This window comes from Geodermatophilus sp. YIM 151500, assembly GCF_025716945.1.
Classification (GTDB): Bacteria; Actinomycetota; Actinomycetes; order Mycobacteriales; family Geodermatophilaceae; genus YIM-151500.
This window is the reverse complement of sequence record NZ_JAOVZT010000005.1, coordinates 227,106-315,543: the sequence shown is the minus strand read 5'-3', so window position 1 is coordinate 315,543 and position 88,438 is coordinate 227,106. Positions and strand designations below refer to the sequence as shown.

General features: G+C 74.1%; 74 protein-coding genes, 2 tRNA genes, 1 other RNA gene, 2 pseudogenes and 1 riboswitch (1 of these 80 running past the window's edge). Of the genes and pseudogenes, 35 read left to right on the top strand and 44 right to left on the bottom strand.

Annotated elements, in window-relative coordinates:
• Positions 1-94: 94 nt before the first annotated feature.
• From OF117_RS11590 to OF117_RS11555, 8 genes are all read right to left on the bottom strand, one after another.
• Positions 95-1,024 carry a type II secretion system F family protein gene (locus tag OF117_RS11590; RefSeq protein WP_263552985.1) on the bottom strand — a complete coding sequence of 310 codons (930 nt, stop codon included), beginning with the start codon at positions 1,022-1,024 and terminating at the stop codon, positions 95-97.
• Positions 1,024-2,472, bottom strand: coding sequence for a CpaF family protein (locus OF117_RS11585; RefSeq protein ID WP_263552984.1), 1,449 nt, complete (start codon positions 2,470-2,472; stop codon positions 1,024-1,026). Before OF117_RS11585 ends, OF117_RS11590 begins: the two co-directional genes overlap by 1 nt.
• On the bottom strand, positions 2,469-3,662 hold the full coding sequence (locus tag OF117_RS11580; RefSeq protein ID WP_263552983.1) for a CpaE family protein: 1,194 nt from the start codon (positions 3,660-3,662) through the stop codon (positions 2,469-2,471). Before OF117_RS11580 ends, OF117_RS11585 begins: the two co-directional genes overlap by 4 nt.
• Entirely contained in the window at positions 3,659-4,411 is a 753-nt protein-coding gene (locus OF117_RS11575; protein ID WP_263552982.1) for a Flp pilus assembly protein CpaB, read from the bottom strand. Before OF117_RS11575 ends, OF117_RS11580 begins: the two co-directional genes overlap by 4 nt.
• A 14-nt stretch (positions 4,412-4,425) precedes the next feature.
• Complete coding sequence (locus OF117_RS11570) at positions 4,426-5,532, bottom strand: Tad domain-containing protein (protein WP_263552981.1); 1,107 nt, start codon at positions 5,530-5,532, stop codon at positions 4,426-4,428.
• Positions 5,520-5,924, bottom strand: a complete 405-nt coding sequence (locus tag OF117_RS11565) for a TadE/TadG family type IV pilus assembly protein (protein WP_263552980.1) — start codon at positions 5,922-5,924, stop codon at positions 5,520-5,522. Before OF117_RS11565 ends, OF117_RS11570 begins: the two co-directional genes overlap by 13 nt.
• 83 nt (positions 5,925-6,007) lie before the next feature.
• Positions 6,008-6,232: a Flp family type IVb pilin gene (locus OF117_RS11560; protein ID WP_263552979.1), complete on the bottom strand. Its 225-nt coding sequence runs from the start codon at positions 6,230-6,232 to the stop codon at positions 6,008-6,010.
• Between the two features lie 173 nt (positions 6,233-6,405).
• Complete coding sequence (locus OF117_RS11555; protein WP_263552978.1) at positions 6,406-7,113, bottom strand: prepilin peptidase; 708 nt, start codon at positions 7,111-7,113, stop codon at positions 6,406-6,408.
• A 121-nt stretch (positions 7,114-7,234) separates the two neighbouring features.
• On the opposite strand from OF117_RS11555, the gene OF117_RS11550 reads away from it, so the two are divergent.
• Together OF117_RS11550 and OF117_RS11545 are read left to right on the top strand one after the other, a co-directional pair.
• Complete coding sequence (locus OF117_RS11550; protein ID WP_263552977.1) at positions 7,235-8,488, top strand: APC family permease; 1,254 nt, start codon at positions 7,235-7,237, stop codon at positions 8,486-8,488.
• Between the two features lie 85 nt (positions 8,489-8,573).
• Positions 8,574-8,804: a hypothetical protein gene (locus tag OF117_RS11545; protein WP_263552976.1), complete on the top strand. Its 231-nt coding sequence runs from the start codon at positions 8,574-8,576 to the stop codon at positions 8,802-8,804.
• 3 nt (positions 8,805-8,807) lie between these two features.
• Here the strand turns inward: OF117_RS11545 and OF117_RS11540 are convergent, their stop codons facing one another.
• From OF117_RS11540 to OF117_RS11510, 7 genes are all read right to left on the bottom strand, one after another.
• Positions 8,808-9,509 (bottom strand): class F sortase, encoded by a 702-nt coding sequence (locus tag OF117_RS11540; protein ID WP_263552975.1) that lies wholly within the window; start codon positions 9,507-9,509, stop codon positions 8,808-8,810.
• A 139-nt stretch (positions 9,510-9,648) separates the two neighbouring features.
• On the bottom strand, positions 9,649-10,419 hold the full coding sequence (locus tag OF117_RS11535) for a hypothetical protein (RefSeq protein ID WP_263552974.1): 771 nt from the start codon (positions 10,417-10,419) through the stop codon (positions 9,649-9,651).
• 355 nt (positions 10,420-10,774) lie between these two features.
• The gene (locus OF117_RS11530; RefSeq protein WP_263552973.1) at positions 10,775-11,503 is read right to left on the bottom strand and encodes a glutamine amidotransferase; all 729 of its coding nucleotides are present in this window, start codon (positions 11,501-11,503) and stop codon (positions 10,775-10,777) included.
• Between the two features lie 46 nt (positions 11,504-11,549).
• On the bottom strand, positions 11,550-12,269 hold the full coding sequence (locus tag OF117_RS11525) for an ABC transporter ATP-binding protein (RefSeq protein ID WP_411969449.1): 720 nt from the start codon (positions 12,267-12,269) through the stop codon (positions 11,550-11,552).
• Positions 12,270-12,351: 82 nt separating this feature from the next.
• Entirely contained in the window at positions 12,352-14,175 is a 1,824-nt protein-coding gene (locus OF117_RS11520) for an ATP-binding cassette domain-containing protein (RefSeq protein ID WP_263552971.1), read from the bottom strand.
• Complete coding sequence (locus OF117_RS11515; RefSeq protein ID WP_263552970.1) at positions 14,175-15,050, bottom strand: branched-chain amino acid ABC transporter permease; 876 nt, start codon at positions 15,048-15,050, stop codon at positions 14,175-14,177. The genes OF117_RS11520 and OF117_RS11515 overlap by 1 nt, the downstream gene beginning before the upstream one ends.
• A gap of 177 nt (positions 15,051-15,227) precedes the next feature.
• Positions 15,228-16,409, bottom strand: coding sequence for an ABC transporter substrate-binding protein (locus OF117_RS11510; protein ID WP_263552969.1), 1,182 nt, complete (start codon positions 16,407-16,409; stop codon positions 15,228-15,230).
• A gap of 250 nt (positions 16,410-16,659) precedes the next feature.
• Between OF117_RS11510 and OF117_RS11505 the strand changes: the two genes are divergently transcribed.
• On the top strand, positions 16,660-17,922 hold the full coding sequence (locus OF117_RS11505) for an alpha-hydroxy acid oxidase (RefSeq protein ID WP_263552968.1): 1,263 nt from the start codon (positions 16,660-16,662) through the stop codon (positions 17,920-17,922).
• A 38-nt stretch (positions 17,923-17,960) separates the two neighbouring features.
• On the opposite strand, the gene OF117_RS11500 is transcribed toward OF117_RS11505, so the two are convergent.
• Complete coding sequence (locus OF117_RS11500) at positions 17,961-18,128, bottom strand: hypothetical protein (protein ID WP_263552967.1); 168 nt, start codon at positions 18,126-18,128, stop codon at positions 17,961-17,963.
• Between the two features lie 93 nt (positions 18,129-18,221).
• The gene (gene sigJ, locus OF117_RS11495; RefSeq protein ID WP_263552966.1) at positions 18,222-19,118 is read right to left on the bottom strand and encodes an RNA polymerase sigma factor SigJ; all 897 of its coding nucleotides are present in this window, start codon (positions 19,116-19,118) and stop codon (positions 18,222-18,224) included.
• 75 nt (positions 19,119-19,193) lie between these two features.
• On the opposite strand from sigJ, the gene OF117_RS11490 reads away from it, so the two are divergent.
• Positions 19,194-20,027 carry an SDR family oxidoreductase gene (locus tag OF117_RS11490; RefSeq protein ID WP_263552965.1) on the top strand — a complete coding sequence of 278 codons (834 nt, stop codon included), beginning with the start codon at positions 19,194-19,196 and terminating at the stop codon, positions 20,025-20,027.
• Between the two features lie 59 nt (positions 20,028-20,086).
• Here the strand turns inward: OF117_RS11490 and OF117_RS11485 are convergent, their stop codons facing one another.
• Both OF117_RS11485 and OF117_RS11480 read right to left on the bottom strand, forming a co-directional pair.
• The gene (locus tag OF117_RS11485) at positions 20,087-21,412 is read right to left on the bottom strand and encodes an aspartate aminotransferase family protein (protein ID WP_263552964.1); all 1,326 of its coding nucleotides are present in this window, start codon (positions 21,410-21,412) and stop codon (positions 20,087-20,089) included.
• A gap of 97 nt (positions 21,413-21,509) precedes the next feature.
• Entirely contained in the window at positions 21,510-24,509 is a 3,000-nt protein-coding gene (locus OF117_RS11480) for an AfsR/SARP family transcriptional regulator (RefSeq protein WP_263552963.1), read from the bottom strand.
• 101 nt (positions 24,510-24,610) lie between these two features.
• Here OF117_RS11480 and OF117_RS11475 point away from each other — a divergent pair, with 101 nt between their 5' ends.
• Positions 24,611-25,081, top strand: a complete 471-nt coding sequence (locus OF117_RS11475; protein WP_263552962.1) for a GNAT family N-acetyltransferase — start codon at positions 24,611-24,613, stop codon at positions 25,079-25,081.
• A gap of 47 nt (positions 25,082-25,128) precedes the next feature.
• Here OF117_RS11475 and OF117_RS11470 read toward each other — a convergent pair whose 3' ends face one another.
• A complete protein-coding gene (locus tag OF117_RS11470; protein ID WP_263552961.1) occupies positions 25,129-27,507 on the bottom strand; it encodes a PKD domain-containing protein in 2,379 nt (792 codons plus the stop codon).
• Positions 27,508-27,812: 305 nt separating this feature from the next.
• On the opposite strand from OF117_RS11470, the gene OF117_RS11465 reads away from it, so the two are divergent.
• The gene (locus tag OF117_RS11465; RefSeq protein WP_263552960.1) at positions 27,813-28,469 is read left to right on the top strand and encodes an SDR family oxidoreductase; all 657 of its coding nucleotides are present in this window, start codon (positions 27,813-27,815) and stop codon (positions 28,467-28,469) included.
• Positions 28,470-28,485: 16 nt separating this feature from the next.
• A complete protein-coding gene (locus OF117_RS11460; protein WP_263552959.1) occupies positions 28,486-29,136 on the top strand; it encodes a cytochrome b in 651 nt (216 codons plus the stop codon).
• 440 nt (positions 29,137-29,576) lie between these two features.
• On the opposite strand, the gene OF117_RS11455 is transcribed toward OF117_RS11460, so the two are convergent.
• The 4 genes from OF117_RS11455 to OF117_RS11440 form a co-directional block, all read right to left on the bottom strand.
• Positions 29,577-34,313, bottom strand: coding sequence for a hypothetical protein (locus OF117_RS11455; protein WP_263552958.1), 4,737 nt, complete (start codon positions 34,311-34,313; stop codon positions 29,577-29,579).
• Positions 34,314-34,322: 9 nt separating this feature from the next.
• Positions 34,323-36,380, bottom strand: a complete 2,058-nt coding sequence (locus OF117_RS11450; RefSeq protein WP_263552957.1) for a hypothetical protein — start codon at positions 36,378-36,380, stop codon at positions 34,323-34,325.
• Positions 36,381-36,384: 4 nt separating this feature from the next.
• Positions 36,385-41,895: a WD40 repeat domain-containing protein gene (locus tag OF117_RS11445; protein ID WP_263552956.1), complete on the bottom strand. Its 5,511-nt coding sequence runs from the start codon at positions 41,893-41,895 to the stop codon at positions 36,385-36,387.
• Positions 41,896-42,072: 177 nt separating this feature from the next.
• Positions 42,073-42,966, bottom strand: a complete 894-nt coding sequence (locus OF117_RS11440) for a hypothetical protein (RefSeq protein ID WP_263552955.1) — start codon at positions 42,964-42,966, stop codon at positions 42,073-42,075.
• A gap of 485 nt (positions 42,967-43,451) precedes the next feature.
• Between OF117_RS11440 and OF117_RS11435 the strand changes: the two are divergent.
• The 3 genes and pseudogenes from OF117_RS11435 to OF117_RS11425 form a co-directional block, all read left to right on the top strand.
• Positions 43,452-43,898 (top strand): annotated as a pseudogene (locus tag OF117_RS11435) (EamA family transporter); the annotation flags it as partial.
• Positions 43,877-44,281 (top strand): DMT family transporter, encoded by a 405-nt coding sequence (locus tag OF117_RS11430; protein WP_263552954.1) that lies wholly within the window; start codon positions 43,877-43,879, stop codon positions 44,279-44,281. The pseudogene OF117_RS11435 and the gene OF117_RS11430, both read left to right, overlap by 22 nt.
• A gap of 403 nt (positions 44,282-44,684) precedes the next feature.
• The gene (locus tag OF117_RS11425) at positions 44,685-45,320 is read left to right on the top strand and encodes a dihydrofolate reductase family protein (protein WP_263553002.1); all 636 of its coding nucleotides are present in this window, start codon (positions 44,685-44,687) and stop codon (positions 45,318-45,320) included.
• Between the two features lie 120 nt (positions 45,321-45,440).
• Here OF117_RS11425 and OF117_RS11420 read toward each other — a convergent pair whose 3' ends face one another.
• Positions 45,441-45,977, bottom strand: coding sequence for a putative immunity protein (locus tag OF117_RS11420; RefSeq protein WP_263552953.1), 537 nt, complete (start codon positions 45,975-45,977; stop codon positions 45,441-45,443).
• A 193-nt stretch (positions 45,978-46,170) separates the two neighbouring features.
• Here OF117_RS11420 and OF117_RS11415 point away from each other — a divergent pair, with 193 nt between their 5' ends.
• From OF117_RS11415 to OF117_RS22140, 4 genes and pseudogenes are all read left to right on the top strand, one after another.
• Positions 46,171-46,347 carry a hypothetical protein gene (locus tag OF117_RS11415; RefSeq protein WP_263552952.1) on the top strand — a complete coding sequence of 59 codons (177 nt, stop codon included), beginning with the start codon at positions 46,171-46,173 and terminating at the stop codon, positions 46,345-46,347.
• Between the two features lie 97 nt (positions 46,348-46,444).
• Positions 46,445-46,582 (top strand): annotated as a pseudogene (locus OF117_RS11410) (DNA-binding protein); the annotation flags it as partial.
• Between the two features lie 78 nt (positions 46,583-46,660).
• Entirely contained in the window at positions 46,661-46,867 is a 207-nt protein-coding gene (locus tag OF117_RS11405) for a hypothetical protein (protein WP_263552951.1), read from the top strand.
• Positions 46,868-46,985: 118 nt separating this feature from the next.
• The gene (locus OF117_RS22140; RefSeq protein WP_318014240.1) at positions 46,986-47,555 is read left to right on the top strand and encodes a tyrosine-type recombinase/integrase; all 570 of its coding nucleotides are present in this window, start codon (positions 46,986-46,988) and stop codon (positions 47,553-47,555) included.
• Between the two features lie 29 nt (positions 47,556-47,584).
• Here the strand turns inward: OF117_RS22140 and rnpB are convergent.
• Positions 47,585-47,985: RNase P RNA component class A (gene rnpB / locus OF117_RS11395), an RNA gene on the bottom strand.
• A 76-nt stretch (positions 47,986-48,061) separates the two neighbouring features.
• Between rnpB and OF117_RS11390 the strand changes: the two genes are divergently transcribed.
• Positions 48,062-48,253: a hypothetical protein gene (locus OF117_RS11390; protein WP_263552950.1), complete on the top strand. Its 192-nt coding sequence runs from the start codon at positions 48,062-48,064 to the stop codon at positions 48,251-48,253.
• A 7-nt stretch (positions 48,254-48,260) separates the two neighbouring features.
• On the opposite strand, the gene OF117_RS11385 is transcribed toward OF117_RS11390, so the two are convergent.
• Positions 48,261-48,989 carry a PIG-L deacetylase family protein gene (locus OF117_RS11385; protein ID WP_263552949.1) on the bottom strand — a complete coding sequence of 243 codons (729 nt, stop codon included), beginning with the start codon at positions 48,987-48,989 and terminating at the stop codon, positions 48,261-48,263.
• Between the two features lie 28 nt (positions 48,990-49,017).
• Complete coding sequence (locus OF117_RS11380) at positions 49,018-50,562, bottom strand: MFS transporter (RefSeq protein ID WP_263552948.1); 1,545 nt, start codon at positions 50,560-50,562, stop codon at positions 49,018-49,020.
• Positions 50,563-50,652: 90 nt separating this feature from the next.
• Here OF117_RS11380 and OF117_RS11375 point away from each other — a divergent pair, with 90 nt between their 5' ends.
• The 4 genes from OF117_RS11375 to OF117_RS11360 all read left to right on the top strand — a co-directional run bounded on the left by OF117_RS11375 (position 50,653) and on the right by OF117_RS11360 (position 54,159).
• A complete protein-coding gene (locus OF117_RS11375) occupies positions 50,653-51,408 on the top strand; it encodes a sulfite exporter TauE/SafE family protein (RefSeq protein ID WP_263552947.1) in 756 nt (251 codons plus the stop codon).
• 87 nt (positions 51,409-51,495) lie between these two features.
• Complete coding sequence (locus tag OF117_RS11370; protein WP_263552946.1) at positions 51,496-52,377, top strand: ABC transporter substrate-binding protein; 882 nt, start codon at positions 51,496-51,498, stop codon at positions 52,375-52,377.
• Positions 52,378-52,399: 22 nt separating this feature from the next.
• Positions 52,400-53,353 (top strand): amino acid ABC transporter permease, encoded by a 954-nt coding sequence (locus tag OF117_RS11365; protein WP_263552945.1) that lies wholly within the window; start codon positions 52,400-52,402, stop codon positions 53,351-53,353.
• Between the two features lie 86 nt (positions 53,354-53,439).
• Positions 53,440-54,159 carry an amino acid ABC transporter ATP-binding protein gene (locus tag OF117_RS11360; protein ID WP_318014239.1) on the top strand — a complete coding sequence of 240 codons (720 nt, stop codon included), beginning with the start codon at positions 53,440-53,442 and terminating at the stop codon, positions 54,157-54,159.
• A 104-nt stretch (positions 54,160-54,263) separates the two neighbouring features.
• Here OF117_RS11360 and OF117_RS11355 read toward each other — a convergent pair whose 3' ends face one another.
• From OF117_RS11355 to OF117_RS11345, 3 genes are read right to left on the bottom strand one after another with little or no spacing between them, the layout of a single operon-like run.
• A complete protein-coding gene (locus OF117_RS11355) occupies positions 54,264-55,355 on the bottom strand; it encodes a bifunctional RNase H/acid phosphatase (protein WP_263552944.1) in 1,092 nt (363 codons plus the stop codon).
• A gap of 40 nt (positions 55,356-55,395) precedes the next feature.
• Entirely contained in the window at positions 55,396-56,136 is a 741-nt protein-coding gene (locus tag OF117_RS11350) for a zinc ribbon domain-containing protein (protein ID WP_263552943.1), read from the bottom strand.
• Between the two features lie 4 nt (positions 56,137-56,140).
• On the bottom strand, positions 56,141-57,148 hold the full coding sequence (locus tag OF117_RS11345) for a Nif3-like dinuclear metal center hexameric protein (protein WP_263552942.1): 1,008 nt from the start codon (positions 57,146-57,148) through the stop codon (positions 56,141-56,143).
• Positions 57,149-57,241: 93 nt separating this feature from the next.
• Between OF117_RS11345 and OF117_RS11340 the strand changes: the two genes are divergently transcribed.
• The 3 genes from OF117_RS11340 to OF117_RS11330 all read left to right on the top strand — a co-directional run bounded on the left by OF117_RS11340 (position 57,242) and on the right by OF117_RS11330 (position 61,989).
• The gene (locus OF117_RS11340; protein WP_263552941.1) at positions 57,242-59,215 is read left to right on the top strand and encodes an FUSC family protein; all 1,974 of its coding nucleotides are present in this window, start codon (positions 57,242-57,244) and stop codon (positions 59,213-59,215) included.
• A gap of 294 nt (positions 59,216-59,509) precedes the next feature.
• Positions 59,510-60,919 carry a WS/DGAT/MGAT family O-acyltransferase gene (locus tag OF117_RS11335; protein ID WP_263552999.1) on the top strand — a complete coding sequence of 470 codons (1,410 nt, stop codon included), beginning with the start codon at positions 59,510-59,512 and terminating at the stop codon, positions 60,917-60,919.
• Positions 60,916-61,989, top strand: a complete 1,074-nt coding sequence (locus OF117_RS11330) for an NAD-dependent epimerase/dehydratase family protein (protein ID WP_263552940.1) — start codon at positions 60,916-60,918, stop codon at positions 61,987-61,989. Before OF117_RS11335 ends, OF117_RS11330 begins: the two co-directional genes overlap by 4 nt.
• On the opposite strand, the gene OF117_RS11325 is transcribed toward OF117_RS11330, so the two are convergent.
• Positions 61,941-63,014, bottom strand: a complete 1,074-nt coding sequence (locus OF117_RS11325; RefSeq protein ID WP_263552939.1) for an alpha/beta hydrolase — start codon at positions 63,012-63,014, stop codon at positions 61,941-61,943. The genes OF117_RS11330 and OF117_RS11325 overlap by 49 nt on opposite strands.
• A gap of 215 nt (positions 63,015-63,229) precedes the next feature.
• On the opposite strand from OF117_RS11325, the gene OF117_RS11320 reads away from it, so the two are divergent.
• The gene (locus OF117_RS11320) at positions 63,230-64,033 is read left to right on the top strand and encodes an esterase/lipase family protein (RefSeq protein ID WP_263552938.1); all 804 of its coding nucleotides are present in this window, start codon (positions 63,230-63,232) and stop codon (positions 64,031-64,033) included.
• 114 nt (positions 64,034-64,147) lie between these two features.
• Here OF117_RS11320 and OF117_RS11315 read toward each other — a convergent pair.
• The 3 genes from OF117_RS11315 to OF117_RS11305 form a co-directional block, all read right to left on the bottom strand.
• Positions 64,148-64,219 (bottom strand) — tRNA-Val (locus tag OF117_RS11315).
• 86 nt (positions 64,220-64,305) lie between these two features.
• On the bottom strand, positions 64,306-64,767 hold the full coding sequence (locus OF117_RS11310; protein ID WP_263552937.1) for a peroxiredoxin: 462 nt from the start codon (positions 64,765-64,767) through the stop codon (positions 64,306-64,308).
• 98 nt (positions 64,768-64,865) lie between these two features.
• Positions 64,866-65,285 (bottom strand): DUF3052 domain-containing protein, encoded by a 420-nt coding sequence (locus OF117_RS11305; RefSeq protein WP_263552936.1) that lies wholly within the window; start codon positions 65,283-65,285, stop codon positions 64,866-64,868.
• Between the two features lie 547 nt (positions 65,286-65,832).
• On the opposite strand from OF117_RS11305, the gene aceE reads away from it, so the two are divergent.
• The 3 genes from aceE to OF117_RS11290 all read left to right on the top strand — a co-directional run bounded on the left by aceE (position 65,833) and on the right by OF117_RS11290 (position 70,051).
• Positions 65,833-68,643: a pyruvate dehydrogenase (acetyl-transferring), homodimeric type gene (aceE, locus tag OF117_RS11300; RefSeq protein ID WP_411969447.1), complete on the top strand. Its 2,811-nt coding sequence runs from the start codon at positions 65,833-65,835 to the stop codon at positions 68,641-68,643.
• Entirely contained in the window at positions 68,640-69,620 is a 981-nt protein-coding gene (locus OF117_RS11295) for an FAD-dependent oxidoreductase (RefSeq protein WP_263552935.1), read from the top strand. The genes aceE and OF117_RS11295 overlap by 4 nt, the downstream gene beginning before the upstream one ends.
• A gap of 101 nt (positions 69,621-69,721) precedes the next feature.
• A complete protein-coding gene (locus OF117_RS11290; RefSeq protein WP_263552934.1) occupies positions 69,722-70,051 on the top strand; it encodes a cation:proton antiporter in 330 nt (109 codons plus the stop codon).
• 41 nt (positions 70,052-70,092) lie between these two features.
• Here OF117_RS11290 and OF117_RS11285 read toward each other — a convergent pair whose 3' ends face one another.
• The 3 genes from OF117_RS11285 to OF117_RS11275 all read right to left on the bottom strand — a co-directional run bounded on the left by OF117_RS11285 (position 70,093) and on the right by OF117_RS11275 (position 72,704).
• Positions 70,093-71,298 (bottom strand): M20 family metallopeptidase, encoded by a 1,206-nt coding sequence (locus OF117_RS11285; protein WP_263552933.1) that lies wholly within the window; start codon positions 71,296-71,298, stop codon positions 70,093-70,095.
• 114 nt (positions 71,299-71,412) lie between these two features.
• Positions 71,413-71,973, bottom strand: coding sequence for a pirin family protein (locus OF117_RS11280; protein WP_263552932.1), 561 nt, complete (start codon positions 71,971-71,973; stop codon positions 71,413-71,415).
• On the bottom strand, positions 71,970-72,704 hold the full coding sequence (locus OF117_RS11275; RefSeq protein WP_263552931.1) for a phosphatase PAP2 family protein: 735 nt from the start codon (positions 72,702-72,704) through the stop codon (positions 71,970-71,972). Before OF117_RS11275 ends, OF117_RS11280 begins: the two co-directional genes overlap by 4 nt.
• A gap of 75 nt (positions 72,705-72,779) precedes the next feature.
• Between OF117_RS11275 and OF117_RS11270 the strand changes: the two genes are divergently transcribed.
• The 6 genes from OF117_RS11270 (at position 72,780) to OF117_RS11245 (ending at position 79,708) form a co-directional block, all read left to right on the top strand.
• Complete coding sequence (locus tag OF117_RS11270) at positions 72,780-73,961, top strand: PucR family transcriptional regulator (protein WP_263552930.1); 1,182 nt, start codon at positions 72,780-72,782, stop codon at positions 73,959-73,961.
• A 182-nt stretch (positions 73,962-74,143) separates the two neighbouring features.
• A complete protein-coding gene (locus OF117_RS11265) occupies positions 74,144-75,346 on the top strand; it encodes an acyltransferase domain-containing protein (RefSeq protein ID WP_263552929.1) in 1,203 nt (400 codons plus the stop codon).
• A 40-nt stretch (positions 75,347-75,386) separates the two neighbouring features.
• Complete coding sequence (locus tag OF117_RS11260; protein ID WP_263552928.1) at positions 75,387-76,355, top strand: beta-ketoacyl-ACP synthase III; 969 nt, start codon at positions 75,387-75,389, stop codon at positions 76,353-76,355.
• 154 nt (positions 76,356-76,509) lie between these two features.
• Positions 76,510-76,749 (top strand): acyl carrier protein, encoded by a 240-nt coding sequence (locus tag OF117_RS11255; RefSeq protein ID WP_263552927.1) that lies wholly within the window; start codon positions 76,510-76,512, stop codon positions 76,747-76,749.
• Positions 76,750-76,894: 145 nt separating this feature from the next.
• Positions 76,895-78,136, top strand: coding sequence for a beta-ketoacyl-[acyl-carrier-protein] synthase family protein (locus OF117_RS11250; protein WP_263552926.1), 1,242 nt, complete (start codon positions 76,895-76,897; stop codon positions 78,134-78,136).
• A gap of 159 nt (positions 78,137-78,295) precedes the next feature.
• Positions 78,296-79,708: an acyl-CoA carboxylase subunit beta gene (locus OF117_RS11245; protein WP_263552925.1), complete on the top strand. Its 1,413-nt coding sequence runs from the start codon at positions 78,296-78,298 to the stop codon at positions 79,706-79,708.
• A gap of 165 nt (positions 79,709-79,873) precedes the next feature.
• Here OF117_RS11245 and OF117_RS11240 read toward each other — a convergent pair whose 3' ends face one another.
• Positions 79,874-80,374 carry a DUF3145 domain-containing protein gene (locus OF117_RS11240; RefSeq protein WP_263552924.1) on the bottom strand — a complete coding sequence of 167 codons (501 nt, stop codon included), beginning with the start codon at positions 80,372-80,374 and terminating at the stop codon, positions 79,874-79,876.
• Between the two features lie 394 nt (positions 80,375-80,768).
• Positions 80,769-81,929, bottom strand: a complete 1,161-nt coding sequence (locus tag OF117_RS11235; protein WP_263552923.1) for a sensor domain-containing diguanylate cyclase — start codon at positions 81,927-81,929, stop codon at positions 80,769-80,771.
• A 159-nt stretch (positions 81,930-82,088) separates the two neighbouring features.
• Here OF117_RS11235 and OF117_RS11230 point away from each other — a divergent pair, with 159 nt between their 5' ends.
• Entirely contained in the window at positions 82,089-82,982 is an 894-nt protein-coding gene (locus OF117_RS11230) for a maleylpyruvate isomerase N-terminal domain-containing protein (protein ID WP_263552922.1), read from the top strand.
• Positions 82,983-83,028: 46 nt separating this feature from the next.
• Here OF117_RS11230 and OF117_RS11225 read toward each other — a convergent pair whose 3' ends face one another.
• Positions 83,029-84,273: a M23 family metallopeptidase gene (locus OF117_RS11225; protein WP_263552921.1), complete on the bottom strand. Its 1,245-nt coding sequence runs from the start codon at positions 84,271-84,273 to the stop codon at positions 83,029-83,031.
• A 9-nt stretch (positions 84,274-84,282) separates the two neighbouring features.
• Positions 84,283-84,424: riboswitch (cyclic di-AMP (ydaO/yuaA leader) on the bottom strand.
• 171 nt (positions 84,425-84,595) lie between these two features.
• On the opposite strand from OF117_RS11225, the gene OF117_RS11220 reads away from it, so the two are divergent.
• Positions 84,596-84,669: transfer RNA gene (locus OF117_RS11220), tRNA-Ile, on the top strand.
• A 198-nt stretch (positions 84,670-84,867) separates the two neighbouring features.
• Here the strand turns inward: OF117_RS11220 and OF117_RS11215 are convergent.
• Both OF117_RS11215 and OF117_RS11210 read right to left on the bottom strand, forming a co-directional pair.
• Complete coding sequence (locus OF117_RS11215) at positions 84,868-85,983, bottom strand: hypothetical protein (RefSeq protein ID WP_263552920.1); 1,116 nt, start codon at positions 85,981-85,983, stop codon at positions 84,868-84,870.
• Positions 85,984-86,727: 744 nt separating this feature from the next.
• Entirely contained in the window at positions 86,728-87,084 is a 357-nt protein-coding gene (locus tag OF117_RS11210; RefSeq protein WP_263552919.1) for a transposase, read from the bottom strand.
• Positions 87,085-87,350: 266 nt separating this feature from the next.
• On the opposite strand from OF117_RS11210, the gene OF117_RS11205 reads away from it, so the two are divergent.
• Entirely contained in the window at positions 87,351-88,286 is a 936-nt protein-coding gene (locus OF117_RS11205) for a patatin-like phospholipase family protein (protein ID WP_263552918.1), read from the top strand.
• 144 nt (positions 88,287-88,430) lie between these two features.
• Here the strand turns inward: OF117_RS11205 and OF117_RS11200 are convergent, their stop codons facing one another.
• Positions 88,431-88,438 carry the end of a serine/threonine-protein kinase gene (locus OF117_RS11200; RefSeq protein ID WP_263552917.1) on the bottom strand. The gene runs 2,206 nt beyond the window's last position, so 8 of the gene's 2,214 nt are visible here — the last part of the coding sequence; its start codon lies beyond the right edge, outside the window — the gene reads right to left on this strand; the stop codon is at positions 88,431-88,433.

The window sequence follows — 88,438 nt, the reverse complement described above, 5'->3', positions numbered from 1 at the left end:
TGGTCAGGAGCGGCGTCAGCACGGGTTCCCCACCGGAGGTGTGTTGGTCAGGAGCGGCGTCAGCACGGGTTCCCCACCGGAGGTGTGTTCGTCATCAGAACCGGATCGCCACGGTCTTCTTCAGCCACAGGCCGCCGGCGAGCATCATGACCGCCGCGACGGCCAGCATCGCGTAGCCCACCAGGCTCTCTGTGAACGCGGACAGGTAACCCGGGTTGGTCACCGCGATGAAGCTGCACACGCCGAACGGCAGCGCCATCAGCACGACGGCCGACAGCTTGCCCTCCGCCGACAGCGCCTTGACCTGCCGTCGGATGGCGTTGCGCTCGCGGATCGTGTGGCCGACCGCGTCCAGCACCTCGGCCAGGTTGCCGCCGACCTCGCGGTGGATCGCGATCGCCTGCGCCACCCAGGCGAAGTCGTCGCTGCCGGTGCGCTCGGCGATCTCGTCGAGCGCCTCGGCCAGGTCGCGGCCGACGCGGGTCTCGTTGACCAGCCGGGCGAACTCCTCCGAGGTCGGTGCGGCCGCCTCCTGGCTGACCGCGTCCACCGCCCGCAGCAGGCTGTGCCCGGCGCGCAGGCTGCTGGCCATCAGCTGCAGCGAGTCGTCGAGCTGGTCGGCGAAGGCGGCCTGCCGCCGCGCGGTCCGGAACCGGACGAACAGGCGCGCGCCCAGGGGGACGGCTCCCACCGCGAGCAGCGCGACCAGCGGACCGCCGAGCAGCCCGCCGAGCAGCGCGGCGCCGAGGGTGCCCAGGCCGGCCAGCAGGACGACGTCCGGCAGGGCGGTGGCGATACCGGCCCGCTCCAGCGCGGCCGCCCAGCCGGCCACGAGCCCGCGCCGCGCCAGCACCTTCTCGACGGCCGCCCCGGCAGCGGCCCCGGCCCCGGCCAGGGCTGACGCCTGCGGGGCCACCGTGGGGTCCAGCCGCGACAGCGGCACCCGGGCCGGCGCGGGGACGACGACGAGGGCGAGCAGCATCAGCGCGCCGGCGACCGCGGCCACGCCGAGGGCGAGCAGCATCAGCCCCACCCCCGCGCGCCGGCCGGCTCGGCGACGCCGAAGACCCGCGGCGACAACCGGATGCCCAGCTCGTCGAACCGGTCGGTGAACCGCGGCCGGACGCCGGTGGGCACCGGCTTGCCCAGGAACCGGCCGCTCGCGTCGACGCCGGCGGAGTAGTCGAAGAGGAAGGCGTCCTGCAGGGTGACCGTCTCGCCCTCCATGCCCTGCACCTCGGTCACGTGCGTGACCCGGCGGGTGCCGTCGCGCAGCCGGGTCAGCTGGACGACGACGTCGACGGCCGAGGCGATCTGCTCGCGGATGGCGCGCAGCGGCAGGTCCATGCCGGCCATGAGCACCAGCGTCTCCAGCCGCGCGATCGCGTCGCGCGGGGAGTTGGCGTGCACCGTCGACAGCGACCCGTCGTGCCCGGTGTTCATCGCCTGCAGCATGTCCAGCGACTCCCCGCCGCGGCACTCGCCGACCACGATGCGGTCGGGCCGCATCCGCAGCGAGTTGCGCACCAGGTCGCGGATGGTGATCGCGCCCTTGCCCTCGATGTTGGGCGGGCGGGACTCCAGCCGGACGACGTGGTCCTGCTGGAGCTGCAGCTCGACGGCGTCCTCGATGGTGACGATCCGCTCGCCGTCCGGGATGAACGACGACAGCACGTTGAGCAGGGTCGTCTTCCCGGTGCCGGTGCCGCCGGAGACGATCACGTTGAGCCGGGCCTCGACGCAGGCCTCCAGCAGCTCGGCCATCTCCGGCGAGAGGGTGCCGAAGCCGATCAGGTCGTCGACGGTGAACGGGTCCTTGGCGAACTTGCGGATGGTCAGCGACGACCCGCTGAAGGCCAGCGGCGGGATGATCGCGTTCACCCGGGAGCCGTCGGCCAGCCGGGCGTCGACCAGCGGTGAGGACTCGTCGATCCGCCGTCCGACCCGGCTCACGATCCGGTCGATCACCCGGCGGAGGTGCTCCTCGGAGGTGAAGCGCGACGCCGTCCGCTCCAGCCGGCCGCCGCGCTCGACGTAGATGTTCTCCGGCCCGTTGACCATGATCTCGGAGACCGCGTCGTCGTCGAGGAAGCGCTGCAGCGGACCGAAGCCGAGCACGTCGTCGGCGAGCTCCGCGGTCAGCCGGCCCCGCTCCTCCGCGCTGAGCGGGATCTTCTCCTCCTCGACGACCTCGTCGAGCTCGCCCAGCACGAGCGCGCGCAGCTGCTGCTCGGACAGCGACGGGTCGTTGAGCCGGCCCCCCATGCGCTCGAACAGCGCCTTGCCCACCCGGTCCTTGAGCCGGGTGAGCGCGTCGGGCGGCGGTGGGACGGCATCCGCGGCCGGGCGGGACGTCGGCCGCTCGGCGGCCCGCGGCGCCGGCACGGCGGGCGCTCCGGACAGTGCGGCGGCGGGCGCGGGCGCCGGAGCCGGTCGGCCCTGGGCCGCGGCGAGGCGCTCGGAGAGGTTCACGACGACGCCCGGTGCTTGGCCCGGTACCGGCCGGGCCTCATCAGCGGGGTGGCGGCGAAGCGCGACACCAGCCGCCTGAGCTCCTTGACCATCGGATCGCGCTTGCGGCCGTTCGCCAGCAGCGGCACCCCCTGGTTCGTCGACGTGGGCACCGAGGTCGACCGCGGCAGGACGACGTCCACGCCGGTGCCGATGGCCAGCTCCACGTCGCGCACCGACAGGCCGCCCTTGGCGTCGGCGAAGTTCATCACGACGTGCCGGCCGGCCGGGATCATGCACAGCTCGCGCAGCACGTCGAGCTCCTTGCGCAGCCCGCGGACGCCGGGGACGTCCATGCTGGTCAGCATGATCACGTCACTGGCGCGGTCCAGGGCGGCGAGGGTCTGCTCGGACAGGCCGGGGGCGGTGTCGACGACGACGTAGCGGAACTCCCGGGCGAGGGAGGCCAGCAGGCGGCCGACGTCGTCCCCGGTCACCGTGTCGCCGGCGGCGGGTGACTCCGCCCCGCACACGGCGTACAGCCCGCTGGGGTGCTGGGTGAGGAAGGTCTTGAGGACCATCGTGTCCTCGCTGGCCGGGCCGCGGACGACGTCGGGCAGCGTGTACTCGGGCGTGAGGCCGAGCGCCGAGCCGACGTCGCCGAACTGGACGTCGAGGTCGACCAGCACGGTCGACTGGGGCGCGGCGGCGGTGAGACCGATGGCCAGGTTGGTCGAGACCGTGGTCTTGCCCACGCCACCCTTCGGCGAGGCGATCGTGATGACCCGGCCGGTGTAGCGGTCGGTCTCGGAGACCGGCCGCAGCACCCGACGCCGGCCGGCCGCGGCCTGCCCGGCCCGGTCGACGGCCTCGCGGATGGAGAGCACGTCGGCCGACGGCGAGAGCAGGTCGCGGATGCCCGAGCGCATCGCCGCCTGCCACATCTGCGGCGAGGCCTCGGCGATGAGCACCACCGTGATGCCGGGGCTCTGCACGTCGAGCCGGGCGGCCAGGGTGAGCACCTGGTCGGGCGGGGCGAGCGGGCCGACGAGCAGGACGTCGGGCAGCTCGCCGTCCGGGAGCTGCTCGAACAGCCGGGACGGGTCGCCGGGCAGCCGGCCGGGCGGCAGCACGTGGACGTCGCCGTCGGTGGCCTGCTTGACGCGGAGCGCGAGGTCCTCCTCGGCTCCGGCGAGGACGACGCGGCTCATCCCAGGTCCTTCTCGTAGACGGTGGCGGAGTCGAGGACGGAGGTGCCGTCGACGGCGGCGCCCTCCGGCTCGAGCGAGAGCCAGAGGCTGCCGTGCTCGGCACCGAAGACGACCGCCTCGGCCTGGGCGGCGGTGACCGCGAGGGTGACCAGCAGGCTGGTCGACGGCAGCGCCGTGCCGGCCGAGGCGGTCGCCGGATCGCCGGACTGCGCCGGGTCGGCGGGCGCGGGCGCGCCCTGCACCTGGGTCACGAGCACCCGGTGCAGCACGGCGTGGGTCTGCCCACCGGCGTCGCCGGACTGCGAGACGAGGACGCCGACGGTGTCACCGGCGGCCAGCCGGCCGCCGACCGCACGCTGCGGCTCGAGCAGCACGCTGACCTCCTGCAGGCCGGCCGGGACCTCGACGGTGCCCGGCGTGCCCAGGTCGGCGGGTGCGGCGAAGCGCGCGAGCAGCAGCTGCTCGCCCGCGAGCAGGTCGACGGTGGCCACCTGGCCGGCCAGCTCGGCCAGGTCGGTGACCCGCCCCGGCAGGGCGGCCTTGACCGGCACCAGGTCGGTGCGGACCAGACCCGGCAGGTCGGCAGCCGGCGTGCCGGCGGGGACGGGCCGGTCGGCCACCAGCACCTCCACGGTGCGGACCCCGGCGAGGGCGCGGGCGTCCGCGCCGCGCACGTAGGCCAGCAGGACCACGGTGCCGGCCCCCAGCAGGGCCAGCGCCGCCACCGCGGCGATCAGTCGACGTCGCATGATTTCGGCGCCCCTTATCGGATGAGTCGGAGGATCCAGGCGCCGAGCGCGGGCGCGGTGGAGTCGTAGAAGAAGCCGTCGGTGGGCTCGACGAAGCGGGTGAAGTAGCCGCGGATGCACCGGTCGCTGCCGCCGGCGCCCCCGCCGTCGTCCGTGCCGCCGTCGCCGCCCTTGCCGTTGCCCTTGTCCTTGCCGCCCCCGGCGCCGGCGCTGGTGCCGGTGCCGGTGCCGGCGCTAGTGCCGGTGCCGCTGCCGGCGTCGCAGGCTTGGCCCTTGTACTGGCCGGAGAAGTCCCAGTCGGTGATCGTGAAGGCCGCGTAGGCGTACACGCGGTACCAGGCGTGGTTGCCGTTGCCTCCGGCCTGGTCGTAGATGGGCAGCAGCACGGTGCGGTTGCGCAGGGCCTCGAAGTCCTCCGGCTCGCAGCCCTTCGACGGGTTGTTGCCCGGCTCCGACTCCGCCTCCTGCCCGATCCGGGTGGTCGCGCGGCAGGTGTTGCCATCGGTCTTCAGCCAGCCGAAACCCCCGGGCACCGGGTTGCCGGACTTGGGACCGGGGCAGTCGGCGTCGGACTTCTTGGGCAGCCGGATGGTGCGCTGCGTGGTGCCCGAGGGCAGCCCGCCGCCCGTCTGGGCCAGGAACTCACACCAGGAGAAGATCAGCGGCAGCGCCGCCGTGCCGCCGCCGGGGCCGCCCCAGGCGACCGTCGCCGTCGCCGACACCGCGGTCGCGTCGTGCCCGATCACCGGCGCGAACCAGTGCTGCTTGGGCGTGCTGCCGGTGACGGTGACGCTCGTCGGGTTCTCGGACAGCTGCGGTGGCGCCGCCACGGCGGTGCCGAGATTGGCGGTGACCAGCTCCTGGGCGGTGGCCTGCATGTCACCGCACGCGCCGCGCGCGCAGTCGGCGGCCACCGCCAGCGCCGCGGCGTCGGCGGCGACCTGCAGCTTGGCCCGCTCGGCGTAGAGGGCGCCGATGTCGACGGCGAGGGCGGCGACGCCCAGCACGGGCACCATGAGGAAGGCGAGCAGCACGGCCGTGGCGCCGCGCTCGCCGTCCCGGGCCACGCCGGGCCCGCGGGTCGACCGGCGGGTCAGCCGGCGGGGGGTCAGCCGTTGCACCGCATGACCCCCGTTCCGGTCAGCTCGAGCCCGTCGCCGAAGAAGTCGGTGAGGAAGGGCATCGGGTAGGTGATGGTCAGCCGGACGTCGGTGTCGCTCACCGCCACCGGGCAGGACGCCGGAGCGATGGCGATGTGGGCATCGGTGATCGCCGGGTCGAGACTGGCGGCCGCCTCGCGCACCGCCGTCCGGGCCTGGGCCGGGTCGTTGCGCAGGGCCATGGCCCGCGCGCCCTCCCGGGCGGCGGCCGAGAGCGTGCCCTGCACCTGGAAGGCGTGGCCGAACTCGACGATGCCCAGCAGCAGCGTCAGCAGGATCGGGACGAGGAAGGCGAACTCGACCGCGGTGGCGCCGCGTTGGTCGGCCAGGCGTGCCCGCTGCCGTGCCCGCATCGATCCCTCCCCTGCCGTGCAGCGGTGCAGCGGCCCCCACGTGCGGGGCCGCTGCACCGAGCAGCCGCAACCGGTACGTGAGGTCAGGAACCGGCGGCCGCGCCCTCCGCGCCGCCGAGCTGGTTGGTGATCTCCTGGAACAGCCCGTCCAGCTGGCCGCCGAGGGTGATGACGGTCGCGATGATGACGGCGGCGATGAGGCCCACCATCAGGCCGTACTCGACGGCGGTGGCGCCCTTCTCCTCGCGGCGCAGGCGCTCGGAGGCGAAGGCGACGAGGGTGGCGATCGTGGCGTAGGGGTGGATCACGGTGGCTCCCTGGGGTGTCGGCCGGCGTGGTCCGGGTCGGCTGATCCGGCCGTGCGGCTGTGGGAGCTGGATCGTGCGGGCCTCCAGCCGGCTTGAGCGCTGGTCACCCGGACGGGCGACAGCCGGCACGCCTCCGGGCGACGTCGCCGCCCGGAGATCACCGTGCGTGACGGTCAACCGGCCGGCACGGCCCCCCAGACGGCCAGCGCGGCGCCCACCAGCATCGCCGGGCCGAACGGCAGCTCGCCGCGCAGCCCGATCCTCCGCACGGCCAGCAGCACCAGTGCGAGCGCGGCCTGCACGACGAAACCGAGGACGGCGCCGGCGGCCAGCGCCGTCCAGCCCAGCCAGCCCAGGTGCAGGCCGAGCAGGCCGGCGAGCTTGACGTCGCCCATGCCCAGCCCGCCCGGGGAGAGCAGCGCCAGCCCGAGGTAGCCGGCGAAGAGCACCGCGGCGCCCGCGGCGGCCCGGCCGAGTACCGCCCACTCCCCCGTGACCAGGGCCGCAGCGGCCAGCAGCAGCGCGCCGGCGGCGAACGCCGGCCCGACGACCCGGTTGGGCAACAACCTGTGCCGCAGGTCGATCACGGTGAGGAGCACACCGGTGCCCGCCAGCGCGAGGAACGCAGGCAGGTCGGCCGCGGGGCCGAGGCGCAGTGCGGTCAGGGCGAAGAGGGCCGCGGTCGCGACCTCGAGCAGCGGCCGGCGGACGGCGACCCGGGTGGGCGACGCCACGCGCACCCCGCTGCCGGTGGCTCCCCCGGCCGCGGGCTGCTCCCCGGCCGCGGCCGTGCCGGCCCACGGGAAGGCCCCCGCGGCCCGGTTGGCGGCCGCCCCGACGACCAGCCCGAGCAGTGCGCAGACCGCGACGAGCACGGTCATCGCGGGAACCTGGCGGCGGGCACGGCGGGAACGATGTCACACGATCCGCCGTCCACCCGGGAGGCTGTGGATCGCGGCTCCCGGCACCGGGCGTTCACCTGGGGCGCCTAGCGTGCGCGGGGTGATCACCGAGCCCCGGCTGGCGCGCCGCCTCGGCACCGCGGACGCCGTCGTGATCGGGCTGGGCTCCATGATCGGGGCGGGAGTCTTCGCCGCCTTCGCGCCGGCCGCCGCGGCCGCCGGCAGCTGGCTGCTCGCCGGCCTCGCCCTCGCCGCGGTCGTGGCCTACTGCAACGCGACCTCGTCGGCGCAGCTGGCCGCGCAGTACCCGAGCTCGGGCGGCAGCTACCTGTACGGCCGCGAGCGGCTGGGGCCGTGGTGGGGGTTCCTCGCCGGCTGGTCGTTCGTGGTCGGCAAGACCGCGAGCTGCGCGGCGATGGCGCTGACGTTCGCCGCCTACGCCGTCCCGGCCGGCTGGCAGCGGCCGGCCGCGGTCGCTGCCGTGCTGGCGCTGACCGCGGTGAACCACCGCGGCATCACGCGCACGGCCGGGCTGACCCGGGTGCTCGTCACCGTCGTCCTGGCCGCGCTGGCCGTCGGCGTCGCCGCCGCGCTGGTCGGTGGCGACGCCGATCCGGACCGGCTGTCCGGAGGCGGGACGGACGCTGGCTGGTACGGCGTCCTGCAGTCGGCCGGGCTGCTGTTCTTCGCCTTCGCCGGGTACGCCCGCATCGCCACCCTCGGCGAGGAGGTCCGGGATCCCGCCCGCACCATCCCGCGCGCCATCCCGGTGGCGCTGGGCATCGCCGTGGCGGTCTACGCCGCGGTCGCCGTCACCGTGCTGCTCGTGCTCGGCCCCGGCGGCGTGGCCGCCGCGCCCGACCCGCTCGCCGCGGCGGCGCAGGCCGGCGGGTGGGCGGCGGCCGGACCGGTCGTCCGGGCCGGAGCGGCCGCGGCCTCGCTCGGCGCGCTGCTCGCGCTCGTCGCCGGCGTCGGGCGGACCGGCCTGGCGATGGCCCGCAACGGCGACCTGCCCCGGTGGCTGGCCGCCGTCCACCCGCGCTACCAGGTCCCGCACCGCGCCCAGTCGGCCGTGGCCGCCGCGGCGTGTGCGCTCGTGCTGACCGTCGACCTGCGCGGCGCGATCGGCTTCTCGTCGTTCGGCGTGCTGCTCTACTACGTCGTCGCGAACCTGGCCGCCGCCACCCAGACCCCTGACCGGCGGCGGTGGCCGCGCGCGCTGCAGGTGGCCGGGGTCGCGGGGTGCCTGGCGCTGGCGGCCACGCTGCCGTGGCCGGCCGTCGTGGGCGGCGTGGCCGTGGTCGGCGCCGGCTGCGCGTACCGGCTGGTCACGCGGCGGCGGAACCGGGGCTGACCGTCGTCGGACGGCCTGCCGGAGGGGTCGCGGCGGGCTACGGTCCGCGGCAGGCGACCGGCCGCGGTCGCGGGGAGGTCGAGCGATGAGCGTCCACGTCGTCCTGCACGGCGAACCGGCCGGCGTGCTGTCCTTCGACGACGTGAGCCTGCCACCCGACCGGGGCGGGTTGTACGGCTACCACGTCGGGGCGGGGGGTGAGCTGATCGTCTTGGTCGACGAGCGAGGGGAGAGCCACGTGGAGCGGGTGTTCGGCCCGACCACCTGGCACAGCGTCACCGGCGACGTCTGGCGGAAGGGCCTGCTGCTGCGGTGACCGTCAGGCGGCCCGCTCGTCGACCAGGGAGGCGAAGGCGACCACGTTGTCCTCGTAGCTGCGGGCGGCGGGGTCGAAGTCGCCCCCGCAGGTGATCAACCGGAGCTCCGCCCCGTCCGTGTTGCCGTAGACCTCGAGGGTCGGGAAGTCCCCCTTGGCGTAGCGGGCCACCCGGTCGACGGCGAACACCGCGACCGTGCCGTCGGCCCGCGCGACCTGCACCTCGGCACCGGGCGTCAGCGCCCCCAACTCGAAGAAGACGCCGGGGCCGTGCTCGGCGGAGTCGACGTGGCCCAGCAGCACCGCCGGGCCCCGGGCGCCGGGTGCGGGCCCGCGGCGGTACCAGCCGGCCCGGTCGTCCTCGACGAGCGGGGGGACCTCGACCGTGCCGTCGTCCCGCAGTCCGAGCCGGACCAGATCGCTCGACACCCCTATGGACGGGATGCGCAGGGCGACCGGGTCGGCGACGGGTGCGGGCGGTGCCGGCTCGGCGCCGGGACCGGACGGCGGGCCGGGCGGCAGCGGCGTGGGGGCGTTCGAGGGCGCGGGCGCCGTCGACGCGGTCGCAGCCGCGTCCGACGCCGGCGGTTGCGGCGCCCGCTGCTGCCCGGTGACCGCCACGACCACCGCGGCGAGCCCCACCACCGCGAGGGCCACGGCGATCGCCGCCCAGGTGCGCGCGGACGGCCGGGGGCTCTCGGTCACGGGCGGTGCTCCTCGGGACGGTGGGTGGCGGCGGCGGGGTCAGGGCCGCCGCCCGTCGGGCCCGCGTCGCGCAGAGGACGTCGGTGTCCCCTGCGCGACGCGGGAGCGCGCTCCCGGCCCGGAACCGGGCCGGGGCGGATCAGGCCTGGTCGGCGGCCGACCGGCGGCGGTAGGCGACGGCACCGGCCGCGGCGGCACCGGACAGCGCGACGGCACCGACGCCGATCGCCGCCTGCTGCTCGATGCCGGACGTGGCGCCGGCGCCGGTGTCCGCGCCACCACTGGGCGCGGTGCCCATCTGGGCCCTCGCCAGCGGGCCGCACGCGGCCGGGGCGGTGGCCTCCATGGGCAGCGACGGGTCCAGGTCGCTCGCGATGTCGCCGTCGTACTGCCCGCTGCCGTCCTTGTCCACGCCGTGCAGGACCAAGACCGCGGTGCCGGCGGCGAAGGCCTGCTGCACGTCCTCGGGGATGTCGAAGGTCCGCTCGTAGCTGATCGAGCCGCCGGCAGCCGTGGGGAACCGATCGACCGCCAGACCGCTGTCCGGGCTGGTGTCGCCCTCGGTGGTCAACGACGTGCCGATCGCCCCGTAGTAGCCCGCGCCCTCGGTGACGCTCACGAATCCGTCACCGTCGGCGTCATCGGCGTCGGTGGGGCAGCTGCCCTGGGCGCCGATGTGGAAGTGCTGCGCGTGCGGCGAGCCCGGCAGCAGGCCCTGGGCCTCGATCATCACCGTGGCGGAGTTCCCCTCCAGGGTGACCATGCCGGTACCGGACGCGCCCGAGCCGTTCAGCGCGCCCAGCTGGGCCTGGTAGCTGCCGTCGTGGGCGGCGGAGGCAGCGGTCATCGTGAGCAGCGGGAAGGCGGCGGCGGCGACGGCGACGGACGGGATGGCGAATGCCTTGCGCAAGAGAACTCCTCGCGGTCGTGGGTCGGCGCCGCCGCTGTTCCGCGGCGCCGCGGGACTGGTGCGGTACCGGACCCGGTCGTGCGGGCAGACGCGTCGGGCGGCTGCCGGTGTCCAGGGCCGGGGAAGGACCCGTGCCGGACGGGCGGCTCCCCTGCCGAGCGCGTGCCGGCTGCCGCACCGTCCTGCAGGACGTTCGTCGCCAGATGCCTCGGTGGTTCACCACCAGGACGCAAGCGACCTGATTGCGTGCATGACGATTGCGTGACGCCGATGGTCGGCAGCTCCGCTCGGGAACCGCGGCGACCCGCTCGCGGGGGTCCGCGGCGCAGATCCCGCGCGGGTCAGTGGTCCCGGTTCAGGCGTAGCGGGCGACGAAGTTGGCCAGCATGCGGCCGGGCTCGGTGACCACGGCGGTCTCGACCCGGGCGACGAGCTGCTCGAGCTCGGCGGGCGGGAAGTAGCCCGCGTGCTGGTACACGTGGATCCGCGTCACGAGGGCGGCGACGTCGAGCTCGGGGTGGAACTGGGTGGCGTACAGGTTCCGCTTGATGCGGAACATCTGCACCGGGCAGGCGGGCGAGGAGGCCAGCAGGACGGCGCCCCGCGGCAGCGTGCGGCAGGCCTCCTTGTGCCCGACGAACGCGGCGAACGTCCCCGGCAGGCCGGCCAGCACGGGGTCTGCGCGGCCCTCGGCGGTCAGCGTGATCGGCACGCAACCGATCGCCTCGCCGTAGGTCCGGTCGATGACCCCGCCCTGGTGCACGCCCAGCGTGCCGACGCCGTAGCAGGCGCCGAAGAACGGGAAGTCCCGCGCGACGATGCGGTCGAGCAGCGGGCGCAGCTCGGCCTCGACCCGGCGCTGGACCGGCGACTTGCCCTCCTCCGGGTCGCTGGAGTTGAACGGGCCGCCGCCCACGAAGACGCCCGCGTAGTCGTCGAGGTCGATGGGCGGCAGTGGCCCGGCCTCCAGGCGGACGCGGTGCAGCTCGTGCGGGCGCAGGCCGGTCAGCGTCAGGAAGGACTCGTACTCGCCGTCCGCGGCCAGGTCCTCGGCGCGCGTGGCCAGGAGCAGGAACGGCCGCACGGGTGGCGATGGTAGGTGCCGGCCGGCGCGCCGGGCCGGGACGCCCTCACCGCTGGTCGACGGCGCCGTCTCCCCCGAGGTACGCGGCGATGATCCGCTCGTCGGCGAGCAGCTCGTCGGCCGGGCCGGACTGCACCACCTCGCCGGTCTGCAGCACGTAGCCGTGGTCGGCCGCGCGCAGCGCGCGGCGGGCGTTCTGCTCGACCAGGACGACGGTCGTCCCGGAGCGCCGGATCTCCTCGATCACCCGGAACACCTCGTCGACGATCTTGGGCGCGAGCCCCATGGACGGCTCGTCCATGAGCATCACCGTGGGCCCGGCCACCAGCGCGCGGGCGATGGCGAGCATCTGCTGCTCCCCGCCGGACAGGCTGCCGGCCGGCAGGCCGCGGCGCTCGGCCAGCACCGGGAACCGGGCATACATGGCGTCGATGGCCTCGCGCGCCCGGCCCCCGGCGTGCCAGCCCCCCATCCGCAGGTTCTCCTCGATGGTGAGCGTGGCCAGGATCTGCCGGCCCTCGGGCACCTGGACCAGGCCCCGCCGGACCAGCTTGTGCGCCGGCACCCGGGTGACGTCCTGGCCCTCGAACGTGATCCGGCCGCCGGCCGGCCGCAACAACCCGGAGACGGCGTTGAGCACCGAAGACTTCCCGGCCCCGTTGGCCCCGACGAGGGTCACCAGCTGCCCGCGGCGGGCCTCGAAGGAGACCCCGCGGACGGCCTCCACCCGCCCGTAACGGACCCGCAGGTCCGAAACACCCAGGATCGACTCGCTCACGACGTCATCCGTCCGCTCCCGCGCAGCGCTCCGCTCCTGGCTCGCCGGCGCTCGCTGCGATGCTGTCCGCTCACGTGACGTCCCTCGCGGTCGGGCCGGTGGCGTCGGGCGGATCGAGCGTGCCGGCCCGGCTGGGCCGCGTCTCGGTGACCGGATCGGCGGTCCCGCCGTCGCCGGCCGGGCGCGACCCGGCCGCGGCGGCCGCCCCGCCGTGGACGTCGTCGGCCTCCTCGGCGCCCAGGTAGGCGTCGATGACGGCCGGGTTCGCCGCGATCTCCTCCGGCGTGCCGGTGGCGAGCACCTCGCCGAAGTCGAGGACGACGATGCGGCTGCAGGTGCGCAGGACCATCCCGACGTTGTGCTCGATGAACAGGATGGTCAGCCCGTCGGCGGCCAGCGACCGGATCAACGCCGACAGGGCCTCCGCCTCGACGTGGTTCATCCCCGCGGCCGGCTCGTCGAGCACCAGGAGGGTCGGATCGGCGGCGAGCGCTCGAGCGATCTCCAGCCGGCGCTGGTCGCCGTAGGAGAGCGCCGAGGCGCGGGTCCCGGCCTTCTCGGCGAGCCCGACCCGGTGCAGGCACCGCGCGGCGCGCTCCAGCGCGGCCCGCTCGTCGCGGCGGGCCGACGGCAGCCAGACCAGCCGTCGCAGGAAGGTCGGCCGATTCGCCAGGTGCCCGCCGACCAGCACGTTCTCCAGGGCGCTGAGCCGGGCGAACAGCTTGGAGTGCTGGAAGGTGCGGCTCACGCCGGCCGCGGTCACCCGGTGCACCGGCGTCGTCCCGATCGGGACCCCGAGCACCGTGGCGCGGCCCGCGCTGGGCGGTACCAGCCCGGTGAGCATGTTGACCAGCGTGGTCTTGCCCGCACCGTTCGGCCCGATCAGGCCGACCACCTCGCCGCTGCGGATCTCCAGGTCGACGTCCTGGACGGCGTGCACCCCGCCGTACTCCTTGGACAGCCCGGTCGCCGACACGACGGTCTCACCGGCCGGCGGGTGCTGCCGGACGCCGCCGAGGTCGGGACGCCGGTCGTCGCCGCCGAGCGCGGGCAGCCGGTTCCGCCGCGGGATGAGGCTGGCCAGACCGCCGGGCAGGAAAAGGATCACCACGAGCAGCAGCAGGCCGGACAGGAAGGGGCGGATCCAGCCGGCCTCGATGCCCACGGCCCGCTGGACCTCCGGGATCATCGTCTGGAAGCCACTGCCCAGCAGCGGGCCGAGGAACATCGTCGAGCCGCCGAGCACCGCGGTGACCAGGCCCTCGACGGCGGCGGTGAACCCGAAGTCGCCGGGCACGATCAGCCGGATGTAGTAGGCCAGCAGCACGCCGTAGAGACCGGCCACCGCCCCCGCGGTGACGAAGGCGGACAGCCGGTGCCGGCCGACGTCGATGCCCATGGCCCGGGCCGCCAGCTCGTCCTCCCGGATCGCCTCCAGCGCCCGCCCGTACCGGGAGCTGCCCATCCGCCAGAACCAGTAGGCCACGAGCACCGCCGCCGTCCAGGCCATGCCGAGCGTGACGACCCGGGGCACCGGCAGGCCCTGCGCCCCGCCGGTCCACTCCTGGTTGAGCAGGATGACCCGCACGGCCTCGCCGAAGCCGAGCGTGGCGATGGCCAGGAACACCCCGCGCAGGTGCATCGTGGGCAGGCCGAGCACGAGTGCGGCGAGGGCGCCGACCGCCATGCCGACGACGACGGCGCTGAGCAGGGCCGGCACGTCGCCCACGGCGTCGGGGTCGGGCGCCAGGGATACCGCGCTGAAGGCGGCCAGCGACGCGAATCCGGCCTGGCCGAGGCTGAGCTGCCCGGCGACCAGGACGGCGTAGAACGAGTAGGCGAAGATCGCGGCCAGCGCGACGAAGGTGAGCGTCGTCGAGTACTGCAGCAGCATCAGACCTCCCGGACCTTCCGGGCGCCGAGCAGGCCCTGCGGGCGCAGCAGCAGGATGGCGAACAGCAGCCCGAACGCGATGACGTCGCGCCAGGAGGAGCCGACGTACTCGACGGCGAACACCTCGGCCAGCCCGAGCAGCAGGCCGCCGATGAGCGCGCCGGGCAGCGAGCCCATCCCGCCGACGATGATCACGGCCAGGCCCTTGAGCTCGATCGCCGCGCCCATGCCCAGCTGGGCGGTGTTCACGTTGATCGCGAACAGCACGCCGGCGACGGCGCCGAGGGCCGAGGAGATCGCGAAGGTCCAGGCGGTGACCCGGTCGACGTTCACGCCGAGCACGCGGGCCGCGGTCGGGTTCTCCGCGATGGCGCGCATGCCCCGCCCCAGCCGGGTCCGGGTCACCAGGTAGGTCAGCGCGACCATCAGCGCGATCGACACCGCGACGATGACCACCTGCACGAGGGTCACCCGGGCGCCGACGACCTCGAAGTCGGTACCGGGGAACGAGCCCGGGGGGAACCGCCGGGTGTCCGGCCCGTAGCGCCACTGCAGCAGGGCGATGAGCATGCCGGCGATCGCGATGGAGGAGATCAGGCCGGCGAAGTGGGCGTCGGGCCGGTTCTTCAGCGGCCGGAAGGCCACCCGCTCGATGACCAGGCCGAGCAGCCCGCCCACGAGGAACACCACGGGCAGCGCCGTCCAGATCGACAGCCCGACCCGCTCGACCAGCTCGATGCCGACGAACGCCGAGACGGCGAAGACCGAGGGGTGCGCCAGGTTCAGCCGGTCGAGGATGCCGAACACGAGGGTGAAGCCGATGGCGAACAGCGCGTAGATCGAGCCGATCGAGATCCCGTTGAGGAACTGCTGCACGAGCCGTCCTTGTCTGGTCGTCCGTCCCCGGGCGGCGCGCCCGGGCGGCCGCGCGAGGCCGCCGAGGACGCCCCCGGCCGGTCGACGTGGCGTGGGCAAGGTAGCGCCGTCCCGCACGGCGGCGTCCCGGTGGCCCGGCACGGGGCCGGACCACCGGGACGCGTCACCGTCCGCCGGTCACTGGAGGACGGCGAACCGCCCGTCCTGCACGATCTGCACGGTGGCCGGGTGGTCGGCGTTGCGGTTCTCGTCGATGGAGAACTCGCCGAGCACCGTCGGCACGCCCTGCAGGTCGCCGAGGGCCTGCTGCAGGTCCTCCGCCGCGGCCGAGCAGCCGGCGCGGACGGCCTGGTCGACCAGCTTCAGCCCGGCGTAGGCCTGGGCGGCGAACTGGTCGGGCTGGCTGCCGTACTCGGCCTCGAAGGCCTGCAGGAACTCCTGGTTCTCCGGGTTGTCGGAGGCGGAGTTCCAGGCGGCGCCGACGACGACGCCCTCGGCGGCCTCGCCGGCTTCGGCCATGAGCTGCGGGTTGTTGAACCCGTTGCCGCCGATGATCGGGACGTCGATGCCGACCTGCCGGGCCTGGGTGACCAGCGGGATCGCCGCCTCGATGAGCGCGGAGACCACCACCGCGTCGGGGTTCGCGGCCTGCGCCTGGGTCAGGAGCGCCCGGAAGTCGGTGTCGCTCTTGGAGAAGGTCAGCGTCTCGGCGACCTCGATGCCCTCGTCCTTGAGCGCCGCGGCGAACGCCTCGTAGCCGGACTCGGTGAACGCGTCGTCGTTGCTGTACATGACGACGACCCGCTGCAGCCCGTACTCCTCCTTGGCCGCGGCGATCGTCTGCGGGATGACCGCCTGCTCGGTCAGCGAGTTGCGGAAGATGAAGTCGCCGATCTCGGTGACGCCCTCGGCGGTGTTGGAGATGCCCAGCACCGGCACCCCGGCGTCCTGGGCGATGGGGTCGGCCTGGACGGCGGCGTTCGACAGCGTGGGCCCGATGATCAGGCTGACCGGATCCTGCCCGGTGAACTGGTCGAACAGCGTGATGCTCTGCCGCGGGTCGGTCTCGTCGTCCTCGATGGTGAGGTCGTAGGTGACCCCGCCCTGCTCGTTGAGCTCCGCCAGCGCCAGCTCCAGCCCCTGCTGCTGCGACCGCCCGTAGCTGGCGGCGGCACCGGTCAGGCTCAGCACCGCGGCGAGGGGCACCGGCTGGTCGATGGTGCAGTCCGCGCCGGTGCCCTCCCCGGTGAGGCCCTCGGCGGCTGCCTGGCCGCCGCCACCGCCGTCGCCCGAACCGCAGGCGGCGAGGGCGAGGACCGTCGCGGTCGCCATCGCGACGGTGGTGCTCTTCGTACGCATGTCTCTCCCGTGCTGGTGCGCGCGACGGCGCCGGATGCGACGCCCCGTGGTGGGGTTCCGGCGACCAGCGCCGGCCTGCCGGTCCCGGGACGGGCGGACGGGTCGCACCCGGGTCGCTGCCCCGCCACCCCACTGCGGAGCTCGCCTGTTGACCGGGTCACAGTAGGCACGCCCGCGACCCGGTCCGGCCGGGGGTCGGTCGTCGTTCCGCAATCGTTATGACCCCGCGCCGAGTCCTCGAGGAGAGTGCATGACACGCACGGTCGACCCGACCACCGCAACCGGCCGCCGCGCCGCACCGCCCGGCCGGCGGCGCGCCCCGCGGCTGGCGGAGCTCCGCGGCCTGCTCCCGCCGCGCCCGGCGCTGCCGACCACGGCGCAGCGGTTGGCCTTGGCGGCCGACATCGGCGACCTGCGGGCCCTCGCCCGGCGGCGGGCGCCGCGGATGGTGTTCGACTACGTCGACGGCGCCGCCGAGGCCGAGCGCTCGCTGCGGGCCTCGGTCGATGCGTTCGACCGGGTGACGTTCCACCCGCGGGTGCTGCGCGACGTCCGCACCGTCTCGACGGCGACCGAGGTCCTCGGACGGCGGATCGCGATGCCGCTCGTGCTGGGGCCGACCGGCTTCACCCGGATGGTGCACCGGGAGGGCGAGCCCGCGGTCGCGCGCGCCGCGGCGGCCGCCGGGGTGCCGTACACCCTCTCGACGATGGGCACGACGACCGCGGCCGAGGTCGCCGCCGCGGCGCCGGAGGGCTGGAACTGGTTCCAGCTGTACGTCGTCCGGGACCGGGAGCGGACCCGGGACGTGCTGGCCCTGGCCCGCGACGCCGGCATGGAGGTGCTGGTGCTGACCGTCGACGTGCCGGTCGCCGGCGCCCGGCTGCGCGACGTCCGGCACGGCATGACCATCCCCCCGTCGCTGCGCTGGCGGTCCGCGCTGCAGGCGGTGCGCCACCCGGCCTGGTGGTTCGACTTCGTCACCAGCGAGCCGCTGGCCTTCGCGACCGTCGGCGGCGCCCCCGACGACCTGGCCGGGATCGTCAACACGATGTTCGACCCGAGCGTCACCCTGCCCGACATCGAGTGGATCCGCGGCGAGTGGCCCGGCCGGATCGTGGTCAAGGGCGTGCAGGACGTCGCCGACGCCGCGGAGCTGGTGCAGGTCGGCGTCGACGGGATCGTGGTGTCCAACCACGGCGGCCGGCAGCTCGACCGTGCGCCCGCGCCGCTCGACCTGCTGCCCTCCGTGCGCGACGCCGTCGGCGACGCGACCACGCTGTTCCTCGACGGCGGCGTGCGCAGCGGGGGCGACGTCGCCGCCGCGGTGGCACTCGGCGCCTCGGCCGCCTTCGTCGGCCGGGCCTATCTCTACGGCCTGATGGCCGGCGGCGAGGCCGGCGTGCACCGGGCGCTGGCGATCCTGCGCGCCGAGCTGGAGCGGACGATGCAGCTGCTCGGCGTCCGGGAGACCGGCGAGCTGACCCGCGAAGCCGCCAGCCTGCGCCCATGAGCGTGCCCACGGACGACGCGGTGGGGCCGGCTGGTGGGCTACAGCTTCGGCGGCCGGCACTTCCACGGCCCGCTGACTCGCTCTCGGCGCTCCCACGCCGGGGCGGAGGCGGTGGCCGTCTCGACGCCGGCGGCGACGCACAGCGCGCTCACCGACGAGGCGCTGGCCCCGTACCAGAACCGGCGGGAGGACTCCGACTTCCGCACCGTCCGCTCGCTGGCCGCCTCCGGGATCCTGGGCGAGGTCGTGGGCTTCGGAGCCGGGGCGCCCGACGGGGCTCGCTCCCGCGTCCTCCCTCCTCATCGGCCGTGCCCGGGCGCTCCGAGCACGGGCGCCGCGATGCGCGCGACCCGCTCGGGGTCGGCGATCGCGTCGATCTCGGCGATCCGGTCGCCCACCACCGTGAACCCCAGGACGGCGAACGGCCGTCCGCGCACCGTCACGACCGCGCCCGCCGCGCCGTTCACCAGCACGGGGTGCAGCTCGGCCGCCGGCAGCGCGCCGATCTGCGCCTGCCGGGCCACGGCCGCCGCGCCACGGACGACCCTCGGCGCCTTCGGCCGTCGGCCGCCGAAGTCGGCCCGCAGGACGACGTCCGGGTGGAGCAGCGTGACGAGCCGGTCGAAGTCACCGCCGCGGGCGGCGGCGAAGAAGGCGTCGACCACGGCGCGCTGCCGCGCGCGGTCGACGTCGGCGGCGGGCAACTCCGCCCCCCGCACCCGGCGCCGGGCCCGGCTGGCGAGCTGCCGCGCCGCGGCGGACGACCGGCCGACCAGGCCCGCGATCTCGTCGAAGTCGAGCCCGAACATGTCGTGCAGGACGAACGCGAGCCGCTCGGCCGGTGACAGCGCGTCAAGCACGACGAGCAGCGCCAGGCCGACGGAGTCGGCCAGCACCGCCTGCTCGTCGGGTCCCTCCTCGGGCCGCACGACGGGATCGGGCAGCCGGAGGTCGAGGGGCTCCTCGCGGCGCGCCCTGCGCGACCGGAGCACGTTGAGGCAGACCCGGGCCACGACCGTGGTCAGCCAGCCGCCCAGGTTGTCGACCTCGTCGCCGCCCGCCCGGCTCAGCCGCAGCCAGGTCTCCTGGACCGCGTCGTCGGCCTCGGGCAGCGAGCCCAGCATCCGGTAGGCCACCGCCCGCAGGCGCGGTCGGTGCTCCTCGAACCGGTCGGCCAGCCACTCCTGCCCGTCCATCGGTCACATCCTCTCGCCGCGGGGTGTCGAGGAGGTGACCCCAGAACGAGGACGGATGTGACGGAGGAACGGACCATGACGACACCCATCCTGGTCACCGGCGGCACGGGCACCCTGGGACGGCTGGTCGTCCCGCGGCTGCGGGCCGCCGGGCACGACGTCCGGGTGCTCAGCCGGGGCAGGCACGCCGGCCACGCCGGCGGCGCCGGCGCCGCCGACATCGAGCACGTGACCGGCGACCTGGCCACCGGTGAGGGCGTGGCCCCGGCCGTGGCCGGAGTCGGCACGGTCCTGCACCTGGCGGGCACCGCGAGGGGCGACGAGGTCAAGGCGCGGCACCTCGTGCGGGCCGCGGAGGCAGCCGGCGTGCGGCACCTGGTCTTCGTCTCGGTGGTCGGGGCCGACCGGGTGCCGGTGGTGAGCAGCCTGGACCGCGCGATGTTCGGCTACTACGCGGCCAAGTCCGCCGCGGAGCGGGTCGTGGCCGGGTCCGGCCTGCCGTGGACGACGCTGCGCGCCACCCAGTTCCACGAGCTCCTGCTCACGATGGCGCGGGAGATGGTCAGGCTCCCCGTGGTGCCGGTGCCGACCGGCTTCCGCTTCCAGCCGGTCGCCGCCGACGAGGTCGCCGACCGGTTGGTGGAACTCGCGCTCGGTACGCCGGCCGGCCTGGTGCCCGACCTCGGTGGACCGCAGGTGCTCGGCATGGCCGACCTGCTCCGGCAGTACCAGCGGGCGCGCGGACGGTACCGCCCGGTGCTGCCGGTGCGGGTGCCGGGCCGGGCGGCCGCCGCGATCCGCGCCGGCGAGAACCTGGCACCCGACGACGCGGTCGGCCGCCGCACCTGGGCGGACTTCCTGGCCGACCGGGTGGGCCCGTCCTCCACCAGCACGGTCGGGGCCCGGTAGCCCGGGGCGGTGGCCGTTCTCGCCGCCCGGGCGGCAGGGTCATGCCGGTCCGCCGGTCGTCACCGGACGGCGGCGAGCGCGTGCCGCGCGGCGTCGATCGTCGCGTCGACGTCGTCCTCGGTGAAGGCGGCGCAGATGCGGGCGTCGGTGATGACGTACGGCGGCAGCAGGACGCCGGCGTCGAGCATCGCCGTCCGGAACGCCTCGCCCCGGTCGAAGTCGGCGTCGACCGCCTCGCGGAAGGTGGTGGGCGGCTCCGCGCGCCAGTTGATGATCCAGCCCGACCCGATGCCGGTGACGTTGGCCGGGACGCCGCTGTCCGCGATCGCGGCGGTGAGCCCGTCGCGCAGCCGACGGCCGAGCGTCCAGAGCCGGTCGATGCCGCCGTCGGCGAGCCGGTCGAGGGTGGCCAGCGCGGCGGCGGTGGCGTAGGGGTTGGCGTAGTAGGTGCCGTCGACCGTGACCACCTCGCCGAGGAGGTCCATCAGGTCGGCCCGGCCGGCCAGGGCGGCGATCGTGTAGCCGTTGCCGAGCGCCTTGCCCAGCGCGGTCAGGTCCGGCGTCACGCCGGCGATCGCCTGGTAGCCGCCGAGGTGGTGCCGGAATCCGGTCTTGACCTCGTCGAACACCAGCAGCGCCCCCGACCGCGCGGTGAGGTCGCGCAGCAGCTCGAGGAAGCCCGGCGCGGGCGGGCAGTTCGTGTAGCTGTGCAGGTAGGGCTCGGTGAAGACGGCGGCGATCTGCCGGCCCACCGCGTCGAAGGCCGAGCGGACGGCGTCGGCGTCGTTCCAGTCGACGACGACGACGCCGGCGGCCGCGTCGGGCGAGGCGCCGCCGGAGTTGGGCGCGTCGGGTGCCGGCGCGCGGCCGGGCTCGACGTCGAAGTTGGCGCCGGTGCCCAGCTCGCCGGCCCAGCCGTGGTAGTGGCCGTGGAACTTGAGGATGCGCTGCCGTCCGGTCGCCGCCCGGGCCACGTGCAGCGCGTGCTGCAGCGCGTCGGTGCCGGTGTTGAGCAGCACGACCTTCTCGGCCGACGGGACCAGGCCGACGATGCGCTCGGCCAGCTCGACCTCGCCGGCCTGCGGGCCGACCCAGTTCAGGTCGACGGTGTCGATCGTCCGCCGGACCGCCGCGTTGACGTGCGGGTCGGCGTGGCCGAGGACGATCGGTCCGTACGCGAGCAGGTGGTCGACGTACCGCCTGCCGCGGGCGGTCTCCAGGTGGGCGCCCCGCGCACGGACGACGACCTCGTGGAACAGCGGGCGGCCGCCGGCCGAGGCGCCGTGCGGGATCACGCGCTCGGCGCGGGCGAGGTGGGCGTCGGTGTCGAGCACGGGCGCCGGCGCGGGCGCGTCCGGCCCGCGCGGCGCGATCAGCGAGGTCACGGTCGCCTCCTCGGAGTCGTCGCCGGCCCGGCTCGGGCCGGCGACGACCAGTGCAGCGGTCGCGGCTGTCCCGGGTCTGCTCCGGACCTGTCGCCGGTCAGACGAGCGCGGTGACCGGCCCCGCCGGGACGTCGCGGTGCCGCGCGACGACGTCGTCGACGGTCAGCCCGGCCGCCTCGCGCTCCGCCGCCGCCGCGTCCGCGCCGAGCCGGGCGCGCAGCGTGGCGGTGAGCCCGGCCGTGCGCCCGGCCTCGACGGGTGCCTCGGGCAGCCCGCAGGCGCGGCGTTCGGCGTCGGCGACCGCCAGGAGGACCAGGGCCCCGCGGTCGTCGCCGCCGGCAGCGCGGACGTCGGCCAGCGCCTCGACGGCGGAGCACAGCGCTCCGCGGTGCCCGATCGCCGCCGCGAGTCCAAGCGCCCGGCCGGCCGCGCCGGCGGCGACCGCTCCGGCGGCGGCCTCGCCTCCCCCGTCGGCGAGGTGCGCTCGGGCGAGCACCGTCGACGCCGCGGCCTCCCCCTCGCGGTAGCCGATCCGGCGGAAGGCCTCCAGCGCCTCCCCGGCCGCGACCACGGCGTCCCGGCCGCGTCCGGTGCGCAGCGCGTCCCGCGCCTGCTGGGTCAGCGCCAGCCCCACCAGGTGCGCGTCCCGGCTGCGCCGGGCGGCGGCCACGGCGGCGCCGACCCGGTCGGTCGCGTCGGCCTCCCCCCGGTCGACCGCGGTCCGCGCCCGCAGGACGGCGGCGACGACGCGGCGCCAGCCGTCCTCGCCGGCGGCCAGCCGCTGCACGGCCTCGTCGTGGGCGGTGGCCGCGGCGTCCAGGTCGCCCAGGCCCCACAGCGCCACCCCGAGGGTGATGAGCGCGTCACCCGTGCCCCGGTCGTCACCGAGCGACCGGCCGATCCGGGCGGCCTCCGCGCAGGCGTCCCGCGCGTCGGCGAGGCGGCCCAGCGGCGCGGCGACCAGCCCGCTGCCGAGGAGCAGCCGGGCCCGCACCCGCGGGTCGGCGACGTCGGCCCGCGCTGCCCGGTCGAGCCAGGCGTGCGCCTCGGCGAGCTGACCCTCCAGGGTCCAGAACCAGGCGAGCGCGCCTGCCAGGCGGGCGCCCAGCCCCGGGGCGCCGCCCGCCAGGCACCAGGTCAGCGCGGCGCGCAGATCGGGCCCGACCTCGCGCAGCAGCGCCAGCCACGGGCGCTGCGCGTCGGTGCGCACCGCCCGGTCGCCCGCCTCCGCCAGCGCCAGCAGGTGCTCGGCGTGCCGCCGGCGCACGTCCCCGGCTGCCGCCGACGCCTCGAGCAGCTCGAGCGCGTAGGTCCGCACCGAGTCGAGCAGCCGGTAGCGGTCGGCACCGGCCCGGCTGACCAGCGACTGGCGCACGAGCGAGGCGAGCAGGCGGAACGCGTCGTCGTCGGTCGTCCCCGCGGAGCGCGGGGCGACGGCGAGCGCGGCGTCGAGGTCGAAGGTGGCGGCGAACACCGCCAGGTGGGCGAACAGGGCCCGCTCGTCCTGCGTGAGCAGGTCGACGCCGGCGCCGATCGCCGCGCGCAGGGTCCGCTGGCGCGCGACGACGTCCCGGCTCCCGGAGACCAGCAGCGCGAAGCGGTCGTCGAGCCGGCGGCGGATCCGGGCGGGGCTCAGCACGTCGGCGTGCGCGGCGGCGAGCTCGATGGCCAACGGCAGCCCGTCCAGCGCCCGGCAGATCGCCGCGACGTCGGCGGCGGTGCCGTCGTCGATCCGGAAGTCCGGCCGCACCGCCACCGCGCGCTGCCGGAACAGCTCGACCGCGGCCGCGCCGCGCACGTCGGCGTCCGCGGGGTCGGCGCCGTCCGGGGGCAGGGTCAGCGGCGGCACCGGCCAGGTCGACTCGCCGGTGACCCCGAGCGGCCGGCGGCTGGTGGCCAGCAGGCGCACCGACGGGCAGCCGCGCAGCACGGCGGCGGCGACGGTGGCGGCGCCGCGGACGACGTGCTCGCAGGTGTCCAGCACGAGCGTGCCCGTGCGGTCGCCGAGGTGGGTGACGACGGCGGCGACGACGTCGGTGCCCGGTGCGGTCGGGGCGCCGGTGGCGCCTGCGACGGCGCCGGCGACCGCGGCGTCGTCGCAGACGCCGGCCAGGTCGGCGAACCAGACCGCTCCGTGCCGCCGCTCGAGGACGGCGATCGCCAGGCGCGTCTTGCCGGTGCCACCGGGCCCGGTCAGCGTGACCAGTCCGGCCCGGTCGAGCAGCCGGGCCACGGCGGCGACCTCCTCGCCCCGGCCGACCAGCGAGGTGAGGGCACGGGGCGGACGTCCGCGGCGGCCACCCTCGGGGTCCTCCGCTGCCCGGCCGGACGGTGCCGGTGCCGCGGGCGCGGCCGGACGGGGTGCGGCCAGGCCCGGGTCGTGGGCGAGGATGCGCCGCTCGAGGTCGACGACGGCGGCGTCCGGGTCGAGCCCGAGCTCCGCCGCGAGGGCGCGCCGCAGGGCCGCGCCGACGGCGAGCGCCTCGCCCTGCCGGCCGCTGCGGTAGAGCGCCAGCATCAGCGACGCGTGCAGGCCCTCCCGCAGCGGATGGGCCGCCGCGAGCCCCTGGGCCTCGGGGACGACGTCGGCGTGCCGGCCGAGCTCGAGCAGGCAGGCGAGCCGCCGCTCCTGCGCCTGCACGCGCAGCTCGTCGAGCTCGGTGACGAACGGGACGGCCCACGGCAGGTGGGCGGCGTCGGCCAGCGGGTCACCCCGCCAGAGCCGCAGGGCGTCGTCCAGCGAGCGCAGTGCCCGCTCGGGATCCGCGTCCGCGCCGCGGACCAGCCGGGCGAAGCGGGTGCTGTCGACGGCGACCGGCGACACGTCGAGCAGGTAGCCGCCGGAGGTCGTGCGCAGCGGCAGCTCCTCGGGCGTGGCCAGCGTGCGCCGCAGGTACGACACCACGCGGTGCACGGCGTTGCCGGCGTCGTCGGGCGGCCGGCCGTTCCAGGCCCGGTCGGCCAGGACGGCGCCGGGCACCGGCTCGCCGGGGTGCAGGAGGAGGAAGGTCAGCAGCACCCGCGGCAGCCCCCGGCGGACCGGCACGACCTCGTCGCCGGCCCGCACCTGCAGTGGACCGAGGACCGAGAAGTCCACGCCGCGGAGCGTACCGAGACGGCGCCGTCCGCGGGGGCGGTCGGAACAGGGTCGGAGCAGGCCGCCGTGGTGCACTGGGTGCCCCCTCACCAGGAGCAGCCATGTCGACCTCCACCGACCTCGCCTCGCTGCTGACCACGTCGTCGACGCTGCGGTGGCTGGGCGCCTACGAGATCACCGACGACCCGGCCCGCGTCGACCTCGACGTCGTCCACGGGTTCCTCGCCCGCGAGTCGTACTGGCGCCGGGGCGTGTCGCGGGAGCGCGTCGCGACCGCGGTGCGGATGTCGCTGCCGCTGTCGGTGCACCTGGCCACGGCGACGCCCACGATGGTCGGCTTCGCCCGGGTGGTCACCGACACGGTCACCCACGCCTGGCTCGACGACGTCTTCGTGCTCCGCGAGCACCGGCGCCGCGGGATCGCCGGTGCGCTCGTCGAGGCCGCGCTCGCGCACCCCGCCGTCGTCGACGCCTCTCTGCAGCTGCTGCTCACCGCCGACGCGCACGACCTCTACGCGCGGTACGGGTTCCGACCGTTCCCCGACCCGGAGGCCCTGATGACCCGCTCCTGACCGGAGTGGATCCGTGCGGGTGACCCGCACGGATCCACCCCGGGTCGTCAGCCGATGCGGCGCACGCCCAGGCTGTCTGTGCCGTCGCCGTTCCAGTCCCCGACCAGCACCTCGTCGCCGGGGTTGCCGTAGGCGAAGACGACGTCGGCCACGCCGGAGCTCAGCTCGTACTTCAGGTAGTAGTCGATGCCACGCCGGACGGCCAGGCTGTCGGCACGCCCGTTCCAGCGGCCGACGAGGACGTCGTCGCCCGGGTTGCCGTAGCCGACGACCCGGTCGGCGATCCCGCTGCTGAGCGTGTCGCGGATGTGGTACTGGTAGCCGCGCCGCACCACGAGGGTGTCCACGCCGTCGCCGTCCCAGTCGCCGACGAGCACCGTGTCCCCCGGGTCGCCGTAGACGAAGGTGAAGTCCGCGACCCCCGTGGTCGTGTCGTTCTTGACGTAGTAGGTGTTGCCGCGCCGCACCACCAGGGTGTCCCGCCCGTCGCCGTCCCAGTCACCGACGAGGACGACGTCGCCACGGTTGCCGTAGTCGAAGGTGTACTCGGCGACGCCGCTGGTCAGGCTGTTCCGGACGAAGTACCGGTTGCCCCGGCGGATCAGCAGGCTGTCCCCGTTGCGGCCGTCGGTGTCGGCCACGAGCACCTCGTCCGGCGCGTCGCCGTACTCCAGGACGGTGTTGGCCTGACCGGTGTTCCGGTCGTTCAGGTAGAACCAGGACCCGGCTCGGTCGACCGGGCCGGTCGGCGGCGCCGCCGGACCGGGGCCGGTCGGCGGGCTACCCGGCTCGGACGGCGGGGTGCCCGGCTCGGTCGGCGGGGTGCCCGGGTCGGTCGGGGGCGCCCCCGGCTGCGTGACGGTGACGGTCGTCGTCGTGGGTGCGCTGGTGCCCGCGGCGTTCGTGGCCGTCATCGTCACCGTGAACTCGCCGGGGGTGGTGTACGTGTGCACGGGGTTCTGCTCGACGCTGACCGTCCCGTCCCCGAAGTCCCACGACCAGGACGTCGGCTCGCCCGTGGACGTGTCGGTGAACCCGACCTGCAGCGGCGCGGCTCCTTGCGCCACCGAGGTGGTGAAGCCGGCCACCGGCGCCGTCGGCGGGGGCGTGTCGCCACCCAGGTCGAGACGAGCGTGCCAGTAGCGCGCGGTCAGCCGGTTGTTCGCCAGGACGACGAGCCCGCTGGCCCCGGTGACGCTCTGCTTGGTCGACGTCGGGTCGTTCATCCCGGCCGAGTCGAAGTCGCGGATGACCGGCTCCCCGCGCCCCGACGGCTGGAAGTCGCCGAGCGCGTCCATGGGCGCGGACTTGTGGTAGATCGTGCCGGCCTGCCCCGAGAAGCCGCAGGCGGCGCCGGGCTCGGGGCCGGTCGCGAAGACGTGCACCGTCTCATTGGTCTCGTCGAGCACGACCGTCGGCCGGGTGTGGCAGTCGGCGACCGTGGAGACCGTCGCGCTGGCCCACCGCTCCGTGTCCGGGGTGAACGTCAGCAGCTTGATCTGCGCCGCGGACGGCGGCCCCCCGACGTCCGCGCTGGTCTTGACCGTGGCGTAGACGCGGCCGGCCGCGTCCGACTGCACCGTCTTGATGCTGATGTGGTCGTCGGCGTCCCGCGGCTCGGACGACGCGACCCCGCCCGACCAGCTCCCGGACGACGCGCCGTCGTCGTGCGTGGCCCAGTAGATCCGGTCGTCGACCTGGTTGCTCCACAGGACGCCGACCTGGTCGTCGAAGGCCACGATCGCGGAGATGTCGTCGGGGGCGACCTCCGCGCCGGCGACCCCCAGCGCGGCCGGCGTGCCCCAGGCGCCGCCGTCGCGGCCGGAGTTGACGTAGACCTCGTTGACGTACCCGCCCGCGCCGTCCGGCGCGACCTGCGTCCAGGTCGCCCAGATGCGGTTCGTGGAGTCCTTGGCGATCGACAGCGACTCGCTGGAGCTGCCGTTGATCCGCACCGGGTAGCCGGCGTCCGGCGAGAAGGACTTCGTCGTGTCGTCGTAGCTGTAGCGGCGCAGCTGCGCCGGCTCGCTCCGGGGCTGGCTGACCCCGAACGCGCCGGTGTCGCTGGTCTGCACGGTGACCACGTGCGAGGCGATGTACAGGTGCTCGCCGTCCCACAGGGCGTCGGACAGGGTGTCCGGCCGTTGGTCGACCCGCACCCCGGTGTTCGTCCAGGTCTCCCCGTCGAGGCGGAAGATGTTCCAGGTGCCCGAGCCCGGGTCGAACATCGTGGCGAACCACGTGCCGCTGACGTGCCACAGCTTGCTCTGCGGCTTGTCGGAGCTGGCCGAGTAGCCCAGTCCCCCGGCTCCGGTGAACGAGGCACCCTCGACCCCGACGTCGCCAGGAGCGGCCGCAGACACCCCTGGTGCACCGACGACGACCCCCGAGGCGATGACAGCACCGGCCAGCGACGACCCGATCATCCGTCCTCTGCGTCGCAGCAAACCATTACCCCCCGTGGTCAAAGCTTCACCAAACTGCGCATCCGGATCACCAGCGTTACGCATGTGCCCAACGACGGCATTGGCTCGGGGAAACGGTCACCCGATCGATGGTCCGGCTGCACCGACGGCGCGAGGCCATGTCCGCAACGTGGTGTGATCGGGTGAGCACGCAGCGGTCGGCTTCTTCGCGCAAACGCCCGTGAGGCCCGGTTCCGGCGGCCGGGTGCACCGATGGGGCGCCGGCGGGACGTGAGGACGGCGCCGCCGGCCCTACCGTGTGCGACGTGAGCAGCCGCGTCCTGGTCGTGGTGGGTGCCGGCCCGGGGATCAGCGGGTCGCTGGCCCGCCGCTACGCGCGCGACGGGTGCACCGTCGGGCTGATCGGGAGCAACGAGGAGCGGGTGCGGGAGCTGGAGACCGAGCTGCGGGGGTCCGGCACCGACGTGCGCAGCGCCGTCCTCGACATCACCGACACCGAGGCGACCACCGAGGCCCTGTCGGCCATGGGTGCGGCGTTCGGGCACGTCGACGTCCTGCACTTCAACCCGAGCGCGTACCGGGAGAAGACCCCGCTCGAACTGACCGTCGAGGAGCTCCTCGCCGACGTGGCGCTCGGCGTCGGCGCGCTGCTGACGGCCGTGCAGGCGGTCCGGCCCTACCTGCGGTCGGGTTCCCGGATCACCGTGACCGGGAGCGTGGCCGCCGACGAGCCGTCGCACCGGGCGGCGTCGCTGGGCGTGCAGAAGGCGGGGTTGCGCAACCTCGTGCAGAGCCTGGACGCGACCGTGAAGGCGGACGGGATCCGCGCGGTCTCGGTCACCGTGCGGGGGACGCTGTCCGCGGAGGGACCGTTCACGCCGGACCGGGTCGCCGAGGCGCTGCACGCCGCCGCGCGCCAGGCGGACGACGGGTGGCGCACCGAGATCCCGTACGACGGCTGACCGACGGCGAGATCGGATGCACCTCCGCACCGGCGCCCACGGGTACGGCGTCGTCACCGAGGCGCTGCGCTGGCTGACCGTCGCCGCCCTCGGGACCCAGGTCTTCGTGGGCTACGCCATGGACGTCGACCATGCCCCGGATGGCGAGCGGAAGCGGCTCGACGCGGAAGCCGAGCGGCGGGAGGAGGCGGCTGAGCAGCAGGGGGAGGCCGCCGAGGAACGGGCCGAGGCGGAGCCCGAGCGGCTCGAGGCCGCCGTCGACGCCAGGAGGGACGACGAGGCGTCCGCGGTGTTCGGCGACGTCGTGACCGGCGACGCGTTCGCCGACGGGCTGTCGCTGCCCGAGCTGCACGTGCTGCTCGGGCTGTTCGTCATCGCGCTGGCGCTGACGCGGATCCTGTGGCGGCGCACCACGCCGCTGCCGCCGTCGGCCGAGCACCTGAGCGCCGGCGAGCGACGGCTCGAGGGCCGGCTGGAGAAGGTGATGCTCGCCCTGCTCGTCGTCGTCCCGGCGTCCGGGCTCCTGCTCGTCGCCGGCGGGGACGGCTGGCTGGCGGTGCAGGTCGCCGCGCATTTCGCCTTCCTCGCCGCGGTCGCCTGCCACGTGGGTCTGGTGCTCAACAACACCGTCTTCCGGCGCAATCGCCACCTCGCCCGCATGCTCTGAGCCTGCCGGTGACGGAGCGACGGACGATTCGGCCCGCACGCCGACCAAACGTCATCGCGTGGCCGGATGCCGATGGCGTGTCTCGCGGAGATAGCAGTCGTTGCCCCGCCGCGACGCGAGGGGTCCGCCCCGTCTCCGTCCCAGTCACCCACGAGGACCACGCGTCCGGTGCGACGTCGAGCAACGTCACCGTGTCATCGCCCCGGGACGACGGTCCTTCCCTTTCGGGCCGTCCCGTGGCTAGTGCGCGACCTGCCTTGGCGCGTGATGCACCAGCACAAGGTGGGGACCACGATCTCCCTTCTCCCAGCACGTCGCCTGGCCAGCAGGCCCTCTCGAACAGCACGCTGCGTCGCGTCGACCACCGGACGGGCGCCACATGTTCAGGCAGCGCCGTCAGCCGACAGTCCCCATCCTCCCGGTGATCGTGGACCGCTTCTTCAGGCGACCGGCAACGTCCAGTCGAGGACCACGTGCTCGTCAAGCGTGCTCCCCCGCTCGGAGAGGACCGGCCGCCCACTGCCGAGATCGCGCTTGTAGGTGGCTCGCATCAGGTACTCGCCGGCGTCGAGAGCCACCGTGGACGGGCCGTCGTGCGCAACCAGCAGAGCGCGGGTTCCGTCTGCATCACGGATGAGCCGGAGTGGGACCGGGACGCGGAGCCACGTCGGACGGCCGGCGTCCGGCTGAGTCACGCGGTGGGTCAGGGCGATCCGGACGCGTTCCCAGTCGAAGGGCTCAGGGCTGGCCAACAGCATCGCCCAGGTCTCCCCCCCGGCCATGGCAACGTGCAGTTCCACGGCGGCCGGCAGCGAGCGGTCGACGTCGACGGCCCCGATCAGCTCATCGAAGACGGCGGCTTCGACGACGCGGAGCTGGTCGCGGCGTCCCGGATCGGCCGTCCACGGGTCGTCGGACGCGAGACCCTTCGCTACGACGCCGCTCCACTGCGCCCAGGTCGCCCCCACGGACGCGAGCCGGATCGGCCCGGTCAGCCGCAGATGATCGGCGAAATTCCGGTAGGCCGAGGTGACGAACGACCACCGGTACAGCGGAGGCGTGGCCACACCTCCGCGACCGGGGACGGGTTCGGCCAGGAGTTCGACGTCGTAACGACGACGCGGATCCAGCGGTCCCGAGCCGGGGAGTCGAGCCTTCACCACGCTCTCTCGCACCAGCGCCGATTCGTCGACCGTGAGATGGCAGGACGCCCGGTCCAGAGTCGCCAACCAGGTGCGTTCCTCGCGGCGGAGGACGAGCTCGGTGCCCTTGCCCATCGTGTTGGTCAGCGTCACGTCGGAACCACCGTCGTTGCGCGCGCGCAGCACCAGCGCGCGCCCGTCCACGCAGTACATCTGGTCGACGTAGTCCGAGTTGAACGCCACGCCGAGGTCATGCCCCCGGTACACCGCCGGGGCACCGCGAGGAGGCGTGATCTCGCGGACGTAGGGCTCCAACGTGTCGAGACCAGCGGCCGCGTCACCGCCGGGCCCCGGTGCGGTGAGCTTCGCGGCTCCCGGCGGTCCTTCGGTGCAGAACTCGAACGCCTGGACCACCGTGCACGTAGCTCCGTGGATGGTGGTCATCGCGCCGTCGGGCTGGTCGACCTCGGCTCCTTCGAGCGACCGCCCGCCGGTTTCCACGACCTGGGTCGTCACCGTGAGCCGGTAGTGCCGATTCGGCTCGAAGATCGGCTCCTCCCCCTTGAAGCGCTCCAGAGCCTGCTCCAGCGCTACCCGCCTGGCACTGACCTGGGCCGATGTGGGTGCCCTCTCGACGGCCAGCGCGAGCACGACCGATCGCTGGAAGCAGTCGAGCACCACGCGTCGGATGCCGGGCGCACGAAGCACGAGCTGCGAGGCGTGGAACTGACCGGGTGCCGGTGGTGACGGTGCGGTCACCTTGCCGAGGCTGGCCCCGGATGCGTCGAACGCCTGTAGGGACCAGCGGTCGGTGATGAGCGCGAGCACAACGAGCCCCTTGAGGGGACCGTCGAACTCCATCGCCAGTGGCGGCGCGGACGCGGTGGGCGGCCCTGCACCGGTGCTCGGCGACGACCCCCCGCCTCCGGGGGCGAGCGCGAATTGGTCGGGTACGTACAGGCAACGGTCGTACGGCCTCGGCGGGGGTTGACGGACGTCCCTCCCTAATGTGGCCGCGACGAGCTGGGTGATCGAGGCGCCGTGACGCCCGGCGGTCCAGGTGACCGTCCCCGCGTCGATCGGTGCGAGTGGTGGGAGCTGCCGCTCGGGCTCGTCGTGGAAGTCGATGACCTCGGTCGGGAGGCTCGGCTGGCACGGGTCGAAGCCCTCCGCCTGCTCCAGCTGGGTGACGGCCGGCTCCGTCTGGGCCCGAGTCCACTCGTAGGGCGTGCGCACGTGGAGCAGCAGCCGACGGTTGCCGGATGCCGGATCACCTGCCTGGCGTTGCCACATCCCGTACAGAGGGCGCGGCTTGCCGCTCGGACCGGCGAAGGGAACGAACGCTCCGGTGGCGGGGTCCTCGACGTCGAGCTGCAGCCCGGTCAGGCGGGAACGGAGGATGTGGTCGCCGACCGTCAGGTCCACCGGTGACTCCGCGTTGGGAGCCGCCTCGACCGCGTCCTCGACCGGACGCTCGAAGGCGAGGCTGATGCGACCGTCGAGGGGGACTGTCGGGACGGTCTCGAAGGACCAGCTGGCGGTCGTCCGCAGGTGCTCGACACCGGCCGCTTGCAGGGGTGCGGTCACCCGGGGTGGTCCTGGATCCTCCCAGTGGAACGGGATGGTGACCCCTGGATCGGGGAGAGGCCACGGCAGGTCCAGCCGGACGTCGAGCTGGGCGTCGACCATGAACGGCTGGGGTGACTGCACGGCCACCATCGCCGAGACCGACAGACCGAGCCCGATCCCGAAGATCGACAGGCCCACGGCGCCCTGGAGGCTCAGCTTGCCCTTGAGCTGCTTGGGCCGCCATGACACGTAGGCGAAGCCATCGATCCACGCCTGGAGCGTCAGCCTTACGGGCCCGATGTCGTAGCGGGCGTCGAAACCGATGAAGCTGCCGAGCTCGATGCTGTTGGCATCGAGCATCAGGTAGGCGTTGGCCTCGAACAGCTTCAGCACGCTCGCCCGGATGCGCTGCTCGCGCTCCCGCCGGCCAAGGTAGAGGTACCAGGCGCGGGGATCGTTGAAGCTGTAGAACGCCTCGGCAATGCCGGTCACGTCGACCAGCTCGCCCTTCCCGGGGTACAGATAGTGCGGCTCGATGCCGAGTTCCAGCGTCCCCGCCCGGCCGTCGAACACGATCAGCGAGCCGAAAAGAGCCTGAGCCTGAGGCGCTGCGATCTCCGACATCTTCCTTAGCAGGTTGGCGCGCACATCGAGCATGAGGACCGGACCGGGCACGACGATCACGAGCAGACCCTTGACCGCCACGCTGTAACCGGTGTCCGCCACCGTCCCGATGATCACACCGGCGCCGAAGGCCTGGCTGCCGCGCTCGTCGGCCCACTTGTTCTGGTCGGCGGCGCCGATCTCGGGCCGTCGGTACCAGTCCCGGTACCAGCGCTCGGCGGACTCCTTGTCCGGAACCATGTTGCGCGCATACAAGCCCTCGAAGCCATAGATGCCGAGGCTGGTGCTGAAGAGTGGGATCCCGGCCGGGAGCTGGACCAGGAGATAGACGTACAGGTAGGTGTAGTCGGCGCGCTTGCCGATCACGACGCGGACGCTGACGGTGAGGTTGACAGCGACCAGCTGCAGCGTGCCCGCCCCCTCGAAGCGTTGCTGCTCGGCCACGTAGCGGATCTCCGCCTGCAGGACGAGTACGTCCTGCACCATCAGGCCGAAACTGATGCCGGACAGCTCGACACCTTTGAAGCCCGTGGCGTCCCACCGGATCTTGAGCCCGTCCACTGCCGCTTGGGCCGCGACGCCCTGGACCAGGCTGAGCCCGCCGGAAAAGCCGATCCAGCGCTCGCCGTTGGGCTCGGAGCCCATGCCCACCCGCGTCAGTTCGAGCCCGAAGCCCCCCAGTCCGACCCGGACCGCCTCAGGCATGTCGATCCAACCGCCGGCCAGGCTCACCTGCCCCCTGGAGGTGATCGTCAACGCCTCGACCTCGAATCCGGGCAGCGGCCCCCCACCGGGCAGGCTGATCTCCGGCTGGACGCGCCCACCGAGGGTGAGCGCGCCGCCGGTCGGGCCAACCTCGACAGCCACGCTAGTCAGGGTCATGGCGACCACGTCGGGCTTGCGCAGGGTGACCAGCCCGTCGGTGAATTCGGCACCGCCGCGCATGCGGTCGGCAGCGGTGGCCAGCGCCAACCGCAGTCGACCGTTCCCGGAGAGCTGCAGGTCCACCGCGACATCGGTATCGAAGAAGTCGACGTCCTTGACGACCGTCTCGATCTCGCCGAGAACCAGGGAGGACTGGAAGAAGCGGATCCCGACCCGCTCCAGTTCGATCGAGAAGCCGCCGAGCGTGCAGGCGGGCGGGGTCTGGAACGAAAGGCTGACGCCGCCAGTGAACCCGCTGGTACCGATGCAGCAGTAGTCGAAGGTCAGTTCAGGGCCGTCGACGATGTCGGCAGGCAACCTGACGGTCGTCTCGCGGAAAGCAATCCCGATGAACTCGCCTGGGAGTCCTGCTCTGACCGCGTCGGGAAGGGTCTCTCCAGGAGTGAAGTTCCAGGTGACATTCTGCGCCTCGAGCGTCACGCCGCTGCCGGCGATCTCACACTCGTCCAGGGACAGCCCGGCTGTGGTTTCGATGCTCATCCCCAGGTCACCGCTCAGGCGCAGTGTCGCCTCCAACCCGAGCTGCGCGGGGCCGCCGGTCGCCACGTCCCGGAGGACGTCCTCCGAGAAGCGAAGCGCCAGCGGGACCTCCACGAGCGCGAGGGAGGGCTGGGGGCCGGTGACCAACTCGACCTCGAAGGAGCTCCAGCCCTGGCCACCGGACGCGATGACGAGTTCGACTGCGTCCGTACCGGGAACCCGCAGCACGAGCTCCGACTCGAAGGCCAACCGGCCACTGACGCAGTAGGTGTCGCCGTCACCGTAGGTCTCGACGTCCGTGTAGTAGATGGATTCGAAGATGCCGGCGTCCGTCAGGAAGTCGACGAGCAGGAAATCAGCGCCGTCGAGCAGGTCGCTGAGCGGATAGAGGGCGTGGCCGCTCAGGTCGTAGGCCATGATCTGTCCTCAGTTCCACCTGGCGGCAATCCACGCCTCACGCACGTCGTCGTTCCATTCGAGACTACGCCGTCCGCTATCGTCGACCACGAGCGGACACTTCGTGCCGCCACTGCCGTCGTCGCCGTTGTCATCGATGACCACGATGCCGCGCACCTCCCCGCTGAAGATCAGGTAATGCAGAAAGATCAGCGAGTGCCCAGAGCCATGCGGCGACTGGCGCGCCCTCAACGATTCGAAATCGGTGACGTTGGTCCAGAACTGCAGCAGGTCACCCGGGCGAAGACCGCCGAGCAACTGCCCTACCATCCGATCGGCATACACAGCCGGTGCCTCGCCAGGAAAGCGCGTCGGGTCGAACGCTGATGTGGCCAGCCCTTGCCTGATGGCCGCCCCTCCGGAACCGCGGCCGATAACATGGTCAGGGTAGAAGCCACGCGTCGACGCGGCCGCGAACTCCTCAACGATGGACTGCCACAGGTTGTAGAAGACCTCGCCCTGTGTCATCTTCGACCCGGACGCCGGTACCGACGGGTCCCAAGGGGCTGGCCCGGGGAACAGCGCCTGGAGAATGCTCTTCAATTTGCCGGCTTCGGCGCGTACATCCGCTTTGCTCTTTACCGTCAGGCTCGGTCCACCGTGGGTGACAAGACGCTCGTCCGGGTTGCCGCCCCACGCCGTCTTCAGCAGGTCGATGACGTCCGCGGACGACTTTCCTGTCGCGCGCCCCCGCCGCACTTTCGACTGAGCCTCCCAGTTGAGCCTGCCACCGGTGAGGTAGTGGTCGACCAATCCGCGTACGGTTCGCCGAAGTGACCAGTACGTACAGGTGTCCTCGGCTTCGGGCAGGGCCTCGGGACGGGTCGTGTCGGCGAGCATCTCTTGGGGAATCGTCCGGCGAACGATGATGTGGGGTTCTGGGTTCTGAGCGAGATCGAATGAGAGCGGCGCCACACCCGCCTCGGTATGCCAGGCATTCGGGCCACCGGCGAGATAGGGCGAACCACCGGCCAGGGTGACCGTGATCTTTGAAGGCGGCTCCTCGAGCAGCACGAGGCCGTGGGCGGGCAGGCGCTGCTCGTGGATGACGACACCGGAGACGTCCTTGACCTGCATGGTCTGTGTCGGGAGGTGGGTCGAACACGTGCGGACGTTCCTCCGCGGGGGGTAGGCGGCCGAATCGACCGCATATGTCCAGGCACGCGTGAAGCGAAGGGGTACGTATCGCACCGGCGTGGCTCCGCCTGCCACCGCCGTGGCGACTGACCCATTTCCGTCGATAAGATTCGGCTGCAGCCCCTTCAAGACCCAGCGGGCGGGAAGGGAACCGTTGCGCAGATGGCGCGGACTCGTCCGCTCTGTCTGGGTCGAGACCAGCTCGCGTGTGAGAGTGTCGAAATTGCTGTCTGATGCGTCCTGCGGGCGCCATCCCGCCGCCATCGTGATGAGCAACGTCGCCTGACCAGCGCTCGCGTAGACCACGGGCATCGAGAACTTCGCGACGGCGTCGTCCCCAGCAGTGGCGCCCAAACGCAACTCGGGGTGAAAATCGCCGCGCAGGAATGCAGCCACAGCATGCTTGGTCCGGTCTGTACTTGCCGGCACCGGGTGGCCGTTGTAGGTGAGGACCCCTGGAAGTCTCGGGAGAGTGTCGAACAGGAATTCCTCGGTGATCCGCACCGGGGAATACCACACCCGATTCGGCTGCACCGGTAGCGCAATGGTGTGCGAAAGGAAGTCTGGCCACAGTTTCCTGTCAGCCACCAGAGTAACCAGGAGTGTGCCGACCGTCTTGTACTGAGCGTAGTCGCTGCGACTCACTGCCTTCCAGTCGGGAAGACTGCCCTGCGCACCCGAGGAGGCCAAGAAAGTCATTGAGCCGGGAAAGAGAGCGCGAATCTGGGGAATAGAGGATGGCAAGGAGAAGTCTAGTTGCAGCGACTGAGGAAACGGCTGCCCAGCGGGTGGTTTCACAGCGGGTGGCACTTCAGATATCTTCAGAGACGAGACGATTGCCGCTTGATCGGTCGTCGACAACGGGAAGCGGAGAAAATTGCGCATTGCCATGGCCTCAGGGAATAGTGACGGGCCCGAGCATCGGCTCCGCCTCGCTCGTACGATTGCCCACCCGTACGCGAAGCCGGTACAGGTAGGAATGACCCGACTGCACGCCCCGATCGTTCACGGAGCCCGTCGCACCGTTCGTCCAACCTGCGACGCCGACCCACTCCTCGATCGCGGCGTCCATGCGCTGGGGTAGCAGCTCGAGCCCGGCAACCAGCCCCGCCGTGGGCCAGGTGAGCCTGACGGCCGCGGCGGCGGCATCCCACACGGCCGCGCCCGGCGGGGGCACCGGCGGGCTCGTGTCGAATGGGGCCCCCTCCTCCACGTCGCTGGGCAGCGAGCGGATCTCGGTGGCGACGCCCGGCCCCACCGTCGCCGTTCTCACCGCCAGGACGCGGTACTGGTAGCGCCGATCTGCAGCCACAGTCGCGTCCCGCCAAGCGTGGCCGGCACCACCGGTGAGGAGGCGTGGTGGAGCCTCTGAGGACTCCCGGCCAACCACGAACACGAGAGCTCCGTCAGGCAGGGCGCCTAGGCCCGTCACCCTCGTTCCGGACAGGACGGGCGGACCCGGGACGCAGCCCTCCGTCTGCGCCTCCGGACCCAAGGCGAGGTCGTACTCCTCGGCCCGGTAGACGGCGACGATGGAGTGGGGCGGCTCGCCGGGCAGCCGGACCGCGCCGCCCGTGACCGGCAACGGCTCCGGGCAGCCTGTCTCGGTTAGCGTGGCGACGAGGGTCATGTCCCGGACGTCAGGCTGTGCACCGGCAGGCAATTCGGCCCGCATGATGCGGTATCCGATTAGTCCCGGAGTCCCGTCCCACTGCAGCCAGACGGCGCGGTCCGCGTCCACCACCCGGCGCAGTTGCGGCGTCGGGGGGCGGCGGGCGTCGGGGACCACGATCGGCAGCGTCGCGGGACCCGGTGGCCCCACGTTGCCGGCCGCGTCGAGCACCCGCACGCGCAGGAAGTGGCGTCCGGATGCGCTCCCGTCCAGCGGGGCCGGCCAGCGCAGCCAGCCGGGCTGTGGATCGGCCACGAGCGGATCGGTCGCCGCGACCGGGCCGCCCAGAGGCAGGAACACCGCCGACTGCGCGGTGGCCAGCTTCTGGAGGTCGGCGGCCCCCAATGCGGCTTGCGCCGCACGCCACTGGGCCAAACCGGTTGGGTCCAGCACGGGCAGGCCGACGTAGGCGCCCCGCCGCGCAGTGCGATCAGCGACGTCGGCGTCCAGTACGGCATCGAGCGTGGCATGCTCGATCTGGAAACGCGTGGCGCCGGCCGCCTGCCAGCGCAGCGGGAAGCGGCTCGCCCCCGAGAATTCGTCGGGAACGGGCGCCCACAGCTCACCGGGACCCGTCGCGCCGGCCGGCGCCGTGATAGTCGTGGGGACGGCCAGGTGGTCCCGCCGGACCGCGACGCTCGCCACCGGCCCCTCGTTGCCGGGCCCGCCGGGTTCACTCGGCCGGGCGCGGGTGTCGGCCGTCCACGGCCGCCCGTCCACCGCGCTGACCCCCACCATCCCGGTGGCCTGGGGTGCGGCGTCGCTCACGGGCAGGGTGACATCGGCCAGGACGACCTGGTGGTCGGGGAACCAGACGAGCCGGCCTGCACCGGTGCCCTGCGCCAGGACCAGGCGTAGCGGGGACGAGGCGTGAGCGAGCACGTCCCGCGTGAGTCCGTCAGCGCGGACGGTCCCGCCGAGGACGCTGAACGGCGCAGCGGTTGGCAGGGACGCGTCCAACGTCACGGTCTGCACGTCCGCCGTCCGCACGAGCGCAGGTCCCGGCATGGGCGCCTGCCGTTTGGCGGTATCGAGGAGCAGGGAGGCTCTTCGCCCGAGTGCCCAGCCGACGATGGTCCACGGGTCCGCAGTCCCGGTGACCAACTCGGCAGGCTCCGGGAGTGCCCCCGACCAGTGCCAGCCAGGGCTGAGGATCACGGTGGCCATACCAGGTCGAGGGGTATCGGCCTGGACCTGCTGGCAGGAGACAGCCACGCCATGTGTCCGCTGGAGAATCGCGCTCTCGACGGTGGTCAGCGGTCCCTGCCGGACCCGGTGCTCCCAGACCGCCGCCCGGGCGGGGTCCGGCCGCAGAGGATTGCCGAGCAGGTCGAGATGCTGCGGGTCGGGCGACCGGAGCGACACGGCGCAGGGCCCCCGGACCGGGGCGGGGACACCTGTCGCGTCCAACGTGAGGGTGGTCGGATCGGCGGCCGAGCTGCCCCGGATCGAATACTGCCGATCGCCTTGCCGCAGCCAATCGCCCCGGAAGGCATCTGTGGGAGGTGCTATCCCCAGGCCAAGCGGGACCGAGACCGTGTAGGTGGTCGGTGCCGGCTGCGGATCAACGGTGATGGTGGTGAGAAGCGTCGAGAACGGTCTGCCGTGCCAGTACACCCGGAACCCGTGGGTGTCCGGTGCCTGCTCACGCCGGGGCAGCGGCCACGACCAGCGGACCACCACCGCACGGTCGACCCCGGCCACGTCCAGCTCGGCCAGGTCACCCAGCTCCAGCCAGGGGTCGATACGGTCGACCCAGCGGGCGGTGAGCGCACCCGGCGCGGGTGGCGGGACCCGGTCGGCCGCGTCGACGGTCACCGGCTCCGACCAGTCGCTCACCCGGCCGAACAGGTCCCGACCGCGGATGCGATAGCTGTAGTGGCGGACGCTGAGGTCTAGACGGCCGTCGAGCAGGTCCTGGGCAGCGGCCGGCCATCCCTGGGGGCTTGTGTGCAAGGCCGGCCGGAAGGTGGAGCGAAGCACCGGCCGGACCTGGCCGACGAGCGGCTCCGAGGCCAGGTCGGCCCAGCGCGGCTCTCCCGTTGCCGGATCGGTGATGAGGTCGAGCCAGAGCCCAGCGGCAGGGTCGGCGAGCGGCTGTGCGCCGTCCGCCCGGCGCCGCACCTCGTAGGAGATCGGGTCGTGCACGCTCCGGGCGCGCGGCAGGAGCTCGGTGGCCGGACGCGCCGACGAATGCGGCTCGATGACCAAGCCGACCATCTGCTCGGCCGCACCCTCGCGGGCGAACCCGGGGATCGCGGTCGCGGTCAACTCGGTCGGCGGCGTGAGCACCGGGATCGGGCCAGGTGTCGCGCCGAAGCAGATCCAGGCCTCCTGGCGGTCCTGGTCCCGCACCAGTTGCAGGAAGCAGATCTCGGTCACGGTCAACTGGACGCCGGTGACGGTCGCCGAGGTCGTGCCCGGCGCCTCGACGGTGACCGTGGCCACCGCCCCTGGTGCGACGGATTGCGTGCGCACCAGCTGTGACCCGCTGAAGGCACGGATCAGCAGCGGGTCCGGGCCCGCTGAGCGACCGGTGAAGCGAACCCGGTCGGATGCGGTCGGCAGGGTTACGTTGAGAGAGCGAACGCGAGCGGACACGGTCCAGGCCGTCGCGGTGCCCCCGGCGGACCAGGTGACCACCTGCCGCGCACCGCTGCTCCAAACGGCACCGACCACCGGGTCGGTGTCCGGGATAACCCGCGGCGACGCGTCCCCTTCCACCTCCCAGACGAGAGCCACTCCGTCCGGTCCCCAGCTCAGCACCCGGCTCCCGTCCGGACTCCATACGGCGCCGGCCACCCCACCGTCGTGGGGGAAGATTCGAACCTGCCTCCCGCTGTCGACGTCCCAGAGGCGCAGCGGACCGTGAGTGCCCCATGTCAGAACGAGATGCTCGCGCGGGCCCCACGCCGCGCCGACGCGCCCGGACGGATGCCGCAGGACGCGTGGATCGCCCGTCCCGTCAGCTGCCCAGATCCACGCATCACCGTCCCCAGCCCAGCTGAGGACCCACCGCCCGTCGGGGCTCCATGCGGCCCCGAGCGGTCGCGAGGGGTGTAACCGTGCCGACACGGCTGTCGCATCCGCAGCGGCCCATACCTGAACGCACCCGTCCTCGGCCCAGGTCAGGAGCTGCCGGCCGTCCGGCGCCCACGCGACCCCCAAGCAGCCGGGCACCGGCCATAGCACCAGTGGATCGCCATTTCCGTCGACGGCCCAGACCCGCACGTAGCCGTCCTCGGCCCAGGTCGCGATCTGCCGGCCGTCCGGCCTCCAGACCGTTCCGAGAATGGGCTGGGGGTGCTTGAGCGCCTGCCGCCGAGCGGCTGTGTCCGCGTCCCACGTCCTGGCGACCTGGTCGTCCCCCCAGGTCACAATCTGGGGGTCCGCCGGGCTCCAGGCCGCTCCACGGACCATCGCGCCGTGCGGCAGCTCCATGACTTGAACGCCCTCGACACTGTCGAAGATCAGCGCACGTCCATCGCTGGTCCGGGTGAGGACCTGGCGGCCGTCCGGCTTCCAGCCCGCTCCCGTCACACCTGAGACGCCGAGAGTGCTCAGGTAGCCCGGCGGCTCGAGGACAGTCCCAGCGGTGACCACCGTGGTGCCCCCACCCCCGCCGGGAAGGGTGACGGTTCCGCCGGCGGGGATGTGACCGCCGCCGTTGGGGACGTCGATGCAGACCAGCTGGGGCCGCAGCTGGCCGGGCCAGTAACCCACGACCCGGTAGTCGTACCGCTGGCCGGGGACGGCGGAGCCGTCGACCAGGCCGAGACCCGCGAGCCGAGCGAAGTCGGGGTCTAGCGCACCTAGCAGGACCAGTCGCACCGCGTCCAGCGTGATGTTCGGCTCCTGCGTGCCACTCCCGACCTTGGTCAAGCGCCGGCGGGCCAGTGCTTCCGTGAGCACCTGCCGAGTGCCGGCGAAGGCCGGCGGGCCGAACCGCTGGGCGAGGACGGCCGGGACGTCGGCGGCCGCACCCGTGGGGCTCAGGCGGTCGGCGGCCTCGAGCCAGTCCTGCGCCCCCGACCCTTGATCCGGGCCGCGCTTGTGGGTGACGAGATAGCCGGGCACGGTGACCGGGAACCCGATTCGCCGAGTGTTGAGTGCCGTTCCCCAGCCAGTGACGGCTCCGTCGGCGACGGGGCTCCAGCGGACTTTGAGAATCCCGTAGTAGTTGCTGATGCTCCGGCGACCCTCGATCTGGAAGCCTTCGAGTGCGTCGCCAGTGACGGTCACCGTCACCGGCGTCCGTGCGTTCTGCTGGGTCAGGGTGACGGCACCCATGGCGACCCGCGCGTCTCCGGCGATTCCCCATACGGCGAACGTGACGGGAAGCTTGACGAGCGCTCCAGGAGCGGCGTGGACCACCTCGACCTCGATCCGGTGGACCGGACGTTCGGACGGGTCGAACCGGCAGGTGATCGAGGATGTGCGGGATGGGCGGAGCAGGCGGACGGACCCCTGTCCGGTGGTCTCGGTGAAGATCTCGGACGGGCTCTGCCCAGGGGCGGTGCTCCACGTCGTCGGGCCTCGGGAGAAGGTGTGCGACAACTGGCCCTCAGACGCGTCCGCAAAGTTCAGCGACCTCGGATCGCCGGTCCAGGCGGAGCGGCGGAACACGTCGAAACCGAGCGGCGGGAACCCCAGGTCGGGATCGACGAACCAGCGGAGGTGTATCCCCGGCCGGAGATGCGGATGTGCCCCCACCCCGAGGGAGACCATGCTCACGCTGCCGGTCTGAAGGCCCATCTGCCGACCCCTACGTGGCTCTACGGATGTCGGGTGCTTCGCTCCGCCGGGAACTCGGACTCATCGCGGCACTTCGGCGACCACGCGCCCCGAGCATCCGTCGACGTTTCAACGCAGGATCGGATGGATCTGGCGCGCCTCCCGCTTCGGCCCGCGTCACCCCATGTAGGCCGGTTGGGCGGACGCCAGGCCAGTCGGCTGCCCGCCGAGGCTCTTCAGTGCAGAGCCCCACGTGTAGCACTTGGTGATCAGCAGATCGAGGTCCCGGTCATCGGCATTCTCTTCACGGAAGTCCAGGATCGTTGCCAGCGCCTCGGCGCCTCGCAGTGCCGCACGCTGACGATTGCTGATGCCTTCGCGCGTGAGGCCCGTATGGTCCATCCGAGCCAGCACGCGTTTCGAAATTTCTTCAATTAACTTGTCGGCATTGGCATCCTCAGCGAAGGGCCACTGGTCCCGCGGGGGGCTCGAGATGCCGAAGACCGCGGATACCCCTGGGCTGTGGAGTATGGGGTAGGCCAGCCTCCGAGCCACATCGCTCAGCGCGTCATCGGTGCTCCATATCAACGAGTCACCCTGCAACCCGAGAAGATAGTCCTTGAAGGGACGATGAGTGGTCCGCACTCGCTCGCGCAGCATTTCCTCGCCCGTGTCGAAGACCCGTTCGGCAAATGCGGCGGCCGCGCCGACCAGGTCATCTCGTAGACGCGGGAAATCTCCCTGACCGTCGGGCGGTGACCCACTCGACTGGCCGAACAGCGGCTGGAATATCTCGTCGCGCTGTTCCTGGGAGGGAACGCGTTCGTCATTCCCGTACCGGGCCCGCAACCGCGCCACGAGTTCCCTGGTTCCCCGCCCCAGGTCGGTGTGAAGTTGGGGGCGTCGGAAGAAGTCCAGCGAGACCTGGTACGCGTAGGCCACCAAGCAGTCCATCTGGAGATAGAAGTAGGCGCCCGCAACCTGCCGCGGGTCCCTCGTCACCGCTTCGAATGATCGCTCGTCGGTGATTCGGTGATTAGGAATTGACTGTTGCGTGTCGCGGGCGTTCACGGGGGTGTCCGTAACCGTCATGGCACTGCACCTTCCATCCAGGTGCCAGGTGTTGTTGAGGCGGCGATCCGCCGCGTGATGGTCGCGTGCCGGCCGGAACCGGGGTCAGACCTCATGCAGCCTCCTAGGCTAGGACCGGCCCGAGGCACCAGGCGAACGCCCTCAGTGTTTCCGGGCAGCGTCACTGGAACGTCACGCCAGCGTCTTCCCGACCCGATACCGCACCGCGGCCCGCCCGCGCCAGACCTGTCAGGCCTGCGCCGGACCGGTCAGACGCTACGGCGATCGACGGCCCGGTGCCCACGGCTCGGTGCCACAGTCGGCGCGCCCGGCCCTATCGTGCAGGACGCAACACAACGGCCGTGCTCGGCGCCGGGGCACCGGCTCGATCCGCGAGGACCGAAGGGGTGCCGTGACGATCAGCCCGGCCACAGCCGCCTTCGCCGCGCTCGGAATCATCTGGGGTTCCAACTTCATCTTCGAAGTGGGCCGCCGACACGCTCACCGCCGGGCCGATCACCCTGCTGCGAGTGCTCCTCGGCTTCCTGCCCGTGCTGGTCTTCGCCCTGGCCCGGCGGGCGTTGCGGTGGTCGCACGGGCGTCATGCACACCACTTCCTGACGATGTCCCTGCTGGCCACCAGCGTCTACTACTTCGCGTTCGCAGCCGGGACGGCGCTGCTGCCCTCCGGCATCGCCGGCGCTCTCAGTGGCGCCATCCCGCTGGTCTCCTTCATCAGCGCTGCTCTGCTGCTGCGCACCGAACCGATCACCCGGGCCAGGACCCTGGGCATCGTCCTCGGAGTCGGTGGCGTTCTGCTCATCGCCCGACCTTGGGACGCCACCGGAGCCGTGCCTACCGCCGGGGTCCTCCACATGCTGCTCGGCTCGATCAGCGTGGGCTTGTCTTCGTGTACGACCGCCGCTTCCTGACCCCGCTGCGGCTGCCACCCGAGGCCCTGACGAGCTACCAGATGGGCCTCGCTCTGCTGACGCTGCTGCTCGTCACCGACCTCGACGGCATCGGTGACATCCGCGACGACGTCCGCGACGACGTCCGCGCCGCCGTCGCCCTCGTCGTCGGGCTCGGACTGCTCGGCACCGGCGTCGCCTACCTGCTCTACTACTTCGTCGTCGACCGCCTCGGCGCGGTGACCGCCTCCAGCTCCAGCTACATCCCGCCGGTCGTCGCGCTGGCGATCGGTTGGGTGCTCGTGGGCGAGCAGCTCGTGTGGTGGGACGCCGCCGCTGCCGGGCTCATCCTCCTCGGCGCCTCCCTGCTCCGGTTGCGTCCGCGCCGGACCGGAGCGGCATGAGATCAGCGACGGACGAGTCGGCCGGCACGCCTGCAACGGCATGCCGGCGTTCGGCTGATCATGGGGATCGACGAAAACGGCTGTTGAGCTGCGGATCCAGGGTTGGACGCGACTGGCAGGCAACGGTCAGGATCGGGTGAGTTGCGGACTGGCTGCGGGCTGCAGGCGCATGGTCGGGGCCGTCTGAACCGCATCGTGAGTGACACCCCACTCCGGTGTGGATGGGCATCAGTGACCCACGGGTCGAAGGATGCGCTCTGCTCACCGGTCGCGGTCACCACACGGGGATCCGTCACCGGACGTCTCGATACGGGGGTCACGAGACAGCGCGATGAGTCCGCCCTCGCGGTGCAGTCGAACTCATCGAACGAAGGCAACCGATGAGGGGTCAGCCGTGACGCAGATGGTCCGAGTGCACAACTTCATGGTCTCCAGCGACGGCTACGGCGCCGGTGAAGGACAGAGCTTGGAACGCCCGTTCGGCCACGCCGACCCCGTTCAGCTCGGCGCCTGGGCCTTCGCGACGGCCAGCTGGCCCAACCGGAGCGACCCAGGAGGGAGCCGTGGTCTGGACGACTACATGGTCCGGGACTTCCACCGCAACGTCGGCGCCGAGATCATGGGCCGCAACAAGTTCGGACCGCAGCGTGGGCCCTGGGCCGACCACGACTGGCAGGGCTGGTGGGGCCAGCAGCCGCCGTTCCACACGCCGGTCTTCGTCATGACCCACCACGACCGGCCCTCCTTCCGGCTGTCCGACACCACCTTCCACTTCGTCTGCGGCGATCCCGCCACAGTGCTGCAGCGCGCGTTCGAGGCGGCCGACGGAAAGGACGTCCGGTTGGGGGGCGGCGCCAACACCATCCGGCAGTTCCTCGACGCCGATCTCATCGACACCCTGCACGTCGCCGTCGCCCCGGTGGAGCTCGGCGGCGGGTCGCGGCTGTGGGATTCCCCCGAGGAGCTCCTGGACCGCTACCACTGTGACGTCGTGCCCAGTCCCAGCGGCGTGGTGCACCACCTGTTCTGGCGGCGCTGACAGCGGCCGCTCGACGAGCCCGCTCCGGCCACGTCCGAGACCCGTCGGCCGGAGCCACCGTGCCGCGGAACTCCTCATCCGGACACGGAGTCATCCGAGCGTCGCGCTCAGCGCAGACGGTCACGAGGGAGCCAGTTCCGCCTGGATCTCACGGATCACCGAGGCAAGGACGCCGGATGCCAGGAGCCCGGCGCCCAGAGGACCCGCGGGGTCCTCTCCGAGCGGCGGCAGCAGCCGAAGCGCGGCTCGGGTCCGTGCTGTCATCTGCCCCAGCTGCCACGTGACCTCGTCGTGGACGGCCTGCGGATGGTCGGGTGCTGCGAGCCCGGCGGCCTTCGCGGCGTACGCGGCCGCACCCAAGGCGTGCGCTCCCATGTGCGGGACGGCGGCTGCCTGTGCAGCCGCTCTGGCTGCCGCAGCGGCCGCGGGCGAGCTGACGGCACTGGCTGCGCGGACGGCGACGAAGCGTCTGCGGATCTCACCCGCAGCGTCGAGGTCACCCCGACCGAAAGCCCGGGCGCGGGCGATGGCCTCACGAGGGCGGTCGTCTGTCGGAGCCTCCGCCTCGAACAGCGAGAGGACGTGCTCGGCGCAGTCCGCGGCCCACATCGCGACCTCTCGCCGTGCAGCTTCGCTGAGTGTCTGGGGAGAGGTCACCGCGGCACCCTTGCAGACTTGCGGCTGCGCCGACGCCGGTCGGCTCGCTCGTCCGCTGCACCGGTGAAGGATCCCCATGCCGTGACGGCGGCTGCGCGAGCGGACTCCCAGCCGTGACCACACCGCCGAGGCCGCACAGCACGTACCTGCTCGTCATCCCCGTCATGCCCACCTTGCTTCGAGGATGTTCCCGATGGCCGACCGCACCCGGCCCACCGTCACCCTCGCCACGCGCATCGGCCCCGACGAGACCTCGAGGCCGAGGACGTCCGGGCTGCCCGACGGAAGCCGGCTGACCGAGGACGGAGCGGCGGAGATCGTCGACGAGGTCCGCCGCCGCGTAGCGACCTCGGGGAAACGGCGAGCGTGACAGCCAGGCGATGTCAGTGCGGACTGACGCCGCCCTGTGACTGCTGTCGACGGCGCCTGAGAACTGACCCCCTGACGGCGGGCGGGTTCCACGGCTTGTCGCAACGCTGCGCCACTCGCGGCACCTCGGCATCGGACCGGACGGCTTCCGCCTCGGGCGCCGAGTCCTGTACCGACGGCAAGATCTGGACCGCTGGGTCGCCGAGCAGCGCGGCGCACAGTCAACGGGCAGGTGAGCGACCACCCCTGCAGAGGAGAGTGGGTCGTTGTCCTCGACCGAGAGATCAGCAGAACTGTCACCATGGACCGGGGAGGTGAATCGCCTGACCACGACACCGAAGCAGCCTGAGCGCAAAGCGGATGACGACGTCGTTCCCACCGACGAGCTGATTCGCCAGCAGGGAGTTCACCCCATCGCCTCCGCGAACGACGTGGCCACCGACGATCCCTTCGCGTCGGACGACGAGCACGCGGACTTCCTCGCCGACCTCTACGCCTCCCGGCGGTCCAACGTCTCGTGAGCGTCGTCGTCCTCGACACGACGTCGCCTCCTCGTTGCTGCGCCGACGCGCCCCGGAGGTGGTCGCCGCGCGGCTTGCCGGCCACGTCGCCGCGGTCACCTAGGCACTGACCGAAGCCATGCCGGAGAAGTACCGGGCGTCGGCCACCCTCGCGGCACGCACGGGGCTCCGCCAGGGCGAGGCCTTCGGCCGCACCGTCGACCGCGTCGACTTCCTGCTCCGGCAACTCACCGTCGACCGGCAGCTCGTGACCATTCCCGACGGGCGCCCCACCTCGCGCCGCCCGAGACGCAGGCGTCCGTCCGGGCGGTGCCGCTCCCGCAGGTCGTCGTCGATGCGCTGGCGGCCCACCTGGCCGCTTGGCCCACCGACGAGTTCGTCTTCACCACCGAAATCGGCGGCCCCATCCACCGCCCGCGTTTTCCGCAGCCGTCTGGCGACCGGCGGTCGGCGTGCCGGGCTCAGCGGCGTGAACATGCACTCCCTGCGGCACTCTTGCGCCAGCCTGCTCATCCGGCACGGCGAGTCGGTGAAGACCGTCCAGGCGCGGCTGAGTCACGCCAGCGCCGCCGAGACGCTGGACACCTACAGCCACCTCTGGCCCGACTCGGACGACCGGACCAGAGCCGCCGTCGACGCCGTGCTCGGTCGAGTTGCGGACTCCCTGCGGACTGACGCCGTCCACTGAACCCACAAGAGCAGGTCAGGGACGGGCGACGGACGAGTCGGCCTGTACGCCGGGTTCTGTCCCCGGGCGCCTCGCGGCGTCCCGGTGGGCGGCCATCCATCTAGGCCCGCCGTTGCCGGCGGGCTCGAGCGGTCCACCCGCAGGCTCGGGCGGGCCGCCCTCGAACGCCTGCGCAGGACGGCGGCGGACCGCCGTCCCTCTCGACCTTGCTCCGGGTGGGGTTTACCGAGCCGCACCGGTCACCCGGTGCGCTGGTGGTCTCTTACACCGCCGTTTCACCCTTACCAGCGCGCGCGCTGGCGGTCTGCTTTCTGTGGCACTGTCCCGCGGGTCACCCCGGGTCGCCGTTAACGACCACCCTGCCCTGTGGAGCCCGGACGTTCCTCGGCGGCGGGGTCTCCCCCGCCGACGCGACCGCCCGGCCGACTCGTCCGTCGTGCCGCCCATCCTAGTGATCCGGCGGCGAGGCGCCGTCTTCCCCGGGTGTCCGCCGCTACCCTGCCGCCATGACGCCCCGGCCGGCCTCCGTTGTCGCCCTCGCCGCCACCCTGGCCGTCCTCGCGTTCGTCACCGCCAGCGGCGTCGGGCTCCTCGAGCTCGGCCTCGTCCTGCTGTCGCTGTTCCTGCTCGCGCTGCCCGTGCTGGTGGGTGTCCTGGCCTTCTACCTCTGGGCCCGGCGGCGCGGCGACGTCCGGTAGCCGCGGCTCAGCCCCAGAAGAGCCGGAAGCCGACCCTCCGGCGGCCGTCCTCGGTCATCGTCACCATGTCGACGATCTGACGTGCCTGCACGTCGACCGGTTCGTCCGAGAGCAGCTCCAGGTACCGGCGGTGCTCGCACAGCGACGCGACCGCCTTCTCCACCTGGTCGCTGACGTCCACCTCGTGCGGGGCGTCCAGGAGCTCGCCGACGGCGATGTACTTCACGCCGCGCCAGGGCTCCTCGGGGAGGTCGGTGAAGATCCACTCGTTCCCGGAGTCGGCGACCGCGTCGACGACGCTCTGGCCCAGCGCCCGGTGGTCGGCGGAGTTGACGTACGCCGGCGAGACGCCGGGCGGCGTCCACGTCGCGCCGAAGTAGCCGGTGACGACCAGCTCCGGCTCGTGCCGGCGGATCGCCGCGGCCAGGTCGCGCCGCAGCTCCGGCCCGGCCACGAGCACGCCGTCCCGGTGGTCGAGGAACTCCACCTCGCTGACCCCGACGACGGCGGCCGACCGGCGCTCCTCCTCCTCGCGCAGCGGGCCGGCCTCCGCCGGCGGCACGCCGGCCATCCCCGCCTCGCCCCGGGTGGCCAGCAGGTAGTGCACCTCCTTGCCCGCCGCCGTCCAGGCGGCGACGGCGGCGGCGAGCCCGTACTCGATGTCGTCGGGATGGGCGGCGACGACGAGCGCGCGCCGCCAGTCGTCGGGCATGGGCTTCCGGAAAGGCTCGGTCATGGCGGCAGTCTGCCCCCGGGGGACGACGTCAGCGGCGGACTGCGGCCCCCGTCCGCTCCCCCGCCGGCGCCTCCGCCGACGAGCCGCCCCCGGACCGCGCGCTCGACGGCGCCGCCCGCACCAGCGCCGCCACCGCGAGCCCCCCGGCGATGCCCAGCGCGCCGCACGCCAGGTACACCCAGCTCAGGCCGTCGGCATAGGCGAGCCCGAAGGTGTCGGCGAGACCCGCGCGGGCCTCCGGTGGCGCGTCGGCGAGCAGCTGCGGCGCCTGCCCGGCCGACAGCGCCGAGGCGGTCGCCGACGGTTCCGGGACGCCGCCGTCCCGCAGCGCCCCGGCCGCGCCCGTGGTGAACAGCGACCCCAGGACGGCGATGCCGACCGCGAACCCGAGCTGCCGGGAGGTGTTGACCGCGCCGGCGGCCATGCCGCTGTGTTCGCGCGGCACCGTCGCCAGCGCGGCGGAGGCCAGCGTCGGGTTCGCCGTCCCGACGCCCACGCCGAGCACCGCCAACCCCGGCACCAGCACCGTCCAGCTCGCGCCGGCGTCGACCCGCGCCAGCAGCAGCGCCCCGGTGCCGACCAGCACCAGACCGGCCGCCAGCACCACCCGCGGCGGGCGCTCCTGCAGCCGGCGCCCGGCGAACGCGGCCACCACGAAGCTCATCGCCGACAGCGGGATGAACACCAGCCCGGCCTCCAACGGCGACAGGCCCTCGATCGACTGCAGCCACAGCGACGTGTAGATCAGCGACGCGAACGCCGCGGCGTTGAGCAGCAGCGCGCCGAGCATGATCCCGCTGAACGACCGCGAGCCGAACAACCGGACGTCGAGCATCGGCGCCCTCCGGCGGCGCTCCACCGCCACCCACACCGCGAGCACCACGAGCCCACCGGCCGGCGGACCCCAGGCCGCCGGCCGCGCCCAGCCGCCGGCCGCCGCCTGCACCAGCCCGAACACCACCGCGCCCGCGCCGAGCGTGAACAGCGCGATGCCCGGCACGTCCGGCCGCGGCGCCCCCGCCCGCCGCCACTCCTCGACGACGGCCAGCGTCAGCCACACGCCGACCGCGGACAGCGGCAGGTTGACGAAGAAGATCCACCGCCACGACAGCTCGGTCAGCGCGCCGCCCAGGATGGGTCCCAGCGCCGCCGCCGCGCCGACGACCGCGCCCCACACGCCGAACGCCGTCCCCCGGTCGCGGCCCTCGTAGCTGGTGCCGATCAGCGCGATCGTCGTCGCGAACATCGCCGCCCCGCCCAGGCCCTGCACCGCCCGCGCCACGATCAGCCAGCCCGCCGACGGCGCCAGCCCGCACGCCAGCGACGCCAGCGCGAACACGACCAGCCCGAGCAGGTACACCCGGCGGCGACCGTAGAGGTCGGCCAGCGATCCCGCGCCGAGCACGAACGAGGCCAGGCCCAACGCGTAGACGTCGACCACCCACTGAAGCTGGGTGAAGGAGGTGCCCAGGTCGCGGGCCAGGTCTGGCAGCGCGACGTTCACGATCGTGACGTCGATCAGCAGCATGAAGGTGCCGGTGCAGATCGCCACCAGCGGGAACCACTTGCGCACCACCGGGCTGTGCCCCGCCGACCACCGGGGCAACCGGCGCGGAGGCGCGTCGCCGTCCGGGGCCCGTTGCCCACCGTAGGCTGCCCGCTCGTGTCCGCCGTCGACCTGCTCATCGTCGCGGGGGTGGCCCTCGGCGCCGGGGCGATCAACTCCATCGCCGGCGGCGGGTCGCTGATCCTCTTCCCCACGCTGGTCGCCCTCGGGTTGGGCACCGTGGCCGCCAACGTCACCAACTCGATCGCCCAGTGGCCGGGCTACCTCGGCGGCGTCCTCGGCTTCCGCCCCGAGTACAAGGGGCAGCGGGGCCGGCTGCTGCGCTTCGGCCTGGTCGCCGTCCTCGGCGGGACGGCGGGCAGCGTGCTGCTGCTGACCACCCCGGCGCGGGCCTTCGACCTCGTCGTCCCGGTGCTGGTGCTGATGGCCAGCCTGCTGCTGGCCGCCCAGCCGCTGCTCACCGTGCGGCTGCGCCGGGCCGAGGACGACCTCCGCGACCGCGACCCGGCCTGGCTGTACATCGTGCTGTTCCTGGCCACCGTCTACGGCGGCTACTTCGGCGGGGCGCTGGGCGTCATCCTGGTCGCCGTCCTCGGGCTGGGCCTGCACCGGCTGAAGCTCGCCAACGCGCTCAAGTCGGCGCTCTCGGCGGTGACCGCGACGGTCACCGTGATCATCTTCGGCATCTGGGGGCCGGTCGACTGGCTCGCCGTCGCCGTCGCCGCCCCGGCCAGCCTGCTCGGCGGGTTCCTCGGCGCGCGGATCGCCACCGTCATCCCGACCACCCCGCTGCGGGTGCTGATCGTGCTGTTCGGGGTGCTCGTCTCGGTGTACCTCTTCGTCCGCGCCTGACAGTGAGGATCGCCGCGGCGCGCGGACCGTAGGATCGCGCCTCGCACCGAACACAGCTGCGACATCCCGGCTCACGAGGCAGGAACCATGCGCCGCCGCACCCGTCCGCCGCTCCTGCTCGCCGCCGCCCTGGTGGTCGCCGCGTGCGCGCCGCAGGAGGAGTCCACCGATCCGCCGGCCGCCGGCACGGGCGCGGCGACGGACGGAGCCGGCGGTGCCTGCACCCCCGAGCAGCTGGAGACCCTGGAACCCGGCACGCTCACGGTCGCCACCGACGAGCCCGCCTACGAGCCGTGGGTGGTCGGCGACGCCCCCGAGACCGGGGAGGGGTTCGAGGCGGCGGTGGCCTACGCCGTCGCCGGGGAACTCGGCTACGGCGAGGACCAGGTGACCTGGACCCGCGTGCCGTTCAACGCCGCCATCCAGCCCGGCGAGCGGCCGTTCGACTTCGACATCAACCAGTTCTCCATCACCGAGGAGCGCAGGCAGGCCGTCGACTTCTCCTCGCCGTACTACACCGTCAGCCAGGCGGTCATCACCGTCGCCGGCTCTTCCGCCGAGGGGGCCGCGAGCCTCGAGGACCTGCGCGGGCTGCGCCTCGGCGCCCAGGTGGCGAGCACCAGCCTGGACGCGCTGACCCAGGTGATCGCGCCGGAGACCGAGCCCGTCGTGTTCAACACCAACGACGACGCCAAGCTGGCGCTCCAGAACGGGCAGGTCGACGGCATCGTCGTCGACCTGCCGACCGCCTTCTACATCACCGCGGCGGAGCTGGAGAACGGCGTGATCGTCGGGCAGGTCGCCACCCCCGAGGGCACCGGTGACCAGTTCGGCCTGCTGCTCGAGAAGGACAGCCCGCTCACCGACTGCGTCAGCCGGGCGGTCGACGCGCTGCGCGAGGACGGCACCCTGGCCGCACTCGAGCAGGAGTGGCTGGCCGACGTCGCCGACGCGCCGGTGCTCGGGTGACGGCCGGACGCCGAACGCCTCGATGACAGGAGGGCAGCCGCCCGGTGCCGGCCTGCCCGGCAGCGGGCTGCCCGGCAACGATCCCCGGACGCGCACCTCCGCCGGGCCGGCCGCGGCCGAGCGGCACCCGGTGCCGCCGCCGAGCGAGCTGGAGCTGTCCCGCCGGGCCTGGCGACGGGCCCGCGGCCGGCGCTCGACGGTCGTCGCCCTGGCCTCCACGCTGCTGTTCGCGGCGGTCGCCTACCTGGTGGTCACGCGCGCGCCCGGCTGGCCGCGGGTGCGGACGACGTTCTTCTCCCCCACCGTCGCCGTCGAGCACCTCCCCGAGATCCTCGTGGGCCTCTGGCTCAACCTGCAGGTGCTCGTCGTCGGCGGCGTGCTGGTGCTCGTCGTCGGCCTCCTGGTCGCGCTCGCCCGCACGGTGCGGGGTCCCGCCTTCGCCCCGCTGCGGATCCTCGCCACCACCTACGTCGACCTGTTCCGCGGCGTCCCGCTGATCATCGTGCTGTACCTGGTCGGCTTCGGGCTGCCCGCGCTCCGGCTGCAGGGCGTGCCCACCTCGCCGTTCGTGCTGGGCACGGTGGCGGTCGTGCTGACCTACGGCGCCTACGTCGCCGAGGTCTTCCGCGCCGGCATCGAGTCGGTGCACCCGAGCCAGCGTGCCGCCGCGCGGTCGCTGGGCCTGAGCTACCGGCAGAGCATGCGGATCGTCGTCCTGCCGCAGGCGCTGCGCACGGTCACCCCACCGCTGCTCAACGACTTCGTCGCGCTCCAGAAGGACGTCGGCCTCATCTCCGTTCTCGGCGCGGTCGACGCCGTCCGATCCGCGCAGATCGCCGTCGGGCAGACCTTCAACTTCACGCCCTACGTGGTCGCCGGGCTGCTGTTCGTGCTGCTCGCGGTGCCGTCGGCCCGGCTGGCCGACGCGGTGACCGCCCGGGCGCGCCGCCGCCAGCAGGCCGGGGGCCTGCTGTGAGAAGGACCCCGCCCTCCCCACCCCCCGCAGGCTCGGGGCGGGCCCCTGGGCAGGGCCACCCGGGCACCGTCCTGGAGCTGCGCGGGGTGGTCAAGGTCTTCGGCGGGGTCGCGGTGCTGCGCGGGGTCGACCTGCCCGTGGGCGAGCACTCGGTCGTCGCGCTGATCGGTGGGTCGGGCTCGGGGAAGTCCACCCTGCTGCGCTGCGCCAGCCTGCTGGAGACGGTGGACGACGGGCAGGTCCTGCTCGACGGCGAGGACGTCACCGACCCGCGCGTCGACGCCGACCAGGTGCGCCGGCGGCTGGGCGTGGTCTTCCAGGCCTACAACCTCTTCCCCCACCTGTCGGTGCTCGACAACGTGACCCTGGCGCCGACGGTGGTGCACGGCCGGCCGAAGGCCGAGGCGGTCGACGAGGCGCGCACGCTGCTGACCCGGATCGGGCTCGCGGACAAGGCCGGCGAGTACCCCGACCGGCTCTCCGGCGGCCAGCAGCAGCGGGTGGCCATCGCGCGGGCGCTGGCGGTGCGACCGCGGGTGCTGCTGCTCGACGAGGTGACCAGCGCGCTCGACCCGGAACTGGTCGGCGAGGTGCTGGCCCTGGTGCGCGAGGTCGCCGCGCAGGGCATGACGATCCTGATGGCCACGCACGAGATGGGTTTCGCCCGGCAGGTCGCCGACACCGTGGCGTTCCTGTCCGACGGCGTGGTGCTCGAGTCCGGCCCGCCGGCCCAGGTGCTCGGCGACCCGGTCCAGCCGCGCACCCGCCGGTTCCTGTCCAGGGTCATCGACGCCGGCCGGCTCTGACACCGCCGTCCTCCGGACGGCACCGCGGCCACGTGCCGTCCCCCGTGACGTGGAGCCGCTGCCTTCCCGTCGGGAGTTCTCCGGCCCCCGCGACGGCGACGCAGCTATCCCAGATGTGACGTGTCGTTCACAAGTCGGACCGACGAGCGTCCGTCGGACGACCAGCTCACCGTCGACAGCGACGCCGCGTCGAGGAACATCCGGTGCACGACGTCCTCGCCGACTCCCAGTCCGGCGGCGAGCAGCAGCTTGATCGGCGTCACGTGGCTGATCACGAGCACGGTGCCTCCGGCGTGCCGGTCGAGGATCCGCGCCCGCGCCCGGCGCACCCGGGCGGCCACGTCGAGCACGGACTCCCCGCCCGGTGCGGCCACCGACACCTGGGCCATGAACCGCCGCGTGGCCAGCGGGTGCTTGGTGAGCGCCTCCGCCGCGGTGAGGCCCTCCAGGTCGCCGAAGTCGAGCTCGACCAGGTCGTCGTCGTGCACGACGGGGAGTCCGAGGACGCCGGCGACGATCTCCGCCGTCTCCCGGGTGCGGCGCAGCGGCGAGGCCACGACGACCTCGACGCCCAACCCGGCCACCCGCGCCCCGGACGCCTCCGCCTCCGCCCGCCCGGTCCGCGACAGCGGGAGATCGTTGCGGCCGCTGTAGCGACGCTCCGGGCTGTGCTCCGTGCTCCCGTGCCGGAGCAGGTGCGTCACCGTCGTGACCACCGGCGCGGGCTCCGTGGGCTGCACGTCGTCGCCGGACAGCACCGGTTCGGCGGCCTGGTCGCGGTGCACCGGCTTGCCGTCCATCGCCTCGTTGGCCAGCGCGTCGGCGGCGCCGTTCTGCGCCCGCGGCACCCAGGTGTAGCGCACCCCGCCGAGCTGCCGGGCGAGCGCGCGGGCCTGGAGGGCGAGCTGCTGCATGTCCGGGTGCTTGATCTTCCAGCGGCCCGACATCTGCTCGACGACCAGCTTGGAGTCCATCCGCACCTCGACCTCGGCGGTGGGGTCCAGGTCGAGCGCGGCCTGCAGCCCGGCCACCAGGCCGCCGTACTCGGCGACGTTGTTGGTCGCCCGCCCCACGGAGGCCGCCCGCTCGGCGAGCACCCGGCCGGTGTCGGCGTCGCGCACCACCGCCCCGTAGCCGGCCGGACCCGGATTGCCGCGCGAGCCGCCGTCGGCCTCGACGACCAGCCGCCGGCTCACGCCGCGGTCCCCGCGCGCCGCCCGCCGCCGCAGGGCCCGCTCACAGGCCGGATTCCGCGGTGCGCACCAGGATCCGGCCGCACTCGTCGCAGCGCACGACCTCGTGCGGGTCGGCGGTCCGGACGGCGGCCAGCTCCTTGCCGAACAGCTCGATCCGGCAGCCCTGGCACTGACGGGCCTTGAGCAGCGCCGCGCCGGTGGTGCGGGTCTGCGCGCGGATGCGGTCGTAGAGCGCCAGCAGCGGCTCGGACAGCGCCGCGGCCACCGCCGCCCGCGCTGCCTCGTGCCGCTTCGTGGCGTCGGCGATGTCGGCCAGGGCGTCGTCCCGCGCCTGCACCGCCCGTTCCAGATCGGCGGCTGCCTGCTGCTGCCCGGCCCGCGCCGCCTCCAGCGTGGCGTCGGCGACCTCCCGTCGCTCCATCAGCTCGAGCACCTGGTCCTCCAGGTCCGACCTGCGTCGTTGCAGCGACTGCAGCTCGTGCTGCAGGTTGGTCGCGTCCTTGGCCGACACGCCGCCGGACTCGAGCAGCTTGGCGTCGCGGGCCTCGCGCTGGCGCACGGTCTCGACGTCGGCCTCCAGCCGGGTCTGCTCGCGGTCGAGGTCGCGCACCTCGGTCTCGGCCCGCACGACGTCAGCGGCCATCGTCCGCTCGGTCTCCGCGGCGGTCTCCGCGGCGGCGGCCTCGGGCAGCGTGCGCCGTCGGTGCGCCAGCTGGGTGAGCGCGACGTCCTCCGCGGCGAGGTCCAGCAGCTTCTGCTGCTCGAAGTGGTCGGCCTTCACCCGCTCAACCTACCTGCGGGCCGCCGTCCGCCCGGGGCCGCGCACCGGTCTCCGGGTCCGCCCCGGGCGACGCTCGCCGCCAGGTGGGCGGCGAGCCCGAACCGGCGCCTCCCGGCGCGTGCCCGGTCCACGGGTCGGTGCGCAACGTCGACACGGCCGTGCCCACCCGCCCGGCCAGGTCGGACCGCAGCAGCTCGGCCGCCGTCGGCAGCCACGGCCACTCGGTGGCGAAGTGCGCCGCATCGACCAGCGCCGGACCGCCGGCCTCGAGCGCCTCGGAGACCGCGTGGTGCTTGAGGTCGCTCGTGAGCAGCACGTCCGCTCCGGCGGCCGCGGCGGCACCGAGCAACGAGCCGCCGCTGCCGCCGCAGACGGCCACCGACCGCACCGGGCGGTCCGGGTCGCCGGCCAGCCGCATGCCACCGGCGGTGACCGGCAGGACGGCGGCCGCCAGCGCCCCGAACTCGCGCAGCGTCATCGGTCCGGGCAGGCGGCCGAGCCGGCCCAGCCCCGCCCTGCTCGGTGTCGCCCCGTTCTCGGTGCCCGCGTCCGCCACCGGGTCCAGCGGCACGGTGCCGGTCAGGCCGAAGGCGGCGGCCAGCGCGTCGTTCACGCCGTGCTCGGCCGCCCGGTCGGCGTTGGTGTGCGCCACGAACAGCCCGACGCCGGCCCGCACCAGCCGGTGCACCAGGCGGCCCTTCGGATCGCTCGCCGGCACGCCGTGCACCGGGGTGAGCAGCAGCGGGTGGTGCGTGACCACCAGGTCGGCACCGGACTCGATCGCCTCGTCGACGACCGCGGCCGTCGGGTCGACGGCGAACAGCACCCGCCGCACCGTCTCCTGCGGGTCGCCGCAGACCAGGCCGACCGCGTCCCAGCTCTCGGCCAGCGCCGGGTCGTAGCGCCCCTCGAGCGCGGCCACGACCTCGGCCAGCGGAGCGCCGGGCGCCGGCGACCCGCCCACCGGCGCCGCGCCGTCGGGTGCGTCGCCCGGCTCCGGGGGAATCGCCACGTCGCAGGACTCTAGGTCAGCTGCGGGACGCGCCGGGGCGGCCGGCCGGGCGGCGGCGCGGCGCGGTGCGGCCGGGCTGGCAGGCTCCGCGGCGTGGCGGTGGAGGGTCGGGAGCGCGGGCTGCGGGCCCCGGCCTGGCTGGAAGAGCTGGTGCGCACGGGCCGCCAGCCGGTGCCGTGGCGCGACGTCGTCCGCTTCGCCGTGGCCGTGCCGGCGCCGCTGGCCGTCGCCCTGCTCGCCCGGGCCGGCGGCGGCCCGGCGCTCGACGACGAGGCGGTGCTCGGAGCCGGCGTCCTGGCCACCGTGGGCACGCTCAACGCGAGCCTCGCGCCGCAGTCCGGGCCGCTGCGCGAGCGGCTGCGGCGGGCGGTCGCGGCGGCCGGCTTCGGCACGGTCGGGCTGCTCGCCGGCCAGTACGCCACCGGCGGTGGCTGGACGGCGGTCGCGCTGTTCGCCGTCCTGTCGGTCGTCGCCGCGCAGCTGTCCGCGATCGGGGCGGCGACGAGCAACGGCGCCCTGCAGCTGCTGCTGCTCGCCGCGCTCGCCTCCGGCCTGACCACCCCGCTGCCGGTCGCGGCCGAGGTCGGCTGGTTCGCGGCGGGTGGCGCCTGGGCGGTGCTCGCCGTCGCCGTCCAGGCCCGGACGGAGCGCGAGGACCCCGACCGCGCTGCGGTGGCCGCCGTGTTCGCCCGGATCGCCGACCTGCTCGCCGCCTCCGGCACGCCGGGCGCCGAGGCGGCACGCCGCGCGCTCACCGGCGCGCTCAACGAGGGCTACGACCGGGTCATCCGCAGCCGGGCCCGCACGGCCGGGCGCACCCGGGAGCTGTCGGAGCTGGCCGGCGTGCTCAACGCCGCGGCACCGCTGGTCGAGGGCGCGGTCGCCGCGACGCGGGCGGGTGCGCCGGCGGAACCCGACGACGTGACCGCCGTGCGGACGCTCGCCGCCGCCCTCGCGCGCGACCAGCCGCTGCCCGCCGACCGCCCACCGGCCCGGGAGACCGGTCCGCCCGCGGCCCGCGCCGTCCGGCACGGGCTGCGGCTGGTGTGGGACGTCGTCGGCGATCCCGAGCGGCGGGCCGGCGCGGCGGTGCCGCGCTCGCGACCCGATCGGCGGACCCGGCTGCGCGAGCTCGCCGACCGGACGCTGGCCAGCCCCGACACCCGCGCCTTCGCCGTCCGCCTGACCCTGTGCATGACCGCTGCGGAGCTCGCCCGCCAGCACCTGCCGCTGGAGCGGCCGTACTGGGTCCCGCTCACCGTCGCGCTGGTGCTCAAGCCCGACTTCGGGTCGGTGTTCGCCCGGGCCGTGCAGCGCGGCGCGGGCACGCTGGTCGGCGTCGTCATGGGCTCGGCGCTGCTCGCGCTGCTGGCCACGGTCCCGGACGGCTGGGTGCTGCTCGCCCTCGCCGCGACCGCCGCCGTGCTGCCGTGGGCGCGCAACGCGAACTTCGGGCTGTTCTCGGTGTTCCAGACACCCGTGATCATCCTGTTGCTCGACCTGGCCCAGCCCGGCGGTCCGGTGGTCGGCGCGCGGCTGGTCGACACGCTGGTCGGCTGCGCGATCGTGCTGGTGCTGGGCTACCTGCTGTGGCCGCAGACCTGGCGGGCACCGCTCGACGAGGCGCTGCGCGACGCCACCCTTGCGCTGGAGGCGTTCGTCGAGGCGGCGTTCACCGGCGACGACGCCGACATCCGCCGCGCCCGCCGGCGCAGCTACCGGGCGCTGACCGAGCTGCAGACCCAGCTGCAGCGGCGGCTGGCCGAGCCGCCGCCGATCAGCAGCCGCGCCGCCGCCTGGTGGCCGGTGATCGTGCAGCTGGAGCGGACGTCGGACGCCGTCACCGAGGCGGTGATCGCGATGCGCTCCGGCGAGCCCGCGCCCGACCTGGCCCAGGTCTCGGTCCTGCGGCGGGCGATCCGGCAGCTGGAGGACGACGTCCGCGCGCACCGCCCGCCCGACGACGCCGAGATCCTCGCCGAGGGGGTGCTCGCCCCGGTGGCCCGCGAGGTCGACACCGCCCGCCGGCTGGTGCGCGAGAGCGCGCCCGACCGCCGCCCCGGCTGACGGGAGCCGCCCGGCTGGCGACGACCCGCCGGCCTCGCGCCGTGGTGCCCGTCCTCGCGCTGCAGGGTGAGGGCGGGCACCACCGGGCGCGGGCGGCGATCACGCGGGCGGCGATCACGCGGGCGGCGATCACGCGGCCGGTGGAGCGCGTCCCACCCGGAGGTGCCGGACGCCGGATGATCGGCTTGCCCCGGCGCCCCGGGCGCACCTAGCTTCGTGATCACCGACGACGGAGACGAGGCCCCCGGCCAGGCGGTGGCGGCCCGGGGCCGGCGAGGAGACCCCGTGGACCGCATGAGCTCGACCGACGCCGGCTTCTACTACGCCGAGAGCGAGGAGGCCCCGCTCCACGTCGGCTCCGTCACGGTCTTCGACGGCCCGGCGCCGGCCTACGGCGACCTCGTCCGGCTGCTGCTCGGCAAGCTGCCGCTGGTGCCGCGCTACCGCCAGCGGGTGCGCCCGGTGCCCATGCAGCTGGGCCGGCCGGTCTGGGTCGACGACCCGCACTTCCAGATCCTCTACCACGTGCGGCACACCGCCGTCCCGGCGCCGGGCGGCGAGGAGCAGCTGCGCAACCTCGCCGGCCGGGTGCTCGGTCAGCGGCTGGACCTGGCCAAGCCGCTGTGGGAGGTCTGGCTGGTCGAGGGCCTCGAGGACGACCGCTGGGCGCTCATCTCCAAGGTCCACCACTGCATGGTCGACGGCGTGGCCGGCACCGACCTGATGCAGCTGATCTTCGACCTGGACCCGGCGGCCTCGCACGGCGAGCCCGGCGACTGGACCCCGCAGCGCAGCCCCTCCGGCCTCACCCTCGTCGCCGGGGCCGTGCAGGAGGCGATGACGCACCCGGTGCGCCAGCTCACCTCGCTGCCCTCGCTCGGCTCGGCCGGCCGGCAGGCGCGGCGGCTGGTCACGACCGGCCGGACGCTCGCGACCACCGTGCCGTCGATGGCCCGCCAGGCGGTCACGCCGACGGCGCGCTCGCTCAGCGGCCCGATCGGTCCGCACCGGCGGTGGGCGTGGACCGAGGCGGGCTTCGACGAGTTCCGGACCGTGCGGACGGCGCTCGGCGGCACGGTCAACGACGTCGTCCTGACCGCCATCACGCGGGGGTTCCGCGACCTGCTCGCCGGCCGGGGCGAGCTGTCCAGCGAGAAGCTCGTCGTCCGGTCGATGGTGCCGGTGTCGGTGCGGCGTCCCGGTGAACGCGGCGCGCTCGACAACCGCATCTCCGCCGTCTTCGTCGACCTCCCGGTCGGCGAGCCCGACCCGCTCGCCCGGCTGGCAGCCGTCCGCCGCCAGATGGACGAGTACAAGCGCGCGATGCAGGCCCTCGACGCCCGCTCGATCATCGCCATGGGCGACTACGTCGCGCCGACGCTGCTCTCCCTCGGCGTCCGCGCGGCGCTGCAGGCCGGGCAGCTGTGGGCCCAGGCCGTGACCACCAACGTCCCGGGCCCGCGCGTGCCGCTCTACGTGCTCGGCCGGCGGATGCGCTCGGTGCACGCCTACGTCCCGATCGGCGCCGGCATGCGGCTGTCGATCGGCATCATCTCCTACCTCAAGACCATGACGTTCGGCATCAACGCCGACTTCGACGCCTTCCCCGACGTCGAGACCCTGTCCCGGGGCATCCGCAACGGCGTCGACGAGCTGCAGCAGCTCGCGCGGGACCAGCCGTCGGCCGCCTCGGCGGCGCCGTGAGCGCGCCCCGCGCCCGGGGCCGCTCCCCCCGGCCCGGCGGCGGCCGCCCGCGCGGGCGCCGGGCATCGCCCACCGGTCCCGGCCTCACCGTCGCCGTCACCGGGCCGACCGGCACCTTCGGCTCCGGCCTGGTCCCGTTGCTGCAGGACGACGCCCGCGTGGCCCGCGTCGTCGGCATCGCCCGGCGGCCGTTCGACCCGGCACAGCGCGGCTGGACGAAGATGACCTACCGGCAGGGCGACGTGCGCGACCCGGAGGCCCTGCGGCAGGCGTTCCGGGACGCCGACGTCGTGGTGCACCTGGCTTTCCTGATCACCGGCAACGCCCCCCGCGCGACGACGCGGGCGATCAACGTCGACGGCACGCTCAACGTCTACCGGGCCGCCGCCGCGGTCGGCGCCCGGCGCTTCGTGTACGCCTCCTCGGTGGCCGCCTACGGCTTCCACGCCGACAACCCCGCGCGGATGGACGAGGAGTGGCCGGTCCGCCCGGCCGCCCGGCTGTTCTACGCGCAGGAGAAGGCCGAGCTCGAGCACCTGCTGGCCGCCGAGGCCGCGCCCGGGGGCGGGCCCGACCTCTACGTGCTCCGCCCGTCCGTCGTCCTGGGTCCGGACACCGTCGGAGGCAAGGACGTGCTGCCCGGCCCGCTCGCGCCGGTCGGCCGGTGGCTGTTCAGCCGGCCCCGCCGGCTGCCGCTGCCGGTGCCGGTGGTGGTGCCGGAGCACCCGCTGCAGCTCGTCCACCAGGACGACGTCGGCTCGGCGCTGCTGCTGTGCGCCGTCGGCGCCGGGCCGCCCGGGGCGTACAACATCGCCGGGGACGGCGTGCTGACCGCCGGCGACGTGGCGCGCGAGTTCGGCGCGCTCCCCGTGCGGGTGCCGGCCGCGCCGGCGCAGCTGGCCGCCCGGGCACTGGCCCGGGTGCCGTTCCTGCCGCCGGTCGCCGAGTGGGTGGAGGCGGCCGCGCGGCCGGCGGTCATGGACACCACCAAGGCTCGGGAGCAGCTGGGCTGGCGCCCGCGCTACACCGGGCTCGAGGCGCTCCGCGACACGTTGCGCCCCCGGGCCTGACCCCTCGGCCTGGGCAGCCAGCCGAGGATCTCCTCGGCCAGCCGCTGCGGAACCTGCAGCTGCGGCACGTGGCCGACGCCGGCCAGCTCGACGTAGCGCCAGTGCGGGTGCCGCCGGGCGACGTCGCGGGCGGCCTCGACCGGCACGAGGCGGTCGGCGTCGCCCTGCACGAGCAGCACCGGCACGCGCAGCGAGCCCATCGCCGCGTAGTAGCGGGTCTTCTCGGCCAGCACGGCCAGCAGCGACCGAGCGGCGGTGAGGAAGGCCTTGTCCATGCCGACGACGTCCTGCCGCTGCTCGAGCATGAGCACGGACCGGTCGATGACCTCCGGCGGCAGGGTGTCGGGGTCGACGCCGCACAGGCGCAGCAGGCTCAGCGCCCGGCCCAGGGGGGTCTGCCGGTGCCGGCGCCACCACATGAAGCGCTCCCCCAGCCCGGGCAGCGCGTAGACGGCGAAGGTGGCGGCGACGAGCGGGTCGGGCCGGGTCCGCGGCCCCGGGACGGCGGGGTCGACGAGCACCAGCCCGTCGACCGAGCCGGGCGCGCCGGCCGCGGCCAGGATGGAGATCATCCCGCCCATGGAGTTGCCGACGAGGACGACCGGGCCGCCGGCGACCTCGGCCAGGAAGCGCTGCAGCACCGCGACGTTGGCCCGGACCGTGGCCCGCCGCTCGCCGGGCTCGCTGAACCCGAAGCCGGGTAGGTCGAGGGCCAGCACCCGGGCGTGCGGGGTGAGCAGCGGGGCCAGCAGGTCCCAGTTGAGGTGCGAGCCGCCCAGCCCGTGGACGAGGACGACGGTCGGCCGGTCGGGCCCGTCGGACGGCGCCCGGTCCACGGGCGGCCGCGCCGTGAGCGGCCGGTCCCCGGGCGCCCGGTCCTCGGGCGGCCGGGTGGCGTCGGGTTCGCGCCCCGGAGCCGCGCCCGGCGCCGCGCCACCGCCGTCCGGTCCGCCGTAGTCGACGTAGTGCACCGGGCCGCCGAGGTCGACGACGGAGCCCCACGCGGCGCGCGCTGCGTCGTCCATCCGTGCTCCTCCCTGCGGCTGCTGCCGCCACCGTCGCACGGCTCGGCGCCCGGGCGACCGCCGGGGCGCGCCCCCTGGGACCGCTGCGCCGGGAGTGGCGACCGCAGGCAGAATGGAACCGGTGACGCAGCGTGTGCGTTGGACAGGGTGTGACGTGGATCGCAGGGTGGTAAGAGCCCGCAGCGGCCACGGCGGCCAGCGGTCAGGAGGACGACGTGGCACGACAGCACACCGGCGGTCCGGCGCTCCCGCTGTACCTGAGCGAACCCGGCCGGGCACTGGCCGACTACGGGATGTACCTCGCCGCGCGGCCGTTCGAGTCGCTGCTGCCCCACGGCGACGGCCACCCGGTGCTCGTGCTGCCCGGGCTGCTCGCCGACGACACGTCCACGCGGGTGCTGCGGACGGTGCTGCGCCGCCTCGACTACCGGGTGCACGGCTGGCGCTGCGGCCGCAACTTCGGGCCGACCGCGCGGGCCTTCCGCGGCATGCGCGACCGGATCGACGACCTGCACGACCGCTACGGGCGCCCGATCTCGCTGATCGGGTGGAGCCTCGGCGGCATCTACGCCCGCGCGCTGGCCCGCCGCACGCCCGACGCGGTACGCCAGGTGATCACGTTGGGCAGCCCGTTCCGGCTCAGCTCGCAGGACCAGAGCCGGGCCGCTCGGGCCTACGAGCGGTACGCGCACCTGCACGTCGAGCACCTCGACCTGCCGCTGGAGCGCGGGGCCGCGCCGCTGCCCGTACCGGCGACGTCGATCTACTCGCACTTCGACGGCATCGTCGCCTGGCAGGCGTGCCTGGACACCCCCGGTGAGCGGGCCGAGAACATCGCCGTGATGGCCAGCCACCTGGGCCTCGGGCACCACCCCGCGGCGATCTGGGCGATCGCCGACCGGCTGGCGCAGCCGGAAGGAACCTGGGCGCCGTTCCGCCCGCCGCTCTTCCTCCGCCCGGCCTTCCCCCGGCCGGCCGCGCCGACCCCGCGCGACCTCCCCGACGCCCCCGCCGCCTGAACGGGCGGGCTGGCCGGCACGGCCCTCGACGCCCGCCCGACCCCCGCTCGGGTCCGCCGCCCGGCGACGGGTCGACCCGCGACGTTGCACTCCCGTGGCGGGGTTCTGCACAGGTGGGCGCGGCAGGGATCGAACCTGCGACCGCTCGCTTGTAAGGCGAGAGCTCTCCCGCTGAGCTACGCGCCCGGCGCGCCCAGGGTAGGTGCCCTCGGCGCGCGGCCTCTCCGGGGCGTCCCGACCGTGCCGGGGGACGCCCCGGGAGGGACCCCTTCTCAGGCGGCGAGCTCCTGGACGGCGTCCTTCCAGCCCTGCTGCTCGCGGGCGTCACCGGGCGCGTTGACCTCGGTGAACGCGACGGTGCCGTCCGCGTCGACCAGGAAGGTGCCGCGGAGCGCCATCCCGGCCTTGTCGTTGAACACGCCGTAGGACCTGGCGACCTCCCCGTGCGGCCAGAAGTCCGACAGCAGCGGGAAGTCGAAGCCCTCGGCGGCCTTGAAGGCCTTGAGCGAGAACACCGGGTCGGTGCTGATCGCCAGCACCGTCACCCCCGCCTCCGTGTACGCGGTCAGCTCGTCGCGCAACTGGCAGAGCTCACCGGTGCAGATGCCGGAGAACGCGAAGGGGTAGAAGACCAGCAGCACCGGGGTGCCGCGCAGGTCGGCGAGGGACACGACCTGCTTGTCCTGGTCGGGGAGGCTGAACTCGGGGGCGCGATCGCCGACGGAGATGCTCATGCCCCCATGCTGCCGGAGGCGTGGTGACGGGATGGAACGGCCACCCTCCAGGGTCCCGCGCCGAGCCTGCGAGGCGTGGGGGGAAGGGTGGCCCTCCGTCAGCGGCGGGAACGGGCCGCCTTCGGTGTCACCAACCGGATGCCCGACCAGTCCTTGGCCGCGGAGATGCTCGAGGTCTGCGACAGACCGGCGGTGGGCGCGACCTCGGTGACGTCACCCGGCTCGACGTGGCCGGGCCGCCCCGACTTGGGCACCAGCAGCCACACGACGCCGTCGTCGGCCAGCGAGGTGAGCGCGTCGGTCAGCGCGTCGAACAGGTCGCCGTCGTCCTCGCGCCACCAGAGGACGACGACGTCGGCGACCTCGTCGGTGTCCTCGTCGACCATCTCGCTGCCGGAGGCCTCGATGATGGCGTCGCGCAGGTCCTCGTCGGCGTCCTCGTCCCAGCCGAGCTCCTGCACGACCATGCCCGGCTTGATGCCCAGCCGGGCCGCCATGCCGGCGCTGTCGACGCTCATTACCGCTGCTCCTCCAGACAAGGTCCTGCTGACCGGGTGTGGGGTGGATGGTGCCCTGTCGGCGGGCGCACCGCGCGGGCAGCCGGGACGGCGCCCGGTCCGGGGACGGCAGCCGGGACGGCGGCGGACCTCGGGACGACGGTCACCGCGCGGGGTCCCGGCGCGGCGCCCGCGCCGGACACGGCCGGCGGGAGGGCCACCCGCACCCCGGCCATGCCACCCCTCTCGTCCCCACGACCCGGCCCGCCGCCTCGACCGGACGCGAACCCGACGCCGAGGCAACCGGCTGCACCCGGGCCACCTGCGGGCGAAGCGTAGGGCATGAGGCCGCCCGCGCAAGCCTCCGCGGGCGGACGCGGACCCGTGACCGGCCCCGTCGACGCGGCTCCCACCCGGCCCGCACCCGGCCCGCACCCGGTCCGCACGCGGTCCGCACGCGGTCCGCGCCCGGGCCGCGCCCGGGCCGCTCAGGGTTCGCGCCGGTCCACGGCACAGTTCCGCGGGCCTCGGCGTGACGTGGGACCCCCCGGCGCGAGAGCATGGGGACATGAGCGCTCCGCAGCAGGGCGGCGAGTCCGCCCGGGACGCGGGTACCCCCCGCGCGATCATCACCGACGGGCTGCCCAGCCAGCTGCCCGACATCGACCCCGACGAGACGCAGGAGTGGCTGGAGTCGCTCGACGCCGTCGTCGACAACGCGGGTCGCGACCGGGCGCGCTACCTCATGCTGCGGCTGCTGCAGCGCAGCCGGGAGCAGCAGGTCGGGGTGCCCGGGTTGCGCAGCACCGACTACATCAACACGATCCCGCCGGAGCGGGAGCCCTGGTTCCCCGGCGACGAGCACGTCGAGCGCCGCATCCGCGCCTACATCCGCTGGAACGCGGCGATCATGGTGCACCGGGCGCAGCGGCCGGGCATCGCCGTCGGCGGGCACATCTCCTCCTATGCGTCGTCCGCGTCGTTGTACGAGGTGGGGTTCAACCACTTCTTCCGCGGCAAGGACCACCCCGGCGGCGGCGACCAGATCTGGTTCCAGGGGCACGCCTCCCCCGGCATCTACGCCCGGGCGTTCCTCGAGGGCCGGCTGACCGAGAAGCAGATGGACGGCTTCCGGCAGGAGGTCAGCCACCCCGGCGGCGGGCTGTCGAGCTACCCGCACCCGCGGCTGATGCCGGAGTTCTGGGAGTTCCCCACCGTCTCCATGGGGCTGGGGCCGATCAGCGCGATCTACCAGGCCCGGTTCAACCGCTACCTGCATGCCCGCGGCATCAAGGACACCTCCGACCAGCACGTCTGGGCGTTCCTCGGCGACGGCGAGATGGACGAGCCCGAGTCGCTGGGCGCCATCGGCCTGGCCGCCCGCGAGGAGCTGGACAACCTCACGTTCGTCATCAACTGCAACCTGCAGCGGCTGGACGGGCCGGTCCGCGGCAACGGCAAGGTGATCCAGGAGCTGGAGAGCTTCTTCCGCGGCGCCGGCTGGAACGTCGTCAAGGTGATATGGGGCCGGGAGTGGGACCCGCTGCTGGCCGCCGACCGCGACGGCGCGCTGGTCAACCTGATGAACCAGACACCCGACGGCGACTACCAGACCTACAAGGCCGAGGACGGCGCCTACGTCCGCGAGCACTTCTTCGGGCGCGACCCGCGCACGAAGAAGCTCGTCGAGAAGATGAGCGACAAGGACATCTGGGGCCTGTCGCGCGGCGGGCACGACTACCGCAAGGTGTACGCGGCCTTCAAGGCCGCGGTCGAGCACAAGGGCCAGCCCACGGTCATCCTCGCCAAGACCATCAAGGGCTGGACGCTGGGCAGCCACTTCGAGGGCCGCAACTCCACCCACCAGATGAAGAAGCTGACCGCCGAGGACCTCGCCAACTTCCGCGACCGGCTCTACCTCGACATCCCCGACGAGGCGCTGGACAAGACCCTGCCGCCCTATTACAAGCCCGACCCGGACTCCGACGAGATGCAGTACATGCTCGAGCGGCGCCGGCAGCTGGGCGGGGCGGTGCCCCGGCGGCGGGCGGAGGCCAAGCCGCTCAAGGCGCCCGAGGAGAAGGCCTTCGACCTGCTGAAGAAGGGCTCGGGCAAGCAGGAGGTCGCCACCACGATGGCGTTCGTCCGGCTGCTCAAGGAGATGCTCAAGGACAAGGAGCTCGGCCCGCGGTTCGTGCCGGTCATCCCGGACGAGGCGCGGACCTTCGGGATGGACTCCCTGTTCCCGTCGCAGAAGATCTACAACCCGGCGGGGCAGCGCTACACCTCGGTCGACCGCGAACTGATGTTGGCCTACAAGGAGTCGCAGGCCGGCCAGATCCTGCACGAGGGCATCAACGAGGCCGGCTCGGTGGCCTCGTTCACCGCGGCCGGGTCCGCCTACGCCACGCACGGCGAGGCGATGGTGCCGATCTACATCTTCTACTCGATGTTCGGGTTCCAGCGCACCGCCGACGCGATCTGGGCGGCCTCCGACCAGATGGCCCGCGGCTACCTGCTCGGCGCCACCGCGGGGCGGACGACGCTCAACGGCGAGGGCCTGCAGCACGAGGACGGCCACTCGATCCTGCTCGCGCACACGAACCCCGCGGTCGTCACCTACGACCCGGCGTTCGGCTACGAGGTCGGGTACGTCGTCAAGGACTCGCTGGCGCGGATGTACGGCGAGGACCCGGGCGCGCCGCTCGGGGGGCACCGGTCGCCCGACGTCATCTACTACCTGACGGTCTACAACGAGCCGTTCAACCAGCCCGCCGAGCCCGAGGACCTCGACGTGCAGGGCCTGCTCGCCGGCATGTACCGCTACGCGCCGGGCCCGCAGGTGGAGAACGGCAAGCGCGCGCAGATCCTCGCCTCGGGCGTCGCGGTGCCGTGGGCGCTGCGCGCGCAGGAGCTGCTCGCGAACGACTGGGGCGTCTCGGCCGACGTGTGGTCGGTGACCTCGTGGACCGAGCTGCGCAGGCAGGCCGACGAGGTCGAACAGTGGAACCTGCTCAACCCCGGCGAGGAGCCGCGCCGGCCGTACGTCACCGAGAAGCTCGACGGGGTGGAGGGCCCGGTCGTGGCGGTGTCGGACTGGATGCGCGCCGTCCCCGACCTGATCGCGCCGCACGTGCCCGGCGGGATGGCGACGCTGGGCACCGACGGGTTCGGCCTGTCCGACACCCGCCCGGCGCTGCGCCGGCACTTCCACGTCGACGCCGAGTCGGTCGTCGTCCGCACCCTGGCCGCGCTGGCCGACCGCGGGGAGCTCGACCGCGACGTGGCCCGGCAGGCGCTGGACAAGTACCGGATCGACGACGTCCAGGCCGCGCCGGAGGACACCACCACCGACCCGGACCAGCAGCCCGGGGCGTGACCGACCGAGCGGGGTGGATCCGTACGCATGACGCGTACGAATCCACCCCGCTCGACGCCTCCGTCGTGGGCGGCGGCGTCGTCGGGCTGACGTGCGCGCTGGAGCTGGCCCGCGCCGGCCACCGGGTGCGGGTGTTCACCGCCGACCCGGTGGCGGCGACGACGTCGGCGGTCGCCGCGGCGCTGTGGTTCCCCTATCGCGCCCGGCCGGTCGACGCGGTGCTGCGCTGGGCCGCGCTGTCGCTCGACGTCTTCACCTTCCTGGCCGAGGACCGCACCACCGGCGTCGCGCTGCGGCCGGGCACCGTCGTCCACCGGACGCCGGAGCCGGACCTGTGGTGGTCGCCCGGCGTCCCCGGCCACCGGCCCGCCACGGACGACGAACTGCCACCCGGCGCCCCGGCGGGCACCCGCTGCACGCTTCCCGTGGTCGACATGGCCCGCTACCTGCCCTGGCTGCTGACCGCGTGCGCCGACGCCGGGGTGCAGTTGGAGGGGTGCCGCGTCACCGACCTCGACGCGGTGCCCGGTGACGTCGTCGTCCTGGCCGCGGGCCTGCGCTCGGGTCCGCTGCTGGACGACGCCAGCTGCGTGCCGGTGCAGGGCCAGGTGGTCCGCCTCAGCGACCCGGGGCTGACCGGCTGGCTGCTCGACGAGGAGCACCCCGACGGGCTGACCTACGTGGTGCCGCGCGGATCGGACGTCGTCTGCGGCGGCACCGCGGTGGAGGGTGCGACCGGCACCGACCCCGATCCGGCGGTCGAGGCCGCCGTCCTGCGGCGCGCCTGTGCGCTGGTGCCGGCCCTGCGCGGCGCCCGGGTTCTGTCGCGCGCGGTCGGCCTGCGGCCCGGCCGGCCGACGGTGCGGCTGGAGCGGGTGGTGCACCACGGGCGGCCGGTGGTCGCCTGCTACGGGCACGGCGGCGCGGGCGTCACCCTCTCCTGGGGCTGCGCCGCCGACGTCGCCGCGCTCGTGTGACCCAAGTCGATGCGCGCGGGTGACGCGCACGGATCCACCCCACATGACAGTTCCGCCACGGGACGGTCGAGCGCGGTCGGGCCTCGGTAGGGCCTCCGGTCGTGGAGCTGCTGGCGGTCTTCGGCGTCGTCCTCGCGGTGGCCGCCCTGCTCTCCGGGCTGGCTTCGCGCACCGTGCTGTCCACCGACCGCCAGCACCTGCCGGTCGGGCTGGTCCGGCAGACCGCCCGCCTGCCCGGGCGCGCGCTGGTGATCGGTATGCCGCTGACCGCGTTCGGCATCGCCGCCCTCACCGTGCTGCTCACCGACCTCGACTGGCTGCAGGCGCTGCTGGTCGGCGCGGTGCTCTCCCCCACCGACCCCGTGTTCGCCGCGGCGATCGTGCAGCGGGAGGAGACGCCCGCCCGCCGTAGCGGACCCGCCCGCCCGTAGCGGAGTGCGGGAGCGCAGGATCCCTCGCCGCTCGCACTCCGTCAGGCGGCGAGGTTGCGCAGGGCCATCGCGGCGTACAGGGCGACGCCGGCCGGCAGCGGCTCCTCGTCGAAGACGACCAGGTTCGAGTGGTTGGGCGCGGCGGTCCCCGGGTCCGCTCCCGGCGGGCACGCGCCGAGGAACGCCATCACCCCGGGCACCCGCTGCAGCACGTAGGAGAAGTCCTCGGCACCCATGAGCGGGGCGGCCATCGGCACGCTCGCATCCGGCCCCAGCAGCTCGGCGGCGACCTCCGCCACCTGGGCGGCGACCCGGGCGTCGTTGACCGTCACCGGGTAGCCCTCGAAGTGCTCGAAGTCGACGGTGAGCCCGTGCGCGGCGGCGACGTGCGTGGCGACCCGCTCGACCGCCCCCACCACCTCGGCCCGCCGCTCGGGCGAGAGGGTGCGGATCGTCCCCTCGAGGAAGCACGTGTCGGGGATGACGTTGCTGGTCGAGCCCGCCTCCACGTGCGCGCAGGTGACCACGGCCGGGTCGAAGACGTCGACCCGGCGGGTGACCAGGGCCTGCAGCGCCAGCACGATCTCCGCCCCGACCGGCACCGGGTCGGCGGCGTTCCACGGCATCGAGGCGTGCCCGCCGCGCCCGCGGACGGTCACCTTCCACTGGTCGGCGGCGGCCATCATCGGTCCCGGCCGCACCTGGACGGTGCCGCTGGCGAAGTTCGACGAGACGTGCAGCGCGAACGCGCCGGCCACCGGGGCCTCCGGGACGGCGTGCAGCAGGCCCTCCTCCAGCATGAAGCGGGCGCCGTGGAAGCCCTCCTCCCCCGGCTGGACCATGAACAGCACCTGGCCGGTCAGCTCGTCGCGCCGCTCGGCCAGCAGCCGGGCCGCGCCGAGCAGCATCGCCACGTGCGTGTCGTGGCCGCAGGCGTGCATCGCGCCGGGCACCTCGGAGGCGAACGGCAGGCCGGTGTCCTCGTGCACCGGCAGGGCATCCATGTCGGCGCGCAGCAGGTAGGTCGGCCCGGGCCGCGCCCCGCGCAGCACGCCCACCACCGAGGTGGTCGTCCGGCCGGTGCGCACCTCGACCGGCAGGTCCTCGAACGCCTCCAGCACCGTGGCCTGCGTGCGCGGGAGGTGCAGGCCGATCTCCGGGTGGCGGTGCAGCCGGCGGCGCAGGTCGATGGTGCGGTCGGCGTCGGAGTAGGCGGCGGCGAGCAGGTCGGCGGCGCGGATCGGCATCGCACCAGTCTGACCACCGGACGCCGCCCCGCCACCCGGCGTGCCGGCACCCCGCCCGCCCGCCGTTCCGGCGGACCGGCGGAACGGCGGACGGCGGATCGGCGGAGCCCGGGCTCAGCCGGTGGCCCAGGCGGGGCGGGTGGTGTCGAGCTGCCAGACCAGCACGGTCAGCGGCCGCTCGGCGGTCACCACCCGCCCGGACGGCGACCCGACCTCCGCGCGGGCGCCCGCGGAGTCCGCCAGCACGACCAGCCCCGCGGGCAGCACCGCCGACCCGCCGGCGTCCAGGCGGGCTAGGAACAGCCGCGCGTCGGGCCGGTCGAGGTCGACCCAGCCGGCGGCCGAGCGCTGCACCGCGTGGGACGGCGGGTCGGTCGGCGCCGCGCCGCGCAGGTAGCACTGCAGCACCCGGGCGCCGCCGTCGCCGGCCCGCTCGTCGTGCTCCAGGCCGGCACCGGCGCGCAGCACGGCGACGTCGCCCTCCCCCAGCGCTGCACCGCCCGTCCAGTCGTGGCGCAGCGCCCCGGCGAGCACCACCGCCACGACGTCGACCGCCCGGTGCGCGTGCCGGCCGTACCCGGCGCCGGGTGCCAGCCGGTCGTCGGCGACGCGGAGCAGCGGACCCAGGGAGCCGTCGCCCGCGGCGAGCACGACGTGCTGGTCGAGCCCGGTCACGGGGGCCCGTCGCGCGGCGGGCCCGCCACCTCCGCGCCGGGCGGGCCGGGGAAGGGCACCCGCGGCGGCAGGCGGTGCGGCGGCCACCCGCCCAGCACGAGCGCGACCGCGAGCGACCAGGCCAGGCCGAGCGCCCACCCGCCGACGACGTCGGACAGGAAGTGCACGCCCAGCCACATGCGGGTCAGGCCCACGACCAGCACGAGCAACGCCCCGCCCGCGGCCGCCCACCGCCGGCCGGCCCGGGACAGGTAGGGCCAGGCGAGCAGCAGCGAGACGGTGACCAGCGTGGCGATGCCCGAGGAGTGCCCGCTCGGGTAGCTCAGCGACTCGTAGCGGGCGCCGCCGCCCTCGAAGTCCGGCCGCACCCGGCCGAAGAACTCCTTCAGCAGCGTGGTGAGCGGCCCGACCAGCAGGACCGCCGGCAGCACCCACACGAACGACGGCCAGGCGCGGGTGAGGAACAGCCAGATCACGACGGGCAGCAGCACCGCCAGGCGGAACACCCACGACCCCGGGGCGGTGAGCACCTCCAGCAGGCCGCCGAGGAAGGCCGCCCGGTCGTCGCCGGCGTAGACCGCCTCGCTGACCGCGGCGTCGAGGTCCATCTGCGGGGCGAAGTCGGCGCGGACGCCGGCACCCAGCAGCGCGACCACGACCACGGCCACGACGGCGACGGCGATCGCCCGCCTCCTCGTGCGCGCGGCCCGGGCCTCGGCAGCAGGGTCCACCCGCCCACTCTCCCCGACGGCGCCTCCCGTGTAACGCTGTTGGTGCACCGGTCGGGTGCCGAGTAGGAGGGATCCGTGACCAGCCGGGTGAACGACCGCCGGCCCACCGCGGCCACGCTGCGGTCCCTGGAGCGCGCCTCGGGCGCCCTGGCCACCCGCGCGGTCGCGCGCATGGACGAGCAGCTGTCGTGGTTCCGCGCCATGCCGGCCGACCAGCGGTCGTGGGTGATGCTGGTGGCGCAGGCCGGCATCGCCTCGCTGGTGGAGTGGTGCCGCGATCCGCAGCACCCGCCGCGGCTCACCGGCGAGGTCTTCGGCGCCGCCCCGCGGGAGCTGGTCCGCGCCGTGCCGCTCAAGCAGACCGTCGACCTGGTCAAGGTGACCGTCGAGGTGGTGGAGGAGAACGTGGGCACCATCGCCGTGCCCGGTGACGTCGACGCGCTGCGCGTGGCGGTGCTCCAGTTCAGCCGCGAGGTCGCCTTCGCCACGGCGCACGTCTACGCCAGCTTCGCCGAGAACCGCGGCGCGTGGGACGCCCGGCTGGAGGCGCTGGTCGTCGACGCCCTGGTGCGCGGCGAGCGCTCCGAGGAGCTGCCCGGCCGCGCCGCCGCGCTCGGCTGGACGACGATGAACCCGGTGCTGGTGCTCGTGGGCGCGACCCCGGCCGGCGCCGACGACCCGCACGCCGCCGTCCGCCGGGCCGCCCGGTCGATGCGCAGCGAGGTGCTCGTCGGCGTGCACGCCGAGCAGCTCGTCGTCGTCCTCGGCGGGCACGACGACCTCGAGGCCGTGGCCGACCGGGTGGCCGAGGAGTGCGGCCCCGGCCCGGTGGTGACCGGACCCGTCGTCGACGGGCTGTCCCGGGCCGCCGAGTCGGCGGCGGTGGCGCTGGCCGGGTTGCGGGCGGCACGGGCGTGGCCGGCGGCACCCCGGCCGGTGCGGGCCGACGCGCTGCTGGCCGAACGGGCGCTGGACGGCGACCCGCTGGCCCGCACCGCGCTGGAGAACCGGGTCGCCCGTCCGCTGCGCGCTGCCGGCGGCGAGGTGCTCGACACCGTGCGGGCGGTGCTCGGCAGCGGCGGCAACCTGGAGGCCACCGCGCGGGCGCTGTTCGTGCACCCCAACACCGTCCGCTACCGGCTCAAGCGGGTCACCGAGCTCACCGGGCTGTCGGCCACCGACCCCCGCGGCAGCTGGACGCTGCAGGTCGCCCTGGCGCTCTCCGACCTCGACGCCGCCCGCTCGCTGTGGCACTGATGGCGGAGATACGTCGCGGTGCGCGCACGGATCTCCTCCGCTCGGAGTGCGGTCCCTACCACTCGCCGCGCCGTAACCGCACGTCGGCGGCCGCGATTTTGTAGGGATCCTCCAAAACGCACTGCTGTGGTTCGTGCCGAAGACCAGCCGCGCGCCACCGCCGGATCAGGCACGGTGGGAGTGTGCTGGCCGTCCTCGCCCCCGGACAGGGTGCCCAGAAACCCGGGATGCTGACCGACTGGCTGGAGCTACCCGGCGCCGAGCCGTTCTTCCGCTGGGCCGGCGCGATCGCCGACGCCGACCTGCTCGGGTTGGGCACCACCGGCGACGCCGAGGCGATCAAGGACACTGCGGTCACCCAGCCGCTGGTCGTCGCGATGAGCCTGTTCGTCGCCCGCGAGCTCGGTGGCCTGCCCGGCCCGGTCGCGCACACCCCGCACGCCGGCCGCGACGTCGTCATCACCGGGCACAGCGTCGGCGAGCTGACCGCCGCGGCGCTGGCCGGGGTGTTGTCGGTCGAGGCCGCGATCGCGCTGACCGCCGTCCGCGGCCGGGCGATGGCCGCCGCGTGCGACCGGACGCCGACCGGCATGTCCGCCGTCCTCGGCGGCGACCCCGACGAGGTGCTCGCCGTGCTCGACAAGCACGGCCTGGTGCCGGCGAACACGAACGGTGGCGGCCAGGTGGTGGCCGCCGGCCCGCTCGAGGGCCTGGCCGCGCTCAAGGCCGAGCCGCCGGCGAAGGCGCGGATCATGCCCCTGCCGGTGGCCGGCGCCTTCCACACCGGCTACATGCAGCCGGCCCGCGAGGAGCTGGAGGGGCTGATCAGCGGGCTGCGCCCCGCCGACCCGAGCCGGCTGCTGCTGTCCAACGCCGACGGCGCCGCGGTCGACTCCGGCGCCGAGGTGCTCGCCCGCCTGGTCAGCCAGGTGACCAGCCCGGTCCGCTTCGACGCGTGCCTGGCGACGATGCGCGAGCTCGGCGTCTCCGCGGTCATCGAGCTGCCCCCGGCCGGCGCGCTGGTGGGCCTGGCCAAGCGCGAGTGGAAGGGGGCCGACGTCGAGCTGCTCGCGCTGGCCCGCCCGGCCGATCTCGACCGCGCCCGCGAGCTGATCGACGCCGAGCGCGGCCGCGCCGAGGCCCAGCACCAGCCCGACTGGCGGGTCGTCGTGTCCCCGGTGCGCGGCACGGTCAGCCCGGCCGACGTCCCGGAAGGGTCGCACCTGCCGGCCGGCACCCCGCTGGGCCGCGTCCGCAGCCGGCGGGACGAGGTCAACGTCTCGGCCGGGTACGACGGCGTCCTCGCCGAGTGGTTGGTGCACGAGGGCGACCTCGTCGACGCCGGCGACCCGATCGCCCGCCTCTACCCCGGGACGTCGTCGTGAGCGGGCCCGCAGCGGACCGCCGCGCAAGCGAGGAGAAGCCATGACCGCCCTGCAGCTCACCACCGGCGCCCCCGGCGCGCGGATCCTCGGCTTCGGCAGCTACCGGCCCCGGCGGCGGGTGACCAACGCCGAGCTCGCCGAGCGGATGGACACCAACGACGAGTGGATCCAGAGCCGCGTCGGCATCGCCGAGCGCCGCTGGGCCGACGACGACGAGACGCTGGTCGAGATGAGCGTCGCGGCCGGCGGCAAGGCGCTGGCCGCCAGCGGACTGGACGCCGCCGAGATGGACCTGGTGCTGCTGGCCACCACCAGCCCGCCCACGGCGATCCCCGGCCTCGCCCCGCGCGTGGCGCACCAGCTCGGCGCGCTGCGGCCCGGCGCGTTCGATCTCAACGCGGGCTGCGCCGGCTGGTGCTACGCGCTGAGCGCGGCCGCCGACGCCATCCGCGCGGGCACCGCCCGCAACGCGCTGGTCATCGGCGGGGAGAAGCTCACCCAGTACACCGACCTCGACGACCGGGCGACCGCGGTGATCTTCGCCGACGGGGCGGGTGCGGCCGTGCTGACCGCCTCCGACACCCCGCAGGTCGGGCCGGCCGTGTGGGGCAGCGACGGCGACCTGCACACCGCGATCGCCATCCCCGACGGCGAGCAGCACATGAGCATGGCCGGCCAGGCGGTCTACCGCTGGGCGACCACCCGGCTCACCGACACCCTCGTGGAGGCGATGCGCCGGGCCGGCGTCGGCCCCGACGACATCGACGTCTTCGCGCCGCACCAGGCCAACCTGCGGATCATCGAGATGATGGCCAAGCGGCTGGGGCTGCCCGAGCGTGCGGTCATCGCCCGCGACATCGTCCGCTCCGGCAACACCTCGTCGGCCTCGGTGCCGCTCGCGCTCTCGGCGCTGCTGGAGAGCGGTGAGGCCAAGAGCGGCGACGTCGCCCTGCTGCTCGGCTACGGCGCGGGCCTGACCTTCGCCGGGCAGGTCGTCGTCCTGCCCTGAGCACCCCCGAAGCCCCCGGGACACCCGGGCCCCGACGGCGGAAAGCCCGCCCCACCCCGAGAGAGAGGACCCCCCGCGTGAGCGAGCTCGCGAGCGAACCGATGAGCACAGCAGCCCGGCGAACGCAGCCGACGAGCGCCAGCGAGGAGGCCAAGTGAGCCGCGAGGACATCCAGTCCGGTCTCGCCGAGATCCTGGAGGAGGTCGCCGGCGTGGCGCCGGCCGACGCCACCCCCGAGAAGTCCTTCACCGAGGACCTCGACGTCGACTCGCTGTCGATGGTCGAGATCGCCACGGCCGTGGAGGACAAGTTCGGCGTCGCCATCCCCGACGACGAACTGGGCAACATCAAGACCGTCGGGGACGCGATCAACTACATCGAGAAGAACCAGTAAGAGGTCGAAGGACCCCCCTGCCCCCCACCGTGAAAGGGCCCCGTCCACCTCACCCCTCGCAAGCTCGGGGCGAGCCTCGGGACGGGGCCCGCGGCGGGACCCTGCAGGGGGGCCTGGCCCGGCCGTCGTTCCAGGAGGAAGACCCATGAGCAGCACAGCGACCGACGTCGTCGTCACCGGCCTCGGTGCCACCACCCCGCTCGGAGGGGACGTCGCCAGCACGTGGGAGGCCCTGCTGGCCGGGCGGTCGGGGGTCAGCCGGATCACCGACGACTGGGTCAAGGAGTTCCCGGCCCAGCTCGTCGCCCGGCTGACCGACGACCCGGTCGGCCGGCTGGACCGGGTCAAGGCCCGCCGGCTCGACCGCAGCCAGCAGGTCGCGGTCGTCGCCGCGCAGGAGGCGTGGGAGTCCTCCGGCGCCGCGGATGCCGGCGCCGCGCCCGAGCGGGTCGCCGTCGTCTTCGGCACCGGCATCGGCGGGGCGCTGACCCTGCTCGGCCAGGACGACGTCCTGGAGGAGAAGGGCCCCAAGCGGGTCTCCCCGTTCACCATCCCGATGCTCATGCCCAACGGGCCCGCCGCCGCGGTCGGGCTGGCGATCGGCGCGAAGGGCGGGGTGCACGCCCCGGTCAGCGCCTGCGCCTCGGGCGCCGAGGCGATCCGCTGGGGCCTGGACCTGCTGCGCTTCGACCGGGCCGACGTCGTCCTCGTCGGCGGCGCGGAGGCGTGCGTGCACCCGCTGCCGATGGCCGGGTTCGCCGCCATGCGGGCGATGTCGACCCGCAACGACGAGCCGGAGCGTGCGTCGCGACCGTTCGACAAGGCCCGCGACGGCTTCGTGCTCGGCGAGGGCGCCGGTGCGCTGGTGCTGGAGCGGGCCGGGTCCGCCCGGGCCCGCGGCGCCACGATCCACGCCCGGCTGGCGGGGGCCGGCGCGACGGCCGACGGCTACGACCTGGTCGCCCCGCACCCGGAGGGCGAGGGCGCCGGGCGGGCGATCGGCGCCGCGCTGCGCGACGCCGGCCTGTCGCCGTCCGACGTCGGGCACGTGAACGCGCACGCCACCTCGACCCCGGTCGGCGACACCGCCGAGGCCGCAGCCATCCGGTCGGCCATCGGAGAGCACGTGCTGGTGACGGCCACCAAGAGCCAGACCGGCCACCTGCTCGGCGCCGCCGGTGCGCTGGAGTCGATCTTCACCGTGCTCGCGCTGCGCGACCAGGTCGTACCGGCCACGGCCAACCTCGACGACCCGGACGACGACGCCGCCGTCCAGGCGCTGGACATCGTGCGGCACGGGCCCCGCACGGCCTCCTTCTCCGCCGCGGTCAACGACTCGTTCGGCTTCGGCGGCCACAACATCGCGCTGGTGTTCACGACCACCTGAGCACCGAGGACCCCGTCCCGCTCACCCACGGGCGCGGGGTGCGTCTCCGGACGGGACCGAGCTCCTGCCCGGGCGGCCCCCCGCCCGGGCACCGCCGCCCGTCCGCGCCGTCACCGTCCGACCGTCGGTCCCGCGGCCGACACGCCCGCGAGGAGAGCCGTGACCGCCGTCCAGACCGCGCCGAGCCTGCCCGTGTCCGACCCGCGCGACCCGGAGGACCGCCTGCAGCGCTTCTTCGACCCGGGCTCGGTGCAGGCGCTCGTGCCCCGCGACACCTCCGGCGTGCACGCCGCGCGGGGCACGGTCGGCGGCACCCCCGCGATCGCGTACTGCACCGACGCGACCGTGATGGGCGGCGCGATGGGGGTCGACGGCTGCCGGCACGTGGTCGACGCCATCGACACCGCGCTGCGTGAACGGCTGCCCGTCGTCGGCATCTGGCACTCCGGCGGTGCCCGGCTCGCCGAGGGCGTGACCGCGCTGCACGCCGTCGGCGAGGTGTTCGCCGCGATGGTGCGCGCCTCTGGTCGCATCCCGCAGGTTTCGGTCGTCCTCGGCCCGGCCGCCGGCGGCGCGGCGTACGGCCCCGCGCTCACCGACCTTGTGATCATGGGCCCGGCCGGGCGGGTGTTCGTGACCGGTCCGGACGTCGTCCGCTCGGTCACCGGCGAGGACGTCGACATGGAGAGCCTCGGCGGACCCGACACGCACGGCCGGCGCAGCGGCGTGGTGCACGTCGTCACCGACTCGGAGGACGCCGCGCTGGCCACCGGTCGTCAGGCCGTCGACCTGCTCGCGGCCCAGGGCAAGTTCGCGTCGGTCCGGGACGAGCCGGACGTCGAACTGCGCGCGCTGCTGCCCGAGCAAACCAACCGCGCCTACGACGTTCGGCCGCTCGTCGCCGGCGTGCTCGACGGGCCCGTCCTGGAGCTGCACCCCCGGTGGGCGCCGAACGTCGTGACCACGCTGGGCCGGCTGGCCGGGCGCACGGTCGGGGTGATCGCCAACAACCCGCTGCGGCTGGGCGGGTGCCTGGACTCCGCGTCGGCCGAGAAGGCCGCCCGGTTCGTGCGGATGTGCGACGCGTTCGGCGTGCCGCTGGTGGTGCTGGTCGACGTCCCGGGCTACCTGCCCGGCGTCGGCCAGGAGTGGGACGGCGTCGTCCGACGCGGCGCCAAGCTGCTGCACGCCTTCGGCGAGGCGGTCGTGCCGCGGGTGACGCTGGTGACCCGCAAGGCGTACGGCGGGGCCTACATCGCGATGAACGCCCGGGCGCTGGGCGCCACGACGGTCTTCGCCTGGCCGGGCGCCGAGGTGGCGGTCATGGGCGCGAAGGCCGCCGTCGGCATCCTGCACCGCAAGAAGCTGGCCGCCGCCCCGCCCGGGGAGCGCGAGGCGCTGCACGCCCGACTCGCCGAGGAGCACGAGCGGATCGCGGGCGGGGTGAACCGCGCCCTGCAGATCGGCGTCGTGGACGAGGTGGTCGAGCCGCGGCGGACCAGGCGCCGGCTCGTGGAGGCGCTGACCGCGGCCCCCGCCGGCCGCGGCGCGCACGGCAACATCCCGCTGTGAGCCCGGCGCGATCAGCGGCCCGACCGACGGGCTGCGGGGCCGGAAGACGATCGTCCGGACGCCGCTTCCCCGACGGCGTCCGGACGACCGGGTTCAGGGTACGACCATCGAGCGCGCTGGCACGGGTCGTCGTAGTCGTATCGTGACCTGGGCCGATGCGGCTCCTCAGACCACCTGGTGCAGCCAGGTGACCGGCTGGCCGTCGCCGGCATGGCGATAGACCTCCAGGTCGGCGTCCCAGGCCGCGCCGAGCAGCTCGTCGATCTTGTGCCGGAAGGCCTCGATGGAGGTGGCGGTCGCGGCCAGGTGGCGCAGCTGCTGCTCGGTCACCACGAGGTCACCGTTGGCGCTGGTGGGCGCGCGGTAGACGCCGTGGCCGGGCACGTAGGACATGCGCTCGCCGTCGTTGCCGTAGCTGGCTTCCTCGGTCACCTCGAAGCGCAGCATCGGCCACGCCCGCAGGGCAGCCACCAGCTTGGCACCTGTGCCGGGTGAACCGGTCCAGGCGACCTCGGCACGGTAGGACCCGTGCGCCGCGGGCTGGTCGACCCACGTGAGGGAGACCGGCGTGCCGACGACGCGCTCGAGCGCCCACTCGACATGCTGGCAGAGCGCCTTCGGGCAGGCGTGCACGAAGACGACACCCTGGGTAGACCGTCGCTGCACGAGGCACCTCCATCGACTCGACTGGTCTCGTCTTCCCCTACGGACCTGTCGATTCGGTGACGCACCGTGTTCGGCAACGGTGGAGCAGGGCTCCCGTCGAACAGTCTGCACGATGCGACCCTCGGCGCGCCAGTGGGGGTGGGGCGATTGGGTCGGATGTGACGCGAGATCACCCGTGGTGCAACTAATCGCTGGTCAACGCCCCATACCACGCCGTATGGCGCGCCGTCCAGCGGCTACGGCGCGTTCCGTCCTAGCGCGGCACCGGCGTGTCGCGGAGCGAACGGGGGGCTGCGCAGCGCGCTACCGATTCCCGTGAGAGTTGACGCACAGTCACCATATCGAACGCCGACGGCTCCGACCGGGAGTTCGCCCCAGCGCGCCGGGGGTGATCTCAGACCGGCGTCGGGTGCTCCGTCGTCCCCGGGGCCGGCGGAGCGACGACCCGGTCGCCGCCTTCGGCCTTCGCCCGGTACATGGCCTCGTCCGCGCGGTGGAGCAGCGCCTCGAGGTCGTCGCCGTCGCGGACCTCGGTGGTGCCGACGCTCGCCGTCACGCCGGCGCGCGCGCCGGCGGCGGCGACCGCGGCGCGCAGCCGCTCGGCCAGCCGTTCGGCGGGCAGGTCGGGCGTCCGCTCGGCGAGGACGGCGAACTCGTCGCCGCCCAGCCGCGCAACGGTGTCGGTGTCGCGGACGGCGCCGCTCAGCGCCGCCGCCACGGCCTTGAGGACGGCGTCGCCCGCCCGGTGGCCGCCGGTGTCGTTGACCGCCTTGAACCCGTCGAGGTCGACCAGGCAGACCGTGGAGGGCCGACCGGCCGCGGCCTCGGCGATCGCCTCCCCCACGCGCTCCAGGAACGCGCGGCGGTTCGGGCTGCCGGTGAGCTCGTCGGTGGTGGCCAGCACCTCCTGCTGGCGGATGAGGGCGACCTGCCGGTCGTGGGCGGCCCAGGAGTTGGCCGAGGCGACGGCGCACAGCACCGTGAACATGCCCATGACCACGGCGATGAACAGGCTGCCGAGCGTGACCTCGTCCGTGGCGACGACCAGCACGTAGGACAGGGTCATCAGCGAACCCATCGCGACGACGCCGTAGGGCGGGTAGGCGACGGTCAGGAAGCCCAGCGCGAGGAACAACAGCGAGTGCAGGGGGCTGGTCGAGGCGCCGTCCAGGATGGCGACGGCGACGACGATGAGGGTCACGCCGATGCTCCAGGCGTAGAAGAGGAGCGGCCCGCGCCGGTCGCGCATCATCGCCCGGAGCGGGAGCCTGAGCATCGCCGGGACGAGCAGCATGACGCCGACCGCCACGGCCACGACGACGGGGTTCCGGCCGACGGGCGTCGGGGTGAGCAGGACGTAGACCAGGCCGGCTGCCGCGGCCACCTCGGTCAGCACCACACCGATGCGCACGTGCCGCACCCAGTAGGCGGCACGGTCGTCGTCCTCGGCGAGGGTCCGGTAGAGGCCCCGGCGCAGCGCACCCAGCCGCCGGCGGACGCCGGACGGCGGAACGTCCGTCGCCCGGCGGCGGGGCGTAGCTGCGGCTTGATCCACGCTCCTGCCTTCGGCGCGCGGACCTGCCGACTTGACGCCGGCCCACCCCGTTCGGGGGAGAGACCTTGCGGCGGGGGCCCGACCGTGACCTGCGCCACGCCTGCCCTCGCTGCCGTGCGGGTAGGGCCCGGGCTCCGACGGCGCGGACGGGGGCACGGCATGGCTGACCACACGGACCGGGGCATGGCGGACGCCGGCCGCGACGAGGTGGGCCCGCTGGTGCTGGGCGCCTGGGACTCCTTCCTCGACCAGGCGGCGGCCGTGGACCTGCAGCGGCCGTCGCGGCTGCCCCGGTGGCGCGCCCAGGAGATCTGCGTCCACCTCGGCTGCTGGGACGACCACACCGCCCTCGCCGACCTGATCGCGTCCGCGCGCAGCGGCGCCGCCGGCCGGGCGCCGGACCCCGACGCGGTGAACGCGCGGGTCACCGCCGCGCACCGCGACGCGCCGCGGGACGAGGTGCTGGCCGCGCTGCGCCGGCACCGCGACGCCACGGCCCGCTACCTGGCCGACGAGCCGGTCGAGCTGGACACCGCGGCGGCGCTGTCGGTGGTCGGGGGGGTGCCGCTGCTCAGCGTCGTCCTGGGCCAGGCCTACGAGCTCGCCGTCCACGGGCTGGACCTGGTGTCCTGCGGGGCGCCGCCACCTCCGCCGTCCACCCTGCAGGCCGGGCTGGCCGCGCTGGTCGACGTCACCGGCGCCCTGGCCGCCACCCACGGCATCGCCGGCCGGGCCACGCTGACCGGCCCCGACGGTGGCTGGGCCTTCGCCACCGGAGGCGGTGGGTGGACGGTGCGCCGCGTGCCCCCCGGCAGCCCCGACGGCGCGGGCGTCGAGGCGCCCGCCGGGCTGCTCCTCGACGTGGCCTCCGGCCGGGCGAACGCGGTGCCGGCGGCCGCGCAGCGCCGGCTGCGCGTGCACGACCCCCGGGGCCTGCTGCCGCTCGCCCCGATCGTCCAGCACGTTCCCGGCATCCCGGGCGGGCCGATCCTCCGGATGGCCACGCGGGCCATGGCCGGGCCGGTCGGCGTGCTCGGCCGGCTGTTCCGCTGACGTCCTCCGGCGTCAGCCGCCGGAGGACGTCAGCGACCGGAGGACGTCAGCCGCACCTGCCGCCGAGCGAGATGCCCCGCGCGGCCAGCCACGGGACCGGGTCGGTCCGGTCGGCGTAGAGCCCGCCCTCGTGCACCTCGAAGTGGAGGTGCGGGCCGGTCGACTGCCCGCGGTTGCCGACCTCGGCGATGACCTGCCCGGCCGCGACGACCTGGCCGGCGGACACGAAGAACCGGTCGACGTGGCCGTACAGGGTGATCGAGCCGTCGGCGTGCTGCACGTACACGGCCAGGCCGAAGCCGCTCGCCGGCCCGGCCTCCAGCACCACGCCGGCGTCGGCGGCCTGGATCGGCGTGCCGATGGGCGCCGCGATGTCGACGCCCTGGTGCACGGTCCCCCACCGCGGGCCGTAGCAGGAGGTCACCCGGCCGCGGGTGAGCGCGACGCCGCCCGGACCGGCGGGCGGCACGCCGGCGAACGCCTGCCGTGCCGCCGCGGCGGAGGCCCGCCGCTGCTGCTGGGCGGCGGCCGGGTCGGGCGCGCCCTCGAGCGCGAGCAGCTCGATCTCGGCCCGGCGCAGCCGCTCGTCGAGAACCGCCCTCTCGGCGGTGACCGCGTCGAAGGTGGCCTGGGCGTCGTCCAGCCTCGCCCGCACCTCCGCCTCGGCGCCGGCGGCGGCCCGGGCGGCCCCGTCGCGCTCGGTGACGGCCCCGCGGGCGGCGCGGTCGGCCTGCACCTCGCGGCGCTCGACCACCTCGAGCGCCTCCAGGGTGCGGGAGCGTTCCTCGCCGAGCAGCTCCAGGGTGGCCGCGCGCTGCAGCAGCCCGCGGGGTCCGTCGGCGTCGAGAAGGACGGCGGCGCCGCCGTAGGCGTCCTCCCCCATGTAGGCCTCGCGGCCGAGCGCGGCGACGTCGTCCTGCGTCGCGTCGGCCGCGGCACGAGCGTCGGCCAGTGCGGCCGCCCGCTCCTCGGCGACGGACCGTGCCTGCTCCAGTTCGGCCTGCGCCCGGAGCAGGACGTCGCTGGCGGCCTCCGCCTCGATGGTCAGCCGCTCGAGGGTCGTCTCCGCCTCGGCGACCCGTCGCTCCAGCGCGGACACCTCGGCAGCCAGCGCGTCGCGCGCATCGCGGGCGGCGGCCCCGCCGGGGGCCGCGGAGGCCGGGAGCGGCGGCGGCGCGCTCAGCCCGACCGCCAGCGCGACGGTGAGGAGGACGACCCGGCGGAGCCGGGGACGGGGGCGCGGGGATCGCGCCGGTGGTGCGGTGGTGCCGGGGTGGTGCGGGGTCGCCAAGCGACGCGTCTCCGTTCTCGCGACCGCCTACCGGGTCAGCTGACGGGTTCGGGCCGCGATGCGCCCTACCGGCCCGGACGGGCCGGATTCACCCCGGGGAACGGTGGGTCCCCGGCCCATGCCCGACCTCGCGGCCGGGCACGGCTCGGCGGGGCCCTGCCGAGGCCCTCGGGGTCGAGGAGCGGGGCTCGGCGGAGCCGGGCGGAAAGCTACCTCGCACACGATCGGATGCCACAGGGGGGTAACGGATCGCCTCGTGCGCCTCTCTGGTAACGCGGGGATGCCAGCCACGGGGCGTCCGGCGTCTGGCAGGCTGTCATGCGGGGCGGTAGCTCAGCCGGTCAGAGCATGGGACTCATAATCCCTGGGTCGTGGGTTCGAGCCCCACCCGCCCCACTCGCACCTTCGCCGGTCAAGGCGCCGCTGGCGCCGGGCTGGAATCGCTGACCTTGTCTGGCGCCCACACGATGCTCCGTGGGATGGGTGGCCAGCTGCGCTCGGCAACGGCGCCGAGGTCGTCGTCGACGAGGCGGGCGTAGAAGTCGAGGGTGATCGCCGCTCGTGCGTCAAGAGGGCGACAGAGCTACCGAGTTATCACTGCGGCGGTGTTTGCCCCGTCGAGGACTCTGCCAGGCGAGCTTCCAGTTGTTGGATCAGGGCATACTCGACACCACGGCTAGCGGGTTGCCCGAAGGCTTCGGGAGCAAGGTATGTACCTCGATCCTCGGGCGACTTCTGCTCTTCCGCAGCCAGGGGATTGCGTTGCATGAATGCATCGTTCCTGACACCTGTCACCTGCCACGACACTTTTACGCCCGGCCGGTCGGTGCGAATCTCGAACTGGTTATCCCTGACCTCCCTCGAGACAACCGCGACGGCTGGCTCACCGATTACCGTCAACTGGTAGCGAGCATCACGATTCAACACCTCGAAGTAGTCAGGCAGTCCAACCGACGCTTTCCCATCACCATCCGTCTCGACATTGCCACTGTAGACGTTCAGCACCTCAGGCGACTCGACGCTAGCGTGGCGCAGGTACATGTTCTCGGGGTCGAGTGGATGGTCGATCTGGAACATGTTCGTTCCGGTCTTGGTCAGGTTGCCGAAGATCCGGACATTTCCGTCGAAGTTGCCGGCGAAGCCAGTGCTGCTGCGGCCCCATACGCCATACGCCAGGAAGCCGCTGTCGGCCTGTCCGATGACACCATTACCATTCAGTTGTTGGGCAAATCCCATCACACCGAAGTCAGATGCATCCGCGCCGTCCTGGGCGCGACTGACACCGTGCACCCCCCACCGTCCAGCTCCTGCGACACCGGTATGAGCCTGTCCGCTCACACCCACCCCGTCGACAGCGATCCGGTTTCCCATCCCCCTGACGCCGATCCCGGCGCTGCCCCCGGGGGCCGACAGCCCGGTGGCAATTCCCTCGACCCCGACCCCGGACAAGCTTGAACCGGTACCTCTCACTCCGATGCCGAAGCTGCGGGAAGCGCCACCGTTGGCAAATGCCTGAACGCCGAGGCTGCCACCGAACGCGACGACGCCATTCGAACCACCCGATGCCTGGATGCCGGCACCGCCCGTCAGACCACCTACCGAAGAGTTGGAGGCCTCAAATGCTGCTCCGACCGAAGTTGATCCGATGAGTCGCGTAACGGTCCCGCCGGGAGCGGTGTTGTTCACGCCGAGGAGGAGGGGGGTTGTCACGGGAGACCTCCAGAAGGGTCACTGCAGCTCGCGCTGTCCGTCGCATCGCCCTCCTTCTGCTTGGAAGGGTGGTCGAGCCCGAAACATGCCGACCACCAGTCGCAGATGCCACGAGCGCAGGCCCAGACTAGGGCGGACATGTCACCGCGGCATCACCATGCCGTCACGGCGGAGCTTGCGGGAGGCTGCAATCTGGCCCTTAGATCTCGAGAAAAAGTAGCCCTTGGCGCGGATCTTTCACGAGCTAGATCATCGGGTTCGTCGTCGGGGTTCTTGTCCAGCGTGGGCGTGAGGTGCGTCCAGCGCGTCCAGGACGAGCCGGGTGAACAGGGCGATCGCAGCCAGGTGCAGCAGCCGGCGGCGGGCGGTGCACGTGCCGGGCCGGGCCGGGGTCGAGAAGAGTTGCAGGCGCGGCCGCTTCGGCTTCCATCGGCGGGCCTGATGCCCGCGCGGCCCGAGGGTCTGTGTCCAGGCGAGCGAGTCGCAGGCGAGGGCGAGGATCGCACCAGATCTGGTTCTCCGCGATGTCGTGCAGCGGCAGGTCGGCGAGCCCGGTGTCCTTGAGGCAGCCGATGCGGTCCTCGGCACGGGCGCCGCGGCGCGGGGCCGGCCGTCAGCGTCGTAGGCCGGCTCCGACGCGGTGGTCGGGATCGCGGCCAGCGTCTGCTGGATCGAGACCGGGCCGCCGGACAGGGGAGGCCGATCGAGTTGGACAGCCAGCGGCGGGTCAGCCAGGCCAACCGCTCATGCCTGCCACCGGCGCCATCGATGCGGATCAGCACCTTCGTGCCCGGCCGTGCCGCCGGGCAACTGCGCGAGTGCGGCGCGGATGACCGCCCTACGGTCGACCACGGGGTTGGGGCCGGCGTTGCCCGCGCGCAGCAGGAGCACCAGCGGCTCTGCGGTGCCCTCGTCCCCGCGGTCGACGAACGCCCCCAGCGGGGATTGTCCGAGCCTGCGCTCGCACGTCGGCGCCGCGGCCTCCTCCGAGTGGGCAACGATCAGGGTGACGTAGACGTCGATCACCAGCGGCGCGGAGGCGTCGACCTCGTGGACGGGAGACTGGCCGCGAGCCCACTCCCTGGCCCTTCTGCGGGCCACGGCGCGGGCGGCGGCGATCGCCCGACGCGGCCGGGGCGTCCGCGGCGAGGGTGTGAGAGCCGCACGGCCGTCCGCCGTCGAGGCGCCCCGGGACCTCCCGAGCCGTGACGACCGAGCCGCCCACGTGCTCACCGAGCCGCAATTTCTCGGTAGCAATCGCCGACGGGGGTATCGCTGGAGATTGAACCCCCGCCCCCAGCACTGACGCGGCAGGAACCGCCCGGCTGCGAGAAGGTGGACACCTCCATCCGCGGGAGGTGTCACGGATGAGGACGGTCGCGATCGCCTGTCAGGGCGGCGGTAGCCACACGGCCTTCACCGGCGGTGCGCTCCAGCGTCTGCTGGCCGACGGGGACCACAGGGTCGTCGCGCTGTCCGGCACCTCGGGCGGCGCGGCCTGCGCCCTGCTGGCCTGGTACGGCCTGCTGACCGGCGGGCCGGCCGAGGCCGGCAGGCTGCTGGAGCGCTTCTGGCAAGCCACCGCGGCCACCACGCTGAGCGGGAAGGCGCTGAACGCCTGGCTGGTCGGCCTGGCCCGGCTGGAGGGGCGGGTCTCGCTTCCCACGGTGAGCCCCTACGCCTACCCGGACGTCGCCGGCGCCGCCTTCACCGATCTGCTCACCCGCCACGTGGACGTCGACCGGCTGGCGCGGCTGCAGGAGTCGCCGCCGGAGGACCAGCCCCTCCTGCTGGTGGGCGCCGCCGACGTCCTCACCGGCGACTTCAAGGCCTTCTCCAGCCGGCGCCGGGAGATCACCGTGAACGCGGTGCTGGCCTCGGCCGCCGTGCCGCTGCTCTTCCGCGCCGTCGAGGAAGAGGGCCGGTACTACTGGGACGGGCTGTTCAGCCAGAACCCGCCGGTGCGCGAGCTGCCCGACGCCGGCCCGGAAGAGATCTGGGTGATCCGGATCAACCCGCGCCGCCGGGCCACGGAGCCGACGACCGTGGGCGACATCGCGGACCGGCGCAACGAGCTGGCCGGCAACCTCTCGCTGGAGCAGGAGCTGCACTTCATCCGCAAGGTCAACGAGTGGGCGGACCGGCTCGGCGCCCCGTACCGGCGCATCGGGATCCGTGAGATCACGCTCGACCGCGACCTCGACCTGGCCAGCAAGCTGGACCGCCGGCCGGCGTTCCTCCGCCGGCTGTTCGACATGGGGCGGGAACAGGCGGAGCGTTTCCTCGCCGGCCTGCCCGGCTGAGCCGAGCCGGGCCCGTGGTCACGGCGAGACGAGGATCTCGACCCCGACGTACCGACCGGCGCTGGCCGTCGGCGTGGAGACCCGGTCTGCATCGCTGTCGCGCGGCCCCGCCGGCGCACGAGTGGCCAGCCGAGTCTTCCGACGTCACGGAC

Excerpts from the sequence above, each read along its gene's own strand:
- OF117_RS11425 (WP_263553002.1), top strand. The coding sequence starts at position 44,685 with ATGGTCCGAGTGCACAACTTCATGGTCTCCAGCGACGGCTACGGCGCC.
- OF117_RS11555 (WP_263552978.1), bottom strand. The coding sequence starts at position 7,113 with ATGACCGTGCTCGTCGCGGTCTGCGCACTGCTCGGGCTGGTCGTCGGG.
- OF117_RS11490 (WP_263552965.1), top strand. The coding sequence starts at position 19,194 with ATGACGACACCCATCCTGGTCACCGGCGGCACGGGCACCCTGGGACGG.
- OF117_RS11475 (WP_263552962.1), top strand. The coding sequence starts at position 24,611 with ATGTCGACCTCCACCGACCTCGCCTCGCTGCTGACCACGTCGTCGACG.
- OF117_RS11205 (WP_263552918.1), top strand. The coding sequence starts at position 87,351 with ATGAGGACGGTCGCGATCGCCTGTCAGGGCGGCGGTAGCCACACGGCC.
- OF117_RS22140 (WP_318014240.1), top strand. The coding sequence starts at position 46,986 with ATGCCGGAGAAGTACCGGGCGTCGGCCACCCTCGCGGCACGCACGGGG.
- OF117_RS11580 (WP_263552983.1), bottom strand. The coding sequence starts at position 3,662 with ATGAGCCGCGTCGTCCTCGCCGGAGCCGAGGAGGACCTCGCGCTCCGC.
- OF117_RS11385 (WP_263552949.1), bottom strand. The coding sequence starts at position 48,989 with ATGACCGAGCCTTTCCGGAAGCCCATGCCCGACGACTGGCGGCGCGCG.
- OF117_RS11575 (WP_263552982.1), bottom strand. The coding sequence starts at position 4,411 with ATGCGACGTCGACTGATCGCCGCGGTGGCGGCGCTGGCCCTGCTGGGG.
- OF117_RS11250 (WP_263552926.1), top strand. The coding sequence starts at position 76,895 with ATGAGCAGCACAGCGACCGACGTCGTCGTCACCGGCCTCGGTGCCACC.
- OF117_RS11260 (WP_263552928.1), top strand. The coding sequence starts at position 75,387 with ATGACCGCCCTGCAGCTCACCACCGGCGCCCCCGGCGCGCGGATCCTC.
- OF117_RS11310 (WP_263552937.1), bottom strand. The coding sequence starts at position 64,767 with ATGAGCATCTCCGTCGGCGATCGCGCCCCCGAGTTCAGCCTCCCCGAC.
- OF117_RS11460 (WP_263552959.1), top strand. The coding sequence starts at position 28,486 with ATGCACCTCCGCACCGGCGCCCACGGGTACGGCGTCGTCACCGAGGCG.
- OF117_RS11285 (WP_263552933.1), bottom strand. The coding sequence starts at position 71,298 with ATGCCGATCCGCGCCGCCGACCTGCTCGCCGCCGCCTACTCCGACGCC.
- OF117_RS11365 (WP_263552945.1), top strand. The coding sequence starts at position 52,400 with ATGACAGGAGGGCAGCCGCCCGGTGCCGGCCTGCCCGGCAGCGGGCTG.
- OF117_RS11450 (WP_263552957.1), bottom strand. The coding sequence starts at position 36,380 with ATGGCAATGCGCAATTTTCTCCGCTTCCCGTTGTCGACGACCGATCAA.
- sigJ (WP_263552966.1), bottom strand. The coding sequence starts at position 19,118 with ATGGACGGGCAGGAGTGGCTGGCCGACCGGTTCGAGGAGCACCGACCG.
- OF117_RS11510 (WP_263552969.1), bottom strand. The coding sequence starts at position 16,409 with ATGCGTACGAAGAGCACCACCGTCGCGATGGCGACCGCGACGGTCCTC.
- OF117_RS11470 (WP_263552961.1), bottom strand. The coding sequence starts at position 27,507 with ATGATCGGGTCGTCGCTGGCCGGTGCTGTCATCGCCTCGGGGGTCGTC.
- OF117_RS11230 (WP_263552922.1), top strand. The coding sequence starts at position 82,089 with ATGGCTGACCACACGGACCGGGGCATGGCGGACGCCGGCCGCGACGAG.
- OF117_RS11590 (WP_263552985.1), bottom strand. The coding sequence starts at position 1,024 with ATGCTGCTCGCCCTCGGCGTGGCCGCGGTCGCCGGCGCGCTGATGCTG.
- OF117_RS11455 (WP_263552958.1), bottom strand. The coding sequence starts at position 34,313 with ATGGCCTACGACCTGAGCGGCCACGCCCTCTATCCGCTCAGCGACCTG.
- OF117_RS11565 (WP_263552980.1), bottom strand. The coding sequence starts at position 5,924 with ATGCGGGCACGGCAGCGGGCACGCCTGGCCGACCAACGCGGCGCCACC.
- aceE (WP_411969447.1), top strand. The coding sequence starts at position 65,833 with ATGAGCGCTCCGCAGCAGGGCGGCGAGTCCGCCCGGGACGCGGGTACC.
- OF117_RS11545 (WP_263552976.1), top strand. The coding sequence starts at position 8,574 with ATGAGCGTCCACGTCGTCCTGCACGGCGAACCGGCCGGCGTGCTGTCC.
- OF117_RS11520 (WP_263552971.1), bottom strand. The coding sequence starts at position 14,175 with ATGCTGCTGCAGTACTCGACGACGCTCACCTTCGTCGCGCTGGCCGCG.
- OF117_RS11390 (WP_263552950.1), top strand. The coding sequence starts at position 48,062 with ATGACGCCCCGGCCGGCCTCCGTTGTCGCCCTCGCCGCCACCCTGGCC.
- OF117_RS11505 (WP_263552968.1), top strand. The coding sequence starts at position 16,660 with ATGACACGCACGGTCGACCCGACCACCGCAACCGGCCGCCGCGCCGCA.
- OF117_RS11305 (WP_263552936.1), bottom strand. The coding sequence starts at position 65,285 with ATGAGCGTCGACAGCGCCGGCATGGCGGCCCGGCTGGGCATCAAGCCG.
- OF117_RS11415 (WP_263552952.1), top strand. The coding sequence starts at position 46,171 with ATGGCCGACCGCACCCGGCCCACCGTCACCCTCGCCACGCGCATCGGC.
- OF117_RS11325 (WP_263552939.1), bottom strand. The coding sequence starts at position 63,014 with ATGGACGACGCAGCGCGCGCCGCGTGGGGCTCCGTCGTCGACCTCGGC.
- OF117_RS11335 (WP_263552999.1), top strand. The coding sequence starts at position 59,510 with ATGAGCTCGACCGACGCCGGCTTCTACTACGCCGAGAGCGAGGAGGCC.
- OF117_RS11370 (WP_263552946.1), top strand. The coding sequence starts at position 51,496 with ATGCGCCGCCGCACCCGTCCGCCGCTCCTGCTCGCCGCCGCCCTGGTG.